This is a genomic window from Neobacillus sp. DY30 (assembly GCF_030123065.1).
Lineage (GTDB): Bacteria > Bacillota > Bacilli > Bacillales > Cytobacillaceae > Neobacillus.
The window spans coordinates 2508847-2624189 of record NZ_CP126093.1; the positions used below are offsets into that span (position 1 = coordinate 2508847).

114 protein-coding genes, 2 pseudogenes, 2 riboswitches and 1 other annotated feature (2 of these 119 only partly in view) are annotated in these 115343 nt (G+C 38.2%); of the genes and pseudogenes, 90 read left to right on the forward strand and 26 right to left on the reverse strand.

The window, feature by feature from the left end; translation table 11 throughout:
- The 3 genes and pseudogenes from QNH29_RS11990 to QNH29_RS12000 all read left to right on the forward strand — a co-directional run.
- Window positions 1–1160 carry the 3' portion of a GNAT family N-acetyltransferase gene (locus tag QNH29_RS11990; protein ID WP_283864989.1) on the forward strand. It extends 52 nt beyond the left edge of the window, so the window shows 1160 of its 1212 coding nt (coding positions 53–1212); its start codon lies beyond the left edge, outside the window; its stop codon occupies window positions 1158–1160.
- Between the two features lie 18 nt (window positions 1161–1178).
- A pseudogene (locus QNH29_RS11995) lies at window positions 1179–1460 on the forward strand (PLP-dependent transferase); the annotation flags it as partial.
- A 16-nt stretch (window positions 1461–1476) separates the two neighbouring features.
- On the forward strand, window positions 1477–1650 hold the full coding sequence (locus QNH29_RS12000) for a hypothetical protein (RefSeq protein ID WP_283864990.1): 174 nt from the start codon (window positions 1477–1479) through the stop codon (window positions 1648–1650).
- Between the two features lie 68 nt (window positions 1651–1718).
- Here QNH29_RS12000 and QNH29_RS12005 read toward each other — a convergent pair.
- Window positions 1719–2047, reverse strand: a pseudogene (locus tag QNH29_RS12005) (manganese catalase family protein); the annotation flags it as partial.
- A 182-nt stretch (window positions 2048–2229) separates the two neighbouring features.
- Here QNH29_RS12005 and QNH29_RS12010 point away from each other — a divergent pair.
- Window positions 2230–3087: a manganese catalase family protein gene (locus QNH29_RS12010; RefSeq protein ID WP_283864991.1), complete on the forward strand. Its 858-nt coding sequence runs from the start codon at window positions 2230–2232 to the stop codon at window positions 3085–3087.
- A 50-nt stretch (window positions 3088–3137) separates the two neighbouring features.
- Here QNH29_RS12010 and QNH29_RS12015 read toward each other — a convergent pair whose 3' ends face one another.
- On the reverse strand, window positions 3138–3650 hold the full coding sequence (locus tag QNH29_RS12015; RefSeq protein WP_283865618.1) for a DUF3231 family protein: 513 nt from the start codon (window positions 3648–3650) through the stop codon (window positions 3138–3140).
- A gap of 241 nt (window positions 3651–3891) precedes the next feature.
- Here QNH29_RS12015 and QNH29_RS12020 point away from each other — a divergent pair, with 241 nt between their 5' ends.
- From QNH29_RS12020 to aspA, 10 genes are all read left to right on the forward strand, one after another.
- Entirely contained in the window at window positions 3892–4521 is a 630-nt protein-coding gene (locus QNH29_RS12020; RefSeq protein WP_283864992.1) for a LysE family transporter, read from the forward strand.
- Window positions 4522–4711: 190 nt separating this feature from the next.
- Window positions 4712–6658, forward strand: coding sequence for a lipoteichoic acid synthase (gene ltaS, locus QNH29_RS12025; RefSeq protein WP_283864993.1), 1947 nt, complete (start codon window positions 4712–4714; stop codon window positions 6656–6658).
- A gap of 203 nt (window positions 6659–6861) precedes the next feature.
- Window positions 6862–8649, forward strand: coding sequence for an oligoendopeptidase F (gene pepF, locus QNH29_RS12030; RefSeq protein WP_283864994.1), 1788 nt, complete (start codon window positions 6862–6864; stop codon window positions 8647–8649).
- Between the two features lie 241 nt (window positions 8650–8890).
- The gene (locus QNH29_RS12035; RefSeq protein WP_283864995.1) at window positions 8891–9430 is read left to right on the forward strand and encodes a TVP38/TMEM64 family protein; all 540 of its coding nucleotides are present in this window, start codon (window positions 8891–8893) and stop codon (window positions 9428–9430) included.
- Between the two features lie 139 nt (window positions 9431–9569).
- The gene (locus tag QNH29_RS12040; protein ID WP_283864996.1) at window positions 9570–10904 is read left to right on the forward strand and encodes a Na+/H+ antiporter NhaC family protein; all 1335 of its coding nucleotides are present in this window, start codon (window positions 9570–9572) and stop codon (window positions 10902–10904) included.
- Window positions 10905–11015: 111 nt separating this feature from the next.
- Window positions 11016–11750 carry a 5-oxoprolinase subunit PxpB gene (gene pxpB, locus QNH29_RS12045; protein WP_283864997.1) on the forward strand — a complete coding sequence of 245 codons (735 nt, stop codon included), beginning with the start codon at window positions 11016–11018 and terminating at the stop codon, window positions 11748–11750.
- Complete coding sequence (locus QNH29_RS12050; RefSeq protein ID WP_283864998.1) at window positions 11747–12511, forward strand: 5-oxoprolinase subunit PxpA; 765 nt, start codon at window positions 11747–11749, stop codon at window positions 12509–12511. Before pxpB ends, QNH29_RS12050 begins: the two co-directional genes overlap by 4 nt.
- A gap of 20 nt (window positions 12512–12531) precedes the next feature.
- Window positions 12532–13461 carry a 5-oxoprolinase subunit C family protein gene (locus tag QNH29_RS12055; RefSeq protein WP_283864999.1) on the forward strand — a complete coding sequence of 310 codons (930 nt, stop codon included), beginning with the start codon at window positions 12532–12534 and terminating at the stop codon, window positions 13459–13461.
- 170 nt (window positions 13462–13631) lie between these two features.
- Window positions 13632–14516, forward strand: coding sequence for a YitT family protein (locus QNH29_RS12060; protein WP_283865000.1), 885 nt, complete (start codon window positions 13632–13634; stop codon window positions 14514–14516).
- A gap of 124 nt (window positions 14517–14640) precedes the next feature.
- Window positions 14641–16065, forward strand: a complete 1425-nt coding sequence (gene aspA, locus QNH29_RS12065) for an aspartate ammonia-lyase (RefSeq protein WP_283865001.1) — start codon at window positions 14641–14643, stop codon at window positions 16063–16065.
- A 91-nt stretch (window positions 16066–16156) separates the two neighbouring features.
- Here the strand turns inward: aspA and QNH29_RS12070 are convergent, their stop codons facing one another.
- From QNH29_RS12070 to QNH29_RS12080, 3 genes are all read right to left on the reverse strand, one after another.
- A complete protein-coding gene (locus tag QNH29_RS12070; protein WP_283865002.1) occupies window positions 16157–16510 on the reverse strand; it encodes a hypothetical protein in 354 nt (117 codons plus the stop codon).
- An 81-nt stretch (window positions 16511–16591) separates the two neighbouring features.
- Window positions 16592–17605, reverse strand: a complete 1014-nt coding sequence (gene asnA / locus QNH29_RS12075; RefSeq protein WP_283865003.1) for an aspartate--ammonia ligase — start codon at window positions 17603–17605, stop codon at window positions 16592–16594.
- A gap of 131 nt (window positions 17606–17736) precedes the next feature.
- Window positions 17737–17943, reverse strand: coding sequence for a methionine aminopeptidase (locus QNH29_RS12080; protein ID WP_034673885.1), 207 nt, complete (start codon window positions 17941–17943; stop codon window positions 17737–17739).
- Window positions 17944–18056: 113 nt separating this feature from the next.
- Between QNH29_RS12080 and QNH29_RS12085 the strand changes: the two genes are divergently transcribed.
- The 9 genes from QNH29_RS12085 to QNH29_RS12125 all read left to right on the forward strand — a co-directional run bounded on the left by QNH29_RS12085 (window position 18057) and on the right by QNH29_RS12125 (window position 30122).
- The gene (locus tag QNH29_RS12085) at window positions 18057–18224 is read left to right on the forward strand and encodes a hypothetical protein (RefSeq protein WP_179599821.1); all 168 of its coding nucleotides are present in this window, start codon (window positions 18057–18059) and stop codon (window positions 18222–18224) included.
- Between the two features lie 158 nt (window positions 18225–18382).
- Window positions 18383–18871 (forward strand): DinB family protein, encoded by a 489-nt coding sequence (locus tag QNH29_RS12090; protein ID WP_283865004.1) that lies wholly within the window; start codon window positions 18383–18385, stop codon window positions 18869–18871.
- 224 nt (window positions 18872–19095) lie between these two features.
- Window positions 19096–20649, forward strand: coding sequence for an ATP-binding protein (locus QNH29_RS12095; protein ID WP_283865005.1), 1554 nt, complete (start codon window positions 19096–19098; stop codon window positions 20647–20649).
- 484 nt (window positions 20650–21133) lie between these two features.
- Entirely contained in the window at window positions 21134–22882 is a 1749-nt protein-coding gene (locus tag QNH29_RS12100) for a SulP family inorganic anion transporter (RefSeq protein ID WP_283865006.1), read from the forward strand.
- A 19-nt stretch (window positions 22883–22901) separates the two neighbouring features.
- The gene (locus QNH29_RS12105) at window positions 22902–23258 is read left to right on the forward strand and encodes an ArsR/SmtB family transcription factor (protein WP_283865007.1); all 357 of its coding nucleotides are present in this window, start codon (window positions 22902–22904) and stop codon (window positions 23256–23258) included.
- 147 nt (window positions 23259–23405) lie between these two features.
- Window positions 23406–25220 (forward strand): TIGR04190 family B12-binding domain/radical SAM domain protein, encoded by a 1815-nt coding sequence (locus QNH29_RS12110; protein WP_283865008.1) that lies wholly within the window; start codon window positions 23406–23408, stop codon window positions 25218–25220.
- Between the two features lie 250 nt (window positions 25221–25470).
- Window positions 25471–25671, forward strand: a complete 201-nt coding sequence (locus tag QNH29_RS12115) for a cold-shock protein (RefSeq protein ID WP_007083969.1) — start codon at window positions 25471–25473, stop codon at window positions 25669–25671.
- Window positions 25672–25842: 171 nt separating this feature from the next.
- A complete protein-coding gene (locus tag QNH29_RS12120; RefSeq protein WP_283865009.1) occupies window positions 25843–26988 on the forward strand; it encodes an exonuclease SbcCD subunit D in 1146 nt (381 codons plus the stop codon).
- Window positions 26985–30122, forward strand: coding sequence for an AAA family ATPase (locus QNH29_RS12125; RefSeq protein WP_283865010.1), 3138 nt, complete (start codon window positions 26985–26987; stop codon window positions 30120–30122). The genes QNH29_RS12120 and QNH29_RS12125 overlap by 4 nt, the downstream gene beginning before the upstream one ends.
- Window positions 30123–30376: 254 nt before the next feature.
- Here QNH29_RS12125 and QNH29_RS12130 read toward each other — a convergent pair whose 3' ends face one another.
- A complete protein-coding gene (locus QNH29_RS12130; protein ID WP_283865011.1) occupies window positions 30377–30694 on the reverse strand; it encodes an antibiotic biosynthesis monooxygenase in 318 nt (105 codons plus the stop codon).
- 145 nt (window positions 30695–30839) lie between these two features.
- On the opposite strand from QNH29_RS12130, the gene QNH29_RS12135 reads away from it, so the two are divergent.
- Together QNH29_RS12135 and QNH29_RS12140 are read left to right on the forward strand one after the other, a co-directional pair.
- Complete coding sequence (locus tag QNH29_RS12135) at window positions 30840–31328, forward strand: hypothetical protein (RefSeq protein ID WP_283865012.1); 489 nt, start codon at window positions 30840–30842, stop codon at window positions 31326–31328.
- Complete coding sequence (locus QNH29_RS12140) at window positions 31315–31800, forward strand: hypothetical protein (RefSeq protein ID WP_283865013.1); 486 nt, start codon at window positions 31315–31317, stop codon at window positions 31798–31800. The genes QNH29_RS12135 and QNH29_RS12140 overlap by 14 nt, the downstream gene beginning before the upstream one ends.
- Window positions 31801–31822: 22 nt before the next feature.
- On the opposite strand, the gene QNH29_RS12145 is transcribed toward QNH29_RS12140, so the two are convergent.
- The gene (locus QNH29_RS12145; RefSeq protein WP_283865014.1) at window positions 31823–32233 is read right to left on the reverse strand and encodes a hypothetical protein; all 411 of its coding nucleotides are present in this window, start codon (window positions 32231–32233) and stop codon (window positions 31823–31825) included.
- Between the two features lie 163 nt (window positions 32234–32396).
- On the opposite strand from QNH29_RS12145, the gene coaW reads away from it, so the two are divergent.
- Together coaW and selB are read left to right on the forward strand one after the other, a co-directional pair.
- On the forward strand, window positions 32397–33203 hold the full coding sequence (coaW, locus tag QNH29_RS12150) for a type II pantothenate kinase (RefSeq protein ID WP_283865015.1): 807 nt from the start codon (window positions 32397–32399) through the stop codon (window positions 33201–33203).
- Window positions 33204–33275: 72 nt separating this feature from the next.
- Window positions 33276–35156, forward strand: coding sequence for a selenocysteine-specific translation elongation factor (gene selB, locus QNH29_RS12155; protein ID WP_481858796.1), 1881 nt, complete (start codon window positions 33276–33278; stop codon window positions 35154–35156).
- A 49-nt stretch (window positions 35157–35205) separates the two neighbouring features.
- On the opposite strand, the gene QNH29_RS12160 is transcribed toward selB, so the two are convergent.
- Complete coding sequence (locus QNH29_RS12160) at window positions 35206–36636, reverse strand: TerD family protein (protein ID WP_283865016.1); 1431 nt, start codon at window positions 36634–36636, stop codon at window positions 35206–35208.
- Between the two features lie 228 nt (window positions 36637–36864).
- Here QNH29_RS12160 and QNH29_RS12165 point away from each other — a divergent pair, with 228 nt between their 5' ends.
- The 4 genes from QNH29_RS12165 to QNH29_RS12180 all read left to right on the forward strand — a co-directional run bounded on the left by QNH29_RS12165 (window position 36865) and on the right by QNH29_RS12180 (window position 41961).
- A complete protein-coding gene (locus QNH29_RS12165; RefSeq protein ID WP_283865017.1) occupies window positions 36865–37569 on the forward strand; it encodes a sigma-70 family RNA polymerase sigma factor in 705 nt (234 codons plus the stop codon).
- 31 nt (window positions 37570–37600) lie between these two features.
- A complete protein-coding gene (clpP, locus tag QNH29_RS12170; RefSeq protein WP_283865018.1) occupies window positions 37601–38185 on the forward strand; it encodes an ATP-dependent Clp endopeptidase proteolytic subunit ClpP in 585 nt (194 codons plus the stop codon).
- Window positions 38186–38343: 158 nt separating this feature from the next.
- A complete protein-coding gene (locus tag QNH29_RS12175) occupies window positions 38344–38805 on the forward strand; it encodes a MarR family winged helix-turn-helix transcriptional regulator (RefSeq protein WP_283865019.1) in 462 nt (153 codons plus the stop codon).
- A 3-nt stretch (window positions 38806–38808) separates the two neighbouring features.
- Window positions 38809–41961 carry an MMPL family transporter gene (locus tag QNH29_RS12180; protein ID WP_283865020.1) on the forward strand — a complete coding sequence of 1051 codons (3153 nt, stop codon included), beginning with the start codon at window positions 38809–38811 and terminating at the stop codon, window positions 41959–41961.
- A gap of 39 nt (window positions 41962–42000) precedes the next feature.
- Here the strand turns inward: QNH29_RS12180 and QNH29_RS12185 are convergent, their stop codons facing one another.
- A complete protein-coding gene (locus tag QNH29_RS12185) occupies window positions 42001–42876 on the reverse strand; it encodes a cupredoxin domain-containing protein (RefSeq protein WP_283865021.1) in 876 nt (291 codons plus the stop codon).
- Between the two features lie 138 nt (window positions 42877–43014).
- Window positions 43015–43167 (reverse strand): hypothetical protein, encoded by a 153-nt coding sequence (locus QNH29_RS12190; protein ID WP_283865022.1) that lies wholly within the window; start codon window positions 43165–43167, stop codon window positions 43015–43017.
- 127 nt (window positions 43168–43294) lie between these two features.
- Window positions 43295–43509, forward strand: a binding site (T-box leader).
- A 239-nt stretch (window positions 43510–43748) separates the two neighbouring features.
- Here QNH29_RS12190 and proS point away from each other — a divergent pair.
- From proS to QNH29_RS12225, 7 genes are all read left to right on the forward strand, one after another.
- Window positions 43749–45179 carry a proline--tRNA ligase gene (gene proS, locus QNH29_RS12195; protein ID WP_283865023.1) on the forward strand — a complete coding sequence of 477 codons (1431 nt, stop codon included), beginning with the start codon at window positions 43749–43751 and terminating at the stop codon, window positions 45177–45179.
- A 218-nt stretch (window positions 45180–45397) separates the two neighbouring features.
- On the forward strand, window positions 45398–46063 hold the full coding sequence (locus QNH29_RS12200; RefSeq protein ID WP_283865024.1) for a vWA domain-containing protein: 666 nt from the start codon (window positions 45398–45400) through the stop codon (window positions 46061–46063).
- A 48-nt stretch (window positions 46064–46111) separates the two neighbouring features.
- Window positions 46112–46672: a GNAT family N-acetyltransferase gene (locus tag QNH29_RS12205; protein WP_283865025.1), complete on the forward strand. Its 561-nt coding sequence runs from the start codon at window positions 46112–46114 to the stop codon at window positions 46670–46672.
- A 200-nt stretch (window positions 46673–46872) separates the two neighbouring features.
- Entirely contained in the window at window positions 46873–48114 is a 1242-nt protein-coding gene (gene hmpA, locus QNH29_RS12210) for an NO-inducible flavohemoprotein (protein WP_283865026.1), read from the forward strand.
- 90 nt (window positions 48115–48204) lie between these two features.
- On the forward strand, window positions 48205–48981 hold the full coding sequence (locus QNH29_RS12215) for an SGNH/GDSL hydrolase family protein (protein ID WP_283865027.1): 777 nt from the start codon (window positions 48205–48207) through the stop codon (window positions 48979–48981).
- Window positions 48982–48994: 13 nt separating this feature from the next.
- Complete coding sequence (locus QNH29_RS12220; protein WP_283865028.1) at window positions 48995–49906, forward strand: ABC transporter ATP-binding protein; 912 nt, start codon at window positions 48995–48997, stop codon at window positions 49904–49906.
- On the forward strand, window positions 49899–50879 hold the full coding sequence (locus QNH29_RS12225; RefSeq protein WP_283865029.1) for an ABC transporter permease: 981 nt from the start codon (window positions 49899–49901) through the stop codon (window positions 50877–50879). The genes QNH29_RS12220 and QNH29_RS12225 overlap by 8 nt, the downstream gene beginning before the upstream one ends.
- A 304-nt stretch (window positions 50880–51183) precedes the next feature.
- Here QNH29_RS12225 and QNH29_RS12230 read toward each other — a convergent pair whose 3' ends face one another.
- On the reverse strand, window positions 51184–52407 hold the full coding sequence (locus QNH29_RS12230) for an NAD(P)/FAD-dependent oxidoreductase (RefSeq protein ID WP_283865030.1): 1224 nt from the start codon (window positions 52405–52407) through the stop codon (window positions 51184–51186).
- 290 nt (window positions 52408–52697) lie between these two features.
- On the opposite strand from QNH29_RS12230, the gene QNH29_RS12235 reads away from it, so the two are divergent.
- Complete coding sequence (locus QNH29_RS12235; protein WP_283865031.1) at window positions 52698–53294, forward strand: hypothetical protein; 597 nt, start codon at window positions 52698–52700, stop codon at window positions 53292–53294.
- A 27-nt stretch (window positions 53295–53321) separates the two neighbouring features.
- On the opposite strand, the gene QNH29_RS12240 is transcribed toward QNH29_RS12235, so the two are convergent.
- On the reverse strand, window positions 53322–53747 hold the full coding sequence (locus QNH29_RS12240) for a hypothetical protein (RefSeq protein ID WP_283865032.1): 426 nt from the start codon (window positions 53745–53747) through the stop codon (window positions 53322–53324).
- A gap of 189 nt (window positions 53748–53936) precedes the next feature.
- Here QNH29_RS12240 and QNH29_RS12245 point away from each other — a divergent pair, with 189 nt between their 5' ends.
- Window positions 53937–54062, forward strand: a complete 126-nt coding sequence (locus tag QNH29_RS12245) for a hypothetical protein (RefSeq protein ID WP_283865033.1) — start codon at window positions 53937–53939, stop codon at window positions 54060–54062.
- A gap of 81 nt (window positions 54063–54143) precedes the next feature.
- Here QNH29_RS12245 and tatA read toward each other — a convergent pair whose 3' ends face one another.
- Together tatA and QNH29_RS12255 are read right to left on the reverse strand one after the other, a co-directional pair.
- Complete coding sequence (gene tatA / locus QNH29_RS12250) at window positions 54144–54359, reverse strand: twin-arginine translocase TatA/TatE family subunit (RefSeq protein ID WP_283865034.1); 216 nt, start codon at window positions 54357–54359, stop codon at window positions 54144–54146.
- Between the two features lie 16 nt (window positions 54360–54375).
- Entirely contained in the window at window positions 54376–55398 is a 1023-nt protein-coding gene (locus QNH29_RS12255; RefSeq protein WP_283865620.1) for a M42 family metallopeptidase, read from the reverse strand.
- Window positions 55399–55621: 223 nt separating this feature from the next.
- Between QNH29_RS12255 and QNH29_RS12260 the strand changes: the two genes are divergently transcribed.
- A complete protein-coding gene (locus QNH29_RS12260; RefSeq protein WP_283865035.1) occupies window positions 55622–55933 on the forward strand; it encodes a hypothetical protein in 312 nt (103 codons plus the stop codon).
- A gap of 48 nt (window positions 55934–55981) precedes the next feature.
- On the opposite strand, the gene corA is transcribed toward QNH29_RS12260, so the two are convergent.
- Both corA and QNH29_RS12270 read right to left on the reverse strand, forming a co-directional pair.
- Entirely contained in the window at window positions 55982–56944 is a 963-nt protein-coding gene (corA, locus tag QNH29_RS12265) for a magnesium/cobalt transporter CorA (RefSeq protein WP_283865036.1), read from the reverse strand.
- A gap of 199 nt (window positions 56945–57143) precedes the next feature.
- A complete protein-coding gene (locus QNH29_RS12270; RefSeq protein ID WP_481858827.1) occupies window positions 57144–58286 on the reverse strand; it encodes a TIGR04053 family radical SAM/SPASM domain-containing protein in 1143 nt (380 codons plus the stop codon).
- 406 nt (window positions 58287–58692) lie between these two features.
- On the opposite strand from QNH29_RS12270, the gene QNH29_RS12275 reads away from it, so the two are divergent.
- Together QNH29_RS12275 and QNH29_RS12280 are read left to right on the forward strand one after the other, a co-directional pair.
- Window positions 58693–59463: a C40 family peptidase gene (locus QNH29_RS12275; RefSeq protein ID WP_283865038.1), complete on the forward strand. Its 771-nt coding sequence runs from the start codon at window positions 58693–58695 to the stop codon at window positions 59461–59463.
- A gap of 133 nt (window positions 59464–59596) precedes the next feature.
- Window positions 59597–60226: a TVP38/TMEM64 family protein gene (locus QNH29_RS12280; RefSeq protein ID WP_283865039.1), complete on the forward strand. Its 630-nt coding sequence runs from the start codon at window positions 59597–59599 to the stop codon at window positions 60224–60226.
- Here QNH29_RS12280 and QNH29_RS12285 read toward each other — a convergent pair.
- Window positions 60223–60570: a hypothetical protein gene (locus QNH29_RS12285; protein ID WP_179599927.1), complete on the reverse strand. Its 348-nt coding sequence runs from the start codon at window positions 60568–60570 to the stop codon at window positions 60223–60225. The genes QNH29_RS12280 and QNH29_RS12285 overlap by 4 nt on opposite strands.
- A gap of 116 nt (window positions 60571–60686) precedes the next feature.
- Between QNH29_RS12285 and QNH29_RS12290 the strand changes: the two genes are divergently transcribed.
- The 3 genes from QNH29_RS12290 (at window position 60687) to trhA (ending at window position 62808) form a co-directional block, all read left to right on the forward strand.
- Window positions 60687–61130: a GNAT family N-acetyltransferase gene (locus QNH29_RS12290; RefSeq protein WP_283865040.1), complete on the forward strand. Its 444-nt coding sequence runs from the start codon at window positions 60687–60689 to the stop codon at window positions 61128–61130.
- Between the two features lie 68 nt (window positions 61131–61198).
- Window positions 61199–61804, forward strand: a complete 606-nt coding sequence (locus QNH29_RS12295; protein ID WP_283865041.1) for a LysE/ArgO family amino acid transporter — start codon at window positions 61199–61201, stop codon at window positions 61802–61804.
- A 356-nt stretch (window positions 61805–62160) separates the two neighbouring features.
- Window positions 62161–62808 (forward strand): PAQR family membrane homeostasis protein TrhA, encoded by a 648-nt coding sequence (trhA, locus tag QNH29_RS12305; protein ID WP_283865043.1) that lies wholly within the window; start codon window positions 62161–62163, stop codon window positions 62806–62808.
- Between the two features lie 423 nt (window positions 62809–63231).
- On the opposite strand, the gene QNH29_RS12310 is transcribed toward trhA, so the two are convergent.
- Window positions 63232–65301: a peptidoglycan D,D-transpeptidase FtsI family protein gene (locus QNH29_RS12310; protein WP_283865044.1), complete on the reverse strand. Its 2070-nt coding sequence runs from the start codon at window positions 65299–65301 to the stop codon at window positions 63232–63234.
- A 427-nt stretch (window positions 65302–65728) separates the two neighbouring features.
- Here QNH29_RS12310 and QNH29_RS12315 point away from each other — a divergent pair, with 427 nt between their 5' ends.
- From QNH29_RS12315 to QNH29_RS12325, 3 genes are all read left to right on the forward strand, one after another.
- Entirely contained in the window at window positions 65729–66517 is a 789-nt protein-coding gene (locus QNH29_RS12315) for a TerC family protein (RefSeq protein WP_283865045.1), read from the forward strand.
- Between the two features lie 162 nt (window positions 66518–66679).
- Window positions 66680–67999, forward strand: a complete 1320-nt coding sequence (locus QNH29_RS12320; RefSeq protein ID WP_283865046.1) for a hemolysin family protein — start codon at window positions 66680–66682, stop codon at window positions 67997–67999.
- A gap of 133 nt (window positions 68000–68132) precedes the next feature.
- On the forward strand, window positions 68133–68396 hold the full coding sequence (locus QNH29_RS12325; protein ID WP_283865047.1) for a hypothetical protein: 264 nt from the start codon (window positions 68133–68135) through the stop codon (window positions 68394–68396).
- 169 nt (window positions 68397–68565) lie between these two features.
- Here the strand turns inward: QNH29_RS12325 and qoxD are convergent, their stop codons facing one another.
- Genes qoxD through qoxA form a run of 4 tightly spaced genes read right to left on the reverse strand, consistent with a single transcriptional unit; the run spans window position 68566 to window position 72349 of the window.
- Window positions 68566–68847 (reverse strand): cytochrome aa3 quinol oxidase subunit IV, encoded by a 282-nt coding sequence (gene qoxD, locus QNH29_RS12330; RefSeq protein ID WP_283865048.1) that lies wholly within the window; start codon window positions 68845–68847, stop codon window positions 68566–68568.
- A gap of 1 nt (window position 68848) precedes the next feature.
- Window positions 68849–69445, reverse strand: coding sequence for a cytochrome aa3 quinol oxidase subunit III (gene qoxC / locus QNH29_RS12335; RefSeq protein ID WP_283865049.1), 597 nt, complete (start codon window positions 69443–69445; stop codon window positions 68849–68851).
- 3 nt (window positions 69446–69448) lie between these two features.
- Window positions 69449–71392: a cytochrome aa3 quinol oxidase subunit I gene (gene qoxB / locus QNH29_RS12340; RefSeq protein WP_283865050.1), complete on the reverse strand. Its 1944-nt coding sequence runs from the start codon at window positions 71390–71392 to the stop codon at window positions 69449–69451.
- 39 nt (window positions 71393–71431) lie between these two features.
- Window positions 71432–72349: a cytochrome aa3 quinol oxidase subunit II gene (gene qoxA, locus QNH29_RS12345; protein WP_283865051.1), complete on the reverse strand. Its 918-nt coding sequence runs from the start codon at window positions 72347–72349 to the stop codon at window positions 71432–71434.
- A 309-nt stretch (window positions 72350–72658) separates the two neighbouring features.
- Here qoxA and QNH29_RS12350 point away from each other — a divergent pair, with 309 nt between their 5' ends.
- From QNH29_RS12350 to QNH29_RS12365, 4 genes are all read left to right on the forward strand, one after another.
- Complete coding sequence (locus QNH29_RS12350) at window positions 72659–72964, forward strand: iron-sulfur cluster assembly accessory protein (protein WP_283865052.1); 306 nt, start codon at window positions 72659–72661, stop codon at window positions 72962–72964.
- A gap of 107 nt (window positions 72965–73071) precedes the next feature.
- Window positions 73072–74787, forward strand: a complete 1716-nt coding sequence (locus QNH29_RS12355; RefSeq protein WP_283865053.1) for an ABC transporter ATP-binding protein — start codon at window positions 73072–73074, stop codon at window positions 74785–74787.
- A 112-nt stretch (window positions 74788–74899) separates the two neighbouring features.
- Window positions 74900–75649, forward strand: a complete 750-nt coding sequence (locus QNH29_RS12360) for a Cof-type HAD-IIB family hydrolase (protein WP_283865054.1) — start codon at window positions 74900–74902, stop codon at window positions 75647–75649.
- A gap of 192 nt (window positions 75650–75841) precedes the next feature.
- Window positions 75842–76042 carry a cold-shock protein gene (locus QNH29_RS12365; RefSeq protein WP_149869847.1) on the forward strand — a complete coding sequence of 67 codons (201 nt, stop codon included), beginning with the start codon at window positions 75842–75844 and terminating at the stop codon, window positions 76040–76042.
- Between the two features lie 182 nt (window positions 76043–76224).
- Here QNH29_RS12365 and QNH29_RS12370 read toward each other — a convergent pair whose 3' ends face one another.
- Window positions 76225–76419: a YwbE family protein gene (locus QNH29_RS12370; protein WP_283865055.1), complete on the reverse strand. Its 195-nt coding sequence runs from the start codon at window positions 76417–76419 to the stop codon at window positions 76225–76227.
- Window positions 76419–76622: a hypothetical protein gene (locus tag QNH29_RS12375; RefSeq protein ID WP_283865056.1), complete on the reverse strand. Its 204-nt coding sequence runs from the start codon at window positions 76620–76622 to the stop codon at window positions 76419–76421. Before QNH29_RS12375 ends, QNH29_RS12370 begins: the two co-directional genes overlap by 1 nt.
- Before the next feature lie 230 nt (window positions 76623–76852).
- On the opposite strand from QNH29_RS12375, the gene katA reads away from it, so the two are divergent.
- The 19 genes from katA (at window position 76853) to QNH29_RS12470 (ending at window position 94307) form a co-directional block, all read left to right on the forward strand.
- Complete coding sequence (katA, locus tag QNH29_RS12380; RefSeq protein ID WP_283865057.1) at window positions 76853–78313, forward strand: catalase KatA; 1461 nt, start codon at window positions 76853–76855, stop codon at window positions 78311–78313.
- A 197-nt stretch (window positions 78314–78510) separates the two neighbouring features.
- A complete protein-coding gene (locus QNH29_RS12385; protein WP_283865058.1) occupies window positions 78511–79359 on the forward strand; it encodes an oxidoreductase in 849 nt (282 codons plus the stop codon).
- 108 nt (window positions 79360–79467) lie between these two features.
- Window positions 79468–79938 (forward strand): GyrI-like domain-containing protein, encoded by a 471-nt coding sequence (locus QNH29_RS12390; RefSeq protein WP_283865059.1) that lies wholly within the window; start codon window positions 79468–79470, stop codon window positions 79936–79938.
- Window positions 79939–79997: 59 nt separating this feature from the next.
- Window positions 79998–80142, forward strand: a riboswitch (FMN riboswitch).
- A gap of 178 nt (window positions 80143–80320) precedes the next feature.
- A complete protein-coding gene (ribE, locus tag QNH29_RS12395) occupies window positions 80321–80980 on the forward strand; it encodes a riboflavin synthase (RefSeq protein ID WP_283865060.1) in 660 nt (219 codons plus the stop codon).
- Between the two features lie 24 nt (window positions 80981–81004).
- Window positions 81005–82132 (forward strand): 3,4-dihydroxy-2-butanone-4-phosphate synthase, encoded by a 1128-nt coding sequence (gene ribB / locus QNH29_RS12400; RefSeq protein WP_283865061.1) that lies wholly within the window; start codon window positions 81005–81007, stop codon window positions 82130–82132.
- A 30-nt stretch (window positions 82133–82162) separates the two neighbouring features.
- Window positions 82163–82630: a 6,7-dimethyl-8-ribityllumazine synthase gene (gene ribH, locus QNH29_RS12405; RefSeq protein WP_283865062.1), complete on the forward strand. Its 468-nt coding sequence runs from the start codon at window positions 82163–82165 to the stop codon at window positions 82628–82630.
- A gap of 75 nt (window positions 82631–82705) precedes the next feature.
- Window positions 82706–82895: riboswitch (cobalamin riboswitch) on the forward strand.
- A gap of 354 nt (window positions 82896–83249) precedes the next feature.
- Entirely contained in the window at window positions 83250–84212 is a 963-nt protein-coding gene (locus QNH29_RS12410) for an ABC transporter substrate-binding protein (RefSeq protein ID WP_283865063.1), read from the forward strand.
- Window positions 84178–85236, forward strand: coding sequence for a FecCD family ABC transporter permease (locus QNH29_RS12415; RefSeq protein ID WP_283865064.1), 1059 nt, complete (start codon window positions 84178–84180; stop codon window positions 85234–85236). Before QNH29_RS12410 ends, QNH29_RS12415 begins: the two co-directional genes overlap by 35 nt.
- 4 nt (window positions 85237–85240) lie before the next feature.
- Window positions 85241–86707, forward strand: a complete 1467-nt coding sequence (locus tag QNH29_RS12420) for an adenosylcobinamide amidohydrolase (protein ID WP_283865065.1) — start codon at window positions 85241–85243, stop codon at window positions 86705–86707.
- Window positions 86704–87687, forward strand: coding sequence for an adenosylcobinamide-phosphate synthase CbiB (gene cbiB / locus QNH29_RS12425; protein ID WP_283865066.1), 984 nt, complete (start codon window positions 86704–86706; stop codon window positions 87685–87687). Before QNH29_RS12420 ends, cbiB begins: the two co-directional genes overlap by 4 nt.
- Window positions 87644–88720 carry a threonine-phosphate decarboxylase CobD gene (gene cobD, locus QNH29_RS12430; protein ID WP_283865067.1) on the forward strand — a complete coding sequence of 359 codons (1077 nt, stop codon included), beginning with the start codon at window positions 87644–87646 and terminating at the stop codon, window positions 88718–88720. The genes cbiB and cobD overlap by 44 nt, the downstream gene beginning before the upstream one ends.
- Complete coding sequence (locus QNH29_RS12435; RefSeq protein WP_283865068.1) at window positions 88702–89271, forward strand: bifunctional adenosylcobinamide kinase/adenosylcobinamide-phosphate guanylyltransferase; 570 nt, start codon at window positions 88702–88704, stop codon at window positions 89269–89271. The genes cobD and QNH29_RS12435 overlap by 19 nt, the downstream gene beginning before the upstream one ends.
- Window positions 89271–90776 (forward strand): cobyric acid synthase, encoded by a 1506-nt coding sequence (locus QNH29_RS12440; protein WP_283865069.1) that lies wholly within the window; start codon window positions 89271–89273, stop codon window positions 90774–90776. The genes QNH29_RS12435 and QNH29_RS12440 overlap by 1 nt, the downstream gene beginning before the upstream one ends.
- On the forward strand, window positions 90773–91564 hold the full coding sequence (cobS, locus tag QNH29_RS12445) for an adenosylcobinamide-GDP ribazoletransferase (protein ID WP_283865070.1): 792 nt from the start codon (window positions 90773–90775) through the stop codon (window positions 91562–91564). Before QNH29_RS12440 ends, cobS begins: the two co-directional genes overlap by 4 nt.
- Complete coding sequence (locus QNH29_RS12450) at window positions 91522–92133, forward strand: histidine phosphatase family protein (protein WP_283865071.1); 612 nt, start codon at window positions 91522–91524, stop codon at window positions 92131–92133. Before cobS ends, QNH29_RS12450 begins: the two co-directional genes overlap by 43 nt.
- The gene (locus tag QNH29_RS12455) at window positions 92085–92522 is read left to right on the forward strand and encodes a bifunctional adenosylcobinamide kinase/adenosylcobinamide-phosphate guanylyltransferase (RefSeq protein WP_283865072.1); all 438 of its coding nucleotides are present in this window, start codon (window positions 92085–92087) and stop codon (window positions 92520–92522) included. The genes QNH29_RS12450 and QNH29_RS12455 overlap by 49 nt, the downstream gene beginning before the upstream one ends.
- A 6-nt stretch (window positions 92523–92528) precedes the next feature.
- A complete protein-coding gene (locus QNH29_RS12460; protein ID WP_283865073.1) occupies window positions 92529–93113 on the forward strand; it encodes a cob(I)yrinic acid a,c-diamide adenosyltransferase in 585 nt (194 codons plus the stop codon).
- Window positions 93103–93597 carry an ECF transporter S component gene (locus QNH29_RS12465; RefSeq protein WP_283865074.1) on the forward strand — a complete coding sequence of 165 codons (495 nt, stop codon included), beginning with the start codon at window positions 93103–93105 and terminating at the stop codon, window positions 93595–93597. Before QNH29_RS12460 ends, QNH29_RS12465 begins: the two co-directional genes overlap by 11 nt.
- Complete coding sequence (locus QNH29_RS12470) at window positions 93594–94307, forward strand: ATP-binding protein (RefSeq protein ID WP_283865075.1); 714 nt, start codon at window positions 93594–93596, stop codon at window positions 94305–94307. The genes QNH29_RS12465 and QNH29_RS12470 overlap by 4 nt, the downstream gene beginning before the upstream one ends.
- A gap of 22 nt (window positions 94308–94329) precedes the next feature.
- On the opposite strand, the gene QNH29_RS12475 is transcribed toward QNH29_RS12470, so the two are convergent.
- Window positions 94330–96432 carry a PBP1A family penicillin-binding protein gene (locus QNH29_RS12475; RefSeq protein WP_283865076.1) on the reverse strand — a complete coding sequence of 701 codons (2103 nt, stop codon included), beginning with the start codon at window positions 96430–96432 and terminating at the stop codon, window positions 94330–94332.
- 174 nt (window positions 96433–96606) lie between these two features.
- Here QNH29_RS12475 and QNH29_RS12480 point away from each other — a divergent pair, with 174 nt between their 5' ends.
- From QNH29_RS12480 to QNH29_RS12495, 4 genes are all read left to right on the forward strand, one after another.
- Complete coding sequence (locus tag QNH29_RS12480) at window positions 96607–97296, forward strand: ABC transporter ATP-binding protein (protein WP_283865077.1); 690 nt, start codon at window positions 96607–96609, stop codon at window positions 97294–97296.
- The gene (locus QNH29_RS12485) at window positions 97293–98648 is read left to right on the forward strand and encodes an ABC transporter permease (RefSeq protein WP_283865078.1); all 1356 of its coding nucleotides are present in this window, start codon (window positions 97293–97295) and stop codon (window positions 98646–98648) included. Before QNH29_RS12480 ends, QNH29_RS12485 begins: the two co-directional genes overlap by 4 nt.
- Before the next feature lie 92 nt (window positions 98649–98740).
- Window positions 98741–99007, forward strand: a complete 267-nt coding sequence (locus QNH29_RS12490) for a phage holin (RefSeq protein ID WP_283865079.1) — start codon at window positions 98741–98743, stop codon at window positions 99005–99007.
- A gap of 176 nt (window positions 99008–99183) precedes the next feature.
- The gene (locus QNH29_RS12495; protein WP_283865080.1) at window positions 99184–99408 is read left to right on the forward strand and encodes a hypothetical protein; all 225 of its coding nucleotides are present in this window, start codon (window positions 99184–99186) and stop codon (window positions 99406–99408) included.
- 33 nt (window positions 99409–99441) lie between these two features.
- On the opposite strand, the gene QNH29_RS12500 is transcribed toward QNH29_RS12495, so the two are convergent.
- The gene (locus QNH29_RS12500; RefSeq protein ID WP_283865081.1) at window positions 99442–100734 is read right to left on the reverse strand and encodes an ATP-binding protein; all 1293 of its coding nucleotides are present in this window, start codon (window positions 100732–100734) and stop codon (window positions 99442–99444) included.
- Between the two features lie 321 nt (window positions 100735–101055).
- On the opposite strand from QNH29_RS12500, the gene QNH29_RS12505 reads away from it, so the two are divergent.
- The 14 genes from QNH29_RS12505 to QNH29_RS12570 all read left to right on the forward strand — a co-directional run.
- Entirely contained in the window at window positions 101056–102234 is a 1179-nt protein-coding gene (locus tag QNH29_RS12505) for an acyl-CoA dehydrogenase family protein (protein WP_283865621.1), read from the forward strand.
- Between the two features lie 60 nt (window positions 102235–102294).
- On the forward strand, window positions 102295–103059 hold the full coding sequence (gene fabG / locus QNH29_RS12510; protein ID WP_283865082.1) for a 3-oxoacyl-ACP reductase FabG: 765 nt from the start codon (window positions 102295–102297) through the stop codon (window positions 103057–103059).
- Between the two features lie 24 nt (window positions 103060–103083).
- Window positions 103084–103533 carry a MaoC family dehydratase N-terminal domain-containing protein gene (locus QNH29_RS12515; RefSeq protein WP_283865083.1) on the forward strand — a complete coding sequence of 150 codons (450 nt, stop codon included), beginning with the start codon at window positions 103084–103086 and terminating at the stop codon, window positions 103531–103533.
- Window positions 103530–103931 carry a MaoC/PaaZ C-terminal domain-containing protein gene (locus tag QNH29_RS12520; RefSeq protein WP_283865084.1) on the forward strand — a complete coding sequence of 134 codons (402 nt, stop codon included), beginning with the start codon at window positions 103530–103532 and terminating at the stop codon, window positions 103929–103931. The genes QNH29_RS12515 and QNH29_RS12520 overlap by 4 nt, the downstream gene beginning before the upstream one ends.
- A 147-nt stretch (window positions 103932–104078) precedes the next feature.
- Window positions 104079–104852 carry an SDR family oxidoreductase gene (locus tag QNH29_RS12525; RefSeq protein ID WP_283865085.1) on the forward strand — a complete coding sequence of 258 codons (774 nt, stop codon included), beginning with the start codon at window positions 104079–104081 and terminating at the stop codon, window positions 104850–104852.
- 85 nt (window positions 104853–104937) lie between these two features.
- Window positions 104938–105831 carry a R2-like ligand-binding oxidase gene (locus QNH29_RS12530; RefSeq protein ID WP_283865086.1) on the forward strand — a complete coding sequence of 298 codons (894 nt, stop codon included), beginning with the start codon at window positions 104938–104940 and terminating at the stop codon, window positions 105829–105831.
- A gap of 15 nt (window positions 105832–105846) precedes the next feature.
- Window positions 105847–107370: an aldehyde dehydrogenase family protein gene (locus QNH29_RS12535; RefSeq protein ID WP_283865087.1), complete on the forward strand. Its 1524-nt coding sequence runs from the start codon at window positions 105847–105849 to the stop codon at window positions 107368–107370.
- 18 nt (window positions 107371–107388) lie between these two features.
- Window positions 107389–108597 (forward strand): iron-containing alcohol dehydrogenase, encoded by a 1209-nt coding sequence (locus QNH29_RS12540; RefSeq protein WP_283865088.1) that lies wholly within the window; start codon window positions 107389–107391, stop codon window positions 108595–108597.
- A gap of 152 nt (window positions 108598–108749) precedes the next feature.
- Window positions 108750–109685: a manganese-dependent inorganic pyrophosphatase gene (locus tag QNH29_RS12545; RefSeq protein WP_283865089.1), complete on the forward strand. Its 936-nt coding sequence runs from the start codon at window positions 108750–108752 to the stop codon at window positions 109683–109685.
- A 352-nt stretch (window positions 109686–110037) separates the two neighbouring features.
- Window positions 110038–110421, forward strand: a complete 384-nt coding sequence (locus QNH29_RS12550) for a MerR family transcriptional regulator (RefSeq protein WP_481858797.1) — start codon at window positions 110038–110040, stop codon at window positions 110419–110421.
- Window positions 110422–110475: 54 nt separating this feature from the next.
- Window positions 110476–111786, forward strand: coding sequence for a hemolysin family protein (locus QNH29_RS12555; RefSeq protein ID WP_283865091.1), 1311 nt, complete (start codon window positions 110476–110478; stop codon window positions 111784–111786).
- A gap of 236 nt (window positions 111787–112022) precedes the next feature.
- On the forward strand, window positions 112023–112613 hold the full coding sequence (locus QNH29_RS12560; protein ID WP_283865092.1) for a copper resistance CopC family protein: 591 nt from the start codon (window positions 112023–112025) through the stop codon (window positions 112611–112613).
- 173 nt (window positions 112614–112786) lie between these two features.
- Entirely contained in the window at window positions 112787–113698 is a 912-nt protein-coding gene (locus QNH29_RS12565) for a copper resistance D family protein (RefSeq protein WP_283865093.1), read from the forward strand.
- A gap of 160 nt (window positions 113699–113858) precedes the next feature.
- Window positions 113859–115343: the beginning of a multicopper oxidase domain-containing protein gene (locus tag QNH29_RS12570; protein WP_283865094.1), read on the forward strand. Its footprint extends 2781 nt past the window's final position; 1485 of the gene's 4266 nt are visible here — the first part of the coding sequence; its start codon is at window positions 113859–113861; its stop codon lies off the right edge, out of view.

Here is a 115343-nt window from a genome sequence, read left to right on the forward strand (position 1 = left end):
AACAGTTTAATGAGTTATTACGATATGTGTTTCAAGTTACGAAGAAAGATTTACAAGTGGTTGGCTGGGAAGAACGCGAAATCGCTTTAGCGAAAAAACCGGTACTTGAACAGGCAGATGTAATTGGCTGGTTTGATGGCGAGAAGCTTATCTCCCAACTGGCTGTTTACCCTTTTCAAGTAAATATTTTTGGACGGGCATTTGAAATGGGCGGGTTGACCGGAGTAGGGACCTATCCAGAATACGCGAATATGGGACTTATGTATAAATTAATGAAGCAAGCTCTTGCTGATATGCAGCAAAGAAAACAATCTATTTCCTATTTATTTCCTTATTCCATTCCATACTATCGACGGAGAGGCTGGGAGATCATTTCGGATAAAATGACCTTTGAAGTGAGAGATGTACAGTTACCAAAAATAAAGAAAGTTCCTGGTTATGTGGAAAGGCTGCCTATTGAGCATTCGGATGTAAGAACGGTATATAAACTTTTTTCTAGTACGATGCACGCAGCGATGATACGAAATGATTTAGCATGGGATGAATATTGGCGATGGGATGTGGATGAGTTAACGGCTGCTGTATATTATGATCACACACACCAGCCGCATGGATATCTTTTGTATTGGATTTCAGAGGATGTTCTCCATATTAAAGAAATGGTCTATATGGATCAAGAAGCACGTATAGGACTATGGAATTTCATTGGAGCACATTTTTCCATGGTGTCAAAGGTTGTAGGAAATATTTTCATGAATGAACCATTAGCCTTTTGGCTCGAAGACAGCGATATCAAAGAAACGATTTCTCCTTATTTTATGGCACGAATTGTAGATATCAAACAGTTTATAGAGCAGTATCCATTTATAGGAACAGGAATAGAAAAGACCATAACCTTTAAGCTTGAAGATCCGATGCTGGAATGGAATCAAGGGACCTTTACGTTATTTGTTACTAGAGATGGTCAGGGTAAACTTATTGAAAGTGAGACTACACCTGCTCTTTCACTTAATATACAAACACTTACAACAATGTTACTAAGTTATAAAAGACCATCTTACTTGGCAGCTATTTCCCTGATAAAGGGGGATGAACAGGCTATAGAGGCATTAGAGAATATTATTGGGAGACAGACTCCCTATTTTTCAGACTACTACTAAGCAGAGGAAAACGATTATCATGTAGGAAAAAGCCATTTGTCTGGATACAGCGGATTGATGAGCTTCGAGTTAAAGGAAGCTCATTTTTATCATGTGAAAATAGGAATTAACAAGTTGAGGTTATTTAAGATAGGTGTTTCCTGGGGCTCTTTCGAAAGTCTAATATTATCTCCTAAACTAGGGAATAATGAAGGGAAATTGCTAAAAGAACATATTAGTCCAGGAACAATACGCCTTGCAGTCGGGCTGGAAAATGCTGATGCATTAATTGAAGACTTAAATCAAGCATTAAGTGAATAAGAAAAAGGTGATAGTAATGAAGGATAATGAAAAAGAACCTCAATTTCAAAGCGGAGAGAATGTTAAAAAGTCTTTAAAAGGATTATATGGACTAGACCCGGAAATGAGTTTGCTTTCAGTCAACTTTGCTACAACTGAAAACGCATATTTAAATGAACATTATCAAGAGGATTCTAAAGATAGTGAATAACATAGCATTCCAGTAAAAATGGCTGAATATCTTCAGCCATCTTTCTTTTTAAGGATAAATTTATACGATTAACACATGTTTGGAGGAACAGGGCCAGCCATATCTTGAATGACGGCAGGAGGTGTGTCATGTATATAAGGAGGGGCTGGTTTTAGTTTTGGTTTCTTAGCTAATGGCTGCGGCTGTGAAACATACTGGAATACACCTTCACCGTCCATGCTTGGACCTTATGCCCAGTGGCCCATTGCACTTTCATCTCCTTGTGAAAAGTTAAATAACACGTGGGATACTTCTCGTTTTCCAAGATGCCTTGGGAACGTATTTGGGACAACGATATTTTCTTTTTCTTCTAATTTTTTAAAGCAGCAATCCACTGATTTTGGTGCATGGTGTCTCTGGTATTGCAGTTCTTTAATGTGATAAAACAATCAGGCACCTACTCTCTCTTTTTGTCAAACTATTCTATTCAGACTAGGAAATATAGGTGCTTCTTTTTCAATGAGGAGTATAAATAGAGTGGATAATAGAATTTTATCTGGAAAACCTAAATGAGTAATATTTTTACATAGGAGGATGTTGATGTATTTCTATAGAGAAGACCTAATCAATATGATTGTTCCAGACAAACCGGATCCGGCTGCAGCCAAAGTCCTTCAAGAAACATTAGGTGGAAGATTCGGTGAAATGCGTACGATGATGCAGTTTTTCTTCCAAAGCTCCAACTTCAGAGGTAATCAGAAGCAATACCGTGACTTAATCAGAGGGATATTCCTTGAGGAGATAAGCCATGTTGAACTCGTGCAAACGACCATCAATCAACTCCTGAACGGTTCAGGGGAAGAAGCAGTTGGGGCAGGAGGAAGCATGGGGGCGCCGTTAGAAGAAGCCGTTAAAGAACACGCTAACCCGCATCATTTTATTATGGGCGCTCAAAGTTCACTTCCAGTTGATGCCGGTGGAAATCCTTGGACTGGTAATTATGTATATAGTCATGGAAATTTAATCAGTGATTTATTGGATAATGTTGTATTAGAATCAACTGGTGTCTTGCAAAAAACACGAATTTATGAAATGAGCTCAAATAAAACGTTTAGAGAAACTCTGGCTTTCTTAATTGTCCGAGACAATGCACACCAAAATGCTTTTGCTAAAGCACTAGAGACTTTAGGTGTGAATTGGGGTAAAATCTTCCCAGTCCCGAACTATGACATTAATAAGTACCCGGAGTGCCGTAAATATGTAGAGATGGGCTTCCACAATGCTCAATTTAACTTCAGACTTGATGAAACACTAATTGGTACGATCTTCCAAGGTGAATCACCTAGCAGAGATTCTGGAACATTACAAGTAGTACCGCCGCCGCAAGGTTATCCGGTTCCTGTTATGCCTGAAATGCCGAACGAGCATAGCCCTGGTATCAGTGATTTAGGTCGTTAATGTTAAAAAGGATGAGACACAGAAGTGTTCATCCTTTTTTTGTGGTTTAATTAACAATCGCCATGTTTATTTAAATGTAGTGGCGGCGGAATGAGCCAGCCTTTTTCTTTATTTAAACGAAGTACTTTGGCTCCAAGTGCAGCTTTTTGAACGTGGAATTGGCCATACATCATGGCAACGTCTTCCCGAATCGATTTACCTATAACTTGACTGCATAATACGAGACCCGCAGCAATATCTGCAGAAAGGCCAGCAGCTATAGCAGGGTCAAGGATTCGAGCACCTACTGGAATATCTTCTAAACAAGCTTCAGGCGGCTCTGGTGATGCAGGAGGTAAGCCAATGCCGTTTTCTTTTAATAGTTCTTCTACTTGCTTTTTTTCCTGTTGGCAATTTTCAATGGCTTCTACTAATAACTTCTTTAAATCATCATCACCAGCATGGTTTAAAGCGGTTTGATATCCAGCAATTTTTGCATTCCCTGCTAAAACAGAAGACCACAAATCAAATACCTCGCCGTAGTGTAAAGGCTCTTCTTTAGGGTTTCCACTTAAAATTCCCATTGTTGCCCTCCTTAGTGTGTACGTGAATTTATTCATTTTGAGTGCCACCTTTCTTAAAGCACATCAATAGGGTTTCCATTTTGAGGCCTTCTCATTAATTTTTTATCTTTTCTACTATTTATTCTTAGTAAACAAAAAGTCAATCTGTCTTCCTGTCACATTCGAAAATTTTTGGACATGTGTCTCTATAATTTACATAAAATGTACAAGTTGAGATAAAGGTGGAGTGGAGTGGTTTTTTTTGAGTATCAGCATATTAGTGAGTTATATCATTTTGGGCTTTACGCTGGCAGCTCCAATTGGCCCTGTGAATTCGGCGCGTCTGGATAAGGGAATAAAGAATGGTTTCTGGCATGCATGGGTAGTTGGTGCAGGTTCGATGGTGGCGGATTGTTTCTTTATGCTACTTGTTTATTTAGGAATGGTTCAATTTTTAGGCATTCCAATTATTCAGATATTTCTATGGCTGTTTGGAGGATTTATACTGATATATGCAGGTGTTGAAAGTATCAAAAATGCAAATACTATTACACTGACGTATAGTAGAGAGAAAGAATCATTAACGAAGTGTTTCTTTACAGGGTTTATTATGTCGATTACAAGTCCATTATCCGTTTTATTTTGGTTAGGGATTTATGGTTCTGTCTTAGCAAAGACGACTCAAACAAGCGGAACAGAATCTCTTCTAATTTATAGCAGTATGATTTTTCTTGGGTTAACTATATGGGATGTATTTGTAGCAGCACTTACCACGGGTTTTCGAAAATTACTGACGGTAAAAAGTTTAATCGCAATCTCGATTATTTCAGGAGCTTCCCTCGTTTTATTTGGTATCTACTTTGGCTATCAAGGGATAAATGCGCTCTTTTAGCAAAGTGTTGGAAGGGAAACTTGACTTTTTTTAAATAATGCGTATAATTCTCATTTGTGTTGAATTATTTTATTTCGAATATGTTCATAAATTGTTCATATTTAACTGTTAACATAAATGATAGATTAATGTAGTTTATAAACTCATAAAAACGTAATTGATATATTTGTTAAAAGGCAGGTGCAACAAAATGAATAACTTAGCTCAAAGGAGTCAGGGTATTTTTAATAAATATATTGGCTTTTTCTTTTTGGCTGTTTTCTTTCTTTGGATGAAAACATATTTAGCTCAATTAACTCAATTTGATTTAGGAATTGAAAATACATTACAAAAAATTCTTTTATTTGTGAATCCATTAGGATCATCACTACTGTTTTTAGGTTTTGCATTACTATTTAAAGGACGTAAAAAATATATTGCATTACTAGTTATTGATTTCTTTTTATCTTTTCTTTTATTTGCAAATGTGGTGTATTACAGATTCTTTAATGACTTTATTACATTACCAACTTTAACACAAACCCAAAACTTTGGGGACGTAAGCGGAAGTGTCGTAACACTTTTAAAACCTTATGATTTCTTATTCTTTATTGATATCATTCTTTTGGTTGTTTTACTTGCTTTCCGAATTGTGAAAGTTGAGTTCAAAGATATGAACCGTAGAAAAGTGGCAGCTGTTTTCTCCCTATCCTTAGCTATCTCATGCGGGAATTTAGGACTAGCTGAAAGTGATCGTCCTCAATTGTTGACAAGAGGATTTGACCGAAATTATATTGTGAAATATTTAGGAATGTACAACTACACGATTTATGACGCAGTTAAGAGTACAAAAGCTTCGGCACAACGTGTTATGGCTAATAGCGACGATATGACTGAAGTGATTAACTACACAAAATCTAATTACGCTGATCCTAATCCTAAATACTTTGGTGCAGGAAAAGGTATGAACGTGATTTATTTACACTTAGAATCTATGCAAAACTTCCTTATCGATTATAAGTTGCATGGTGAAGAAGTAACACCGTTCCTTAATTCGTTAACAAAGGATCAAAACACACTTTATTTTGATAATTTCTTCCATCAAACGGCGCAAGGTAAGACAGCTGATGCAGAATTTATCCTAGAAAATTCATTATATGGTTTACCGCAGGGTTCTGCTTTTACTACAAAAGGGTTAAATACGTACCAAGCAGCACCGGCGATTCTAGCGACACACGGCTATACGTCTGCTGTCTTCCACGGAAATTCAGGAAGCTTTTGGAACCGTGATGAGATTTATAAATCATTTGGATATAGTCACTTTTTTGATGAAAATTACTATAGTATGAATCCTGAAGATCTAGCAGAGTACGGCCTTATGGATAAGCCTTTCTTTGAGGAATCTATTCCAATGTTGGAATCATTACCTCAGCCTTTTTATACCAAGTTTATAACTGTTACAAATCATTATCCTTACCCGCTTGCTGAAGAAGAAGCAACGATTGCACCGCATACTACAGGTGATAAATCTGTTGATACCTACTTCCAAACAGCTCGTTATGCGGATGAAGCATTAAGACAATTCTTTGACTATTTAAAGGCGTCAGGTCTGTATGATAATTCTATTATTGTCATGTATGGTGACCATTATGGTATTTCAGCAAATCATAATAAAGCAATGGAACAAGTTTTAGGAAAAGAAATTACGGATTTTGATAGTGCCGGTTTACAACGTGTACCTTTCTTTATCCGCGTACCTGGTATGGAGGGTGGAATTAACCACGAATATGGTGGACAAATTGATATTCTTCCTACACTCCTTCACTTATTAGGAATCGATACAAAGGATTATGTTCAGTTTGGAACTGATTTATTATCTGAACAGCATGACGACCTTGTACCTTTCCGTGACGGAAGCTTTATGAGTCCAACCATTTCATCCGTAGGTGGCAAGTTCTATGACTCCGCTACCGGCTTAAATATAGATGAATCAAGGATGGAAGAGGCAGTGAATCTTCAGAATATCGTAGAAAATAAACTTGCTCTTTCTGATAAAGTCGTAAACGGAGACTTATTACGTTTCTATACTCCTGAAAACTTTACACCAATTGACCGAACCAAATACAATTACAAAACAATTCAAGAAAGTGAAGAATAATCAAGTTGGCTGTTTAGGGAATCCTAAACAGTCTTTTTTGTTTTTTTTTTATAATATTTTCCAAAATACATAAATCGATACGTTTTCTATTTGCACTTATTCAAGTATTATTGGAAAATAGATGAAAAAGAGGTCGGCGGGTCTACAAAATGAATCCGTCGAATATTTACTAATAGTTACTTATGTAATTAAGGAGGGGCCCTATGACGACTTATACTTCCAGAAATGAAGTACCGATAAATGAAAAATGGAACCTTGAAGACATTTATCCCGATTTATCTAAATGGGAAAGCGATCTTAAGCTCGTTGAAAACATGGCTGAAAAACTAAAACAATTTGATGGGGCGATAAATGACGGTAAAAGTCTATTTCAATACCTTAAACAACGAGAAGAGTTATCCTATACCTTTAATCATGTCTATGCCTACAGCATGCTGAAGGTAGATGAGGATACAAGGGAGGCCAGTTCACAATCACTATTAGACCGGGCTAAAGGATTAAGTGTGAAAGTAAGTGCATCAACCTCTTTTTTTATGCCGTACTTATTAGGTTTAGATAAAGAGACCTTAAGCAGCTATATAGCAGAAGAGGAAGGCCTTAAGTATTTTGAGGAGGATTTATATGAATCCTTCCGCTACAAAACGCATGTCCTTACTAAAGACCAGGAAGAAGTATTATCACAATTAGGGGAAGCTCTGGCTGCTCCAAGTACAACCTTTGGTATGATCAATAACGCAGATATAAAGTTTGGTGATGTTACAACTGACAATGGAGAAAAGGTTCAGCTGACAAGAGGTATGTACTCGAAATTAATCGAGAACGAGGATCGGGAGAAACGAAGAGAGGCATATAAAGCCTATTATAAACCTTATGTTGAATTGAAAAACTCCATAGCGAGTACACTTTCCGCAGCGATAAAAAGTAACGTTACGATGGCGAGAATCAGAAAATATCCTTCGGCGTTAGAGAAAGCATTATTCGGCGATATGGTGCCTAAGGAAGTTTATGAGAACTTAATAAAGGCAACGAAAGAAAATATTGCTCCTTTACACAGATACACAGAAATTCGTAAGGAAAAATTACAGGTAGATGAACTTCGCCAGTATGATATGTCCGTTCCTTTAGTACAGGGCGTGAAACAAGTAATACCTTATGAGGAAGCTTATGAGACGATGATAAAGGCTTTGGCTCCACTTGGGGATGAGTATGTATCCATTTTAAAAGAATTCAAGGATGCACGTTATATTGATGTCCGTGAGACTCCAGGCAAACGGTCTGGCGCCTATAATTTGGGAATCTACGGAGTTCATCCCTTTATTTTATTAAATCATCAAGATGATTTAGACAGTTTATTTACACTCGCCCATGAGTGCGGCCATGGTGTTCATAGTAAATTAAGCTCACAGCACCAACCTCAAATTACTGCGCGATACAGTATTTTTGTCGCCGAAGTAGCATCTACAGTTAACGAAATCTTATTAATTAATTATTTGTTGAATACTGAAAAGAACCTTGAGGTACGGAAACATTTATTGAATCATTTTATTGATCAATTTAAAGGTACCTTTTTTACACAGGTAATGTTTGCCGAATTCGAGAAAATCACGCATGAGCTTGCAGAGAATGGTACACCATTAAATGTGGAGGTTTTTAATCAAACCTATGAACAATTATTCAGAGAATACAATGGTGAGGCATTCGTGTTTGATGAAGAAGTGAAATTTGGCTGGTCGAGAATTCCGCATTTCTATCGTCCATTTTATGTGTATAAATACGCAACAGGTTATGCCTCAGCGATACAGTTAGCAACGAAAATCCTAGATGGTGATTCAGAAACATTACAATCCTACCTAAACTTCTTAAGAAGCGGAAGCAGTGATTACCCTCTCGAGCTGTTAAAGAAGACTGGAGTCGATTTAACCACCCCAGTTCCAATACAAAACGCAATGAAAAAGTTTAGCGAACTGGTAGAAGAATTTGCAGTACTATAAATGTAAAAAAAGATGTCGCAAATTTTTTGTGGCATCTTTTTTTATCATGGATTATTTTCGCATGGTATGATAGGTATAGGAATATATTTACTCATACAAGATTACCTTATTATGAAAATAGGTGATTAATATTTGGAAAAGAATAATTTCCTTGATTGGGATAATATTGATCATTTTCTTAGTTACTCATAATACCGAAACCTTCCGCCTGCTTAGGGAAGGGGATTTAGATTCAATCATCATGTCTCTAAAAAATACAACATTTTCAAAATTCTTCTTTACTTTTATCATCATGGTAATCCAAAATTCATTTACAATTATCCCTCTTATCATTATCATCACAATAAACTATGCATTGTTTGGGTTCTTTAATGGTCTAATTTGGAGTTGGTTTACAAGTCTTATCGCTGCGGGAATCTGGTTTTTTGGAAGCCGTTATTTTTTTAATGATTGGGTGCAGAAAAAGACAAACCCAGAACTATTATCAAAGATGGAGGAAAATGGACTGCTCTTTGTTTTCCAAGCACGTATAATCCCCTTCGTCCCAACAAGCTTAATCAATATTCTCAGTGGCTTAAGTTCGATTAAATTTAAACATTTTATTGTTGGGACGATGTTTGGAAATCTAATCTTCTTCTTTGTGTTATCATTGATACCTGCTGGTTTAATGAAGGGGAATATGGAACATAATATCCTCCTTGGGATTGCACTAGTCCTAGTTGGAGTTGTTGTCTTTTTTCGTATTAGGAAAAAACAGAAAACAAGAAAACAAGCAAATTAACTGTGCCAATTAATTTCACACCTTGCACAATGATAAAAATTATTGTACCCTAATAATTGCGTGTAAAAATAGATAGTAAAACCTCTTTTTTGAAAGAAGAGGTTTTTTTGTGTAAGAAAATAAGAGAGGAGTGTTTTCCATGAGTACAAGCAAAAAAGGGAATCCATGGGCGCTAATTCCTTTTGCGGTATTTTTAGTATTATTTATCGGTTCCGGAATTATCACGGGCGATTTTTATAAATTTCCAGTTCTTGTTGCGATTGTAATCGCAGTAGCAGTAACACTGACAATGAATAGGAAAGAATCATTTAATCAGAAGGTGGAAATTTTCACAAGAGGTGCAGGAGAGTCAAATATAATGCTAATGGTGATGATTTTCCTGCTAGCTGGTGCTTTTTCCGAAACAGCGAAAGGGATGGGGGCAGTTGATTCCACTGTCAATCTGGCGCTCTCCATCGTACCTCAAAATCTCTTAATGGTTGGAATTTTTGTCATTGCATGTTTTATATCCTTGTCAATGGGGACAAGTATGGGAACAATCGTAGCGCTGGCACCAATAGGAGTTGGTATTAGCGGGCAAACGGATATATCTCTTCCACTATCAATGGCAGCCGTTATTGGTGGTGCAATGTTTGGTGATAACTTGTCATTTATTTCGGATACGACCATTGCAGCTGTAAGGACACAGGGGACAAAAATGAAAGATAAATTTAAGGTGAATTTCCTAATAGTCCTTCCTGCAGCGATTATTACATGTATCATTCTTTCCGTATTAACGATGGGTCAACAGGCCAATATCAATCAACAATCCTTTCAGTGGATCAAGATTCTGCCTTATCTAGGTGTACTAGTGGCTGCTTTGGCAGGGGTTAATGTATTTTTAGTCCTTGCATTAGGAATTGTATTTGCTGGTTTAATAGGGTTAGTCGATGGCACCTATACACTAATGGAAGTTATTCAAAAAATGAGCGATGGTATGGCCGGCATGTTCGATATCGCCTTTCTGGCGATTTTAATTGCTGGTATGGTGGAAGTCATTAAGCATAATGGCGGGATTGACTACTTACTTCATTTGGTAACAAGCAAGATTAAATCGAGGAAAGGTGCTGAATTTGGCATTGCTGGACTCGTAAGCTTAACGGATCTATCAACGGCAAATAATACAATTTCAATTATAATTGCAGGACCACTTGCGAAAAATATTGCCGGTAAGTTCGGAATTGACCCTCGCAGGTCAGCAAGTTTACTTGATGTTTTTTCTTGCAGTATTCAAGGGTTAATCCCTTATGGTGCTCAAATACTGGTTGCTGCAGGTGTTGCAAGTATTTCTCCAGTCAGTATTTTAACATATTCTTATTACCCGATTTTAATTGCGGTTTGTGGAGTATTGGCGATTTTAACTGGATTTCCACGTTTTACAACTAAAACTGTTGAAAAAACTACCTCCAACATGGTTGATGAAAAGGTAAGCTAAATTGATTGCGCTCTGGTCTTTTGAAGATCAGAGCGTTTTTTATTGCTTTATTGAATTGCATTAAATAAAGTATATAGTAATTTAACAAATAGTTTGAAAATAGGTGAGACAATGAGTGTTGAAATTATGGCATTAGGAGATTCAGCAATCAGGATTTCATTTGGTAATGAAATTGAAGAGAGTACTCATCACGAAATTTATCGATTTTTACATAACATTATGGGTTATAAGATTGATGGTGTTATTGAGTGCGTCCCTACGTTTACTACGATTGCGATTTTTTATAATCCCTGCAAAATTAGGTATAGCCAATTAGAAAAAATCGTTTATTCTGTAATGGAATCAGCAAAGGAAACAAAACCGCATACTCCTATTGTCTATAGGATTCCAGTTTATTATGGGGAAAAGACTGGACCAGATTTACGATTCGTTGCAGAGTACAATCACATCAGTGAACTAGAAGTTATTCAATATCATTGTAACCAAGAATATTTAGTTCATATGATTGGTTTTGTACCAGGCTTTCCCTATCTTGGCGGGTTAAATAAAAAAATTTCAACGCCGCGTCTAGAAATCCCAAGAGCGAAGGTAGCAGCAGGCTCAGTGGGGATCGGCGGTGACCAAACAGGAATTTATCCTGTTGAGGTCCCTTCAGGCTGGAGAATTATAGGTATAACCCCTATACCATTATTTGATATCGAGAATAACAATCCGTCACTCTTGTCTGCAGGCAATTATGTATCCTTTTTCCCTGTGGATATCGATGAGTATCTTGCCATTAAAGAGATGGCTGCATTAAAAAAGTATAAAGTATTGACTTACAAGAAAGGAGATAGTTTACCATGAGTTACATTGACATCAATTGTGATCTTGGAGAAAGTTATGGATTATTTAAAATTGGGAATGATAAAGAGGTTTTGAAGCATATTTCATCTGCCAATATTGCTTGCGGCTACCATGCGGGGGATCATAATGTAATGATGGAAACTATCCAATTGGCTAAAAAATATCATGTTAACATTGGTGCACATCCTGGATTTCCAGATATTTTGGGGTTTGGCCGGAGGGAAATGAATGTATCACCGAGGGAGATCTACAATCTTACACTTTATCAGATGGGTGCCTTAAGTGCATTTGCCAAAGCTGAAGGCGTTAACCTCGTCCATGTTAAACCCCATGGAGCCTTGTATAATATGGCTGCTAAATCTAGAGTGATTGCAGATGCCATTGCTCAGGCTGTTACAGATTTTGATGCGAAGTTGATCCTTTTTGGGCTTTCTGGAAGTGAACTTATCCAAGCTGGAAAAGAAAAGGGTCTAATGACAGCACAGGAAGTGTTTGCAGACCGAACCTACCAAATTGATGGGTCGTTGACATCTAGAAATGATGATAACAGCATGATTCATGATATGAATATTGCAGCCCAAAGAATCATCCGTATGATAAAAGAAGGGAAAGTTACGACAACGGATGGAACGGATATTGCTATCACTGCAGATACAGTCTGTGTCCATGGTGATGAACCTGCTGCTTTAGATTTTATAACCGAATTAAAATATGCCTTAACAAAAGAAAATATAGAAGTAAGAAAGAGTTGGTCTAGTTGATGAGGATCCCAATCTTTAAAGTGTTAAAACCAGGATTGCAAACAACGGTACAAGACCTTGGCAGGCATGGGTTCCGTGAATTTGGGGTTAGCCCTTCAGGTGCTATGGATCCTTATTCTTTGCAGATCGGCAATATACTAGTTGGAAACGAATTAGGTGAGGCTGCACTTGAAGCGCCGCTTATTGGACCTGTCTTGATGGCTTTACATGATGTCTCTATCGCCATTTGTGGCGGGAATTTATCACCCCAAATCAATGAACGGGAGATTCCACTCTGGAAAAGCCTCGTGATTAAAAGAGGGCAAACCCTTTCATTTGGCGAGCTGAAAGAGGGTGCAAGGACATACATAAGCATTGCAGGTGGAATTGATGTACCTTGTGTACTTAATAGTAAATCAACATATTTAACAGGAAAATTTGGAGGTTATGAAGGCAGAGCTTTAAAAAAGGGGGATATTCTTTTTGGAAATCCTTTCACTGGAAGAAATAGATTTCTGCACACCAAGCATATTCCGAAATATACAAATCCTTTAACAGTAAGTGTAATACTAGGTCCGCATACTGGTAAATTTACCTCTTCAGGACTCGAAACGTTTCTAACTGAAGAATATACTATAACCTCTCAATCAAATCGAATGGGATATCAATTAACAGGTACCAAAATTGAACATAGTGGTATGGCTGATATTATTTCTGACGCCATTCCTTTGGGGGGAATACAAGTCCCAGCTAGCGGACAGCCTATCATCCTAATGGCAGAACACCAAACAACGGGAGGGTATTCTAGAATTGGAAGTGTTTTAACCGCAGATATGCCACTTCTTGCTCAAGCACAGCCGGGGACTAGGATAAAGTTTAAGGAAATTTCCTTAGAAAATGCTCAAAATCTTCTAATTGATAATAAAAGAAAGCTTGATTTTTTATATAGCATTTCTAGGTCATATTCTTGATTAACATGAACTTGAGTTCATTTTTAATAGGTTTATGGTATAATGATAGTAAATAATAATTGATTCATAAGGCTACATTAATTGGTAATAATAACCTAGTCAGAGAACTAGTAGTAAAGTTCATTCTCCAATTTGGTTTTATTAATAAATTTTTCATAAGGTGTGATTGTGTGACAGAAATAGTAAACGGAAAGGTACAACATCGAAAGCTGCCTCTTACTAAAAAAATCTTTCGAGCGATATCCATTACCCTCGGTGCCATATTAATGGCTGTCGGTCTAGAGATCTTTTTAGTCCCAAACAAGGTTATTGATGGAGGGGTAACAGGTATATCAATCATGTTATCTCATCTAACGGGTTTTGAACTTGGTATCTTTCTTTTCGTGTTAAACCTGCCATTTGTTTATTTAGGCTACAAGCAGATGGGAAAAACTTTTGCGATCTCTACTGTTTATGGAATAATAGTTTTATCTGTTTTTACAACATTATTTCACCCAGTACCTGCTTTTACCGATGATATTCTTCTTGCAACGATTTTTGGAGGCATGATCTTAGGAATTGGAGTGGGTATTGTTATTCGCTTCGGCGGTGCGTTAGATGGGACAGAAATCCTGTCACTCGTCATAACCAAAAAAGTTCCGTTCTCAGTTGGGCAAATCATTATGTTTATCAATATCTTTATTTTAGGTGCAGCCGGATTTGTGTTCAGTTTTGATCGGGCAATGTACTCCGTATTAGCATACGTAATTGCTGCAAAAGCAATTGATACAGTAGTTGACGGTTTTGAAGAATCCAAATCAGTTTGGATTATCAGTGATTTAGCGGAAGAAATCGGAAGTGCCGTTAATGCTCGTTTAGGCCGTGGTGTAACATACCTAAAGGGTGAGGGAGCCTATACTGGTGACCATAAGAAGGTTATTTTTAGTATCATTACTCGACTAGAGGAATCCAAATTGACTACGATTGTAGAGGAAATTGATCCCAATGCCTTCTTGGCGATTGCTGACATATCCGAAGTTCGGGGTGGTCGTTTTAAAAAGAGGGACATCCATTAATATTGGTTGTACATAGAAAAAATCTCAGGGGCAAAGTTCCTGAGATTTTTTATGTCCCATTGCAAACGTTTTTATGTTACATTTGATATGTAACTGATAGTTTACAAGAAAAGGATGAAATGGGATGTCAACAAACAAGACAAGAATCGAGAAGGATTTCCTGGGGCAAAAAGAAATACCGTTTGATGCGTACTATGGGATTCAAACCATAAGAGCAGTAGAGAATTTCCCTATTACAGGATATCGCATTCATGAGTCTCTAATTAGAGCGCTTGCAATGGTAAAAAAAGCGGCGGCCATCGCTAATATGAACACAACACGGTTGTATAAAGATCTTGCGAATGTCATTGTACAAGCAGCCGATGAAATCATTGCTGGGAAGTGGGACGATCAATTTATCGTGGACCCAATTCAGGGCGGTGCAGGTACATCCATGAACATGAATATGAATGAAGTGATTGCCAACCGAGGACTTGAATTACTTGGTCAGGAAAAGGGTAATTATTTCCATTTAAGTCCAAACACACATGTAAATATGTCACAATCAACAAATGATGTATTTCCAACTGCTATACATATATCTACATTGACATTATTAGAGAACCTGCTGGTTACAATGGATGATATGCAAAAAGTCTTTAAACAAAAAGCTGTCCAGTTTGAGAAGGTTATTAAGATGGGGCGTACTCATCTTCAAGATGCCGTACCTATCCGCTTAGGACAAGAATTTGAAGCATACTCTCGAGTGCTGGCTCGTGATATTAATCGAATTAAACATACACGCGAACATTTATTGGAAGTGAATATGGGAGCTACTGCAGTCGGAACAGGATTAAATGCAGATCCAAAATATATTAAAGATGTAGTTAAACAGCTTGCTGAAATTAGCGGCTTCCCGCTTGTAAATGCAGAGCATCTAGTGGATGCTACCCAGAATACAGATGCCTATACAGAGGTTTCGGCTGCACTTAAGGTTTGCATGATGAATATGTCGAAAATAGCAAATGATCTGCGCCTAATGGCTTCAGGTCCACGTGCAGGGCTGGGAGAAATTCGACTTCCTGCACGTCAGCCAGGTTCGTCAATCATGCCTGGAAAGGTAAATCCAGTTATGCCAGAATTAATAAATCAAATTGCCTTCCAGGTTATTGGGAATGACCACACGATTTGCCTTGCCTCCGAGGCAGGTCAATTAGAATTAAATGTAATGGAGCCTGTTTTAGTCTTTAACCTCCTACAATCCATCAGTATTATGAACAATGGGTTCCGCGTCTTTACGGACCATTGCTTAGCCGGCATTGAAGCTAACGAAGAGCGTTTAAAGGAATATGTAGACAAAAGCGTTGGGATTATTACAGCAGTCAATCCTCACCTCGGATATGAAGTGGCAGCCCGTATTGCGAGGGAAGCTGTCCTTACGGGGAAATCCGTCCGTGAATTATGTTTACAACATGATGTGTTAACAGAAGAGGAATTAGATATTATTTTAAATGTGTATGAAATGACAGAACCAGGGATTGCTGGAGAAGAATTGCTGGATAGGGATTAGCAGCTAAATGAGTTAAAGAAAAGGGTGCCCATTAATGAGGGTACCCTTTTGTAGTATTAGTCGTACGCGAGTATCACCGTACGAATTTTTTTTATTTCTCGCTTTTCTTCTTATCATCCTGTTTGTCACTCTTTTTATCACTTAATCCTCGGTATATCTGCGTATACATGCTTCCTTCTTTAATGTTTTCAAGGAAAAAAGGACCTATAAGTTCTAAATATTCATCATCATCAAACAGCCTTTTGTTCTCTAATTCCATTTCACCCAATCCATCATAGGTAGATAGCAGTGCATAGGTATGATCTTCACCAGATATCGGTGTCAGAATTTCAACATGGTGGTTATAATTGTCATTTCTGAATTTTTTTATCTCTCTTAAATTGTCTATTGCTTCTTTAAACGTATTTTGTTTAATAATAAACGTCTGATATACAAAAACAGACATTAAAGCACCCCCAGAGAAATATACAGCATACTATCTTTATAAATCTCCAGAAAGTCTGTTTATTATTCGTGATAAGAAAAGTTACAATAAAGTTATATTCGCTTTTGAACATTCCTCAATGATTTGATCGTTCCATACGGAAACTTGAACCTCGCCAATATGTATCTTTTTAAGAAAAAACATACATATTCTTGATTGTCCAATACCTCCGCCAATGGTATAAGGAAGTTCACGATTTAGAATGGCTTGATGGTATTCTAGAGACATTCTCTCTTCCGTATTAGATAACTTTAATTGTTTTTTCAACGCATCTTCATCTACACGGATGCCCATCGAAGAAACCTCGATTGCTTGTTCTAAAGGAGGATACCAGAATATAATGTCACCGTTTAAGGACCAATCATCATAATCCGGAGAACGGCCATCGTGTTTTTCTCCCGACATTAACTGACCACCTATCTGCATGATAAACACCGCGCCATATTCTTTTGCGATCCTGTCTTCCCGTTCTTTTGATGTAAGCGCGGGGTACTTGTTTTCAAGTTCCTGTGTGGTAATAAAATGAATGTCTTCAGGCAGAACAGGCTCTAGCACAGGATAAAGCTCGTGTAAATGTTTTTCAGTGTTTTTGAAGACTTGAAATATTTTTTGAACCTCGGATTTTAACGTCTCCATATTTCGTTGCTCTTTTGAAATGATTTTCTCCCAATCCCATTGGTCAACATAAATAGAATGCAAATGATCCAAAACTTCATCTCTTCTAATGGCATTCATATCTGTATAAAGGCCTTCATCCAATGCGAAGCCATACCTTGCCAACGCCATTCTTTTCCATTTTGCTAATGATTGAACGATTTCAATGTTTGCATTCTTAATATCTATTGCCTCAAAGGATACCATTCGTTCCACACCATTTAAGTCATCATTTAAACCCTTTCCAGATTTCAGAAGAATAGGGGCTGATACCCGTGTTAAATTTAGCGATTCGGCTAAGGAACTTTCAAAGTAATCCTTTGTTTGTTTAATCGCAATTTCAGTTTGCAAAAGATTTAATTTTGAAGAGTAACCAATTTGTGTAGATAGTGAATTTGACATAAAATAAAAAACCTCCAGAAAAAAAACAAAATAAATATTCTGAAATTATAGCAAAGTTATCATTGCCTTACCACTGGTTTAGAAAAAAAAAATCCCTCCACCGTATAACTTGGTGAAGAGACGTTATTGTACTACCTTAATTGATCCCAATCTGAGTATGCTCCGCTGCCTTGACAGCCCGGGCATTCAACGGAGTTATAATAAGCAAATTCATTATATGGATAAACAGTAAATCCTCTTCCATAACAATCGGGACATTTGTCCTGATTCTTCATATGAGAAACATGATTTTGATATCTTGTTTCCCTCCATTGGTTAAAGGAGTTAATTAAACCCATGTTTTTCACCTCACGTTTTTATTTAGTATGAGAACAAAATGGAATATTTATGCAAACAGTGAATTCGTATGTTTTTAATCATCTATCAAAAAATAAATACAAGAGGTGATAATATGAGTGATTGGAATGAACAGGCTGCGCCTAATAATAATATCCCTGCAAGAATTGTACGGCCTTTTGAGCGCCGCGATCAAAGTGTTAACCATGAGTTTTCAGAGGAGCTATCCGATGGAGGAGAACGTGACGAGTTTATCCAAAAACAGAAAAAGATAAAAAAATAGTGATCAATGGTGACGATGATGAAATTATCGTCACTTTGTTATTTTTTATAATGGATTTTAATTAGAATGTATAAAAAAACTAAAGTTTAAATAAAGGTTATTGAAAGGTTTAGTCGAAAATAATAGGGTATAACAATTATTTTGAGGAGAAAAGCATAATGAATCGCAAAGATGTATTGCTCGAACAATTCCTTTGTTGTCATAAAAAAAGCCACTGGTTTGTCTCGTTTGAAAAAGCAGTAGCTGGATTAACTCCGGAGAATGCCCTTTGGAAGCAATCCGAATCGGAGAATTCTATCAGGGAAATTATTAGTCATTTAGTATTTTGGAATAAACGGTTCTTAGACCGCTTTAAAAACAGTGAATTTCGAAAGATGGAAGGTAATAATGATAGCACTTTTACCTATCTATATGAGTCCGAATGGGAGCAGGTCTTACAAGAATTTAATCAAGTAATGACCGATTGGGTTGAGACAATTGAGAAAAGTGAAGATGAAAAGTTTGATCAATATATAAGCGAACAATCGACAGAAACGTGGTTGGAATCGATTTCTAGTATCACACTCCACAACGCCTATCATATCGGACAAATTGTAACAATCCGAAAGATGCAAGGTTCATGGATGAAGGAACTAGGAGTAAGTTAATTTTGTGCAGCGAAACTAGCTGCACTTTTTATTATGTAAATTTTTTGTAATATAGTACTTTGTATCTCCGATATAGAGAGTTATTTCCGGTTTTAGGGAATATTCTAGTAGTTTGTATCCTGTTAATTTTTCGAATATTTTGGTAATATTTGTACTTAGAGAGACGAAATAATAGTTTCAACAAGCAACTGATAGAAAATCATGAGGAGAGAGGAATTGTTACGTTGAAAGTATTAAATCCAGTACCGAGTCAAAGTGAAAAGCATTTAACACAATTAGCTTCCGTCGGGCAAATTGCTGCAGGTATTGCTCATGAAGTTCGTAATCCATTAACCGCGGTTAAAGGATTTTTGCAATTACTCGAGCATGAAAATAATGCTGAGTACCTTAACATCGCGCAGTTAGAATTAGAAAACGCGTTAACAACTCTGAATGATCTTCTTCAGGTTTCTAAACCTGATCAGGAAGATGAACAACCACAGTCTTTCCTTATTGCAGTTGAAATGGAATCAATTCTAAATTTATTTCAAGATAAAATATATGATATTCAAATAAATACAAGTTATTTTGATACAAATATACCGATTTATGGTAAAAAAAATCAGTTTAAAAAGGCTTTCTTTAATCTAATTAAAAATGCATTAGAATCCATGAACGAATCTGGTTCATTAACGATCAGCCATTTTGCTGATGGAAAAGAAATAGTTGTATGTATTGAAGATACGGGGGTAGGAATCCCTGATGAAAAGATATCCTTATTAGGTACACCGTTCTTTTCAACCAAAGATCTCGGTACCGGAATGGGGTTAACCCAAGTGTTTTCGACCGTGTACCAGCATGGCGGAAGAATTAATGTCGAGAGTGAGGTAAATAAAGGAACAAAATTTACCTTAAGAATACCTGTTCGAAATGACTCGAAAAATAGAGGTGTAATAAAGTTGAATTTAAGCTATGAAGAAACTTTGTCTATAAAGGAATATTTTCTTGCCAATAAAGATATTTTTCAGGATCGATTATTAGAAGAAGCCATAAATGTTAGAGATAAAATTGAAGAGATACATAGATATGGAAATATTAATCTATTAAGCAACGCACATAAACTCGTGTTACTGATAGTAGAGGAACGTGAACATGAATTAATCTCTTTCGCTAAACAGGAAGGAATGGCTTGGGCTAAATATTCTTTAACCATAGCTTTTAAATTGGAGTGGATTCAAGCGATTAGGAGGACAGTGTGGGAGTTTCTCTATAATTTTGATCTTAATAAAAATAATAATCATACTTCAGAGTTTTATTTTAATTTGGAGAAAAACATCAATCGGCAATTTGACCAATTTCTCAATTCATTTTTTATACAATATAGCAGATACAAAGATGAATTGTTAGACGCTCAAAGAAAACTGCTTGAGAATCTTTCTGTTCCGATTATTCCAATCTCGAGCGATATAAGCATTTTACCGTTAATTGGTGCAATTGATAGTTTTAGGGCGAGTACGATAGAAGATAAATTGATTACGGAAATTGGAAATTCGCATATTCATACGTTAATATTGGATCTTTCAGGTGCTGTTGTAATGGAGATTGAAGTGATCCAGCATCTGACTCGCGTAATTAATGGTGTCTCTATGATGGGTTGTAAAACAGTTATTACAGGTCTGCGACCAGAAATTGTTAAGCTTGTTATTAACTCAGGTATTACATTTGAACACACCGCCGAGTTAAAGGGAACCTTACAGGTTGCACTTTCTGAATACATTGGTCAAAATAAACTCTATTAGTAAAAAGGGCAGAAATGAATTCTGCCCTTTACCTTTTTAGCTTATAATTTAATCGCCGTTGAACATTTCAAAAATTCCTCTTGCAATGCTGCCTTCATCTATAAGGCAATGAGAGCCCAAAACTTTGTTAAAAAGTGTAATACAGTCCCTCATGAAGACGATGAATAACTGCAATTGTTTATATAATCAAAAAGCATGCCAACTCATCGAAATCAAACAAACCATCACAAATAAAAAAGACGTCTGCATATAGCAAGACGTCTTTTTGCGTATTGAGGCGAAAAACCACACTCCACATAGTGTGCTCCTTAAAGGAATGTTTCTCGACTTACACAACTCAGCTCATCGCTTAATTAATATAACACAGAAGGCAGGGACAACACAACTGGAAAATGTTTTAAAACATAAGTCTTGATTATTATTTTGAATTCCTCTATATTCAAATAATCAGATATACAAATTTAAAATGATAAGAAGGGTTTATATGTATAGTGACAAAAGATTCCATCAATATTCCTTAACTCATGTACCAAAAGATGTTTTCTCAGGACTCATTGTCGGTGTAATCGCGATTCCTCTTGGGATGGCCTTTGCAATTGCTTCAGGCGTGAAACCGGAATATGGAATCTACACAACCATTGTTGCTGGTATACTCATCTCACTATGTGGAGGATCGAAGTATCAAATTGGCGGCCCAACCGGTGCGTTTATCCCTATCCTATTTGGAATTGTCATGACGTACGGATATGAAAATTTGTTAATTGCAGGTTTCTTAGCGGGCATTATGCTGCTCTTAATGGGGATCTTTAAGCTTGGTTCATTAATTAAGTTCATTCCAAGACCAGTAACAATTGGATTTACAACAGGAATTGCTATCACCATTTTTACCGGGCAGATTGCTAGTTTCCTAGGGTTGACAGGTATTAAGAAACATGAAGAATTTATTAATAATTTAAAAGAGATTATGATCCACATGGACAGTATTAACCCTTATAGTATTTTAACAGCAGTCATTTGCTTAGCAACGATACTATTGACTCCAAAAATTGCTCTAAAGGTTCCAGGACCATTAATTGGTTTATTGGTTTCAACGATGATTGCAACTCTGTTCTTTCCCAATCAGGTAGCAACGATTGGAACAGCCTATGGAGAAATTCCAAGTACTTTGCCAAAGCTGCAAATACCTGATTTGAGCGTAGAGATGATTATGACTCTCTTAAAACCAGCGTTTGTCATTGCAATGCTCGGGGGAATTGAAAGCTTGCTTTCAGCGGTCGTTGCCGATGGCATGACGAATAGCAAGCATAATAGCAACAAGGAACTAATTGGTCAGGGGATTGCCAATATGGTAACTCCACTGTTTGGTGGTATTCCGGCAACTGGTGCAATTGCGAGAACAGCCACAAATATCAAAAATGGTGCCGTTTCACCATTGTCTGGGATTATTCATGGTGTAGTCGTTTTGCTTGTGTTACTGTTTTTTGCTCCATTTGCTTCTTTTATTCCGCTTGCAAGCATGGCACCTATATTGATGGTGGTTGCATGGAATATGAGTGAACGGAAGGTATTTGCCCATATTTTAAAGACAAAATCTACGGATTCCTTGGTCTTAGTTGTTACCTTTTTATTAACGGTTTTTGTTAATTTGACAATGGCCGTAGAAGTTGGATTAGTGATGGCGGCGGTTCTATTTACGATGAGAATGAGCAATCTAATGACTACTGCCAAGGCATTGCCAAACTTGCAGCATAAACATGCAAAAGTCGAGACACAAATCGTAACAGATACACATGATTGTCCTCAAATTAGTATCTATAATGTAGAAGGTCCATTATTTTTTGGAGCGGCCCAGACGTTTGAAACATCCATTATGAATACGATAAACTACCGACCTAAAATTCTGTTATTACGGATGAGCAGGGTTCCATTTATGGATACGACTGGTGAGGCAAATTTGGCTAGTATTGTGTCCCATTTTTCAAAAAATGGTATAGTAATCATATCGGGAATAAACGAACAGCCTAAAAATGTTTTGGTAAGTACCGGCTTATATGAAGTTATTGGTCAGGGGCATTTCTTTACACACACAGGTGACGCCATTCAGTTTGCGTTAACGCAGCTGGAGCAAAATAAATGTCGTGGCTGTAAACACTTCGCATTTAAAGAATGTAAGAAGCTTTCGGCTTCCGAAGTTATGGACAGCAGCAAACAGAAGCTCTCGGCTACTTACTAGATTGAAGGAAGTGAATGGATTGAATCTTGAAATGCAGCAATTTAAGGCGGAATTTTTCAAAGCACTGGCACATCCTTTGAGGATCCGCATATTAGAGCTGTTAGCAGAAGGGGATAAAAATGTAAATGAAATTCAAACCCTGGTTGGCAGTGAAGGGTCTGCTGTTTCTCAGCAGTTAACGGTATTAAGAGCAAAAAACATTGTTTCTGGTACAAAGGAAGGGAATAAAGTCATTTATACACTTAAAGACCCTATGATCGTCGAACTGCTGGCAGTAGCTCGTCAGATTTTTAATAATCATCTAGTAGACACGATTACGATATTAGATAAGTTTCGAGACGAGGATGAAGAAGTAATGACCATGCCGAAGAAATAACAATCTTCGGCTTTTTTACGTTTAAATTTAGGTTTATATTGTTTTTATAATTATCAATTAATTGTAATATTTATGTCAACATTTTCCTTAATTCTTATATTACGATAAAGGTGTAATCAAATATGAGAAAAGCTAGGAAGTGATCAAATGATTTACGACTTGGTACTGCTGCATCCGCCAACTGTTTATGACTTCAGAAAAGAAATGCTATTTACCGGTCCAATCAGCGATGTAGTTCCATCCTCACCCGTATTCGAAATGTATCCAATTGGATTGACAAGTATTGGTGACTATCTAGAACGATTTGGTTTAAAAGTGAAGATTGTTAATATCGCTAATCGAATGCTGTTACATCCAAATTTTGATGTTGAGAAGAAAATCCGTAATATCAAAGCAAAGGCATTTGGAATTGATTTGCATTGGCTTCCCCATGCACATGGAAGTGTAGAGTTAGCAAAAATTATCAAGAAATATCACCCGGATACTCCTGTTATGTTCGGTGGATTATCTAGTACCTATTTCCATAAGGAATTAATAGAATATCCTTGTATTGATTTTGTCGTTCGCGGTGATACCACGGAAAAATTAATACTTATGCTCCTCAATAAGCTTGAGAAAAAGGATGTATCGGGATTTTCAGATATACCCAATCTAACTTGGAAGCGAAATAACCAATATTACTACAACGAGATCACCTATGTACCCGATAGTCTCGATGAGTTTAATTTACCTGGATACCGTTACATCATTGGTTCGGTCTTTAAGTATTTTAATCTATTAGATGCTTTGCCATATAAGGGGTGGATTCAGTATCCTAATACAGCAATCTTAACCTCAAAGGGGTGTAACTATAACTGTCTAATCTGCGGGGGTTCAAAGGATGCATATGAATTAAACTGTAATCGGAAAAAGCTCGTGATGCGTTCACCAAAAAGGATGCTAGAGGATATTGCCCTCATACAGAGGTTTACACGGGCACCTATATTTCTTTTGAATGATATAAGGCAGGGCGGTAAGGAGTACGTTGATGAATTTCTCAATGGCCTTTCAAACATAAAGATGAAAAATGAGATTGTGTTTGAACTGTTTAATTATGCCGATGAGAAATTTTTTGAAAGATTAAATAAGGATATGCCTAAGTATAGTATTGAGCTTACCCTAGAATCTGCAGATGAGGACATCCGCAAATATAATGGAAAGCTGCCATGTACAAATGCGAAAGTGATAGAAATGCTCCAATATGCATTAAAGCATGGCTGTGCGAAAGTTGACTTGTTTTTCATGACGGGGATCCCTAACCAAAGTTATGAAAGTGCGATGAGGAATGTCGACTTTTGTGAAATTATTCACAAAGAGTGTGGTGAGGATTCTCGGATTTCTTATTTTGTCGCTCCACTCTCACCATTCTTAGACCCGGGCAGTCCAGCGTTTGAAAACCCAGACAGATATGGTTACAAGAAGTTTTGCCATAAACTTGAAGACTTCCGGGAGGCCATGAAGCAGCCTTCCTGGAAAAATATGCTGAGTTACGAAACCAACAGTATGACGAGGGACGAGATCGTAAAAGCCACCTATGATTCTGCTTTGAAGTTAAATGAATTTAAATATAGGAATCATATCATTGCAAAGGATGTCCATGATGAAGTCAGACTGAAAATCGAAAAGTCTATAGAATTTCTTAACCGACTTGACGCAATAGAACTGCTGCCAAATGATGAAAAACAAAGACAACTTTCCATTATTAAGGATGAAGTAGAGCAAATCAACCGTCACAGTATATGTGGTGAAAATGAACTGAAATGGGAGGTTAAAAAGCTGTTTGCAAACTTCGCATCGCTAACCTGGATCAGCTTAGAATTGCTTATAAAAGATGTCATCAAAGATATAAAATGTAAGATTGGCAAGATTGATAGAAACCAAGTAATGGTTACGAATCCAAGAAGCAATCAGCACGAAAGGTAAGGGTATGAATTGGCTGTAAATGCCTTACAAACCTCGAATTTTGTAGGCTTTTGTCTATAGTGCTTTATTGACAGTACAGCTAAAAAATGTTAAATTTTAGACAGCCGTTGCACGAGATTAGATTTATGTTACAAAGCTTGTTCAAGTTTTAACTGAAGTTTGGATAAGAAAGTGGAAGTAAAGCTATCACGTTGTAATTTGGTGAATTTTACACATGGCTTACTCTAAGCCAATAGGGGGATTTTTTTACATGAAAAACGGTAAAGTAAAATGGTTTAACTCTGAAAAAGGTTTCGGTTTCATCGAAGCTGAAGACGGAAACGACGTATTCGTTCACTATTCTGCTATCCAAACAGAAGGTTTCAAAACTTTAGAAGAAGGTCAAGAAGTATCTTTCGAAGTTGTTGAAGGTGCTCGTGGACCACAAGCTGCTAACGTAACTAAAAAGTAATTTATGAAGCCAATGATTTAACAGCCCGGCCAAGTGTCGGGCTGTTTTTTGCGTTATAAACATAAAAAATGCCTATACGCTTTTCCCTTTAATTTCTACGATTTCCAACCTCACAAAAGATGGTATTTTGCTATAATAGTAGTTACGAGTAAATAAAGATGGGGTGATTAAATGAAATTTATCCATACTGCTGACTGGCACTTAGGTAAGTTAGTGCATGGTGTGTACATGACAGAAAATCAGCGGGAAGCACTAAATCAATTTGTAGAAGTTGTTGCCGAAGAAAAACCGGACGCCGTTGTCATTGCCGGTGATTTATATGATCGTTCAGTACCGCCAACCGACGCCGTTGATTTATTAGATGAAATCTTATTTAAAATCAATGTTGAGCTGAAGACCCCCGTTGTTGCGATTGCCGGAAACCATGACAGTGCAGAAAGATTGTCATTCGGCAGCTCATGGTATAAACACAGCCAATTCTACTTATCTGGTAAGCTGACAAATAGTTTTAAACCCGTACAGGTTAACGGTGTTAATTTTTATTTAGTTCCTTTTGCAGAACCTGGAGTGGTACGTCAGCTTCTTGACGATGATTCCATACATTCCCATCAGGATGCGATGAAGGCACTAATTGGAAAAATGGAGCAGAACTTAAACCCTAATGAGCCCAACGTCTTGGTAGGACATGCTTTTGTGCTAGGGGGGCAGACATCAGACTCCGAGCGAGTTTTATCCGTCGGAGGTTCTGGTTGTGTAGGTGCAGAGCTATTCGAACCGTTTTCCTATACAGCTCTTGGACATCTCCATAGCCCGGATGCCATCAAGCATAACAAGGTTAAATATGCTGGATCGCTATTAAAATATTCTTTTTCAGAAGCAAAACAAAATAAATCTATTTCCATAATTGAAATGGATGAAAAAGGAAACTTTTCTCATCGATACCGCTCGTTGAATCCAACCCATGACATGCGTGAAATTGAAGGACATCTCGAGGAGTTATTAGATCCTCTCTTTTATGAAAAACAAAGCTTGCATGACTATTTAAAAATCACCTTGCTAGATGAAGGGGCACTGCTTGACCCTATCAATAAATTACGTCAAGTTTATCCGAACGTTTTACATCTTGAACGGAAAATAGATATAACGGATATGAAGAAAAAGCAGTCATTCAATATCACACGAAACGAGAAAAAGTCTGAGCTTGACTTATTTGAGCAATTTTATACAGAAATGACAACAGCTGAATTCTCCTCCGATAAAAAGGAAGTAATGGCAGACGTAATTGAAAAAGTGTTACGACAGGAGGCAGCTAAGTGAGACCATTGAAACTAACCATGCAGGCTTTCGGTCCTTATGCGGATGTAGAGACCATAGATTTTACACAGCTTGGTAATCGCACCATGTTTGTGATCTCTGGGAAAACAGGGGCGGGTAAGACGACAATTTTTGATGCGATTAGTTATGCGATATATGGGAAAGCAAGCGGGGAGGACCGTAACGGCCCCGAATTAAGAAGCCAATTTGCAAGAGCAGATTTGGTCACAGAGGTCTCACTGGACTTCGCTATCCGAAACAAAGTTTATTCGATTACCCGCCTTCCGCAACAGCCTAAAAAAAAGGAAAAGGGTGAAGGATTTACAACATTACCAGCTAAAGCAGAATTATATAGCTGGGATGAGAACGGGGAAAAGAAATTACTTGCTACAAAAATCAATGATGTTGAAGAAAAAATTAAAGAGATTATGCTGATTGACAGCAATCAGTTCCGCCAAATTTTAATGATTCCTCAAGGGGAATTTCGAAAGCTTTTAACGTCTGACAGCAAGGATAAAGAAGTTATTTTACAGCGATTATTCCATACAAAGATCTATAAGATGGTCGAAGAAAGGCTAAAGACTGAATCATCAGAGTTGAAAAACTCAGTTGAGATGCAGGTTCAGACTAGAACTGAAAACCTGCGCAGGATACAAGCTGAAACGAACGACGAGCTTAAAGAATATTTGGAAGCAGACAATGTAAATGATTTGATACTCATGCCTCTTTTACAGGACGAAATCAAGGGCATGGAAAGCCTGCTTGAAAAATTGGTTATCTCCCTAAAAGAAAAGGAACAGGAACAAGATAAATTAAAAGGCAAGCTGTTTGAAGCAGAAACCATATTAAAACAAATCCAAACGAGAGAAGCATTAAAAGCGGAAAAAATTAGACTTGAATCGCAAGCAGAATTTTTTGCAGAAAAAGAAAAACAGGTGCAGCTAGCGCATAAAGCAGCACTATTAGCTCAGCAAGAAGAGTTATGCCACCGATTAAAGCGAGAATTGGATCAATTAAAGGAAAATGTAACGTCAATCCAAAATGAAATCGAAAAACTTGATGTTCTCACAAAACAGTATGAACAACAGTGGCAGGCGGAAAATGAGCGTGAAGGGGAGCGCCAAAAAGCACTAGAAGTTATTAATCAGCTAATCAATATGAAAGACGACGTTTATTCACTTGCTGCTTTAGTAAGGGAGACAGCGTCAGTTGAAGCTTCCCTCAAAAGTGCGAGAGAACAGCATGCAGCAGCTGAAAATGGCCTTCAGAGTTTGGAAGACAAGGTGAAAAAACTTCTTGACAAAAAGGCAGAAATTGAGAAGGGCCAACTGAAGTTCATAGAAAATGAACGGCAGCTGGAAAAAATGCAAGCTGAGCTAGAACGCTTGGAGAAATACGAACTATATGTTGGACGCCATCAAAATGCTTTAAAAGATCTTAAAGTGAAGGCTGGAAAATATGAAAATATAAGTGCCAGGTACCTGGATGAAAAGGCACTTGTAGAAGAATTAGAGAATAAATGGCTACATGGGCAAGCATCACTGTTAGCAGCTAAACTTACAACAGGTGAAGCATGTCCAGTTTGTGGTTCAGAGCATCACCCTTCACCAGCATCAGTGGATGAGGCACATATTCCGAATGAGGAAGATCTTAAAGCTGCTAAACAGCAGGCTGTTCTTTTAGAAAAAGAAAAAGCAGCAGCAGAATCCCTCTTTTTTGAGAGTCAATCGATTGAAAAAACACAACGGGAAAACTGTGAAGAGTTTTTTAAAGAAATACGCTCTTATCGGGCAGACTTTAAGGAAACTGATTTGCACGCAATTAAAACAGGGATTCTGGTTAATAAGTTGGATCTCCAGAATGCTCAAAAATCACTAAATGAACAAATCAAACTGCTTGATCAAATTAACAAACACCTAGAGAAGAGTGATTCTGAAAAAACATCTTTAAAAAGTGCTATACAACAGCTTTCAGCTCATGTAAACGAGCTGACTGTACAATTTACGGAAAAGAACACGAATCTAACAAGAATGATGAAGTCAATCCCAGAGAATCTGCGAACACAGGCAGCATACGAAGACGCGCTTAAAACCTCAAAAAACAAGCATGAATTGTTAGTCAAAAGACTAGAAGAGGCACAACAGCGATTACAATCAGTAAAAGAGAAGAAAGCAGCAGAAACTGCCAGATTGCAAGATGCAGTTAAACACCATTCTAGCAAAGAGCAGGAGCTTAAAGCAGAGAGAGAAATCTTTATTACGAAACTTGCAGATCAAGGTTTTGAAAATTATAGTGTCTATCATTCATCTAAGAAAACGGAGAAAGAAATACAGATCCTTGAAGGTGACATTCGCAGTTATCGTGAAGAATTACGCTCAGTTACAGACCGCTTAAATGAATTAACTGAGCTTCTACAAGATGTAAAGACGCCTGATGTTGAGGGGTTAAAGGCACTATTAGAAAATCTTGCACTTGAAATTGTTGAGCTAACCAATCAACGGACAGATCTATTTGTTAAGCGGCGGGACAACCTCGATATCTATAACAAGGTTGAAAGAATTAATGAGGAAATGAAGGTATTAGAGGAACGGTATAAGCTGATTGGACATCTGCACGAAATTGCAAAAGGGCAAAATACGTACCGAATTACGTTTGAACGTTATGTACTTGCGGCATTCCTAGATGATATCTTACGGGAAGCAAATGTCCGATTAAGGAAAATGACAGCAGGAAGGTTTGAACTTTTAAGGAAAACAGATCGTTCCAAAGGGAATGTTCAAAGCGGTCTAGAGCTTCTAGTTTTTGACCAATATACGGGACAAGAGCGTCATGTAAAGACATTATCAGGCGGAGAAAGCTTTAAAGCCTCACTGTCATTGGCTCTGGGGCTTGCGGATGTCGTCCAAAACTATGCAGGCGGGGTTTCATTGGAAACGATGTTTATTGACGAAGGTTTTGGTACGCTTGACCCTGAATCCCTCGACCAAGCCATTGAAGCGCTGATGGACATCCAAAGCAGCGGGCGTTTGGTAGGTATCATATCACACGTTCCAGAACTGAAAGAAAGAATCGATATTAGACTTGAAGTTATTGCCGGACAAACCGGAAGCCGGACGGAATTTGTTTTTACAAATTAATGGGTTTGCTGTTTGAGTGACCGAACAGGAAAAGAGTAGGGTTCACAGGAAATCTTGAGTGACCGAAAAAGTGAAAAAGCAAAGTTCACGGTCACTCAAGGAGGTCCTGAGTGCCCGAAATAGCGAAAAAGTAAAGTCCACGGTCCCATAAGCGGCTCCTGAGTGACCGAAATAGTAAAAATGTAAAGTTCACAGTCACCCAAAAAACACGAGAGTTCATTACGAATCTCTCGTGTTTTTTGTTCATCAAACCCCTAAATAGCTTTGAAATTTGGAAAAGGGTACTGTGCTTCTTTAAGGGATGATAGATTTGTGAGTTCAGCAACGGCACCAATTTGGTCCCAAACTGCCATTACTTTTTCAGACTGATGAGCCTTATCAATTGCCTCACTAGACATCCATTCTGCTATTTCAATAATGGTTCCGTCCTCAGCTTGCAGTGTTAATAATTCACGTTCGGTTATCAAGCCCTCCTCACGAAGGACGGGGATATGTACTTTAAGGATTTCTTTTAATTCATTCTCTTTTCCGGGCTTCGGACGATACAGAGCCATAAAAACTAATGCAGACATGATATAGCCTCCTTAATTTTATAGTCATTATGATAACGGTAATTAATCATTGAGGTCAATAATGAAGGTGTATGAATGATTTAGCTTATAAGGTTAAAACTAATGTAGATAAAAGAGGCTGCGGTACATTAGGAGAGACATATTCATGATTTTAACCTTTTATTTTTTCATTAGCTGGGTCCTTATTGGGCTGTTTTTATTTAATAGAATTCACCAGCAAGCCTCTGTTAAAGAGGTCACACTTCTTTTTTTACTAAGCTGTCTTATTAATACTAATACCTATATCGGATTGTTCGACGAGTTTAAGTGGATAAAAACGACGACAGATACGGAATTATATATCGCCGCTCTTATTTTTAAAAATGTATTTGTTCCATTATTAATGTGCTGCTTCACCTTACTAATTGATAGAAGCCATTTGATTCGAAAAATACTATTCTTTTCACTATTTAGCATGATTATAGTAGTTAGTGATTTAATAAACGAATATAAAGGTATGTACACCTTTAAACAATGGAATACTCTTTATACTTTTTTATACTTTTCACTATTTTTGTTGGTTTTATTATTAAGCTTGAAATGGTATAGAGGTCTCGATTCCCGTTCGAGGGGGAAAAACAATGTCGTGGACTGAGTCCGGATTTGGTTTGAATGATTATTGTCTACTCGGTTTCATTATCATCACTTGGGGTGTCTTTTTCTATCTTCCAAAAGTATTCTCTAAGCAATTTACAGTGCTTATCTTTTTGTACGGTTTAACTGTTCCTAGTATTATTGATAACTCGTTCGGAATCGCCCCATTTGATTATTATGATATTATGGATGGTCCACAATATACAGGTATGGATCTAGTTTTATATCTTCTATATCCACCATATGGCTATATTTTTCTTTATTTTTTTAAAAAATTCTGTGTGAAAGATAAATATATAGTTCTTTTTATAACTGTTGCAACAATCATTTCATATTGCTTTGAATGGGTTAATCATAAGATTGGGATCTTTCATTATAAGCATGGATACCAAATCATATACTCAATTTGTTTTTATCTCATCACTCAAACCATTCTGATTGTGTATTACCGAAAGGTTGAATTAAAACGTTAAAAAACCAGAAAAATTCTGGTTTTTATTTTGGGTTATGTTGTTCTAAATAAGTTGTCAGTTCATTAATATCCTTTGATTGATGAACTACGCCAGCCTGGTCAAAGAGAATATATGCAGGCTCTGTCATAATATTAAGCTCAGGATAGGCAGTCTGGGCAATATCTAATTCAGGTAAGCTTAATATATCATTTACTTTTTCGGTAATCCTTTTGTTATTTTCAATGGGATTATCCGGATCACCAATAACTAAAAGTGAAAAGGATTGTTTATGTTGGGACAATAAATTTGGATAAGAAAAAGTAGTATTCGTTTTTGTTGCTGTTTTCTGTTCCTTTTGTGCTGTAGAAGGCCTTGTTTCTTCCTTCAGTTCAGCGTTCTGACATCCTGTTAACAGGGTTAAAGTTAAAATAATTGGCCATGATTTTCTCTTCATTTTCATTCTTCCTTTGTTGTAAAAGTACTTTTTTCCACCATAGCACATTACCAGTCACTTGGAACGGAATGAATGTGGAAGATTGGTGAATTGGAAAGCAGGAAATGAACGATCATTGTCAAATTATTATGTATAGACTAGTCGTTAGAAGGGGTGGGGAGGAATGCAGCGCAATACTGCAGGAATTGATGCTGGCGGTTCATTGATCAAAATGGTTTATCAGGAAAATGGGAGAATGCACTTTAAAAAATTCCCCATAAACGAACAGGATTCAGCCATTTCATGGCTGAAACTGTCTGTGCCATCCTTAAAGGTATCAGTAACTGGTGGAAAATCCAGTGTTATACAGAAAAAGTTTTTTCCTGAGAGTGTGATCATTCCTGAATTCCAAGCAACCTATGAGGGGACACGATTTTTACTAAAAGCTGAAAATAAGGATATCGGGGATAACTTTTTAATCGTAAACATTGGAACCGGAACCTCTTGGCATGTAGTGAAAGGCGACAGGGTAGAGCGAATCCTTGGCAGCGGAATTGGCGGAGGGACTTTTATAGGACTTGGGTCTCTTTTAACAAAAGTACGAGGCTACCATCAACTCACATGCCTCTCCGAGGAAGGTAATAAGGGAAATGTCGACATGCTTGTAGAAGACATATATGAATCATCTGAAAGCCCCATTAATGGACAATTAACAGCTGCTAACTTTGCTAAGGGTATTCGAATGAATCCTTCAGAAAGAGACAAGATGGCTTCACTCTCCAATATGATAGCAGAAACCATTGTGTTGTTAACTTCACAGGCAGCTACTATTCATCAAGTAAAAAGTGCAGTCATTATCGGAAGTGCCACTGTTGGTAATAATCCATTAAAACAGGCTCTTGAGTTTTATATGAATATGGTAGGAGTTACACCGGTGTTTTTAGATAAAGGAGAATATTGCGGTGCAATTGGAGCCCATATAACTGTCTAAAAGTGTTCTCTTGAACTATTCGTTCGTTAAAGATAAAGTAAATAGGAAGACGTAAAAAAGCAGGTGGCAACTTTGGATAAACGATATTTTACAATTGGCATGGCAGGGCATATTGATCATGGTAAAACTTCATTGACGAAAGCCTTAACCAATGTGGATACGGACCGATTAAAAGAAGAAAAAGAACGGCAAATCTCGATTGAACTCGGGTTTGCACCATTATATGAGGACCAGGAAATTCAAATTTCGGTGATTGACGTTCCAGGACATGAGCGTTTTATCCGGCAAATGATTGCGGGGGTTGCTGGAATTGACTTAGTTGTACTGGTTGTTGCGGCTGATGAAGGTGTCATGCCGCAAACAAGAGAGCATCTGGATATTTTAAAATTTTTAGGCGTTAAAAACGGTTTGGTGGCCATTTCAAAAATTGACCGTGTGGATGAGGAATTTATTGAGCTCGTAAAAGATGATATTTTAGAAGAACTAAAAGGAAGCGTCTTTGAGGGTGCTCCGTTTGTGTTAGTGGACAGCCTATCCAAAAAGGGTATTGAAGAATTAAAAGAGTTAATTATTACAACGCTAAAAGAACAAGAAATGAGAGACGCAAAAGGTGCTTTCCGTCTCCCGATTGACCAAGTGTTTACGGTGAAGGGTCAAGGGACTGTTGTTCGGGGAACTGTCTATGAAGGCAGTGTAGAAGAGGGCCAAACACTCAAGATTATGCCGGAAGGTCTGGAAGTAAAAGTAAGGCAGATTCAGGTTCACCATAAGCAAGCGCAAAAGGCATATGCCGGGCAGCGTACCGCGATTAACCTTTCAGGGGTTTCGAAAGAGGAGTTAGAACGCGGTGATGTTTTGGTTTCATCAGAGCATTTTATTGTGACAAAAACAGTGGATGTTGCAATACGTGTGGTTGAAGACCTGGAACATATGGTTAAACAGAGGATGCCGATTAAACTCCATATCGGAACAACGGAGGTAATGGGACGTATTGTCTTTTTTGACAGGAATGAGCTTAAAGAAGAAAATGGTGAGATATTATGTCAGCTTCGTTTGGAGGAAGAAATTCTTACAAAGCGGGGTGATCGTTTTATTTTACGACGTCCAAGCCCTCAAGAAACGATTGGTGGCGGCTGGGTGATTGATCCTAGAGGAAATAAATATCGATTCGGGAATCAAACGATTGAAGAGCTGGAGAAGAAAAAAGAAGGATCTCCAAAGGAACGGATTACCGCTGCAATTCTCGAAGTAAAAAGTTTAAACATAGGTGAATTAATAAAACGCACTGCACTGGATGAAGAAACATTGAAAGAGTTTCTAGAAGCTGATGATTTTGTTTTATACAACGGTAAAGAGTATACATTGAAAATGTTAATTGATTCTATTGAGGAAGATATCTATGACACCTTGCAGGAATTCCATCATGCCCATTCGATGAAACTTGGTCTAAATAAGGCTGAGCTTTTGCAATCCATGCAAAAAAGATTTCCAAAATCGCTGCTTGATTTTGTGGTTGAAAACGGGATTGCAAATGGCACATTTTATCGAAAAGAACAGTTTGTTTCATTAAAAGGGTTTGTTCCACATGTACCAAAAAACTGGCAGAAACGTGCTGAAAACATGCTGAGTGAACTAAAGAAGAACGGCCTGAAGGTTCGCTATTATAAGGATTATTTTTACGATTCTGGTATTCCTGATTCTCTAGAGGCTGATTTAAGACGTTTTCTTGAAGAACGAGAATTGGTGGTTCATTTGGATGATCAATTTGCATATCATGGGGATGTTTTTAAAGAGGCGGTCGAAAAACTTCGAAGTGGTACAAGTGAAGAGTTTGAAGTGGGAAATGCCAAGGAAATTCTCGACCTTTCCCGCAAATATATGATTCCATTTTTAGAAAGATTGGATTCAAAGGGTCTGACAAAACGAGTTGAAAATAAACGAGTTTGGAAATAATACTCAAACAAAAACCTCAATCCAAATTGTCGATTGAGGTTTTTATTTATTAAGAAAGAAACTCACCAGGATTCAATCCGAGCTCACGGCAAATATCGCTGACCATTTGCATTTCATTGTGATCAAAATTACCGTCTGCATAGCCGATCGCAATACAGTAACGAGCTACTAAACGGGAAATTTCAGGCTTGGATCTAATTTTTCCAAGTGCACGGAAAGCTTCAGCTCTGCCAATCATCCGATCGGCTTCAATTCGGGATACAAAGTAGTTAAATCTCTGAAGGACTTTGCTGCTGTCAAATACGCGTAACTCTTCGCTTGAATTTATAAATTCAACCATTTTTTGTCTTTCCATGGCGTCCAAATATCCGTCCGCCATGGAAACCAATGCACAAGCGGCTACGACTGCTTCTAAAACGTCCTGACTCTTGTAACGATTAAACAATTCCTGTGCTTTTCGCTTTGATTGATTCGCCCATTCCGCATAGTCCGTTTGGTTTGGGGACCATGAGTTGCCGCAGCTGTTACAAGTAAATTTCAACTGATTCTTGCCGATAAATCCGCCAAGCAATCCGACTGGACCAAGAATTAAACCGCCAATCGCGGCTTTTCCTAAACCAAATCCCTTCTGTCCTGTTCGAACATTTGATGAATGACAGCGCGGACAGTGAATATCATCCCCATATGTCCGATTGGTGCCTGAATGTGAAGTTTGGGTTGGGTATCCAAAAGCTGGCTGTGAATAGGACGATTCAGGCTGTAAATGGATTCGCTGCGGCTGTTGGTTTTGTTGGTATGAGTTAGGACTGTATTGATTTTGATTATAAGACTGTTGATTGTTAAATTGATTTTGATTATTATTAAATAAATTTTGTTGAACAGGAGGTGTGTTTGCTGGGGCAGGATCATCCACTGTTACGCCGAAATTGCGGCATAAAGCAGCCAGTCCACCTTGAAACCCGCTGGCAATCGCATTAAATTTCCATTCTCCATTATGTCGGTAAAGTTCCGCTGCAACAATGGCAGTTTCAACAGTAAAATCTCTTCCTAGGTTAAAACGAAGCAGTTCCTCATTTGTTTGTTCATTGAAAATACGTACGTATGAATTAGAGATTTGGCCAAAATTCTGCCCTTTCATTTGAGCGTCATGAATCGTAATGGTAAAAGCAATACGATGGATGTGGCTCGGTACTCTTTGTAAATCAATGCGGATTTGTTCGTCATCCCGTTCTCCGGCCCCGTTTCGGTTATCCCCGCTGTAATTAATCGAGCCATTGCCTCCAGATGGATTATTATAAAAAATAAAATCCTGGTCGCTTTGTACCTTTCCAGATGGTCCTAATAAAAAAGTAGAGGCATCTAAATCAAAGTTAGAACCATTATGTGCAATATCCCATCCTAAACCGACGACCACATGTTGAAGACCAGGATGTGATTTTGTTAAATCAACTTTTTGCCCTTTACTTAGTGTAACTCCCACGTATTTCACTCCTAATCATGTTTACTAATCAAATTTTATTATAAAGCAACCTATGTAGAAGAACGAAATTTACATCGATAAATTTTTCCTACAGCTTACTTTTACGGGAGCCTGACGAAAAAGTTTCAAAAATGTATATAGTAGAAGATAAGAAAAGTTTTTCTGGCCGTATCTTTTTATTCCGTTGAAACGTTTAAATTGTAGAGAGTGTTAAGGGAGTTGAAAATAATGTCTAACAAACTTAGCCTGTACACCTTAGAGGCTGTACAGCATGATGAAGGGTCTGAGGAATCCGATTGGAATGAATATTATATTAAACTAAAGAAGTATTGTCATTTTCTTACCCAGAGTAAATGGGATGGGGACGATTTAGCGCAAGAGGCTCTGGTAAAGGCTATATCCTATTACAGCCAAGAGAGCATCACTCCCGCGTTATTAAATAAAATAGCCCACAATCAATGGATGGACACACTCCGTAAAAGAAAAAATGAACAATTCAGTAAGGAACAAATGCTTGAGGAGAACTATTCATCAGTGGGGGATGCTATTACTTTAGTGGATTTGTTACTTGACACCTTTACTCCACGGCAGGCAATCATTTTTCTTTTAAAAGAAGCGTTTCAATATCAATCGAAGGAGATCGCCGAAATATTAAATACGACAGATATGGCAGTAAAGGCGAGCCTTAATAGAGCAAAGAAACGTATCGAAAATAAACGGGAACCTTTTACTCCAGATTCATTTTGGGAAGAAGAGGAACGAGAACAGCTCTGGGACCTTTTTCATGATTCACTCGTTAATCAAGACCCAACAGTTCTAATTAAAGCTATACCATCCATTCAAAGTATGCTGGTTGTTCCTAAGGCAGTTTCCAGAAATACAATCCCATCCAAAGCTTCAGCTCCTTTAAGCACTCTCTGTATGGCTGCATAGCCCATTACATGCTTTTAAGGAGGATTTAGAAATGAGTACAATTCCATATGTTATTGAACAGTCAAACCGTGGTGAACGATCTTATGATATCTATTCCCGGCTATTAAAGGACCGTATTATTATAATTGGTGAAGAAATTAATGACCATACTGCGAATAGCGTTGTAGCGCAATTATTATTTTTAGCAGCCGACGCACCTGATAAAGAAATCTCTCTCTATATTAATAGTCCAGGCGGATCGACTTCAGCAGGTTTTGCCATCTTTGATACGATGCAATATATTAAGCCCGAGGTAAGAACAATTTGTACGGGAATGGCCGCTTCGTTTGGAGCCATGTTACTGTTGGCTGGAACGAAAGGAAAACGATATGCATTGCCAAATAGTGAAATCATGATTCATCAGCCGCTCGGAGGTGTAAGGGGGCAGGCGACAGAAATTGAAATCTCTGCAAAACGTATCTTAAAATTACGGGAACATATCAATCAAATTATTGCCGAAAGAACAGGGCAAAGTGTCGAAAAAGTAGCGAAAGATACCGACCGCGACTACTTTATGAGTGCAGAAGAAGCCAAAGAATATGGAATTATCGACGAGATTCTTTACCCTAAAGTATAAATCGGAAATGTATACCACAAAATAACAAGAAAAAGGTTAGCAAAAGTGCTGACCTTTTTTTATTGACACGTTTAGCAACATGAAATATAGTTAAACAGGTGAATAGTTTAACAGTTTAACTATTATTTATAAATCAGAAGTGAGGTGAGAAATGGACGATGGATAAAAAAACCATACAGGAATTAATCGACCGCTATGTGTCCGTTTCTTTTGAAGTTAATAAAAAAGCAGAATCTTTAATTAAAAGTCAGATAGAAGAAGATTTGACAATTGATCAACACTATATTATCGGTTACATCAAAAACACAAAAGAATGCACATCGTCTGAACTGGCAGAGGCCTTTGAGGTCAATAAAAGTGCGATTACCGCTATCATCAATCGATTAGCGGACAAAGGTCTAATTGAAAGAACACGTGATGAAAATGACCGAAGAGTTGTATATCTAACCTTAAGTGATAAAGGACAAGAGCTGATTCAAAAAACACAAGAAAAGGTACACCTGTTAGTCGAGTCATTAATCACCCAATTTGATGAAGCTGAAATTACTAATTTTATTAATACGTATGAAAAATTAGCCCAAATATTAACCAACATGAAAAAGGAAGAACTGGGGGAGTAAAACGTGAGAGCGATTATTAAAGGAAAATGGTTTGTCCTTCTAGCATGGATCGCCATCATAGCTGTTCTCTTTATGTCTGCACCAAATATGGAACAGCTTGTCCGGGAAAAAGGACAAATAAGCGTTCCGGAAGGCTATTCTTCCACCTTAGCAGAGGAAATTTTAAACGATGTCCAGTCTAGTGAAAACAGCGGAAATGAGTTACAAACAGCATTAGTCTTCCATAGTGACAAGAAGTTAACAGAAGAGGACTTTTCAAAGGCAGAAAAAGCGATTAAACAGCTTGAAAAGAATAAGAGTGAACTGGGCATAACCTCGATTTTAACTCATTTTAATCAAGAAGAATTGAAGGAACAGCTTGTATCTGAGGATGGTAAAACGATTCTTGTTTCCTTAAATGTAGCAGCAAATGACCGTGAAGCAAAAGAAATCACGAAGTCATTGTATAATGCACTGGATAATGTGGAACTAGACCACTATTACACAGGCAACTGGCTAATTTCTGAGGACCTTGTAACCAACTCGCAAGAAGGTCTAAAGAAGACCGAAGGAATTACGGTGGCGTTTATTTTAATTGTGCTATTGCTTGTGTTTAGATCAGCCATTGCTCCCATTATTCCGTTAGTAACGGTTGGATTCAGCTACTTAGCTGCCCAATCCATTGTAGCTATTTTAGTAGATAAAGTGAACTTCCCATTATCAACCTTTACACAAATCTTTTTAGTTGCTGTTTTATTTGGTATTGGAACGGACTATTGTATTTTACTGCTCAGCCGTTTTAAAGAAGAAATGTCTAAGAATGATAGTGTTGTAGAGGCAATTGTTATTACCTATCGAAATGCCGGAAAAACGGTATTTTTCAGCGGATTAGCCGTGATGATTGGTTTTGCCTCAATCGGTTTTTCAACCTTTGTACTTTACCAATCAGCCGCTGCCGTAGCAATTGGAGTAGCGTTATTATTAGTGGGTCTGTTTACCATTGTTCCGTTTTTTATGGCTGTGCTAGGTAAGAAATTATTCTGGCCATCAAAGGGTAAGCTTGAGCATGGGGAAAGTAAATTTTGGGGCTTTGTCGGCAGCTTTGCTTTAGCACGCCCTTTAATCGCGCTGCTTATTGTAGCGGCAATTTCAGTTCCAGCATTATTCACCTATGATGGAGATTTGTCGTTTAACTCTTTAGAAGAAATTGGTGATGAGTTTAATTCCATACAAGGATTTAATATTATTGCTGATGGTTTCGGCCCTGGTGAATCCATGCCTACACAAATTGTCATTAAAAATGATGATGAACTAAATACGTCTGAATATATTGCACTTACAGAAAAAATCAGCCAAGAGCTAAATAAAATCAGTGATGTTGACACAGTTCGTTCGGTTACCCGTCCGACTGGAGAAACAATTGACGATTTATATATTTCCGAGCAAGTAAAAAGCCTTGAGGATGGTTTGGGTCAAGGGAATGACGGAATTGAACAGATTAGCAGCGGTCTTGCCGATGCCGGCAGCCAGCTCGCAGCCAATCAGCCTAAAATGAATGATGCTGTCGATGGAATCAGTCAATTGATTAACGGAACAACCAAGCTCCAGACCGGCATGGGAACCATTCAAGAAAATCTTTCAAAAATTGAAGATGGATTAAAGAAAGGTGCAGCTGGAACCACTCAAGTAAAAGAAGGTCTAGCAGTTATCAAGACAAAATCTGCCGAAGTTTTGGCAGGCAGCAAACAGCTTCTTGATGGGTACAAACAGGCAGCCGAGGGATTAACTGTACTTGAAGGAAACTATGAAAAAGTTGCTCAGGGCTTAAGTGATTTAAATACTTCCTTAACTGCAGCAAGTCAATATTTTGCTAATTTAGAAAGTGATTATAGTGATATTGAGCAAAATCAAAGTTATCAAGCGATTAAAATGACCATTCAAGGATCTCAAGTGGCCACAGCAGAACTAGCAGGAAGCATGAATCAACTGAATGCAGGATTAAAAGGCGCTCAGCAAGGAATTAGCTTTGCTAACGGTAAATTCTCAGAGGCGATTGCAGGTCAGGAAGCACTTGTAAAGGGTATGGAGGATCTTCTAAAAGGTTTAACAGTGATTGAATCAGGACTTTACACGATGGGAGATGGCCAAGGACAAATTGTTGATAGTTTGCCTCAATTTTCAAATGGTCTAAATGGATTAAATAGTGGTCAGCAGCAAATCTTAACAGGCTTTAAGGATATGAGCGGTCAAATTACGCAGCTTTCAGATGGGCTAACCCAAAGTGCGGATGGCTTAAATCAAGTCTCTGATGGTCTGGAGTCTGCACAAGAGTACCTAGCTGGAGTATCAGAACAGGAGCACAATGGCTTCTTTATTCCACAAGAGGTACTTGATGGTAAAGACTTTGAGCAAGTATTAGACACATATATGTCAAAAAATCGAAAAGTAATGACCATTGATGTGGTCTTCAATAAGAACCCATATTCAAATGAAGCTCTTCAAACAGTTCCAGAAATTAAGGAAACAGTGGAACGAATTATAAAGGATACGAAGCTTGAAAATGCAGAAATAGCGGTAGGCGGGGTATCAAGTATGCACCATGACCTCGATAATATTTCACAGGCTGACTATTCTCGAACAGTAGTGCTCATGCTGATTGGGATTACGATTATTCTAATCATTCTGTTCCGTTCTTTCATTATGCCTTTATACTTGATTGGCTCACTAATCTTAACGTATTTTACTTCAATGGCACTTGCGGAAGTATTATTTGTAAATATTCTAGGGTATTCAGGTATCAGCTGGGCAGTTCCATTTTTCGCGTTTGTTATATTAATTGCACTCGGAATTGACTACAGTATTTTCTTAATGGACAGATTTAATGAGTTTAAATATATGCCAGTAGAACAAGCGATTCTCATTTCAATGAAGAAAATGGGCACAGTTATCATCTCTGCAGCAGTCATTTTAGGTGGTACTTTTGCTGCCATGATGCCGGCTGGTGTTTTATCATTGCTACAAATTGCAGCCATTCTATTAATCGGACTTTCACTCTATGCGCTAGTGATTTTGCCGTTATTTGTTCCAGTCATGGTCAAAACCTTTGGAGAGGCAAACTATTGGCCGTTTAAAAAGAATAGCGATACCGTTGTTTATGACCAGTCAACACATATGTAAAAAAGAAGCACGCTGATATTCTCAGCGTGCTTTCTCTATCTACTCAACTATAATTGTCCCTTTAAACATATTCATCCCACAAGTAAAAGTATATTCTCCTGCTTTGTCAGGGGTAAAGGTTAATTTTGTTGTCCCGGCCTTAAGATTTACACTATTTAAATTGAAATCCGGCATCATAAACGTTGAAAAACAGCTATTGTCACCTGGATTGGTAATGTTTAATTGTACAGGTACACCTTTTTTCACTTTAATCACATTTGGTGAATAGCCAGTCGGTGTTACCATCATGTCTATTCTAGGGTTCGTTTCACCCGTAATATCTAGTTCTGTTTTTGTTGGAGCAGTACTGGCCTCCCGTGTTTGTGCTTTGGCCTCGCCAGGAATTTTAACCAAATCACTGCTGTATAAAAATAAAAATAAGGCAATCAGGACTAATCCCGCTGAAAAAATATTAAACGGTGAAATTCCTTGCGTATCAAGCGAAAGTTTACCATTTGTATCAACGATGATAAATACAATAACAAGACCGAGAATAATAACAAACAAGCCTAGTAATATCCCAAGCATAATCGTTGGGTTATCAAACTGAAGGATGGCTCCTAAAAGGGCACCGATAATTCCACTTATAATACCAGAAACAGATCCGCTTAAAATCGCCAATATCCCAACCGGCTGACCTGCAATAAAGCCTAAGACAAAACCGATTAAGGCAGCTAAGCCAACAGGGAAAAATAATTCTCCCGAAAGAATGCCGCTGATATACCCAGACAAAAGTCCTCCCATCATTGTCAGGACGATAACGACAATTGTCCCTGAAAGGTTGGCTAGCTTATTTTTCTTCCGATGCAGCAGGAAAATGGAATATCCAGTCAATAAACTCATGATAATTATTGTGAAAATCGATAATATAAACATGTGACAATCTCCTCTAACTATTAATAAACAACATATGTACATTATAAATGGATTAATAGAAATAAAGATTGTCATTTTTGTGGTGTTTATGAACGTTTAATGAAAACTAAGAGGAAGTTAAAAAAGACGAGAGTAACATCATTTGGATTTATTGTTGTTTTCATTTTCAATGGTGTTTTTATAGATTCTTTTTAGAGCTTCATTTTGCATTTTCATAAGGTCAAGTAAGCAGCGTTTTTCCTCTTCTTCCTGATCGAACTCTTTCTTTTCTTCACTTTTCAAGGTTATCACCTCATCCCACCTTATTGTAACCGAAATTCATCTAAGAAATAACGGTTTTTGATCGGAACAGAATATTTTTCCATAATAGTATTTGACATTTGTGTATTAGAAATATATAATTTTTTCAAAAATACTATTTGAAACTGTGATGAGGATCAGTAAATTGTAGGTGTCTTACAAAGAGAGGAAACCATTGGTGGAAGGTTTCTTAAGACATACAGTTGAACCTGCCTCGGAGTTCTGTATCGGATCCTTTTGAAGATACATGCGGATAAAATCCGTTATCATGTCGAGAGTATAAAGCATTGCTTTATAAATTTAGGGTGGTATCGCCAGGTCTTGGTCCCTTTTTTGGGGCCAAGGCCTTTTTATATTTTAGGCTGTGTTAAAACGTAATATTGATATTGGCACCTGTTGATTTGCGCGGAAGGCACGAAGACTCCTGCAGGAGGACGGGACAGGGGAGACCCCGCAGACGCTTTAGCGTCGAGGAGGCTTCCCGAACCGCCTGCGGAAAGCGAAGTGCCTGGAGCGCAAATCAACAGTCCAGTCTAACACAGCCATATTTAAAAAAATAATGAGGTGTCAACATGGCTAAGGAATTTGTAAAAGATGTAACCAGCATGGACGAGGATTTCGCCCAATGGTATACCGATGTCGTAACAAAAGCAGACTTAATTGATTATTCAAGTGTACGCGGATCAATGATTATCCGCCCTTATGGATATGCGCTTTGGGATAATATAAAAAACGAACTAGACCGCCGTATTAAAGAAACAGGGCATGAAAACGTCTATATGCCGTTATTTATACCTGAAAGCTTACTGCAAAAAGAAAAAGATCATGTCGAAGGCTTTGCACCTGAGGTGGCATGGGTTACACATGGTGGTTCTGAAGAGCTTGCAGAGCGTCTAGTCGTACGACCAACATCTGAAGTACTATTCTGTGAGCATTATAGCAATATCATTCATTCCTATAGAGACTTACCAAAGCTATATAACCAATGGGCAAACGTGGTCCGCTGGGAAAAAACAACTCGTCCTTTCTTACGGACATTAGAGTTTTTATGGCAGGAAGGCCATACTGCCCATGCTACTGATGAAGATGCAATGGAAGAAACTATCAAAATGCTCAATGTATATGCGGCGATTTGTGAAGAGATTCTTGCGATTCCAGTAGTTAAAGGTCAGAAAACAGAAAAAGAAAAATTCGCAGGTGCAAAAGCTACTTTTACCATTGAAAGCTTAATGCATGATGGTAAAGCACTGCAGTCAGGTACATCCCACCATTTTGGTACAGGTTTTGCGGAAGCTTTCAATATCCAATATACCGATAAAGAAGGAAAACTTCAGTATGTACACCAAACATCATGGGGCTTTACAACAAGAATCATTGGTGCGCTAATTATGGTTCATGGTGACGACCGAGGTCTCGTGATTCCTCCAAAAGCGGCACCAACTCAGGTTATGATCGTGCCAATCGCACAGCATAAAGAAGGCGTACTTGATTTTGCGTATGATTTGAAGAAGACTCTTTCAAATGTTGCCCGCGTAGATATTGACGCTAGCGATAAAAAGCCAGGATGGAAATTCAATGAATACGAAATGAAGGGGATTCCAGTTCGTTTAGAAGTGGGACCAAAAGATATTGAAAATAAGCAAGTTGTGTTAGTTAGAAGGGATACATTAGAAAAAGTATTTGTTCCACTAGATGAATTAGAAACAAAGCTTGTGGAATTACTTGATGATATCCAAGCTAACTTATATTACAAAGCTTTGACGCATCGTGAAGAGAGAACCTCTGTGGCAACGACGCTTCCTGAATTAAAGGAAAAGCTTGAAGCAAAACCAGGTTTCATAAAAGCTATGTGGTGCGGAGAGCTTGCGTGTGAAGAAAAAATCAAAGAAGAAACAACCGCAACTTCAAGATGTATTCCATTTGAGCAAGAACAGGTTTCTGAAACTTGCGTATGCTGTGGAAAAGAAGCGGACAAAATGGTTTATTGGGCAAAGGCGTACTAATAAGATTGTGGAGACTCTTCCTTTTTGGAAGGGTCTTTTTATATTTGACCATCATGAAGCCCAAATTCAAAGAGAAATCGAAAAAACGGGCTTCATGATGGGTTTATGAAGCCCAAAATAGAAAAAGAATGTTATAGGAAAGTACATATCAAATAATCCTTACTTTTATTCAGTATAGTATAATTATGGAAGTAGTAAATTTTGAAAGGGGATTCACCATGGCAAATATTAGTTTATTGAAAAAGACAGCAGGAGTTATTTTAGAAAAGAAAAAACTTACGAACGTAACAGCTAGAGTAGGTTTAATTTTAGACATTTCAGGCTCCATGAGAACACTTTATAAGAACGGAACAGTACAAAAAGTAGTAGAGAGGATATTAGCTGTCGCCAGTCAATTTGATGATGATGGTGCACTTGATGTTTGGGTTTATGATAATGAATTTTCACGATTAAAGTCAGTAACGGAAATAGATTTTGGAAACTATGTGAATGAGTATATATTAAGTAACGATATGATTCATAAATTTGGCAGAAATGATGAACCGCCAGTAATGGAAGATGTAGTTCATAAATATACGATCGAACAGCCAGCAAAAGAGCCAACATTTATTGTGTTTATTAACGATGGAGGCTGTAAAAAAACCATAAAAAAACCAATTGTTGAATCTTCTACTAAACCAATCTTTTGGCAGTTTGTTGGTATCGGTGATTCTAACTTTGATGTGCTTGAAAAATTAGACACTATGGAGGGACGATTCATAGACAATGCTAATTTCTTTCATATTAAAGAGATTGAAAAAGTTTCAGACGAAGAATTGTATAACAATCTCCTAAATGAATTTCCTAGCTGGCTTAACGAAGCTAAAACCAAGGGGATCCTTTAATTTGCAATACTAAGTATAGGCAAAATATTTTTTAAAGGGGGAGAAAAAATGAATCCAATTTTACTAGAGTTCCCAGAAGAATTCGAGTCAGAAAGATTATTAATTCGTAAACCGCTGCCAGGTGATGGAATAGCTGTCTATGATGCTGTTCAGGCTTCTTTGAATGAATTAAAAAAATGGATGCCTTGGGCTCATAAAACTCAAACGGTCGAAGATATGGAAGCGAACATGCGGGATGCACATGCTAAGTTTTTAACACGAGAAGATTTACGATTGCACCTATATAAAAAAGATACAGGTGAATTTATCGGCTCTTCCGGCTTACATAGAATTAAATGGGAGATTCCAAGATTTGAGATCGGGTATTGGATTGATACACGCCATCAAGGCAAAGGGTATATGACGGAAGCAGCAGAGGCAATAACCAATTTTGCTTTTAAGGAGCTTAAAGCTAAGCGAGTTGAAATCCGATGTGACTTTAATAACTTAAGAAGTAAGGCGATCCCTCAAAGATTAGGATTCACATTAGATGGCATATTAAAAAACTATTCTATTTCAGTCGATGGCAAAGATCTAGTAGATGAATGTGTCTATTCAAAAACAATTTAATCAAAGAATCAAAGAGTACCTTCATTTATTGTGAGGTACTCATTTTTATGTGGCTGTGTGAAAGTCGGGATTTCTATTCTGGTTAAAATGAACCAAATTTTATGATGTGTGATTTGCATCACTTACTCCAAGTGTGATTTTTCATATAATCACTATATAAACAGTGACAAACACAAAAACACTACATAGGAGTGATAGTTTTGTTAGATCGCAATACAATCGAAATCATCAAATCAACAGTACCAGTATTAGAAAAACACGGAGAAACCATTACAACACGTTTTTATCAGTTAATGTTTGGAAATCACCCAGAACTATTAAATATCTTCAACCATGCAAATCAAAAACAAGGAAGACAACAAAAAGCACTTGCTGGTACCGTCTATGCGGCTGCTCAATATATTGATAATCTTGAAGCCATTCTTCCAGTCGTGAAACAAATTGCGCACAAACATAGAAGTCTTGGCATTAAACCTGAGCATTATCCGATTGTAGGAAAACACCTATTATTAGCCATTAAAGATGTGTTAGGAGACGCAGCTACAGATGAAATTATTAATGCTTGGGCTGAGGCTTATGGAGTAATCGCAGACGTCTTTATTAGTGTGGAAGCTGAAATGTATGAAGAAGCTGAAAAACAAAAAGGCGGTTGGGAAGATTTCCGCAGTTTTGTAGTTGACCGCAAAGTAAAAGAAAGTGATGTTATTACATCCTTTTACCTAAAACCTGCAGACAACAAAGAAATAGCTCATTTCCTTCCAGGTCAGTATATCAGTATTAAACTTGAAATCGCTGATGAGGAGTATACACATATTCGACAATACAGTCTATCAGACGCACCTGGTAAAGATTATTACCGTATTAGCGTTAAACGTGAAGCAGGTACAGCGAACCCTGATGGAATGGTTTCAAATTATCTTCATGACACAGTTAAAGAGGGAGAAATCTTAAATGTAAGTGCACCAGCAGGGGATTTTGTTCTCGATACTGAAAAAAATACACCAGTTGTGTTATTAAGCGGTGGGGTTGGGTTAACTCCAATGTTGAGCATGTTAAAAACAGTGGTTGAAGTCCAGCCGCAAAGAAATGTAACATTTATTCACGCAGCAGCCAATGGTAATGTTCATGCGTTAAGAGAGGAAGTTGAATCATTAACAGCTCTTGATAATGTAAAATCATATTTCTTTTATGATTCGCCAACAGAAGAAGACCGTAAGAACCATAGCTTCGATGTGGAAGGATATGTGACTCAGGACTGGCTTGCTAAGAATATTCCTACTGTCGACGCAGACTTCTATTTCTGCGGCCCTGTACCATTCATGAAATCAATCAATACTTCTTTACGGAATTTAGGAGTTGCGGAAGAGAGAATTCACTTTGAATTTTTTGGACCAAAAGGCAGTTTAGAAGAGAGTGTGACGAAAGAACCGGTTTCCGTTTAGGAAATCGGTTTTTTCTGTGCCCAAAAGTTTGATTCATCCAGTAATTATGATTAAATAAAAGGTAGAAATAGCCAGAAAGGATGAAGCTATGTGAATAAAAACGTCATAAAATTTGTAACCATGATATCAGTATTTTTTTGCCTCCTCTGGCTGGCAGGACTAGGATGGGCTGTAACTGAATATTATGCAGGCAAGCCTGATAAAATCCAAGAGAAAACCAATGTAGAAAAAAAAGAAGATAAAAAAGATGGCATGCATATTGTTGCCATAGGTGATTCCCTAACAAGAGGAACAGGTGATGAAACAGGAAAAGGGTATGTAGGTTTTCTTCTAGATGAAATAAAGGAAAAATCAAAGAAGGACGTTAGACTGACGAATTTAGGTATAAGCGGTCAACGGTCTGACCAGCTCAAGCAGCAAATTCAGCAAACGGAAGTGAAACGTCAGCTGCAAAGTGCAGATATGATTTTAGTAACAATGGGCGGCAATGATTTGTTTAGAGGCGGACAAGGGTTACTGGAGTTTGAGGAAGCTGGCATTGCCGATATTGAGAAAAAGTTCTTGGAGAATATGAGATTTATTTTTCAACAGATTCGTGCTAGCAATAGTGAAGCAAATGTATTTTTTATCGGATTATATAATCCCTTTATTGAGTTAGAGCAGGGGAAAGAAATGTCTGCAGTCGTTCGTCACTGGAATTACCAGAGTGCAGAATTAAGTGCAGCTTTTCCAAAAATCGTCTTTGTACCGACATTTGATCTTTTTGAGTTGAAGGTAAATGATTACCTTTATTCTGACAAGTTTCATCCGAATACTAAAGGGTACCGTTTAATTGCTGAACGAGTGGCTTCATTGCTAACCTGGTAAGGAGACCGGCCATATGGAGAATATTACGTTATCTGTACATAATTTAAAAAAGGTAATTGGGAAAAAAGAAATCATTAAAGGTATAAGTTTTGAGTTAAAGGAAGGGGAGGTATTCGGTTTCTTAGGCCCTAATGGTGCTGGGAAAACGACAACGATCCGAATGCTGGTAGGATTAATTAAACCGACATCCGGGAGTATTCAAATTGGCGGCTTTAATATTGTCGATCACTTTGAGGAAGCAATGAGACACCTCGGCTGTATTGTTGAAAACCCAGAATTATATCCGTACCTATCAGGTTATGACAATCTCCTCCATTTTGCACATATGCTAGATGGTATTGGTGAAGAGCGAATCAACGAGGTGACCCAGCTTGTGGGTCTAAGAGATCGAATTCATGATAAAGTTAAAACCTATTCCTTAGGGATGAGGCAAAGACTCGGGATTGCACAGGCCCTATTAGGCAGACCTAAAGTTTTAATCCTTGATGAACCTACGAATGGGTTAGACCCTGCGGGAATCAGAGAAATGCGGGAATTTATCCGGTTTCTAGCGGAAGAGGAAGGACTAAGCGTTCTGGTTTCGAGCCATCTATTAAGCGAGATCCAATTATTGTGTGATCGAGTGGCGATTATTTCTAGAGGGACTGTAATTACAACCGATACAGTCGATAACTTGCTATCGAATCGCGAACGGATCATTTGGCGCTTTCATCCGCTTGAAAAAGGCAAAGAACTGTTACGTTCCATCACATCCATTGAAGAAAGAACGGATGGTACAGTATCGACGGAATATGATGAAATCAAGACTTCGGAGTGGAATAAAATGCTCGTGGAAGCAGGCGTTTCCGTAACTGAAATGTATCGAAAAATGCCAGTATTAGAAGATTTGTTCCTCGAACTAACCGGGGGTGACTCCATTGAATAAACTCATTCAAAATGAAATGATGAAACTGATTGCAAAAAAAAGACTAGTGGTTATAGCGATTATCATTGGTATTTTGGTCGCATTATTCACCTATGCACAATTTAAAGAGACTGAACGGCAAAGAGAAAAGTTAGGGACCGATGATTGGCGTACTATCATACAACAAACAATCATTGATCAGCAAAACCGTATCAGCAGCCCTCGGATTTCTGACGAGTGGAAACAACAGCTCCAAATAGCGTTACAGCAAAATCAGTATTACCTTGATCATGATATAAATCCTTCAGAGCCGGGTGCTCCTACGTTTATGAGGATTTTTTTAGAGAATTCGATTGAACTGTTTATCCCTTTGATGGTGATGGTTATTGCTAGTGATATCGTATCTTCTGAGCATAGTCAAGGCTCTATTAAGCTGTTGTTAACGAGACCAGTTAAGAGATGGAAAGTCCTTCTGAGTAAGTACATTACTCTTATTCTTGCCATCTCGTTAATTGTTGCGATTGCCGGCCTGCTATCCTATAGTATTTCGGGGCTGGTTTTTGGTTACAAAGGCTGGGGAGCACCAGTATTGACGGGCTTTAGTGTGAGTGATGGAGGTCTAAATACTGCAAGTGTGAAACTAATCGATCAATGGCAGTTTTTATTAATGGATTTTGGACTTGTTTGGCTAGTGGCCATCGTCGTGGGAACACTCTCATTTATGTTATCTGTACTCATTCGAAGTACAGCAGCCGGTATGGGTGTTATGTTAGCTGCGCTTATTTCAGGAGCGATTCTTAGTAATATGGTTTCTTCTTGGGAGTCAGCTAAATATTTCTTTATGGTAAATTTAAAGTTAACAAACTACATGAATGGAAATCCACCTCCAATTGAAGGGATGACGCTATCATTTTCCATGATGGTTCTTCTCGTTTGGTGGGCTGCTGGATTATTTGTTTCCTTTTATGTATTTACTAAAAAGGATGTTTATTAATAAACGTAAAGAGAAATTTTATCATCGGTCATTAAGTGGGAATAGGAACAGAATTTCTCATTTATGACTCGGACATTGATGATACCCTTTGAATGTTACATTTTTATTATACTAGTCAGACATTTTATACTATGGAGGCAGAAGCCACACATTTGTAATATAATGGTGCAAAAAAAACCACCTTTCACATTGAAAGGTGGTTCTGCCGCCTGACATTGGGGGATATCGGCAGCGGTTTAAGATTGGGATGTTCTATTCAATTGGCAGAAAGGGAGGGAATCCTTACTCCATTTGTTCCATTACATTACTGATTAGCTGTCATCTTCACGGGTTCTTTACTAAATCCAAAGTGTTGTTTAATGATAAGTGATGGACCGCCAAGGTTTAATAGATAGCGAGCCTCAATAACCTGTTTCATAAATGCACCAAATAAACCAGAAAGTCTAAAATTACCTACTTTCCCTACAGCAGCAAAGTTTCCAATAGACGCGACAGAACCTTTATGATGATATTCAAAAGCCTTTAAATTTTCTCTTCGAAGGGCAGCAGCAATATTTTTTGCACACACATCGGCTTCCTGCAGGGCAACTTGTGCTGTTGGCGGCAGTGCATTTTTTTCATCCTTCATGAATAGTGAGCAGTCACCAATACTAAAGATGTTTTTCATACCCCTCACACGGAGATATGAATCAACTGGGAGTTTACCTTTTACAACCGGCAAACCACAGTTCTGAACGATTGGATTGCCTTTGACACCACATGACCAAATTAAGGTACGTGTCGGAATCTCGATATTATTTTCAAGTACCACTTTCTCAGGAGTGCACTCTAATATTTTCGTAGACATATACATATTGATATTAAACTTCTCTAAAACGTCAGTTGTATATTGGATAGATTCCTTAGGGAAAAACGGAATAACGGATGGAGCAGCCTCGACAGCAACAATTTTCACTTCTTCGAAGGGTACATCATACTTTTTACAAAGTTTTGGCAGTCCTTCAGCCAGTTCACCCAGCATCTCCACTCCTGTAAATCCGCCGCCAGCTACAACAAAGGTAAGGCGTGATGGATCTTTGTCCTCTTTATATTGCGTTAACTGTCTTACGATTTGATTATAAATGGCTTTCGTACTTCTGAAGCTTCGGATAGCGAAGGCATGTTCTTTAATGCCAGGGATTCCGAAGTTTTCAATATCAAAACCTAATGCAATTAAGAGATAGTCATATTCTACACTAACACCATCTTCAAGATTCACTACTTGTTTATTTACATCAACACCAGTTACATTGCCCTTGATAAAATTTGTTTTTTGTTGATTAATCAATTCTGGAATTTCCATAGCAATTTGACGGTCGGCGGCAGTACCAGCCCCAGTTTTATGTAGCTGTGTCGTAATATAATGGTATGCATGTTTATTGATTAAAGTAACGTCTGCTTCACCTGATTTTAGAAGTTTCTCAAGCTTCTTACTAGTGATGATACCGCCATATCCAGCCCCTAAGATTACGATTTTTGGCTTGTTCATTTTAATCTCTCTCCCAACATTAAATAAACTATCTACGATTTTTATTGTGAAACAATTCACATTGGAGTAGAAAAAACATAGAGCACTCTGCTCATATTTATTGTGAAGTGTTTCACATATCTTCTATATTCATAGCATACGATACCTTCTAATATTAAACAAGTGGGTGATTCCATCAAAATTTGTCGAATTGGTAAATTTTTTTCTACATACGGGGAATGATAATTTCGTGCAAATTTAATGATTGGTTAAATTTTGAACGAATATAGCAAAGAAAGAAGGAGATTTAATTGAAATTTAGATTGTTGATAATGGTGTTAGGATTGTTACTCGCCATGCCTGGTTTTACATCTGCCAATGTTCAAACACCAAATGATAGTGAGAAACATGCTGAAAAAAGACCAGCTCCCGATTCACAGGATAAACAAGAAGACAAGGAAGCAGAAGAGTGTGATTGTGAAAAACAAGAGCATAGTCACAAACACTGGCAAGCAAAAATGGCTGAGCGTGAACAAAAACTGCTAGCATGGGTAGATCAATATACGCCGGATAAAAAAGCAGAATGGACAAAGGTTTTAGCGGAAAAAAAAGAATTAAGAAATAAATGGCTAAGTCCAGAAAATGCACAGAAGCGTGAAGAGTGGAAGCAACAAAAGATGGCCAAAATTCAGGAGCTAAAAAAACAATTAGACGAAGGAAAAATCACTAAAGAGGAATTTGTTGAAAAGGCTCATGGCGGCAAGGCGATGGGGAATTGGAAAACTTTCCATGATCTAAAAGCTGCAGTTGACGCGAAAAATGATAAACAGTCTGCAGAGCTATTGAATCAATTGCTTGAACAATCTAAACAACATAACGAAAAAATAAAAACGATGTTAGCCGAATAATCTTAAAAAACAAGACACCAAAACCATTCATGGCTTTGGTGTCTTTTCAATTTCCTCAACATTCACAAGGATATAATCTTTATAATACACGATTAACTCATTTTTTGAGTGGGCTGCTTTTTGAATCACGCTTTGGTTTCGACAAAAAAGAGGAATTTCTATGGAGCCGTTATGGAAAATCATAAAAGTAAAATCATTAGATAAAGGTGATTCTTCATTTCGAATCATAATGAACCTACCTTTAAATGAGGAGAGATTTAAGATATTTTCTTTTTCTGCTTTGCTCGCTTGATCAAGAAATTTGTAATTTAAATGTTGAAAAAGATCTTTTAAAAAAATCAGCAATGCAATAAAACCAGAGAGTAACAATGCAGTCAAATGGGTTTCTGGAATGGCATGGGACGAAACGGAAATACCGAAAAATAAGAGGGCAGCAAATAAATGAAAGTACATTTAAAAACACCTTCTTTTTTGGAATGGAAAAGGAAGATAAGTGGAGGCGTGGTGTAATTGTCTATATTTTTAGAATACTATAAAAAACTGGCGTCGTAAATTTTAAACAATCCAAATAATAAATCCCTTTTAAAAAGACCAAGCAGGGGGAACATTTAAAAAGTAATGAAATAAAGGAGGGACTTTCCGATGGCTAGAAATCGATTTCTTATGACAACAGCTGCATTAGGGGCGGCCTATTTACTTAGAAATGAAAAGGCGAGAAAGAAGCTATTCAATCAATTTCAAGCATTTGCTGATAAATCACGGAGATAAAAAAGTGCAAGCTGGCTAACAGCTTGCACTTAGCAGATAAATTCAGGAGACAAAAAGTGCAAGTTGCCTAGCAGCTTGCATTTATTTTTTCAAATCAATTTTTTCTTTTTGGGCTTGTTTCAGATCCTCTTGAATTTCTTCTTTGATGTCATTTGTGATTCCTTCCGAGGCACGTTTGAATTCACGAATGGACTTACCGACAGCACGACCAATTTCAGGTAGTTTATTTGGACCAAAGATAATTAACGCAAGAACTAGGATTAAGATTAATCCGGGTACACCAATGTTGGAAAGCATATCGAAATCTCCTTTTTTAAATAACTAAATTAGACTGAACATAATGGTATAAAAGCTTGGCTGTATTTTCAATTGATGATTCATGTGTTCGTTCAAAAGCATGTGATGAATCGATCCCTGGACCAATTAAGCCGTGGACAATATCATGCCCGGAACGAATTGCTGCTGAGGCATCGGATCCATAGAATGGATAGATATCAAGTTTGTATTCAATATTGTTTTCTTCCGCAAGCCTTACTAAATTTTTACGGAGTGCGTAATGGTAAGGTCCGCTTGAATCCTTCACACAGATAGAAACTGTATATTCATCGGTTGATTGACCATCACCTATGGCGCCCATATCAACGGCTAAATACTCTACTGTTTCAGGAGTAATATTAGAGTTGCCGCCATATCCAATTTCCTCATTGTTTGAGATTAAGAAATGTGTAGTGTAAGGTAACTGAATGTTTTCATTTTTTACCTGTTTTATTAATTGTAAAAGAATCGCAACACTTGCTTTATCATCTAAATGCCGGGATTTAATAAATCCGCTTGGTGTAACTTCAACACGTGGATCAAAGGAAACGAAATCGCCAACCTGAATTCCTAGTGCTTTAACATCTTCTGCATTATGTACTTTTTCATCGATTCGGATTTCCATATTTTCTTGGCTGCGCTCTGCTTTTCCAGCGTCTTTATAAACATGGACGGAAGTTTGATGCATTAGAATTGTACCTGTAAATTTTTTTCCGCTGCTCGTTTCGATTTGGCAATACTCACCCTCGATCGAGTTATATTTAAACCCTCCGATTAAGTCAATTTTAAGTCTTCCGTTTGACTTAATCTCCTTTACCATGGCACCAAGTGTATCTACATGGGCAGTAAGCATGCGGTGCTGACTGGTATCCTTACCAGCTAATGTTGCAATAAGACCGCCTTTGCGGTTTCTTCTTGTTTCAACTTTTAGTTCAGCGAGGTATTTTTCTACATAAGAAATCACTTCACTGGTGTTTCCTGAAGGGCTTGGGATGGATACTAAATCAACAAGCAGTTTCATGGTTTCTTCTATGTTTTTTTTTGTCAAAGCGATATCCCCTTTCTGATTAACATTCTTTCCTATTATAACATCATAATTAAAAATCAATCTAAAAAACAAAACCTGTCAACTTTTTGGCTGGTGCTGCATAATTTTGTAAGTGATGGATTAATCGTTGATGTAACGGGAATAAAAGGGATGGATTCAAAATTATCATATAAATAACGGTTTATGGGGGAGAAAAATGACCAGACTCGAACTATATCACAAAAAGACTAAGCAATTTTCTTGGAAGGGACCATTTTTTTTCATTCTAACTTTTCTCATAGTTACAATGGGCTTCTTCGTGTTTCACTACTTTTATCAGAGTTCGATAAAAATTGAAGCACCGGAAGAAGACCTAGGTTCCAAAGTGGTGGTCCATCTGCCAGATGGAAAAAAGGTATTCACCTACGAAAATTACATTATTGAAAAGGATGGAAAGACTTACTATAAGGGCGAGCGGAACACAATAGATTTAACAGGCGGAACGGTTACGTATGAAAATTGGGAATGAACGACAAAAGACTGGGGGGACCTAGTCTTTTGTCGTTTTTTTTTTCAATTATAGCTTAAACCATCCTTTTTTCTTAAACCACAGAATTAATGAAAACCCAATAATGCCCATCAATAAAAGAGAAAAGGGGTAGCCATACTTCCATGATAATTCAGGCATGTGCTCAAAATTCATGCCAAAGATTCCTGCAATAAAGGTTAACGGGGCGAATATAGAAGTCATTATGGTGAGAACCTTCATGACATTATTTGTCTGGTGGGAATTTAAAGATAGATAGTTATCACGGATGTCTGCCGTGATTTCTCTGTTTGCCATCGTCATTTCCGAGAGTTTTAAAAGGTGGTCGTAAATGTCTGAAAAATATTCTTTTCGCTTAATAATGGTCACCAAATGCTGCGAGTTTAACATACGGTAGAGAAGATCACGCATGGGATTAATGGTATGCGTGAGGTTCAATAACATATAACGTGTTTCAAATAGTTTTTTGAGGAGATTGTTCATTGAATTATTTAATGTGTTATCTTCAATTTCATCTAATATGTCCTCAATTTTATAAATAATGGGAAAGTAATTATCCACGATTTTATCTAGAATTTCATAAAACACATGATGGGTAGTGAAATTCTTATTGTCTTTTTGGGAGCTTAACCTTCCCATAACCTGAGAGACCTCAATAGAAGGCATTAGGTGGAAAGTAACAATAAAATTTTCACCAACAAAAAAGTCCAGTTCTTCTTTTATAACTTCCTTTTCGACCTCTCGAACAATATGGGTTATAAAAAATGTGTAGTCATCATAATAATCCAGCTTAGGTCTTTGTGGTGATTTGTATAAACAATCTTCAATTGCCAGCGGATGGAAATGAAAAGTTTCCGATAAATGCTGAACCTCTTCATCCGTCGGTTCATTGAAATCTACCCAATACCATTTATATTTATCGAGATTTAAGTCATTAATTGAGAGTTGTTGTTCTATTTTGTTTTCTTTTGTAATACCTATTAAGCTCATCATAATAAAACATCCTTCGTTATAATAAATCAATATAGATAATCATAACGATAATCGACGTTTTTTTCAAAAATGTACTGTTAGCATTTTTGGAATGGGTGGTTTTCTTTGGGTATAAAATACAGAACATGGACAATATTAATATTTTATATATCAATGGAACCCAAATAGACATTCCTGGGATGGAATGCCTGCTTTGGTTCTATACAGTTTGTTCTGATTTTTTACGCATTGACTGCGGGATATATACGCAGAATGGTTCACTTTCCATATAGTCACCTGTTACTGCATAGGTTCTTGAACGCGAACCGCCGCAGATTTTGTTGAATTCACAGACACCGCATTTACCCTTATAGTTATCTGGCTGCCTTAGTTCTTTAAATACTTTTGCTTCACGGTAGATTTCAGCTAAAGGAGTTTCCCGAATATTCCCGCCGACAATAGGAAGTAAGCCGCTCGGCATTACATCACCAATATGATTAACGAATACAAAGCCATTTCCGTCATTTACACCTTTTGGTGCACGTTTTAAGCCATCATGCATCGAAGCAAAATCAGTTGTGATCGAATCTTCGTAGCGGATTTCACCTTTTTCGATTAATTGGTCACGAGCTTTTTCTTGTAAAACGACACGACGATAATGCTGAGCAGCCGTTGTTTTAATATCATACGGAGCGGTTTTGCTCAGCTGGTATAACCAACGGAAAACTTTTTCGTGCTCTGCAGGTGTGATACACGCATCCATTTGACCGCGTCCTGTTGGAACGAGTAAGAATATGTACCACATGACCGCACCAAGTTCTTCTACTAATTTAGACATTTGTTCAAGATGGTCATAATTATAACGAGAGATAACCGTATTGATTTGTAAAGGCATGCCCAATTCATTTAAATACTTAATTTTTTCAATTGTTAAATCAAAGGAACCTGGCACTCCACGGAATTTGTCGTGAATTTCTGCAGTTGGTGCGTCAAGACTTAAGCCCCAGCGTGAAAGACCTACTTCCTTTGCGCGTTGCATTTTTTCCTTTGTAACATTCGGAGTGGCACTAGGAGTCATACTAACGCGCATTCCTTTTTTTACTGCATAGTCAGCTAGTTCAAAAAGGTCTTCTCGCATCATACAATCTCCACCTGAGAATACAAGCATCGGATTATCCATTTCATAGATTTGATCGATTAAGTTTATGCCCTCTTCATGTGTTAATTCACGAGGATCTGGGGTCAGCTGGGCATCAGCTCGGCAGTGGACACATTTTAGCTGGCATGCTCTTGTTACTTCCCAAATGACAATAAACGGATTAACGTCATAATCAATTTTTTTCATTCCATGGGGGTGCCCCATTGCATGTGGATGTCCTTTACTTATTCCTTGCATACATATCACCAAAATTCATAATATTTTTTAAACAAATTAAAAATCATAAAAAATGTTTCTATAGGTTAATTATAAATTTGTCCTATCATTGTGCATGAAAGGATTGTTACAATATTTCGTAAGGTTTGTTACAAAATTTCTACATTTCTATTTCAAAAAAGTACCAAACTACTAAAATGTTTTATGTTTTTAATAGATAAGGTGATGGGAAAACCTTGGCTTATAAGGGCTGAAAGCATTTCTAGGGTTTGTTACTAGAGGGCTTTCATTTCCTTAGAAGGGATATATTTCCTGTATACCCATATGTTGAGGATATAAATATATAGGTGCTCTCCTTTATGATATTTTTATCAACGAATAAAGGAGTGCAACCATGAAAAAACATTTACTGACAGTCGCGGCAGCTGCAGGCATTTTGTTTACATCATTTGGTGGATCTGTAAGTGCACATGAAAATGTCTATACAGTTAAATCAGGGGATACGCTTTGGAGAATTTCACAAAATAATAGTGTTTCAGTTTCAGATTTAAAAGCTTGGAATAATCTTACTAGTGATAGTATTTATGTAAATCAAAAACTATCATTATTAGCACCTCATGCGCATGTTTCTACCTACACAGTTCAACAAGGGGATACACTTTGGGGCATTTCCACACGTCATAATCTAACCGTTGCACAGTTAAAATCACTTAATAACATGATCAGTGATACGATTTATGTTGGACAAGTTCTTACAGTTTCCGGTACAGCTGCTGTACCAACTCCAACACCTATTTCTACTGTTTCAAAAGCGCAAATGGTGATTGCAGAAGCGAAGAAATATATTGGCACTCCTTACCTATGGGGCGGAAATACTCCAGCTGGTTTTGATTGCAGCGGCTTCTCAAAATACGTTTTTGAAAAAGTAGGAATCTCACTTCCGAGAACAGCAGCAACACAGTTTTCAGGACTTAAAGCAGTCAGCAATCCAAGCCCTGGTGACCTCGTGTTCTTTACCACTTATGCACCCGGTCCGTCCCACTTAGGTATTTATATTGGCGATAACAAATTCATCCATGCTGGTTCATCAACAGGAGTAACCATTACCGATATGAATAATCCATATTGGAAACCAAGATACCTAGGAGCAAGAACAGCATTTTAATAAGGCAAACAAAGACCTTTATCAAACCGATAAGGGTCTTTTATTTGTTCAGGAAAAATCTGAAAATTTATAGTTTATGTAGAGGGCTTTAACGATTATACTTAAGAAGAGTAAATTAGATTAGGAGAAATCAATGTTTAAAAGATTCCTAAGCATTTCACTATTAATAATGGTCATTGCCATTGGCTTTTTACAAAAAGATGAATTACTGACATTAATCAAAGATGGTGGAATCCTTTCTATATTCATCAGCATGCTGCTAGTAGCCATATGTGTCTTTTTTCCTGTCATACCGTTTCCTGTCCTTGCAGGCGTCATCGGCGGTGTTTTTGGAACAACTCTAGGAGTAATCGTTTCTTTGACAGGGGCCATGGCTGGAACAATGGGTTTCTTCTTTTTAAGCAGGTACGGATTCCGAGATTATGCGCAATCTAAATTATTGAAATATCCCAAAGTACAGGAATATGAAGAGTTTCTAAATCGAAACTCATTTGTTGCAATTTTAATCTGCCGTTTGATACCTATCATCCCGGCACCTGTTGTCAACATCATCTGTGGTTTAAGTAAGGTGAATTGGTTAACGTTTTTTACTTCTTCTACGATTGGGAAAACCCCAAACATCCTGATATTATCCTATGCAGGTGCTTCTTTTAGCAGCAATAGGTTATTATCTTTTGGATTATACGGTGGGTATATTCTCCTTATTTTGATCATTAACTTTATCATTATGTATCGTAAGATGGCAAAGAAAACAGGTGACTAAACAATGTATTTTACTGGAAGCTCTTTTTCTTCAATCGTAATAACTTCTTTAAAGAAGCTTTTTAAAATAAACCATCGTGCTGGATAGGTATTAATAAAATCTTCCATTACGAAAGGAGAGTATTGAATTAAGCAATCAAGATAATTTCTATGCTTTTTTAGATCATGCAATAGTGCATGCGGAATCGTGTAGTAGTCATAAATTTGGTAAGGATTTAACTTCACCACTTCAATATTATGTTGTTGAATGTAAGGCAATATAGATTGTTCTTGAAGTTTAAAGCTTTCTTCCTTCGAAAGGCCATTTAAACTAATCCTATCATTGATAAAATAGATTCCCTTCATACCATGGCACCTCTTTCTGCTCGTGTTTGGTATTGTTATTGACAGGGAGAGAAGGAAGTATACTTCATTAACAATAAGATAGTAAATTATCCCTAAATTTTGGAAGGTGGTAGAACATGGCTACTTGGGAGAAGGACGGTTTTGTTATCAGTACAGATAAGCAATATCTTAACACGGATGTGATTCACCATTTTTTAAGTGTGGATTCTTACTGGGCTAAAGGTATTACGATGGACAAAGTAAAGAAAGCGATTGAGAAATCCTCTATTTGCTTTGGTATGTACGAGGGTGACCCTGCAAAAGGGGAAGCCAAGCAAATAGGTTTTGTTCGCGCGGTAACAGATTTTGTAAGATTTGCTTGGATTATGGATGTATTTGTCCTTCCTGAATATAGGGGGCTAGGATTATCGAAATGGATGATGGAAACGATGGTGGAGCAATCCGAACTTAAAGATGTTCGGAAAATGATGTTATGTACCTTTGATGCTCACGGTCTATATGAACAATATGGTTTTCAGTCACTCGATGACCCCGAAATTTTTATGCAAAGAAAAATATAGTATTCTAGTTAAATAGGCTGTCTGCTAATTAGCAGGCAGCCAGTATTATTATGTTTAGGAGAGAAAAAATGTTAAGTGCTGCAATTCATGGATTTATTTTAGCCTTTGGGCTAATTTTACCTTTAGGGGTACAAAATGTGTTTGTATTTAATCAGGGAGCCATACAGCCAAAATGGGCAAATGCATTACCGGTGGTTTTAACAGCTGCACTATGTGATACACTCTTAATCTCATTGGCGGTTCTAGGGATATCTGCAGTGGTGTTAGAAATCAGCTTATTAAAAATGGCCTTGAGTGTGATTGGGATTGCTTTTTTACTATATATGGGCTATGTAACATGGAAGAGTAAACCTAGGACAGGGGAGAATAGTGCTGAATTATTTTCAGCGCGGAAACAAATTACCTTTGCTGCGTCTGTTTCTTTGTTAAACCCTCATGCCATTATGGATACGATTGGTGTAATCGGAACAAGTTCATTAACGTACTCAGGAATAGAAAAAGCAGTTTTTACAGTTGTTTGTATTTTTGTTTCATGGTTATGGTTTTTTGGATTATCTATTGTTGGTAGATTGGCAGGGAACCTTGATCAAAGTGGTCAATTCATTAACACGTTAAACAAAATTTCAGCTGTAATTATGTGGGGAACAGCGGTGTACCTAGTGTTTGCGTTATAAAAAATTTGCCCGGCATTCGCCGGGACTTGTTATAGAATCTATATAATAAAAGGGGGGGAGGATAGGTTCCTGTTACTGAACCTATTACTATAATAAGGGATAAATATGAACAAATTATGAAGGATTAATTAATAGATTGGTAAATCTGTGGAGGAGAAAATCATGAAGGATTTCCATTGCTGTGCCACCTGCAGACATTTTAAAGCTGAAAGAAAAACAGGTCGAATGGTTTATTTTTGCAGTCGTTTAGGATACGAAACCAAAACCAATTATAAATTTAATTGTTGGACTCCTAAAAAGAGCATAATAGAGTTAATGGATAAATATGAAGAGTTGAAAAAGGAGTTTTGAGGGAAATGGCTAATACACATGTATTCTCACGCAAAGAAGAGGTTGCTAATTCGATTACGCACGGGATTGGTGCAATGCTTAGTATTGCGGCGCTGGTCATATTAATCGTTTTTTCCTCCCTGTATGCTACTGCTTGGCATATTGTAAGCTTTACAATTTATGGAGCCTCCATGTTCATCTTGTATATGTCCTCTACATTGGTACATAGTTTTCCAGAAGGTAAAGCCAAAGATTTATTTGAGATTTTTGACCACTCCTCTATCTACTTTTTTATTGCTGGTACGTATACACCATTCTTGCTGGTTGTGATTAGAGGTCCGTTAGGCTGGTCATTGTTTGGGGTAGTTTGGGGACTGGCAATTGCCGGTACAGTCTTTAAATGTTTTTTTGTAAAAAAATATTTATTTACCTCGACGATTCTCTATGTGGTAATGGGCTGGATGATGGTTTTTGCTTGGAATCCATTGGCAGCTAAGCTTCCCTCTGAAGGAATGACGTATTTGATGATAGGGGGTCTCCTGTACACATTTGGGGCCATTTTTTATGTATGGCGCGGGTTCCGCTATCATCACGCAATCTGGCATTTATTTGTCATCGCTGGAACCGTAGTGCACTTCTTCTGCGTATTGTTTTATGTATTACCCATAAAATAGTGTGAATACAAAAGGGCTGAGTTCTATAGTGACCGGAGGCTTTACAAATTAGGAGTTACGGTCACTAAAAGAGCTCTATAGTGACCGAACTCATGAAAAAATAGGAGCTATGGTAGCTATAAGAGCTCTATAGTGACCGAACTCATGAAAAAATAGGAGCTATGGTAGCTATAAGAGCTCTATAGTGACCGAACTCATGAAAAAATAGGAGCTATGGTAGCTATAAGAGCTCTATAGTGACCGAACTCATGAAGAAATAGGAGCTATGGTAACTATAAGAGCTCTATAGTGACCAAACTCATGAAAAAATAGGAGCTATGGTAACTATAAGAGCTCTATAGTGACCGAACTCATGAAAAAATAGGAGCTATGGTAACTATAAGAGTGAAGGCATCTGGCAATGTACCAGACGCCTTTTTATAATTAATTTTTCTTCATAGCAAAGTAGGTATCCATTACTCTTCGCCCGATAAGAAAATTTGCTCCGTTATCGGTTGTTCCTTGATAGGCCCAAGGAACAATGACAGCCATTGCCACTTCAGGGTTGGAGCTTGGTGCGTAAGTGACTAAGCTTAAATTCATTACCGGAGGCGGCTCTTTCCCGAACTTAGCGCGTTCTGGACCATCATAAAATGCTTCTGCGGTACCAGTTTTACCTGCGGGAGAATAGGAGACGCCCGTAAACCGTCTAAATGCCGTTCCACCTGGCTCCTGGAAGACCTTTTTGAAGCCTAATTGGACTCGGTCCATCCATGCAGGTTCCGCGTCAATCGTATTGAGAACAGTTGGTTTAATTTCTTGAAAAACAGTTCCGATTTCATCGGTATTATTATCAATAGGTTCGCGTATTTCCTTTACGATATGAGGTTTCATCCTTTTTCCGCCATTGGCAATTGTTGAAATGTATTGTGCCAACTGCATAGGAGAATAGGTATCATATTGTCCGATTACTAAGTCCATTAAATGACCGGGAAGCCTGCTTGCGCCCTTTAAACCGCTTGATTCGTTTGGCAGATCGATCCCTGTTCTGGAGCCAAGACCAAAGCTTGCAAACGAATTGCGAATGATTTCAAATGTATTTGGTGCAAGACCTAAAGGCTTATCATATTGGTAATTCCCTTTACCAATCCGAATCGCCGTATGGAACATGTAAACGTTGGAAGAGAGTTTTAACGCATCTGCATCGTTTAATGTACCTAAATAGGAATAGGATTTTTTTAGAGGGGTATCGGCGATTTTTATTCCCGTGTCATTAATGCGAGTTCCCGGACTAATGACCCCCTGTTTAAAACCGGTTAATATGGTAGCACCCTTTACAGCAGAACCTACATTATAAGTCGTAGTAATCGTACCGAGTGCGTCATCCTGCATTTCTAATTGTCCGGTCTCTGTATTTTTAACGATTCTTTTTCCTGCCATCGTTAAAATGGCCCCATTATTTGGATCCATCAAAACGACATAGGCACGATCCAACAGGGAGGTATTAGGAGTTTTTTTCAATCCCCAAAGTTCGTCTTCAATTATTTTTTCCACAGCTATTTGTAAATCCATGTCAACGGTGAGGACGAGGTCCTTGCCTCTTTTCCCATCTGTAACCACTTCGGTCTCAATAACATTACCTTGCTTATCGGTTATCGTTTTTACCTTTGATTTGTAACCGTGAAGGACATCTTCGTATTGCAGTTCAAGCTGGCTTTTACCAACTCTGTCATTACGGTTATAACCTAATGATAAAAAATGATCCAGTCGGTCTGCAGGAAGACCTTCCTCGGTTTTCGTTACATTTCCGAGGATTGATTTTAATGTTTGATCAAATACATAAGATCGATCCCAATCAGTTGTAGTATCGACTCCTGGAAGAGATTGCAGATTTTCACTTACAATCGCAAATTCCTCAGGCGTGACATCTTCATTTTTGACAATTTGCGGGGTAAACTTATAACCGCTTGAAAACGCAAGATATATCGCCCAGACTTCCAGCTCTTCTGGTGTTAATTGACTTATTTCCTCCTCGGTGATTCGTTCAATATTTAATTTATATAAGTCATTATCCTTTAATTTTTTTTCTTTAAATAAAGCTAATTCTTTTTTTGTGATTTTTGCTTCGGCTTTTTCCGGATTTTTGAGAATCCATAGATCTTTCTTTTCCCGCTGTGTCATCTTATCATGATTCTTCACAATTAATCTTGCCAATTTTTCAGCTGTATCCAGCATCTCTTTCTGGCTGGCACCCATATTTGTGTATGTAATCGCGCGTTTTGGAACGTTATCAACAATGACACGATAGTTACTGTCAAACATTTTTCCCCGGGGTACAGGGTTGTTTATCGTAATATCTTCTTTCCTCTCCAGCTCACGTTTAAAATTTTCTCCGTACACAATTTGAACGAATCCCAAGCGCAAAATTAGGATGGAAAATAACAAAAACACACTGAAAAACAGTAGATTGAGGCGGAATGGAAAATGAGATTTCTTCTTTTTCTTTTTCTCCAACTTTTTTTCACATCCTTGTTACTTTTAGGTTAGTATGTCCTTCCTAGATAATTGGTAATTATTTATTATTTTACGTTTACATTTGCAGAATTGTAAAGGATTTCCTCCCGAAGAAAATGGAACTGGTAAATATGTTATTGACGATTCCGGAGATTTATCATATATTATTAGTAATAAAATATTTCCTTTTTAAAGGGGAGTAGCTGGACAATAAAGTCGTCATTCCGAGAAGTAATTTTCTCCGGCTTTATTGGCAACGTGACGTTGTTAGCAAGACCTTTACTGCAAAAACGGTAAAGGTCTTTTTGTGTGTGTTTATTGAGGCCTTTACCGTTGGAAAAAGTTTCACTTTTTCCTTGGTAAAGGCTTTTTTATTGCAGCAAAGGGATATTTTAGAAAAAAACTTACTTTTTAGGAGGACTTATTGATGGACTTTTCTCTTTTGCTGGAATATGGATGGGTATTGCTGGTGTTAGTGGCACTGGAAGGATTATTGGCAGCAGATAATGCCCTTGTACTTGCCATCATGGTAAAACATTTACCAGAAGAAGATCGCAAGAAAGCTTTATTTTATGGGTTAGTGGGGGCATTTGTTTTTCGATTTGCTTCATTGTTTGTTATTTCTTTTCTCGTCGATGTTTGGCAGGTGCAAGCCATTGGTGCCCTATATCTTTTGTTTATGGCAGCTAATCACATTGTCCGAAAAATCGCTGTTAAAGGAAAATCGGATAGTAACAAGGAAGAAAAGACTGTTAAGAAAAGCGGATTTTGGTCAACTGTGTTTAAGGTTGAATTAGCGGACATTGCCTTTGCTGTTGACTCCATTTTAGCAGCTGTGGCTCTTGCAGTCGTGCTTCCCGACACACCGCTCCCTAATATCGGCGGGTTGGATGGAGGAAAATTCTTAGTTATTTTTGCCGGTGGAATCATTGGTCTTGTGATTATGCGTTTTGCGGCAAATCAATTTGTTAAGCTTTTAGAAAGAAGACCTGGTCTTGAGATCGCAGCATTTGGTATCGTCGGCTGGGTAGGTGTTAAACTAGCTGTTTACACACTTTCACACCCGTCACTCGCTGTATTAAGTGAAGAATTTGCCCATTCCACAGAATGGAAACTAACGTTTTACGGAGTGTTAGTAGGTATTGCCGCAGCTGGCTGGTTCTTCTCAAAGGACCAAGGCGCAGAAAAAACTAAAATAGAAACAAAAGTATCATAATTTACACGCTAAAATGAAAAACTAAAAGAATAAAATTCGAAAGAGAGCTGCATTCAAATCGATTGCAGCTTTTTTTCGGTAAAAAAAGCTGTTTATGGGTATGAATAATGTATACATATATTTTTATGGAGGTGTAAGCCTTACACCATGTAAGGTGAGCCATTGACAATCATAAATCTTCTATTAATCGCATTATTAATTGCATTAACTGGATACTTCGTCGCGACTGAATTTGCTATCGTAAAGGTACGGGGATCCAGAATTGAACAATTAATCGCAGAAGGTAAAAAAGGGGCGGAAGCGGCTAAACATGTCACGACTCACCTCGATGAATATTTATCAGCATGTCAGCTTGGAATAACCGTTACAGCTTTAGGTCTTGGCTGGCTGGGTGAACCAACTGTTGAAAGCTTATTGTATCCGCTATTTAAACGGCTGGAGTTAAATGAGGCAATAGCCCATGTTTTGTCGTTTGGTTTGGCATTTGCTTCAGTTACGTTTTTACATGTTGTGATTGGAGAGTTGGCTCCAAAAACCGTAGCTATTCAAAAGGCCGAAGCAGTTACACTTGCATTTTCCAAATCATTGATATGGTTTTATAAAATCATGTATCCCTTTATTTGGGTATTAAATCATTCTGCGCGTGTTATAGTTGGATGGTTTGGGTTCAAATCTGTCTCTGAAAATGAATTAGGTCTTTCAGAGGAAGAATTGCGAATTCTATTGTCAGAAAGCTATGAAAGTGGAGAAATCAACAAAAGCGAACTGGAGTACGTGAATAATATTTTTGAATTTGATGAAAGAATTGCAAAAGAGATTATGGTCCCAAGAACGGAAATGGTTACCTTAAATATGAATGACAGTATTGAAACGGTCAGGGAGGTTATAAAGAGAGAAAAATATACACGTTATCCTGTCGTGGTTGATGGAGACAAGGACAATATTTTAGGACTTATAAATATCAAAGAAATTTTAACGGAAGAAATTAAAAGGGAAGAGATCCTGAAGGATACCACCCTGCAGTCAATGTTGAAACCCGTGATTCGTGTGATTGAATCGATTCCCATTCATGATTTGTTGGTGAAGATGCAAAAGGAACGCTCACACATGGCCATTCTGCTTGATGAGTATGGCGGGACTTCTGGATTGGTCACTGTTGAGGATATATTGGAGGAAATCGTCGGTGAGATTCGTGATGAATACGATACCGACGAAGTTGCTGAAATTCGGAAAATGAGTCAGGATCACTACTTGTTCAATGCAAAGGTTTTAGTCGGAGAAGTAAATGATCTATTGGGTACAAGTCTTTCGGATGAAGAAGTGGATACGATAGGCGGCTGGTTCTTAACACGCAATTTTGATGCTAAAAAGGGTGATCAGATTGAAGAGGATGGTTTCATTTTTACTGTGAAAGATATTCACGGTCACCACATTCTGTTAATAGAAGCCAAAAAAGTATTTACAGCAGAAGCAAAAGCATAAACAAGCAATTTCTTTGATTTGGAATTGCTTGTTTTTATAATGTCAAGAATAGTGAATTATTTTATTAAAAAAAGTTTGACAATTTTGTGAACACAGTTAATAATTATAATATAGAGAAAGGGGATATGTTGTTATGAGAAGTAGAGAGAAATTCCTTAATGCTGTGACATATGTCGGCCTAACAATTTTAACAATTGGAATATTGGCTTTTATTGTAGGTATGTTTGTAAACGGTTACAACGCGCTTGTACCAATTGGAATTGGAACAACCGTAGGGGCTGTGTTTATTTTTCTGATTGGTGTGTTTTTAGTGGTAACAGATGAAATGTTAGAAAAATCATATATAGGAACGAAAGTAGTTCCAATTAAATCAAAAAAAGGAGCACCTATTCAATAGGTACTCCTTTTTCACTGTCCAGCTCCAGCGCCCTAGCGGCTAGTGTCCTTCGCTCTCCGCCCTACGATAAGTCAAGCATCGAATCGCCTCCGGCTCTTCGTGTTTCCTTTATCTCAGTTGGAGCGCTCCAGGCCATACGCCACTGACCAGGTCGCTTCCGCTTTTCTATTTACATATCCCAAATCATCGCGAGTAGTGTTCCGAAAACTGTTACAATTGCAATAATCAAACCGTAAAATACATTTGTGTAAATGGCACCTTTATCCTTAGTTTCTCCCGCATGCATAAAGACAACTAACTGAAGTCCAGCTTGGAAAAACGCTGTGACTAGAAGAATTGTCATGCCTGCTGCAAAGGACATGTCAAGAAAATAAACGGCTAATGCAACGGTTGTCAGGAGTAAAGAGAATACAAAACCAAGTACTTGCTTCATCGGAAATAATTGGCTCATATTACATCATTCCTTTCAAATAGATGAAGCTGAAGATGAAAATCCAAACAACATCTAAGAAATGCCAATACAATGAGAAGATAAATGCTTTATTGGTCGTCTGCGGAGTAAATCCACGTTTTTTGATTTGCAGGATAATAAATAATCCCCAGAAAAGGCCAAGTGTCACGTGTGCTCCATGTGTACCTAATGTTGTTAGCAGTGCTGAAGTAAAGGCACTAGTTTGTATTCCTGCTCCTTCGTGAACATACGTAACGAATTCAAAAATCTCTACACCTAAAAAGGCAAGCCCAAGCAGAAGGGTGATGGAGAAAAATGAAATCATCGCTTTTTGCTTGCCAAGTCTCATCGCATGAATACCAAGTCCAACAGTAAAACTACTCGTTAAAAGTAAAAGGGTCTCAAGAAGCACTGGTGTGATTACGAATATTTCTGCTCCAGTCGGTCCGCTTCCAGTTCTATGCTCTAACGTGAAATAGGTTGCAAACAAGGTTGCGAAAAGCATAATTTCGGCACCAAGGAAGATCCAAAATCCTAAAATTTTTAAACTGTTTTCCTCGGTACTATATTCTAATGGAAGCGAGTTATCAATTTTCATTTGTTAAGCACCTCGCAAATTTGTTTCTGTTTCTTCAATTTCTTTTACAGATATATATCGGCCATGATCTTGCTCAAATGACCTTAGAGTCATACAAACGAAGATTCCAATTGTAGTAAGGATTACCGGAATCCACAAGCTGAAAACAAAGGAGAATCCCCAAACAAAGAAGATACAGCTCATGATGAATGGGATACCGCTATTATTAGGCATGTGAATTTTCTCGTATTTACCTTTAAATAAGACATGACCATTCTTCTTCATGTCCCATAGTGCCTCATTGGAACGTACTTCTGGTAAAATCGCAAAATTATATTCTGGTACCGGTGTATGTGTTGACCATTCTAATGTACGTGCATCCCAAGGATCATTACTGATATCTCTAGATTCATATCGAGTACTATAGTAGATATTGTAGACGATTAACACAAAACCAATTGCCATGATCGCGGCTCCAACAAATGAAATCATATTCATTGCACCGAATCCAGCAGCTTCAGAATAGGTGTACATACGACGTGCCTGGCCATCTAAACCTGAAACGTACATAGGCATGAAGGCTAGGATGAAACCAATCGAAAGCAGCCAAGCAGTCCATTTTCCAAGTTTCTCATTTAACATGAAACCAAACATCTTCGGCCAATAATAATGCAGACCAGCAAGCATTGCATATACAACACCAGGTATAATAACGTTGTGGAAATGAGCAACTAAGAACATCGTATTATGATATTGATAGTCAGCTGCAGACATTGCAAGCATTACCCCGGTAACTCCGCCAAGTGTAAATAACGGAATGAATAGAATGCTATAAAGCATTGGAGTAGTAAAAACAATTTTTCCTTTTCTAAGTGTGAACAGCCAGTTAAAGATTTTCACACCTGTAGGAACGGCAATTGCCATCGTTGTGATCGAGAAGATACTGTTTGTGAATGCTCCTTGCCCCATGGTAAAGAAATGGTGCGCCCATACTAGGAACGAAAGAAGCGAAATGATAACCATCGAACCAACCATAGATTTATAGCCATATAGGTTACGGCGGGCGAAGGTTGAAATTACTTCACTGTAAATTCCGAATGCCGGAAGAATTAAGATATAAACTTCAGGATGTCCCCAAACCCAGAAAATGTTTGCCCAAAGCATATCCATACCGCCATTATCCATGGTAAAGAAATGTGTTCCAAATTGACGATCCAAGGTTCCCATTGCAAGTAAAACGGCTAAAACTGGGAATGCGAACACGATAATGACGTTAGCAATTAATGCAGACCAAGTAAACATTGGCATTTTCATTAATGTCATCCCAGGAGCTCTCATTTTGAGAATCGTCGTGATAAAGTTAATTCCGGTCATTAATGTACCAATACCAGCAATCTGAATGGCAATCATATAATAATTGGTCCCTACAGATGTACTAAATTCGTTACCAGCTAGCGGGAAATAAGAGGTCCAGCCTGCGTCAGGTGAACCGCCGACAACGAATGAAATGTTGAATAGCATCGCACCCATAAAGAATAACCAGAAGCTTAATGCATTCAAACGCGGGAATGCCACGTCACGTGCTCCAATTTGCAGTGGAATGACAAAGTTCATAAAGAACATAATAAAAGGCATTGCCATGAAGAGAATCATAACGATTCCGTGTGTTGTGAAAATTTCATTATAATGCTGAGCGTCAAGCAGGGTGTTTTCAGGTACTGCCAGCTGAGCGCGCATCATAATCGCGTCAACGCCGCCTCGGAATAACATGAGAAGGGCAGAGAGCAGGTACATAATACCAATACGTTTGTGGTCAACTGTTGTTAACCATTCGCGCCAAAGATAGCCCCATTTTTTAAAATAAGTTAATCCTGCAATAACTGCGATGATTGTTAGCCCAATTGCAGCCATCGAGGCATAAATCGCAAGACTTGGATGTGGTACGGCAAATCGATCAAAGAAATCCATTTATACTATCTCCTTTCAAGGGAAGATTACTATTTAAAATTAATGACTCATACCTTCATGTCCGGAATGCGAATCTGTATGAGTTTCTGATTCAGGTGTATCTGATGATTCTTCGCCATGATCATGACCTGATGGCGGCGGTGAAAACTCTAGGTGAGTTCCAATGTATGTTTGCTGGCCAAGATGACCTGGCTTTAATAATTCCTCGAATTTTTCAGCTGTAATCGGTTTAGCTGTTTCTTTTACTTCCTTTACCCAGTCATCAAAATCCTCTTGAGACATGGCTGTAACGTTAAATGTATTCTCAGCAAATCCTTTACCTGAAAAGTTTGCATTACGACCCATGAATTCACCAGGGACATCTGCAGCTAAGTGTAAAGTCGTTACGTGGTCACCCATTGCATATTTTTGTCCCCCAAGCTGTGGAATCCAAAAACTAGTGATCGGTCCATATGAGTACAGTCTAAATTCAAGTGCTCGGTTTGTAGGGATATATAAGTAGTTAACTGTTTCAATTCCTTCTTCAGGATAACTAAAGTGCCATTTCCAGTCGGAGGATGAAGCATAAACGACTAAAGGCTTTGTATCTTCGTAGCCCTTCGGTTTTGCCTCAACAATATAGTTACTTTGAACAGATACATAAGATAGAAAAGCAACGATTAATACTGGAATACCAACCATAATGACCTCAACCCAAAGGTTTCCTTCAATATGAGGCGGTTCATAATCGGCTCTTTGTTTAGAAGCACGATATTTCACTAGCATGTAGACTAACAAGGCAAAAACAACAATCACAATAAAAGCCATTACTCCTATCGATAATAAGATGTCGTTTGCCTGTCTTTCTGCTTGAGGTCCCTTAGGATCCAAGACAAGTAATGGCTCACATCCAGATAATATCGTGATGATGGTAAAAAACACTGAAAAGAAAGCCATTTTAATACTCTTTTTGTGCATGGTTTATAACTCCTCTCATTAATTATCACTTTGGTCGTTCGTGATTTCTTTCACAAACTAGTTTGAAAGTTTATTTAAAATTAATACTACATGACAATAACTATATAATTAGTGTTATTATCCCGTACCACAATATTAACAACAAAGGTGTGATGTTTATATACGTTTTTTGAAGAATTTGTGACAAATTTGTTAAGGTTTTAAATTCCAACGAAAATCGGATATGAAGTTGGATTTTTAAAATAATTGTCTATTTTTGCATATTAATGGGATAATGAATAGGTATACCAATCGATAGGGGAGACAAACATGAAAGTCAAAATTAATCGTCATGCCGCGAAAGCATTAAAAAAAGTGTTGGAAGGACCTGAAGCAGAAGGGAAATTATTCCGTGTGTATGTCACCAATATGCATGGTGACCATGCCCATTATGACTTAATGCTGGATACTCCAACAGATCATGATGAAGTGGTCAAAACGGATAAAGATATTGAGTTTATCCTTGATAAACGAGAGGAATTTTTGGACGGGGTATGGATTCAAATGTTCCATGTTCCTAAGGAAGAGTGGGTCATCACCAACCCATCAAAAGGCGGACATCATCATCACCATTAATTTAAGAGATAACAGAATTCCACCAGGTATTGTTCCAGGTGGTTTTTGATTGTTTTTTTCCAGATATTTTCATATAATCCAAGTACTTAACTAAAAGGAGATTTGCGATGATTCGACGGTTCTTTTCCTATTACAAACCGCATAAAAAGCTTTTCGTTCTTGATTTTAGCAGCGCGGTTATAGTTGCAGTTTTAGAGTTAGCATTTCCGATTGCGGTGTCTTGGTTTATTGATGAGCTGCTCCCAGGAGGGGATTGGCAAGCAATTGTACTAGTCAGTATTGGACTGTTAACGGTTTATGTTTTGAGCACCCTTTTACAATTTGTTGTGAATTATTGGGGACATAAACTTGGTATTAATATTGAAACAGACATGAGGCAAGAACTTTTTGAACATGTGCAAAAACAGTCCTTTCGCTTTTTTGATAATACTAAGACCGGGCATATTATGAGTAGAATCACCAACGACCTATTTGACCTCGGAGAGCTGGCACACCATGGTCCGGAGGATGTTTTTATCGCTTTGATGACATTTGTAGGTGCGTTCTGGATTATGCTAACGATAAATGTGAAACTCGCACTTGTCGCCGTTTTAATTCTCCCGCTGTTAGCTATTTTAGTAGTAGTTTGTAATTTAAAGATGAATAAAGCTTGGAGTCATATGTATACAAGTATTGCAGATGTAAATGCGAGAGTGGAAGACAGCGTTTCAGGGAGCCGTGTGGTTCAATCATTTACAAATGAAGATTATGAGATTGCGAGATTTCGAAAAAATAATCAAAAATATCGAAATGCAAAACTAGTCGGATATCGCGTCATGTCTTTCAGCTTATCAGGTATTTATATGATGACAAGACTCATCACAATTATTGTTCTGGTTTATGGTGCATGGCTTAGCTTTACAGGGCAGCTTTCTTACGGAGAACTTGTTGGATTTGTGCTCTATGTAAATGTTCTATTTAAACCGATCGATAAAATAAGTGCTATCATGGAATTGTATCCAAAAGGCATGGCAGGATTTAACCGTTTTATGGAAATTATTGATTCTGAACCAGAAGTGAAAGATACAGATGATGCCATTGAAATTGCTGCTCTTAAAGGTGATATTGTCTTTAATGATGTTACCTTTAGCTATGACAAGCAAAATTCAGTGCTTGAAAATATAAACTTGGACATTCGAGCTGGTGAAACGATTGCGTTTGTCGGACCATCAGGGGCAGGTAAAACCACCATATGTTCATTAATTCCTAGGTTTTATGATGTCAGCAATGGCAGCATTACCATTGATGGGTTTGATATTCGTAACATCACAAAAAAATCACTGCGCTCGCAAATTGGTATTGTTCAACAAGATGTGTTTCTTTTTACAGGGACCATTAGAGAAAATATTGCATATGGAAAGAGAAATGCTACAGATGAGGAAATAATGGAGGCTGCAAAACGTGCTCATCTTGAGAAATTTATACAATCATTGCCTGATGGATATGAAACAGAAATCGGAGAACGCGGATTAAAGCTTTCCGGCGGTCAAAAACAAAGACTTGCGATTGCAAGGATGTTTTTGAAGAATCCACCAATACTGATCTTGGATGAAGCAACCTCAGCACTGGATACTGAAACAGAAATGGTCATTCAAGAAGCATTAAACGAACTGGCCAAAAACCGAACAACCTTGATTATTGCACATAGACTTGCTACCATTCGGAATGCTGACAGGATTGTTGTTGTGACTGAAGATGGTATTGCTGAGGAAGGCGGTCATGACGAACTAATCGAACAAGATGGTATTTTTGCAAGCCTGCACCGTGTACAATACCAGCAGTAATTATTTAGTATCCCTGTATCAAACACAGGGATATTTTTATTTCCTTTCATTTTGAGTTCACTGCAATTGATGTTAATCTTAAGAAGTACGGTTTGAAAGGGGATAAGTACATATGGAGAACTTCAAAAGTGATGTTGAAATTAAACTGGTTGCACTTGATATGGATGGAACTCTGCTAAACGATGAGCATGAGGTATCTGAGGAAAATCGAAAAGCGATTAAAGAAGCTCAGGAAAAAGGTATTTATGTAGTACTCAGCACTGGGCGTTCACTAAGAAGTTGCCAGAACCATGCTGATTCACTAGCGTTAACTTCTTATTTAGTAACGGTAAATGGCAGTGAAATTTATGACCATCAAAGAGGGTTAGTGGAAAGAAACCTTGTAAATTCGGAGTCCATACAGTGGATGCTGGAGTTGACCCAAAAGCATAAAATCCGATATTGGGCCATCAGTACCAATCGAAACTATTTTGATGAAATGCCGGAAGATATTCACGCAGAGGAATGGTTGAAATTCGGATTTAACATAAAGGATGAACCAACAAGAGATAAAATTCAAAAAGAATTGGAAGCAAGAGGGGGCTTTGAATTGAGTAACTCAACCCCAACCAATATTGAGGTAAACCCATTAGGAATTAATAAGGCTAAAGGACTTTTACTTGTGTGTGAGCGTCTTGGAATTGAGATGAAAAATGTCATGGCAGTTGGTGACAGCTTAAATGATTTAGCGATGATTAATGCAGCCGGATTAGGAATTGCGATGGGGAATGCCCAGGAGACAGTAAAAAAAGCAGCAGACTGGGTTACTGCTTCCAACAATGAAGATGGTGTAGCAGCAGCTATTCGTAAATGGGTACTATAGGAAAATCAAAAACGATGTAAAAGACAATATACTTAAAAAATATTTATGATTTTTAAATAAATTCTATATAAATGGGAAATACTTTCTATACAAGGGAATTTTGTTTAAAATAATTTTCTCTTGGGTATAATAATCGAGCAAGACTATATTGTAATTTCATGTAATTGTTACATGCTAGGAGGAGCTACAAAAATGGAACATGGTAAAGTAAAATGGTTTAACGGCGAAAAAGGCTTTGGATTTATTGAGCGTGAAGGTGGAGACGATGTTTTCGTTCATTTCTCAGCTATTCAAGGCGAAGGTTACAAAACCTTAGATGAAGGTCAAGAAGTGACGTTTGAAATCGAAAATGGACAACGTGGTCCACAAGCGGTTAACGTTCGTAAATCATAATAAACCTTCTAAATAAAACAGACTCCAATTGTGAGTCTGTTTTTTAATTTGCTGTAAGAGATGATAAAAAAACCTCCACAACTAGTGGAGGTTCAATATGTGATAAGTAAAATGGTTAATCATAGTATAGGGTTATTTAAGAAAATTCATACCTAGGGTAGTTTTTACCCGTTTGGTGGACTTTAATTTATAATTTCCTGCACTCTGCCAACTTGACCATCCATTAACCTTACCTTTATTCCATGAGGATGGGAACTCGAGTTTGTTAAAATATCCTTCACGACTCCATTTGTAAGTTTTCCAGTTCTTTGATCTGCTTTAAGAACAATTTTAACCTTAGTACCGGCAGTGATGTCTTTTCTATTTTTCCCGTTCATTAAACTCCCATTTTCCTGCGGGTATTACTTACTTTTTTCGTTTGCTGACTTTTCATCTTTTGGCTATTTTGAAGACCACCCTGGGTGTTATTCGCTGCTGCCGCTTTGTTCTTTTTATTCGCTAACTGCTGCTTCATCGCTTCCTGCAGACTCATTTTCTTTTTTGGTTCTTCATTTTGGTTTGTTTGATTGTTTTCTGACATTAGGAAATCCTCCTGAAAAAATGTAATTACATACCCTCAGTATAATCTATTTACACTTAAATTAACAATTTTGTCTTTTAATTTAATACTTTGTAATTGACTGGCATTAAACACACTCATAGGATTATATTTAATACTATATTATAATTATTATAATTTAGTATTGATTTTTAAAAAGTTTAGATTATAATTTAGGTAGTTAGTAATTAAATACTCTATGAGGTGATTAAATGAGTAACCAGATAAAACATTTAACAACAAGCTACGGAGCACCTGTAGCTGATAATCAAAATTCGATGACTGCCGGTTCTCGTGGACCAACATTAATCCAAGATGTGCATTTACTAGAGAAATTAGCACACTTTAACCGCGAGCGAGTACCTGAAAGGGTGGTTCATGCGAAGGGTGCCGGAGCACATGGATATTTTAAAGTCACAAATGATATGTCGATATACACAAAAGCAAAGCTATTTAATGGTGTTGGCAAAACTACACCGATGTTTATTCGATTCTCAACTGTAGCTGGAGAATTAGGCTCAGCTGATACTGTGCGTGATCCACGCGGTTTTGCAGTTAAGTTTTATACGGAAGAAGGAAATTATGATTTAGTAGGAAACAATACGCCTATATTCTTTATCAGAGATGCCATTAAATTCCCAGACTTTATTCATACACAAAAAAGAGATCCGCGCACACATTTGAAAAATCCAAATGCGATTTGGGATTTCTGGTCATTATCTCCAGAATCATTACACCAAGTAACATACTTAATGGGTGATCGTGGTATTCCTGCAACACTGCGTCATATGAATGGATATGGCAGCCATACATTCAAATGGGTCAATGCACAAGGTGAAGCAGTTTGGGTGAAATATCACTTTAAAACAGAGCAAGGCGTTAAAAATATGTCCAATGACGTCGCTGCTAAGCTTGCCGGTGAAAATCCAGATTATCATACAGAAGATTTATTTAATGCGATTGAAAAAGGCGACTTCCCTAAATGGAAGTTATATGTTCAAATTATGCCTTTAGAAGACGCTAATACTTATCGTTTTGATCCATTTGATGTGACAAAAGTATGGTCACATAAGGATTATCCATTAATTGAAGTGGGACAAATGGTATTAAATCGCAATCCAGAAAACTACTTTGCAGAAGTAGAGCAGGCAACATTCTCACCAGGAACATTGGTACCTGGAATTGAGCCTTCTCCGGATAAAATGCTGCAGGGCCGAATATTCGCCTATTCCGATGCACATCGCTATCGTGTAGGGGCAAATCACAATCTGCTTCCTATTAATCGTCCAAAAGTAGAAGTGAATAACTATCAACGTGATGGTCAAATGCGCTCTGACAATAATAGCGGCCATTCGGTTTACTATGAACCAAACAGCTTTGGCGGTCCAACAGAGCTGCCGGCAGCAAAAACAACAGCTTTCCAGGTTTCAGGTGCAGCCGATAGCGTTCCTTATGACCATAACGATCATTACACACAAGCTGGGGACCTTTACCGCTTAATGACGGAAGAAGAGCGTACCCGGTTAATCGCAACAATCGTAGGTGCGATGAAGCCGGTTGAGAGAGATGAAATTAAGCTTCGTCAAATTCAACACTTTTTTCAAGCAGATCCTGAGTATGGTGAAAGAGTAGCGAATGGTTTAGGTTTAGCCATTCCACAAGAAGTGAAATAACTTTTAATAGCAAAAAGACTGATCAAGGGTGACAGTCTTTTTGTTTTTTTCTGATTATTTAATATAAAATCTTATATTTCGACAGCTTTTTCAACCCCTCCATATTAAACTAAATTCTATCTTGTTCCATTTTAAAATTGTTTAAAACCATATTTCAGACTCCACGGAGGTTGCTGAAGCTGAAGGGAGATAAAGATATGAAAAACAAAACAGCTATTGTGACCGGTACATCAAGCGGATTTGGATTATCTGCTTCTATTGAATTAGCACGAAAGGGTTTTACTGTGATTGCTGCCATGAGGAACACCAATAAAAAAGGTGACCTTCTGCAGGAGGCAAGGAAGCATGGAGTTGAATCCCAGATCATCGTTTCTGAACTAGATGTTACCAATGAAAAATCAATACTAGCGTTTCAAACACGTGTACTCGATGAGTACGGAAGAATAGAAGTTTTAGTGAACAATGCTGGTTATGCGGGTGCAGGCTTTGTAGAAGAGATCTCGATGGATGAATACCGGAAACAATTTGAAACAAATGTCTTTGGCGTTTTTGCTGTTACGAAGGCCTTTTTACCTGTAATGAGGAAACAAAAGCATGGATGCATTATAAATATCAGCAGCATAAGCGGTAAAGTTGCTTTCCCTGGAATGTCTCCCTATATCGCCTCAAAGCATGCCATTGAGGGCTGGAGCGAGAGTCTCCGTTTAGAAATGCAGCCATTTGGTGTGAAGGTGGTATTGCTCGAACCTGGATCATACAAAACTAATATCTGGACAACAGGAAAGAAGGTTGCAGCAGATTCATTGCAGTCTCACTCTACATATCAAAATTATATGAAGAAAATAGAAAGATATATTACAGAAGGAGAAAACAGCTTTGGCGACCCTTTAGATGTCGCAAAGAAAATAGCTGAGATTGCGATCATGGAAAACCCGGACATTAGGTATCCGATTGGACGTGGAGTTAAACTTACTATTTTTTTGAAAAATTTCTTGCCATGGAGAATATGGGAAAAAATAATCATAAGTAAACTGTTCCATAAATAGAAGCGGCAAGAATCTTAAAGTATTCACGATGTTGTCGTTTTTAGGAAGGAATATCGGTGATACAGTGAGAATAATAGATATATGAACAACATTAGAGGAGGGCTAAATTTGGATATCCAAGTGCTAGAAAAAGAAGAAATGAAGGTAGTTGGAATTTCATGGAGCGGCACTTATTCACAATTGAATACTATTCCTGAATTATTTGATGTGATGAAAGAGCGGATCGATGAGGTACCCAATCAAACGAATACTTCCATTTTAATTGCACCTTTTCATAGCAGAGAAACAGAATTAACTTATTATGTAACAACTCCAGTTGAAAAGCTGGAAAATGTCCCAGAGGGAATGGTAGGGTTTACGATTCCTAGAAAAAATTATGTTTGTACTTCGCATAAAGGCAGCCTGGAAGAAATTGCTCAGACCTATCAGCAGACGCTAGTTTGGATGCAGGAGTATGGTTATGATTTAGATGACCATGCCCTAAGTTTAGAAGTCTTTAAACAGCAAGATCTGAATAACGATGGAGTTATTCAATTTGAGCTTTATCTGCCTGTCAAAACATATGGAAACGATTATTAATCATTTTTTTAGCTATTCTTATAATTATTAGGTATACTAGTAATTATCATATAGTTGAATAATTCCTTCGGGGTCAGGTGAAATTCCTAACCGGCGGTGATGAAGCATAGCTTCTTAGTCCGTGACCCGGTTAACTTTTGTTAAGCGGTGGATCTGGTGAAACTCCAGAGCCGACAGTTAAAGTCTGGATGGGAGAAGGAAAAAATCCGGTTTAACCAAGGGAGCAGTCTACCCTTTTTTAGGCCTTATTTTCTTAATGCCTTTTTCCAAGGACCCTGAAGTGTTTCATCACTTCAGGGTCTTTTTCTTCTTTTATGATCGTAAGTAAGGTAAGAAAAAATTTGTATAACCTTGCAAAAAACAGGTAAGGAGAACAAAAGCTATGTTTACCGGTATTATTGAAGAATTAGGAGTGGTAGCAAATATCCAGCGAACAGGTGAATCATTTGTTCTGACCATCCAAGCAAGAAAAATACTAGAGGATGTTCATCTCGGTGACAGTATTGCGGTTAACGGCGTATGTCTTACGGTTACTACTTTTACCGCTGGTCAGTTTACGGTAGATGTTATGCCAGAAACCGTTAAAGCGTCGAGCTTACAGTTTTTGAAGCGCGGCTCAAAAGTAAATTTAGAACGTGCAATGGCAGCCGGGGGAAGATTTGGCGGTCACTTTGTTTCCGGCCATATCGATGGAACAGGAATGATAAAAAGTAAGAGACCTATCGAAAATGCCGTTTATTATGAAATTGAAGCCTCACAAGAAATCCTGCAGTATGTAATCGAAAGAGGTTCCATAGCGGTTGATGGGACAAGCCTTACTGTATTTGGTGTATCAGATGATGCTTTTACTCTTTCTCTAATCCCTCATACCTTGACTGAAAGTATCATTGGTCTTAAGGGTTCAGGCGACATTGTCAATTTAGAATGTGACATGATTGGCAAGTATGTGGGCCATTTTTTAACGAGCAGACAAAATAATGGAAACAAAAAAAGTTCATCCAGTATTAGTACGAGCTTTTTAGAAGAACATGGGTTTGCTTAATTACATAGAAAGGGGAGAATAATCGTGTTTGATAAAATTGAAGATGCCTTGATCGATTTACAAAAAGGGAAAGTTATCATCGTTTGTGATGATGAGGACCGGGAAAACGAAGGTGACTTTGTCTCCTTAGCCGAAAAAGCAACACCAGAGGTAATTAATTTAATGGCTACTCATGGTAGAGGATTGATCTGTATTCCAATTGAGGAGGAATTGGCGCAGAAATTGGAACTGTTACCAATGGTTGCAGTTAATACAGATGAACATGGCACAGCCTTTACTGTCAGTATTGACCATAAATTTACTACCACAGGGATATCAGCGTTTGAACGTTCCGCAACGGTATTAAGTATGCTCGACCCAGAAGCAAAGCCTTCTGATTTTAAAAGGCCTGGCCATATTTTCCCTTTGATTGCAAAAAAAGGAGGGGTCTTGAGAAGAACAGGACACACCGAAGCAGCAGTGGATTTAGCAAAACTATGCGGATCTCAGCCTGCTGGGGTGATTTGTGAAATCATGAATGAGGATGGAACCATGGCACGTGTTCCGGAGCTGCGGAAAATTGCCGATGAACTTGACGTAAAAATGATCACCATTAAAGATTTGATTGAATATCGCAATAAAAAAGACAAGCTGGTTAAACGTGAAGTTGAAATCAACCTGCCCACGGAATTTGGTGAATTTAAGGCAGCTGGATATTCAAACGTCATTGATGGTAAAGAGCATTTAGCGTTAATAAAAGGTGAGATTAATCCTGAGAATCCTATCCTTGTCCGTGTCCATTCCGAGTGTTTAACGGGTGATGTTTTCGGTTCATACCGCTGTGATTGCCGCTCGGAACTGCATGCCGCATTAAGTCAAATTGAAAGAGAAGGTAATGGAGTCCTCCTTTATATGCGTCAGGGCAGTAGTCTAGTCAATAAATTGCGGACATATGAGCAGCTAGAAGATCACCATACTGTTGAGTCAGATGAAAATGGAGCAGAATTACGTGAGTTTGGTATTGGGGCTCAGATATTAAAGGATTTAGGGATTAGCAAAATGAAATTGTTAACCAATAACCCGCGCAAAATAAAAGGAATTAAAGGATTTGATCTTGAAGTCGTTGAGACAGTAGCTTTGCAAATGGAAATCAACGAGGAAAAGGTAAAATAAAAACTAAACAAAATTGTTGGAGGTATTAAAATGGGACATATTTATGAAGGTAATTTAGTAGGAACTGGTTTAAAGATAGGAATTGTTGTAGGTCGTTTTAACGAATTTATTACAAGTAAATTATTAAGTGGTGCGCAGGACGCCCTTAAAAGACATGGTGTAAGCGAAGAAGAAGTTGAAATTGCTTGGGTACCAGGTGCATTCGAAATACCTTTAGTGGCTCAAAAAATGGCCAATAGCAAAAAATATGACGCTGTTATTACGTTAGGAACTGTAATTCGCGGATCCACACCACATTTTGACTATGTATGTAATGAAGTTGCCAAGGGTGTATCAAGAATTAATTTAGATAGCGGCATTCCTGTTATATTCGGCGTATTAACAACAGAATCTATTGAACAGGCAATTGAACGCGCAGGAACGAAGGCAGGAAATAAAGGCTGGGATGTTGCAACTGGTGCTATCGAAATGGCAAATTTATTGCGTAGTTTCGAATAATAAAAAGATTTTTGACGAAATTTGCGCAAAAATATAGCTTTCATTTTTATTTACTATATAATAAGTCTATCATAAAAAAATAATTGAAGAATAGGTGCTGAAAATCTTAATGGTTTTTAGCTTAAAAGGGAAGTTGGTTAAAATCCAACGCGGTCCCGCCACTGTAAATGGGAGCAACCTGCAAAATGTCACTGTCCAATGAGATGGGAAGACGCAGGAAGCAATGACCATAAGCCAGGAAACCTGCCTAATTCTTGTGCCCCAAAAAGAACCTACGAGGATAGGGAGGTGTGGACGACTAGAGTCATTTAAATATGGCATTTAATCAAACCAACATCTCTACCTTCCGTGGAGATGTTTTTTTTGTTTGGCTGTGTTGAAGAACACTGATGATTTTAGAACCTGTTGATTGGAGCGGAAGGCGCTTGACTCCTGCGGGATGCACGAGCTGAGTGAGACCCCGCAGGTCGGAACGACCGAGGAGGCTCACGGGCGAGCCCGCGGAAAGCATAGCGCCTGGAGCGCAAATCAACAGTCAAATTAACACAACCTTTTGGTTAAATTTATAGGGCGCTTTTTTTTGTGATGTATTTTGACGGTAGTCATAGGGGGAAGAAAAATGAAAAAATTATCATCATTATTATTCATTCTGTTGTTAGCCTTTGGTGTATTAACAGCATGTGGTGAACAGAAAGAAAGTGTAAAAGATGAAGGAAACAGCAGCACAGAGCAAAAAGCAGCGGAAACCGCTTATCCTGTAACCATTAAAGACGCAGTAGATAATAAGGTTACGATTGAGGAAAAGCCAGAAAAAATCGTATCATTGATTCCAAGTAATACAGAGATTGCTTTTGCCCTTGGACTTGGAGAGCAAGTTGTAGGTGTTTCCGATTTTGATAATTATCCTGAAGAAGCCGCAACAAAAGAGAAAATCGGCGGAATGGAAATAAATATCGAAAAAATAATCTCATTACAGCCAAATCTGGTGTTAGCACACGCTTCCGCAATGAATGGGACAAATGGACTGCAACAGTTAAGAGACGCTGGGTTGACCGTTTTAGTAGTAAATGACGCCCAAAATTTTGAACAGATCTATGATTCAATTGCGATGATTGGAAAGGCAACGGGTGAAAATAAGAAAGCAGAAGAATTAATTAAAGGTATGCAAGATAAATTAGCCGAAATTAAAGCCAAGGCTGGAGAAATCAAAGAAAAGAAAAAAGTGTTTGTAGAGGTATCTCCTGCTCCTGAAGTCTACACAACTGGAAAAAACACCTTTATGGATGATATGATTAGTTTGATTAATGCCGAAAATATTGCAAATGATCAAGAAGGCTGGATTAAAATCGATCAAGAAGTGATGATTGATCGAAATCCAGATGTTATCATTACTACATATGGCTTTTATACAGAAAATGCCGCACAGCAGGTATTAGAGAGACAAGGCTGGGAAAATGTGAATGCTGTTAAGAATAAGCAAGTCATCGATGTAGACTCTGATCGAGTGACCCGCTCTGGCCCAAGGATTGTTGAAGGAGTAGAGGATCTTGCAAAGGCTGTTTATCCGGAAGTTTTTAAATAATAAAATAGTAGCCTATGTACTTGCGGGAAGCTTCCTTCTCGTCTCAGCTTTATTAGGAATTTCGATAGGAACCGTTTCGGTTCCTATCTTTACGATTATTGAAATCATGATGTCAAAGCTCTTTGGATCGATTTCACTTGATCAAATTGACCCGATGTTTTCAAGTATTGTTTTAAATATTCGGTTGCCTCGAGTCATTTTGGCCGGTTTAGTAGGAGCGTCTCTCGCTATCGCAGGTGCAGCCTTTCAAGGACTTTTACGGAATCCGTTAGCGGACCCATATACATTAGGCGTATCATCCGGTGCATCCGTTGGGGCCGTACTCACGTTGTTTTTTCAATTATCAATCCCTATAATCGGAAGCTATACCCTTCCGTTACTCAGCATTTTGTTTTCATGGGCTACGATTTTTTTAGTACTCGCATTCGCTCGTAAAATTGAACGCTCAATGAGAGTAGAAACCATTATCCTTACGGGAATTATTTTTAGTTCTTTTCTCGGAGCCTTTATTTCACTAATGATTGCCTTAACTGGAGATGAGCTGCGACAAATTATTGGCTGGTTATTAGGCAGTGTTTCGATGAGAGGCTGGGAATACATACGAATTATTTTACCTTTTTTTGTGCTAGGTTCCATTATACTTATTTTCAATGCGAAAGAATTAAATGCCATGTCCTTTGGTGAGGAACGCGCCCACCATTTAGGGGTAAATGTTCATAGAAGAAAGCTGATTATCTTAACGGCGGGATCGATCGTAACTGGCGCTGCGGTTGCGGTTTCAGGAACAATTGGTTTTGTTGGGCTGGTAATTCCGCACCTTTCCAGATTATTATGGGGTCCAGACCATAGACACCTGCTTCCATTATCAATCCTTACCGGAAGCGGATTTTTAATTCTAGCGGATTTAGTCTCGAGAACGATTATTTCTCCAACAGAGTTACCGATAGGAGTCATAACTGCACTAATTGGTGCTCCGGTATTTGCATTAATCCTATTACAGAGAAGAATGGAAAGAAGTGGATAGAGGGATGCTTAAACTTCAACATGTTGCTGGCGGGTATTCAAATGACTATATAGTGAAGGATATTTCTTTTGAAGTCCAAAAAGGTGAATTATTTGGTATCCTAGGACCTAATGGCAGCGGGAAGACTACATTATTAAAAATGATTAGCGGAATCCTGCCATTTGTAAAAGGTGATATCTTTATTAAAGGCAAAGGGCTGAAGGAGTATAATTCCAAACAGCTTGCTCAAATTGTGGCTGTTTTGTCTCAGCATTCCTCACAATCGTTTTCTTATACCGTAAAAGAAACGGTTTCACTTGGCCGCTATGCCCATCAAACCGGCTGGTTTCAGACCTGGGGAGAAAAGGACGAAAAGATTGTACAACGGGTCATGAAGCAGACAGGTATCACCTCATTACAAAATAAAGCGATACAAGAGTTATCCGGCGGGGAAAAACAACGGGTATTTTTAGCACAAGCCCTTGCGCAAGAACCTGAAATCCTCCTATTAGATGAACCGACAAACCATTTAGATTTATCCTATCAAAAAGAATTATTGGATTTATTAAAGAATTGGACGGCAGAAACAGGACTGACAGTCTTATCTATTTTTCATGATTTAAATCTTGCAGGCTTATATTGTGATCGATTACTGCTGCTCGAAAATGGCAGCATTAATATTAACCATATTCCGAACGAAGTGCTTAGAGAAGACAGAATACGAGAGGTTTATCATACTGAGATTCAGAAGCAGCCTCACCCTAGAGTACCAGCACCTCAAATGGTATTATTACCTGAAGAGAGGCAGGAGAAGAAGAAATTACAGATAGATGAAGATATGTTACGTGTAACAAATGAATTTATTGAATTAACCTCACCGGTTCCATTAAGAACAATGTCTTCAGGTGTTGTAGGGTCCGGAACAGGCTGGCACCATACGTTTGTTAACCGACATGTTGGAAAAGACTATAATTGCAGCGATCATCGAAGGGAAATGGCCGCTTTTTTAAAAGAAAATGGCTTTGAACCTTCTGAAACAGTAGGAATGATGACAGCAGTTTTCCTGGACGATATAACATGTAAGTATTTTGAAGGGACTGGATTCTCACTATTGGTGGTCGTTACAGCAGGTGTTGGAAACGCCATAGATGCTTCCAAAAGTGAGCAGCATACATTTGAACAGGTGCCTGGCACCATCAATACTTGGATCTTCGTTAATGGTGAATTAACCGAGGAAGCTTTTATCCAAAGTATTATGACCGCTACAGAAGCAAAAACAAAAGCACTCCATGATTTAAGTATAATGGATTCGGTGACAGGCACCATTGCGACCGGTACTTCAACAGATAGTATTTTGATTGCCGCTACACAGTCCGGTGAGCTATTGGAGTATGCAGGTACCATTACTCCGTTAGGTAAATTAATTGGTAAAGCCGTATATGAATGCACGCTTGAGGGTATTCGAAAATCACAAAAAAGGAAAAGAGTATGATGATCTATCATTTAATTGCAATTAGTATTGCGTATATTATTGATAGGCTTGTAGGTGATCCACCCCATTGGCCGCATCCTGTAAGATGGATAGGAACGTTGATTTCATTCATGGAGAAACGTTTAAATCATGGGAAAAATAGAAGATTAAAAGGGGTGGCAATGCTCCTTTTTGTTTTATTGACGGTATTATTTTTTGTACTTTTGTTAATCAAAATCTTTTATCAGATTCATCCTATTGCAGGCATTGCCATTGAAAGTATGGTTATTGCGGCAACGATAGCACAAAAAAGTCTAAAAGAAGCTGCTCTTGATGTACATGCCCCATTGGAGGAAGGGAATTTGACAGAAGCAAGAATGAAACTATCTTACATCGTTGGCAGAGATACGGATACATTGAATGAAAGTGAAATCGCACGGGGAGCAATCGAAACGGTTGCAGAAAATACAAGTGATGGAGTTACTGCGCCATTGTTTTGGGCTCTGATAGGGGGAGCGCCGCTGGCAATGGTTTATCGTGCTACAAACACCTGTGATTCAATGGCAGGTTATTTGAATGAGAGGTTTAAAGATTTCGGCTGGGCGTCTGCTAAATGGGATGATGTTATGAATTGGATTCCGAGCAGGATAACAGGAATTTTAATGTTAGTAGGAACAAAGCCTTTGAGAATTGAGTATTCAAGGGCATGGAAAATATTATTCCGAGATGCCAAGAAGCACCCGAGCCCAAACAGCGGCTGGGGGGAAGCGGCAGTTGCTGCTATTTTGGGGATTCAGCTTGGCGGCATTAATTATTACAAAGGAGTCGTTTCAAACCGGGCAAAGATGGGGGAGCCATTAGTTCCCATCCAGGCAAACCATATTTTATTGGCCAATAACATCTTAGATAAAACAGTCTTTTTATTTTTAGTATTGTTATGGATAGGAGGGATATTTGTTGAATTTGCCTTCACATGGTTCAAATCCGCAGCACCTTTTTAAATCGATGGGACTTTCACTTCCAAACAAATATAAAGATTTTAGTGCAAATATTAATCCACTAGGTCCGCCGCCTGCCCTTAAAGAGAAATGGAATGATTTTTATCATGAAATCTCCGTATATCCAGATCCATTTGCTGAAAAGCTTAGGAATAAGATTGCTGAAAAAGAACAAATTTCTGTTGATTCTATTCTAATTGGAAATGGAGGAGCGGAACTTATAACCCTCGTTGCAAGGTTTCTTTCAGAAAAAAAGGTTGTAGTGACAGAGCCGTCTTTTTCTGAATATGAAAAGGCATGTCGTGCTAACGGATGTGAGATACAGTATCATCAATTAACGGAACCTAATTTTGAGTTAAGGATGGATGAGTTACTTCCAAACTTGAAGGGTGCAGGGGCTTTATTCTTATGTAATCCAAACAATCCTACCGGTATTCAATATCCAGTGTCCACTGTTATTTCGATCATACAGGAGTGTAAAAAACAAAATTGTTATGTGATTCTGGATGAAGCTTTCTATGATTTCTTACTAGACTATGAATCTTATTTCCCTTGTATAAATAAGTTCTCAAATTTAATTATTATACGGTCGATGACAAAAATGTTTGGTATTCCAGGGCTTCGACTAGGGTATCTGGCTGCAGACCCAGCCTTAATTATGAAAATTAGCAAACACCAGCCTCATTGGAGCATCAATACCATTGCCTTATTGGCAGGTGAACTGTGTTTACATAATGAGGATTATGTTAAGAGAACTAAATTCTATATTTCGGAAGAACGGAAGAGATTGTTTACATTTTTTAAAAAGAATAATTTTGAGAATACATCGTCACAAGTTAATTTTTATTTGTTACGAGACCCCAATCTTCAGGAACAAACCACATTTTTTGAATTCCTATTACACAAGGGGATTATTCCGCGCCATACCTATAATTTCCCGGGCTTGGATGGAAAATGGCTGCGCTTTGCTATAAAAAGTAAGGAAGAAAATAGTCAATTAATGGAGGTATTGTTGGAATGGCGGCAGCGTCATTAATCTTTATTACGGGCGGGGTAAGAAGCGGGAAAAGCAGTTTTGCTGAAAAAGTTGCTTTAGAACTTTCACTAAAAAATGGCAGTCGATTAAACTATTTAGCAACCGGCGTCGCCTCCGACCCAGAAATGCGAGAACGAATCGCAAAACATCAGAGTGACCGAGAGGCAGGAAAGTTTCATTGGAGAACCGTTGAACAGTCACAAAGTATTGGTCAGATTGCAGATATTTTTTACAAAGAAGATATTATTCTGCTCGATTGTGTGACGACCCTATTAAATAATGAACTGTTTTCTTCCAATCAAAAATGGGATCAGCTTTTCTTAGCACATGTAATGAAAACGATCATCACAGGTATAAATAGTATACGAGAGAGAGCAAAAGTGTTAATTGTTGTCAGCAATGAAGTTTTCTTTGAGTCGATTGCAGAGAATGAACTTGTTTTCTCGTATGCACAAATTCTTGGAAAAATCCATCAACAGTTGGTAAAAAACGCTGATCAAGCCTTTTTGGTTGAAGCAGGAATACCCATCAACATGAAGGGAGTTAAGTAATGAAAGGAGTCATGATCCAAGGAACATCATCCGATGTAGGTAAAAGTCTCATAGTAACAGCGCTTTGCAGAATGTTTGCCAATGAGGGTAGGAAAGTAGTCCCCTTCAAATCTCAAAATATGTCTAATAATTCTTATGTGACCAAAGACGGTAAAGAAATCGGGAGAGCACAAGGAATTCAGGCGGAAGCCGCAAAAATTGATGCAGCTGTATGGATGAATCCAATACTATTAAAGCCCCGCTCGAATCAAGATTCAGAGATTGTTTATTTAGGTAAGTCATTGAAAACTCTCTCTGGAAAAGGGTATCGAGATTCCTTTTATGAACAAGGTCTTGCAGTGATAACGCAGTCATTAAACCAGTTAAAGAGTGAATACGAACTAGTGATTATAGAGGGTGCTGGAAGTCCAGTTGAAATCAATTTGAAGGATCGTGAGCTTGTAAATATGAAGGTGGCAGAGCTCGCGGATGTTCCAGTTGTTCTTGTAGCAGATATTGATCGAGGCGGAGTATTTGCAAGCATAGTTGGTACTCTTGAACTTTTGGAGCCAGATGAGAGACAAAGAGTGGCAGGAATAATCATTAATAAATTCCGGGGAGATATCGGTTTATTTAAAGATGGAATTGACTGGCTGGAAAAGAAAACCGGTTTACCCGTTTTAGGTGTTCTTCCATACGTTGAGAATCATATGATTGATGGAGAAGATTCATTATCAATAGACAATCAGTTTGCAGCTAGGAAGAAGGGAAATCTTGATATTGCGGTCATTCAGCTTCCTTTTATCTCGAATTATAGTGATTTGGAACCATTTTTATATGAAGAAGATGTTTCAATCCGCTGGGTGAAGCAGGCATCTGACTTTGGTGCTCCAGATGCGGTTATTATTCCCGGTACGAAGAGTACGATAAATGATTTGAAGAGTTTAAAAGATAGAAACTTAAACTTGTTGATACAAAACCATATTGAGAACGGCGGCTATGTTGTGGGTATTTGTGGCGGCTATCAAATACTTGGGGAAGAAATTATTGATAAAGCTGGTTCAGACACTGGTATCCTCAACAGTAAAGAAATAGGATTAGGCTGGATACCAGGAAAAACCATCTTTTATGAGGAAAAAGAAACGGTAAGAGCTGCTGGAGTATATCATGAAAATACAGGTTTATCACCTGATAGTAAGTTGGAAGGGTTTGAAATCCATTTAGGTAAAACCATTTTACACGAGGAAGAATGTTCATTATTATCGCTTGAAAATGGTAAAGAAGATGGTTATTTTGGCCGGAATGGCCAAATTATCGGAACGTATCTTCATCATCTTTTTCATAATGACGTATGGAGAAATACTTGGTTAAACCTCATCCGGAAAAGTAAGGGTTTGCCAAGTAAAGAAATCACTAATATAAGTGAATACAAAGATAAAAGGTATGATGAAATTGCAGAGCGGCTAAAAGAACATCTAAACTATGAACTCTTAAATGACATCATCAACAAGTGGTGCCCGAAATGAGAAAACTTCTAAAGGGTTTCTTAATCAATTTGCAATTTTTCACGGCTATTCCTGTACACCTGGAGTTGCCAATGGATAAACCACATTTAAAAAGCGCTGTTCAAGCATTCCCGCTGTTAGGGCTTTTTCAAGGTGGTCTATATGCTGGGTTATTTTATCTATTCCTTGAATATACGCCTTTTTCCAATCTCACAGTGGCATTCTTCCTTTGGCTGATGAGTATTCTTTTAACAGGTGGAATCCATTTGGATGGCTGGATAGATGCCAGTGACGGCTATTTTTCTTATAAAGATCAGCAAAAGAGATTACAGGTAATGAACGACCCTAGAACAGGTGCATTTGGTGTTATTTCGGTGATTGTTTTATTAACCAGCCGTTTTCTTTTTATATACGAGATAACCGTAAATGTACATATGAATTCTTATCTGATGATTGCAGCAATCCCACTAATAAGTAAAAGCATTATGGGTCTCTTGTTATTAACAGTAAAGTCTGCAAAGAAAGAAGGACTTGGAGCGCTTTTTCAAAATGCAGCCTCGCCAAAAGATTTATGGACCTATCTTGTCTATGTCATTGGATTCCTTGCTATCGTAATAGTGTTTGATGGCGGCTTCTACTATATATCCATCATATTTGCTTCGGCCATTGTCATTTTGCTTTTTTGCCGCCGAAAAGCCGTAAAATGGTTTGGTGGAATTACGGGCGATGTTTTAGGGGCAGCAGTAGAAGGGACGGAGTTATTGTTATGGATGACACTGTGGTTATTGCATTATTCCGCCATGGACTAACAGAGGAGAATAAACGAAAAGCCTATTTAGGATGGAATGATTCCCCTCTATGTTTTGAGTCAAAGAAAAGCAGCACAATCAACAGGTATCAACTATATTTTTCTAGTGATTTACCAAGATGCATAACGACAGCGAAGAAACTCTTTCCAAAAAGCGAATTGAAGCTATTATCTCATTTGAGAGAAATGAATTTCGGTAAATGGGAAGGAAAAACGTATGAAGACCTTAAGGGAGTTCCGCTTTATCAACGATGGCTCTCAGCGCCTCAATCTTATAGTCCTCCAGAAGGAGAGTCATTTGGGGAGTTCACAAGCAGGGTTTCAAGTGGGTGGGAAAAGATTACTGAGGATATTGTCACTGAAAATGTACAACGTTGTGCCATTATTACGCATGGTGGGGTCATAAGATATTTATTATCAGAATTTGCACCTGAACCTAGAGAATTTTGGTCGTGGCCTGTACCACATCATTTAGGATTTGAACTTGTTTTTGAAAAAGAAGCATTAAGGAGGCGAGACCGGTGCACTTTATTACGGGAGGTGCCTTTAACGGCAAAAGAGCTTGGGTAAAGGAGAATTACGGGGTTACTGGTACTTGGATTTCAGCCTATCAGAACCATGTTCTAAGCGCTGACATTGACCACATACAAAGTAATTTGCTCGTCTTAGAAGGTATCGAAGCTTGGTTGAAAGAGTTAACAAAAACCTATGATGCTGATAGTTGTCGTGACATCTGGAATAGCACCTTTAGCCATTGGCTAAATTGGGAAGAAGCAGAAACGAACCGAAATTTGGTTGTAATCGGGACAGATATTACAAAGGGTATTGTCCCTATGGAGAAAGAGAATCGATTATGGCGGGATGTAACCGGCTGGGTTTATCAAGACATAGGTGCTAAAGCAGATAAAGTGGATATTATTTGGTATGGATTAAATCAAACAATAAAAAACGGGGGATGAGATGTTATGAGACTTTATACAAGAACTGGAGACAAAGGAAAGACAAGTATTATCGGAGGAAGAGTCGACAAAGATGATATTCGAGTGGAAGCATACGGAACCGTTGATGAAGTAAATTGCTTTGTCGGGCAGGTTGTGACACAGCTGGATCCTGAAATCTTTAAAGATGTTTTAGCTGACCTTGAGAAGGTTCAACATGAATTATTTGATTGTGGAGGGGATCTTGCCAATGTATCTGAAAAACGTGAGCTAAAACTTCAAAAGGAATCGATTGACTACCTTGAAACCAAAATCGATGAATATATACAAGAAGCACCGGAGTTGGAAAGGTTTATTTTACCTGGCGGGACGAAACCGGCTGCTTCCATTCATATTGCCAGAACAGTAACGAGAAGAGCAGAAAGATTGGTAGTCACATTAATGAAGAACGACGATAAGACGCCGGAATTAGCACTAAAATATTTAAATCGTCTTTCCGACTATTTCTTTGCATTAGCAAGAGTGGTGAATTTTCGACTCAATGTAAAAGATGTGGAGTATGTTCGAAGTGCAAATGTATTTAGGGGTGGGAAACGCAAAGATGAAAAATAGAATGCTAACTTTACTGGCATTGTTTTCAGCACTATCTGCAGTTGGCGCGGCGATAAAAATTCCTTCCAATGTAGGGAGTGTCGCTTTTGATGTTTTTCCAGCTTTACTTGCGGCTGCTTTGTTAGGAAGTGGGGCAGGAGCATTGGTCGGGGCATTAGGGCATTTATTATCTGCCTTGATTGCCGGTTTTCCATTAGGACCCATGCATGGTTTAATTGCAATCGAAATGGCTGTTATCGTCTTTATATTTGGTGTTCTCTTTAAAAAGGACAAAAAGATTTCTGCTGGCATTCTTTTTATCCTTTTGAATACATTTGCGGCACCATTGCCGTTTATCTTTTTAATGAATAAAGCTTTTTATGTTGCATTAGTTCCATCCTTGTTAATTGGATCAATGATTAATACGGTGATCGCTTTAGTGGCTATCCCAAGACTAAGAGCTTTGTCAAAACAAGAAATCATTAATAAAGATGTGAGATTATGAGGGATATCATTTCTATCCCATTAAATAGTGAAGAATCGCTTATTATCGCAAGTGATAATAGCGGCGGCATTGGCATGAAACCAGCAGATCATGTACAGGTTTCATACGAAACGATTACCTATTACTCATTTAGAGTAGCCGCAATGGAATGTATTGCAGCAGGAGCTGTTCCATTTTCAGTTGTTCTTCATAATTTTTGTGGAGTTCACTCTTGGAGTGAGCTTGTAATTGGTATCCAAAAAGGTCTGGGAGAATTAAACCTAGAGGATGTACCGATAACTGGAAGTACGGAGAGTAATTTCGTTTTACAACAATCCGCAATTGGATTGGTTGTTATGGGTAAAAAGCAATTGTTAAAAGTATCGGAAAAAATTTTTTCTAACGACCTCATGTTCGCTGTAATCGGGAGTCCGTTAGTGGGAAATGAAGTCATCGACCATGCAGATCAAGTTGTACCTTTATCGATGTTCAGAGAAGTTTCAAATCTTGAAGAAGTAATGGTTTGGCCTGTTGGTTCAAAAGGAATTTTATATGAGTTAAATCAGATGTTTACAAATATAGAATTTTCGGAAGAAATGCTTCGTACCAATCTTGACGTATTAAAATCATCCGGACCTGCAACCTGTTTTATTATTGCCTTTGAACGATTTCAAGAAGAGGCCATAAAGAATATTGCAGCAGGGTATTACCATCCTTTTATTATTAATTGAAATAGCACGCCGCTGTGGCGTGCTATTCTTTTAACCCTTGCAGTTTTTGGATAATGGTATCAATGCCTTTTCCGATTGAATACATCGCATCTTCAAAGCCCTTTTTCCAAACTGGGGCTTGTTCTTGAAGCTTTTCACCGAGCTTTTGGGCATTTTGGTTTAATTCCTCTTTGATTTTCTCTGCCTGCTCTTTTATCTCCTCTCTTGTACGAGTTTTACCAGATAGTTGGTCATTAATTGAAACGACATCAAACGTTTCATGTTGTAAATGAGGGATTGACGATTTCATGATTTCTTTGAAAATCGGTACCACATTCCCTGAACCGCTGCTTGGGAGATAATGCTGTCGATCGGTTTGGTCATATCCAATCCAAATCGCAGCTACTAAGTTAGGTGTGTAACCAACCATCCACTGATCTTTTGTGCCGTTAACATCATTAAAGGGAAGTTGAGTTGAACCTGTTTTTCCAGCAATCTGAACATCAGGAATATGTGCGTTTTTACCAGTACCAGATTCTACCACATTCAGAAGCATGGCTGTCATCTTATTGGCATTTTCCTTCGAAGTTACCTTTTTGGTTTCTGGTTTACGTTCCGCAATGATATTACCGGTAGGACCGACTATTTTTGTGATCAGATGGCTGTCATGTCGCTTGCCGTCATTTGCGTATGCCGAGAATGCATTTGCTAGTTGGAGCGGTGATACTCCTTTACTCATTCCTCCTAGTGCAATGGCCAGGTTTTTATCTTCTTTTTCAATAGGGAATCCAAAACTTTTGAGCTTGTCTATTCCTTTTTCAAGACCAATCTGATTTAAGAGCCAAACTGCCGGGACATTTAATGATTCCTCTAAAGCTTTGTACATCGGAACCTTCCCTTGATAGGTTTTTGAAAAATTTTCTGGTTTATATTCTCCAAAAGAAGTAGGCTCATCAACAAGCTCTGAGTCAAAAGTATAACCTTCTTCAAGGGCAGGTGTGTAAACCGCGAGCGGCTTAATCGTAGACCCTGGCTGTGCCTTTAATTGGGTAGCACGGTTGAAGCCTCTGAAGACATGTTCACCACGACCGCCAACCAGAGCCAGTACACCTCCGGAAGAAGGATCCATTAGAACAGAACCGCTTTGAACAATGGATTCACCAGAACTCTTCGGAAAAAGTGATTTATTATTGTTTATCTTTTCGAGTCCTGTTTGCAGGTTTTGATCTAATTCTGTATAAATCCGGTAACCTCTGGTTAAAATTTCTTCTTGTGTCAAACCGTATTTATTAATTGCTTCATTTAGGACCGCGTCCACATAGTAAGGGTATTTACGCTCAACAACACTTCCACGGCCACTATTAATTTCAATCTTTTCTTTCTTTGCTGCAGTGTATTGTTCCTTATTAATCATCCCAAGCTCATTCATCTTGTTAAGAACAACATTTCTTCGTTTAATAGCTATATCATAGTTTTTTGTTGGGTCAAGGTAATTTGGAGACTGCAACAAACCTGCAAGGAGGGCAGCCTCGCTGATAGTAACATCGGTAATCTCTTTATTAAAATATCTCTTTGATGCATTACTGATTCCCCATGCACCATTTCCAAAATAAACTTGATTTAAGTACATTTGTAAGATTTCATCTTTTTTATAAACTTTCTCAATCTTCACCGCTAAAAATAACTCTTCCGCTTTTCGTTTATAGGTTTGTTCAGGGGAGAGCAACGCGTTTTTCGCTAATTGCTGCGTAAGCGTACTGCCGCCGCCAGTAATCTCTCCTGCAAATATATTGTTGAATAGAGCTCTTGTAATGCCCTTTATATCAAAGCCGTTATGCTCATAAAAGCGCTCATCTTCAATGGCAACCACTGCACCAGGAACATATTTCGGGAGTTCTTCGATCTTAACCCCCTCCGTCCGATTGGTCGCAACATTTGTGGCGACATTTTCATTACGATCATAAATAACGGTCGGTTGGCTAAGACCTTCCTTTAATGTCTGGACATTCGCTCTTGTTGCAAGCCAGCCGAAATAAACAATAGTTACGAGAACGACAATTAATATGATTAATAATAAAACCTGTGTGATGTGCTTCTTTTTCCAGAAACGGACAATCATTTCCCAATAGGGGTGTAATTTTTCCATGGTGTCTCCTTACCTTCAAAAGGATTTTGCTTAATTCATTATAATTTTTTCAGCAAAAAAACTCCAATAATAGCTTTTTTAGGTGAACCACCAAAAAAGTTTTATAAACCTGTAGGGGTTTGGTAGTGGGGTATCGTCTATTTAGTTGAAAAAGGGAAAAACAGGAGGAAAAATATGATTAAAATTAATAATTTAAGCCATGAATTTGTGGTTGGTAAAAAGGGAAAGCAAACATTTATACCTGTCCTTAAAGATATATCTTTTGAGGTTGAGCAAGGGGAGATTGTCACCATTGTTGGCCGCAGTGGGTCTGGTAAATCCACTCTATTAAATTTGTTAAGTGGTTTTATACATCCAAATGAGGGTGAAATCTGGATAAACGGCGAGAAGGTATCACAAATGAATGAATCGAAATTTGCAGATTTTAGAATTAAAAACCTTGGCTTTATTTTTCAAAGCTTTCAACTGATTCCTAGTATGACAGCCTTTCAAAATGTCGAGCTTCCTTTAATTTTAAAAGGAGTCAGCGAAACCGCAAGAAAAAAACAAACAGAGGAGATGCTGGCAAAGGTTGGCTTGTTAGATTACCAGGACCATTATCCTGGGGAGTTATCAGGGGGACAACAGCAAAGGGTAAGTATTGCCCGTGCATTAATCGTGAATCCGCCTATTATTCTAGCGGATGAACCAACGGGAAGTCTTGACAGTGAAACCGAAGAAGATTTATTGAAGTTTATTAAGCAGTTAAACACTGACTTAGGAATAACCTTTTTAATCATTACACATGACGAAAAGGTTGCTGCTATTGGTCACCGAACAATTGAATTGAAGGACGGAAAAATTAATCAGGAGGTGTTTGTATGAAGCTGAGAGACCAGTTCCGATTCGTTCGGCAAAATATGAAGAAAAATAGAACACGGGTTTTTATGACGATTTTAGCCACAGCAATGGGCTGTGCATTCTTAATTGTCCTTGCTTCTGTTGGCTTTGGATTACAAAAATCAGTGGTCAAAGAAATGACAGAACGGCGAATCATGACACAAATTGATGTCTTCGGTCAAGAAGCAAATGAGGAAGGCGGGTATCGTCAGTTAGATGAAAAAGACGTTCAGGCTTTTGAAGATATCTCTGATGTGAAAGCCGTAACCAGAAGAAAAATGCTCCTGCAGGAAGGACGCTATTCCATTGGGAATTATCAGCAGAGCACTCAAACGGTAGTAGCCAACTTCCCCTCTGAAATAAAAGCTGGTTTTGAATTGTCAGAGGGCAGACTTGGAGATGGCAAGGCTGAAGTAGTCGTCGGTTATCATTTTCCACTAAATCTAGCTATTAAAGGTGAACAAACAAGCGAAATGTTTGACGAAAAAGGTCAATTAAAAGAAGAGTTCCGCTATGCTGGAAAGCTAATTGGAGAAACCATTGATTTAACGGTCCGTAAATTTGAAGATGGCAAAGAAATAGAACAAGTATTTTCAGTAACAGTCACAGGGATATCTAAAAAACCAACGAAGGAATGGGCAGAAGACAGGATTGTCTATATATCGGAGGAACTGTTAAAGGAAATCGAGGAGTTTACCGGAACACCAAAAGGAATACTATTGGATTCAGCTAATCAGGTAAATCTAGTAGATTTAGAGGCTTCAAGAAATACTTTTGATGATGTAATAGTCTATGCGAAAAACATTGAAGCTGTCCAAGGCATTGCGGATCAGCTTAAGGAAAAAGACTATGCAACTTATTCGGTAGTAAACGAATTAAAGGAAGTTAATCTGATGTTTGCGATTGCTAAAGCAGGACTCATCTTAATAGGTACCATAGCGATTCTGATTGCCTCTATTGGTATTTACAATACGATGACGATGGCGGTAACAGAGCGTGCACCGGATATCGGAATTATGAAAGCAATAGGAGCAACTCCTCGTATTATTAAGAGAATATTTTTGTTAGAAAGCAGTTATATTGGATTAATTGGGGCATTCATTGGAACCATCGTTTCCTATGGTATTAGTTATGCTGTTAATTTTGTAATTCCATTAATCATTAAACAGGCTTTTGAGGAAGAAACACCAGCTGACCTTATTTTTAGCGATATTCCACTGAGTCTTCCTATTATATGTATTGTCATTTGTTATGGAGTTACCATTCTTTCTGGACTTCGACCTGCCCAAAGAGCAACAAAAGTGGATGTACTCAGAGCAATGAGAAGAGAAGTTTAATTCGTGATTCTAAGATAATTGCGGACAACCATTTTCAATCCAAGCATATGTTAGTAGAAAGAACATCTCTAACATGGAAAGGGGATATGGGAATGATCAATTGGAAGGTCCGCTTTAAAAACAAAAGCTGGGTTATGGCCTTTGTTGCCCAGCTGATGATAGTAGCGCAAATTCTTTTGCAAGGATTAAACGCATTGGGGATTACTGATTTTCAACTAACCGATGCGATACAGCAATCCATTTTAACATTTATTAATGCAATATTTATTATATTATCGATGATGGGTGTCATACAGGATCCAACCACTAAAGGCATGGGTGATAGTGAACGGGCAAAAACATATAAAGAACCAAATTAATTTATAGCTAAACCGCTTGACTGTCCATTATGGTAAGTCTAAGTGGTTTTTGTTATGTAGAAATTTGTAAAAATTAGGAGATTGAAACTTCTGAATTGTCGAAGAAGTAGGGGGTATAATGAAGATGAGAAAAATAGACTTATATATAATCAATTTGTGAGAAAGGAGTTCTTGAAATGTGGAACTGGGTTGCAGTAGCAGCAGGTATTTACATACTCTTTATCATTATGGAGGAGTCGGTTTATTACCTCTGGAACCGTTATGTTTACGGACCAAAAGAGAGAAAAGCACGACCTAGGCAAAGAATCATATTGGGAATGGCCTTTATCATTCAATTATACCTAATTGGAATTCGCCATAAGCTTACTCATAAAGTAAGTTCAAGTAAGCAATCCGCATAAAAAAGTTCCTTTACAATCCGTAAAGGAACTTTTTTATACTGTAACCTTTGAGTGGCTGATTTCAGCTGTAGAATTTTGTTCCACTGGCAAGGTAATATTAACGGTTGTTCCGACACCCATTTCACTTTCGAACACAATATTCCCTTTGTGGGATTGAACAATTTTATAGCTGACGGTTAATCCTAAACCTGTCCCTTTTTCTTTTGAGGAATAGAAAGGTTCACCGATCTTTTCAAGCAGTTCCTTTGAAATTCCACAGCCTTGATCCTGCACAGTTATGGCTATTCGGTTATTTTCAATTAGAGTAAGGTAAATCGATATTTTACTATCACTGTGCGAAGCTTCAATTGAATTTTTAATTAAATTAATAAATAACTGTTTCAACTGATTTGGCTCACATTCAATGATAATATCCTCAACGGGAAAATTTGATTCAATCTGAACATTATATAAGGTTGCTTCCACCGCTAATAATGAGATAACATCATTTAATATTTTTTGTATCGCTTGTTTTGTATATTTTAAATGCTGTGGTTTTGCTAAGAGTAAGAGTTCCCCTACAATATGATTAATTCGATTTAATTCGTCCAGCATAATTTGATAATAATCTTGATGTTTATCATCTTCCATTTGCAATAATTGCACAAAACCTTTTAATGAGGTTAGCGGATTTCTAATTTCATGAGCGACGCTGGCAGATAATTCGCCGACTACTGATAATTTTTCTGTTCTGCTCAAACGCTCTTCTGTTTGCCGTAGTGTCGTAATATCTCGTCCGATAATAACTAAGCCTTCTCTGCTCCCATCTTCATGAAATAATGGAACTTTAATCGTATCGAATATTTTAGATGATCCATCGGGCAGTGGTACAACCTCTTCACAACGTGTTACGGTTCGATTTTTCCATGTTTCTTCATCCGATACTTCACAGTATTTAAGCGCGTCTGAATAGAAAGAAGTGTATTCTGCTAATTCAGAGTCCTTTTTTCCCAAGTAATCAACATTCTCAAGCTGAAATAATTTCAACCCAAAGTCATTGGCTTGGATCCAGCGGCCCTCACCATCTTTAAAGTTTACAAAATCCACCATTGAGTTAATCAGGGTAGATAAACGTTTTTCTTGTTCTTTCGTGGTATTAAGTTCTTCTTTTTTAAGGATGAAAAAATAAAAAATTCCACCGGTAACAAGAATATAGAATATTTCTTTCCCTCGTTCAAAGTAATTAATAAGGGACGAAGGGATATAGTGTACCAGGATATAGTTACTGCCGTAAATCCAAATTAAGCTAGTAATTAAGAAAAAAATTACTAATTTTGTTTTGTTCATTTTAATCCTATCCTCTCATGGAAGGAAAGTTTTCCTACGATATCAAAAAATATTAATTGCACTATCTATACTACTAAAAAATTAGTCAATATGGAATATCAGTATACTGGAAATCAGCATAATTACAATAAAAATGCCATAAAAGCAGCAAGTAAAAGGAGAGAACTTGCTGCTTTTTTAATAAAAAAACTTGTTTTATCTGAAAGTTCAGAATAAAATTAAGTAGACATACCAACCGGTAGGTATGTATCCGGTTTTGCCTGCATAATCTATTTTAGCGGCTATGATACTAAATTCTAAAAAATGAATGGAGTGAAAGGTATGCATTTACGTCTGACAGATGAGCAAAAAATGGTGCAAAAAACAATCAGAAGATTCGTAGAAAAAGAACTAATCCCATTAGAGAATGACGTATTAAGAAATGAAAGAGAAGGAAAGCCAAGTCTTCCTCCAGAAGTACTTAAAGAACTCCAGTTAAAAGCGAAAGAAGCTGGCTTCTGGGGCATAAATACACCAGAAGAATATGGCGGGGCAGACTTAGGGCAAATGATGATGGCCATCGTATTAATGGAGGTTTCCAAGACATTCGTCCCATTTAGCTTTGGCGGATCAGCAGACAATATCCTTTATTACGGTAACGAAGAACAAAAAAAGAATTATCTAATACCAACGATTAACGGCGAGAAAAAATCTTGCTTTGCGATGACAGAGCCAGGTGCAGGGTCTGATACGAGAAATATAAAAATGACTGCAGTGAAAAATGGAAATGACTGGGTGTTGAATGGAGAAAAAACATTCATTACAGGTGGAAATGAAGCAGATTTTGTCATGGCGATTGCTATCACTGACAAAGACCTGCATCAATCAACTCAGGGGCGTGAAGGTGTTACATGCTTTATTGTCGACCGTGAAATGGGCTGGAAATCTGAGTATATACATACCATGGGAGAGTGGGGACCAGCCGGTCTTGTATTTGATAATGTCCGTGTTCCCGAAGAGAATATTCTTGGTGAATTACACAAGGGTTACGATTTGGGATTAGAATGGATAGGTTTTGCCCGGTGGGTAGTTGGTGCGAGAGCCGTAGGTGCAGCAGAGCGATTATTACAAATGGCTATCGACTATTCAAAGGAACGGGTCACCTTCGGAAAAGCAATTGCGGAAAGACAAGCCATTCAGTGGCAAATTGCTGACTCTGCAGTTGAAATTGAAGCAGCTAAATGGCTGGTACTAAACGCTGCCTTCACGCTTGATCACGGAGAAGACAATCGCCACCTGGCTTCGATGGCAAAGCTTTATGGTGCGAATATGGGGAATAATGTTGTGGATCGAGTTCTTCAAATTCATGGCGGAATGGGTTATACAAGAGAATTACCGATCGAGCGCTGGTACCGTGAAGCAAGACTCTGGAGAATATATGACGGTACAGATGAAATCCAACGTATGATCATCGCACGTAATCTAATAAAAGGACATGTAAAAGTCGGTCAATACGTATAAATAAATGAAAGCGCTACCTAAATGTAGTAGTTTAATAGATTACGTTCAGGAGGAGTAAAAATGGCAGGTAGATTTTCAGGAAGAGTGGCATTTGTAACAGGCGGAAGCCGTGGGATTGGCAAAGGAATTGTTGAACGTTTTGCGGAAGAAGGCGCAAAGGTTGCAATTATTGATTTAAATGAAGATGCATTAGCAGCAACAACGAATGAACTAAGAGAAAAAGGCTTTGAAGTATTTTCAAAGGTTGCCAATGTAGTAGATGCTGAGCAAGTAGAGGGGGCCATCAAGGAGGCATACGAAGCATTTGGTTCAATTGATATTCTTGTCAATAATGCAGGAGTAATCCGCGATAACTTATTATTCAAAATGACAGACTCAGATTGGCAGATGGTCATGGATGTTCACTTAAAAGGATCCTTTAATGCTGCACGTGCTGCCCAAAAATATATGGTCGAAAACAAATACGGCCGGATTATTAATATCTCCTCTACGTCAGCTCTTGGTAATCGCGGCCAAGCGAATTATGCTGCTGCTAAAGCAGGATTACAGGGCTTCACAAAGACCCTTGCGATTGAGCTAGGAAGGTATGGAATTACGGCCAACTCTGTTGCCCCTGGATTTATTGAGACTGAAATGACCAAGGATACAGCTGCAAGAATTGGTATTCCATTTGAGCAATTAATCCAGCACAGTGTAGCAAGCATTCCTGTTGGAAGAAGCGGAAAGCCTGAGGATATTGCTCATGCTGTTGCCTTTTTTGCCGATGAGAAATCTTCTTTTGTAAATGGTCAGGTTATTTATGTTGCTGGGGGACCTAAAAATTAATTGATAGAAGCGAGGGGAAGATTATTGTTCAGTGAACAAGTAGGTAAACGTTCCACGAAAGTGAAAAATGTAGTGGAAAGAGGCGCGGTAAAGAAATTTGCAGAAGCTATTGGCGACCTTCATCCCATTTATTTTGATGAAGAAACAGGAAGAAATTCACGCTATCAAAACAATATTGCCCCGCCAACATTCCCGAGGACGTTTGATTACGGGGAGATTGAGGGATTAAATCTGCCGGGTAAAGGATTAATTCATGGGGAGCAAACTTTTCTTTACGAGCGGCCCCTAGTCGTTGGGGAGGAGCTTTTTTGTTACTGCGAAGTGAAGAGATACTTTGAGAAAAAAGGTAATTTTGGTGAACTGGGTTTTCTTGTGTTAGAAAGCTTTGGTGAAGATTTAGGCGGCTACGTGATCTTTAGTTCGACATCTACTATTGTTATTTCTGAAGCAGTAAGGAAGGTGCTGATAAAATGAGTACTCTTACGCAATTAAAAGTGGGTGAATCTATAAAAGAAGTTCAGTTAAAACCGGTCTCACGTATTGATTTAATAAAGTATGCAGGTGCCTCCGGTGATTATAATCCTATCCATACCATAGATGAGGAAGCGGCCAATGCCGGTCTGCCAGGGATTATTGCACATGGAATGTGGACCATGGGGAATCTTGCAAAGCTGTTTACGCCATATTTTGAAGAGGGCTTTGTCCAGGATTACTCCATCCGGTTTAAAGGAATGGTCTTTTTAGATGATATCATTACCCTTAAAGCAACCTTAAAGGAAGCAGCTGACCATAAACTGCGCTTTCAAGTTCAGGCTGTTAACCAAAATGGAAATGTAGTGTTAAAAGGGGAAGTTTTGTTTAACCAATACTAAATCATGGATTTCTGTCGGTCATTGAAGGAAGCCTGGAGTGACCGGAGAACATGAAGAAAGAGCAGTAGCGTCACTCCGGCTAGTTTGAACTAGGTGGAATGCAAAATTTCAATAGAAAAAGTCAGTATATCAGTAGGAGGAAACGCCATGCATGTGAAAGATTTATTTGATTTAACAGGAAAGGTGGCAATTGTGACAGGCGGCGGGCGAGGACTGGGTCAGCAAATTGCTGAAGGGTTTGCTGAAGCAGGTGCCAATGTTGTGTTGTGTTCAAGGAAACTTGAGGCATGTCAGGAAGTAAGTGAAGAGTTAAAGAGAATCGGCGTGGAAAGCCTTGCCATAAAATGCGATGTAACCAATCCAGAGGATGTACAAAATGTAGTTGACCGTACATTAGAAAGTTTTGGGAGAATCGATATCCTCGTAAATAATAGTGGGGCGACGTGGGGAGCCCTGGCAGAAGAAATGCCGCTCGAGGCTTGGAAGAAAGTAATTGATGTAAATGTAACAGGAACATTCCTAATGTCACAGACTGTAGGTAAAGTTATGCTTGAGCAAAAATCAGGAAAAATCATAAACATTGCTTCTGTTGCAGGTCTTAAGGGAAGTAATCCTCAATATATGAATGCGATTGGCTACAACACATCTAAAGGCGCGGTCATTACTTTTACAAAGGATTTAGCAGTAAAATGGGGGCCGCACGGTATTTATGTAAATGCAATAGCTCCCGGGTTTTTCCCTACGAAAATGTCAAAAGGATTGCTAGAGAAAAGCAGTGAAGGCATTCTAAAAGGCACTCCATTGCGTAAGTTTGGTTCAGATACAGATTTAAAAGGGGTTGCACTTTTCCTAGCGGCACCTGCCTCTGATTTTATCACAGGGGACATCGTTGTCGTAGATGGAGGAGCACACGCAATGTAGAGTGATTCCTGGTTACATACGGGTGATATGGCACGAATCGCAAGACCATTGCGGAAATGAAGATTTAATAACTAGGAGGTCTAAAATGACAGAGAGAAAAATGTTAACGACAAGTAAAAGAGGATTGTTAGAGGATTCATTTCCGTATCGTTTATATCAAAAAGCAAAAAGACTAGGTACATGGAATCCTGCGGATATCGATTTTACCCAGGACACACGAGATTGGAAAAAACTTAATCACGAACAGCAGGAAGATATCCTCCGCTTGATTTCACAGTTTCAAGCAGGGGAAGAAGCCGTGACACTAGATCTTCTGCCATTGATCATGGCCGTTGCAAAAGAAGGGCGTCTCGAGGAAGAGATGTTCTTAACAACATTTTTATATGAAGAAGCAAAGCATACCGAATTTTTTCGGCTAGTATTAAATGCTATTGGTGAGAAAGGCGATTTATCGCATTACCATACGGATACGTATAAAAAAATCTTCTATGAACTTCTTCCAACTACGATGGACCGTCTTGTGACGGACCAATCCCCAGCATCCATTGCAGAAGCCTCCATTGTGTATAACATGTTTGTCGAAGGTGTCCTAGCTGAAACCGGCTATTATTCTTTTTACCAAGCTCTAGAAAGTGCACGTATCATGCCAGGTCTCTTAGAGGGCATAGGTAATTTAAAAAAGGATGAGTCCAGGCATATAGGTTATGGAACCTTCCTGCTTCAGCGATTAATTTGTGAGCACCCGCATCTCTTTGATTTTGTAGCGGCAAAAATGACTGAATTGACTCCATTAGCCTTAAAGTTAAATGAAGAAGGAATCGCAGGAAGGGAGGTAAGCGCATTTGGCGGTGATCCTGCATTGGTAATGGATTTTACACTTAGACAGCTGTCTGTAAGGATGGAGATACTTGCACGTGCAAAAGGTAAAAAAATCGAAGAGATTTATAGATTCTCAGATAGTGAATTAGGCGTACTTTAAAAAGGAGGAGCTAAAATGACCGTAAAAGTCGAGGTACAAAGTTTTCCGCTGTTTATTAATGGAAAGTGGGAACCTGCAAGCAATCAAGAAACTTTTGATGTCTTTAACCCGGCAACTGGTGAACTTGTGGCAAAGGTAGCAAAAGGGACAGTGGCCGATGTGGATCGTGCAGTCCAGGCTGCAAGAGACGCGTTTGATAACTCCGACTGGAAAAATATGAATCCGAAAGACCGTGCCAAAGTCCTCTATGCTATTTCCTATCAAATTGCTGCACATGCGGAGGAACTGGCGTATTTAGAAGCAATTAGTTCCGGCGGTACAGTACGAAGAATCGGCAATAGTGATATTTTACAAATGTTAGATTTGTTCCAAACACTTGCAAACTTTACATTACAGTACCCATTCTCTGAAACGTTGCCAGTCCCTCCATTTCCAGGACCCGCACATAATTTTGTCTGGCGGGAACCGATAGGAGTGTGTGCTGCGATAACACCTTGGAATTTACCAATGGTCATAGCAACCTGGAAAATTGCCCCTGCACTAGCGATGGGTAATACAGTGGTGATTAAGCCAGCAAGCTATACCCCGTTATCTACTCTTAAGCTGGCTGAAATAATCTCTAATGTTGTGCCGCCAGGGGTCATTAACGTAGTTACAGGTCCTGGTACTGAAATTGGTGAAGCACTAGTTCGTCATCCAAAGGTGGACAAGGTAGCTTTTACTGGTTCAACAGAAGTAGGAAGAAGAATTATGGGATTGGCTTCCGAAACAATAAAAAATACAACCTTGGAGCTAGGTGGAAAGTCACCGAATATTCTTTTAGAGGATGCGGATCTAAGTATTGCCCTCCCAGGCAGTCTGTTTGGAGTATTTTTACATTCTGGTCAGCTATGTGAGAGTGGAACCCGCCTGTTTGTACCAGATTCCTTATACGATCAAGTCGTTGCCGGTCTTGTCGCTTTAACTAGTAAGTTAAGGCTGGGAAATCCGCTTGACCCAATGACAGATGTAGGACCGGTAATTTCTAAAAAACAAAAAGAAACCATTCTTTCTTATATTGAGGCTGGTATACAGGAGGGGGCGACCCTTGTTTGCGGGGGCAAGGAAGTGAAGGTTCCTGGCTGTGAAGATGGATATTTTGTAGAACCAACCATATTTACCAATGTTACAAATGATATGAAAATTGCGCAGGAAGAAATTTTTGGGCCAGTGTTATGTGTAATTCGTTATTCTGAGTTAGAAGAAGCCATAAAAATGGCAAACGATACGATTTATGGTTTAGCGGCAGGGGTTTGGACACGTGATGTTAATAAAGCCTATGAGGTTGCAAGAAAACTGCAGGCAGGTGTCGTTTGGATAAATGATTGGCATATGCTTAGAAGCGATGCACCATTTGGCGGATATAAACAAAGTGGGATAGGCAGAGAAATGGGACAGCAATCGCTCAATGCCTATACACAAACAAAGCATGTTCACACGTCCATGTCCCCGGAGCTTGATAGACGCAGCTGGTATGGAATTCTGTTCGGCCAAAACTAATGAAGAGGTGAAGAAGAAATGAAAACTTCCTTATCACAGTTTATGCTTCGCACTGGCATATACAGCGGTTCAAATTCAAGGGCGATGGTACCGAGCTTGTTTGCAGGACTGGGTGCAAAAAGAGTCGTCCTTTTAAGTGACCGTGGGCTGGAGGCCGCCGGTGTCGTCCAAAAGGTTGCCGAAATTTTTAGCTTAACGGGACATGGCAGCGGGCCCCAGTTGGTTGGACAATTTCTAGATATCTCTCAGGATGCGGAAAGCCGTTGCATAAATGAGGCTGTCTCCTATGTCAAGGAAGTAGGCGGAGACGCCCTGCTGGCAGTTGGCGGAGGCAGTGTATTAGATACCGTAAAAGGGGTGAAATATGCACTTCATAAAGGTCTTGCGGATATAAAAGATGCCATTCCAGGCGGTCTGTTATATGAACAATTTCCAAAGGCAAACTTTATCCCAATTCCGCATATTGCGATACCGACAACTGCAGGAACAGGGTCAGAGGTTTCACCAATTGCAGTTATTTTTAATGAAGATATACAAATGAAAACAAATATTATCAACCCATTCATAAATGCAGATATGGCTATCCTTGATCCTGATTTAACGGTTGGACTACCTCCATATATCACAGCCTTTACTGGCTTTGATGGCTTAACGCATGCAATTGAAGCACTGGCTTCGCCAACCGCAACAGCGCTTACAGATGCTTATGCCCTGCATGCGATTCGGTTAATTGAAAAAAATCTCCCAATCGCCGTGGCAGAAGGTACAAACTTAGCCGCCCGTATGGATTTATTACAAGCAAGCCTAATGGGGATAACCGCTTTTAGTTTTGCCTTGAATGCGATTCCGGTACACAATATGGCACATGCCTATGGTGCATTATTCCGCATTCCACATGGCTTAGCCAATGCCGTCTTCCTGCCTGTTGTTATGGAAATGGTTCCTACACTATACATGCCAAAGGTAAAAGAGCTGGCTGAAGCATTAGATGTTGAGGTAAAAGGTAATAGTGCTGAAGAGGCATTAGCGAAGGTTGTAGAAAAAATTCGTTTACTTCAGCAAAAGGTTGGTCTTCCTGCGGATTTCAAACAGTACAATATCTCAGAAGAAAATCTCACGCAAACAGTCCCAGCTGTCATGAAGGACCCGGCAGCACTTAGCTTCCCAATGCCAAAAGAATTAATTGCAGCGATTGGCCAAAGAGTTGTCCCTCTTGGAGTAAAATAAATTAGTGACCTAGCCGGCGAATGCACAATTCGTTGGCTAGGTTTATATTTTTTTTTTGAATACTGTGAAAGAATCATATATAATTTTCGTTAGGGTCAAACTCGAGTAATGGAGCTTGTCTACATATATTAATACGATTAGGAGTTATCACAATGGAAAAAGTACTTATTTTCGGCCACAAAAACCCTGATACAGATACGATTTGTTCTGCAATTGCCTACGCAGATTTGAAAAAACAACTTGGCATGGATGTAGAACCAGTACGTTTGGGCAGTGTAAATGGTGAAACTCAATATGCGCTGGACACGTTCAAAGCAGAAGTACCACGCTTAGTTGAAAATGTAGCCTCTGAAGTAAATTCAGTTATTTTAGTCGACCACAATGAGCGCCAGCAAAGTGCTAATGATATCGCAGACGTTCGTGTTTTAGAGGTAATCGATCACCACCGTATCGCTAACTTTGAAACAAGTGATCCATTGTACTATCGTTGTGAGCCAGTAGGCTGTACAGCAACCATCTTAAATAAGATGTACAAAGAAAATGGCAAGGAAATCAAAAAGGAAATTGCCGGACTTATGTTATCAGCAATTATTTCAGATTCATTGCTGTTCAAATCCCCAACTTGCACACCAGAAGACGTTGCGGCTGCAAAAGAATTAGCTGAAATTGCTGGTGTTGATGCAGAAACTTACGGACTTGAAATGCTAAAAGCTGGAGCAGATTTAAGTGACAAGAGCATTGAAGAGCTCATCACTTTAGATGCAAAAGAATTCGAAATGGGTTCAAGCAAGGTAGAAATCGCTCAAGTAAACGCAGTAGATACTGCTGAAGTTCTAGCTCGCCAAGCAGAGTTAGAAGCTGCAATCTCAAAAAATATCGAAGAAAAGAACTTAGACTTATTCTTATTTGTGGTTACAGATATCTTAACAAATGACTCTGTTGGTTTAGCACTAGGCAGTAAAACCAACGCAGTTGAAAAAGCATACAACGTTAGCTTAGAAAATAATACAGCAGTCCTAAAAGGCGTTGTTTCCCGTAAGAAACAAATCGTCCCAGTACTGACTGATATTTTTAACCAAGGGGTTTAATAATAAAGGAACCGTTCTTATTTTATAGGAACGGTTTTTTTAGTTTTTAAGGCTGTGTTAAAGTAAACTATTGATTTAAGAACCTGTTGATTTGTGCGGAAGGTGCGAGACTCCTGCAGGAGTACGGGACAGGGGAGACCCCGCAGGCGCATAAGCGCCGAGGAGGCTTCCCGAACCGCCTGCGGAAAGCGAAGCGCCTAGAGCACAAATCAACAGCCAAAATTAACACAGCCTACTTAAATTCAAAACTATTACGTTGACTGTACAGTTTTGATTATGATAATATTATATAATAATAGAAAGGGGTGAGTAAGTTGGGAAGTTGTATCGGATCGGCGAGTTAGCCAAACTAATGAACACCTCCAAAAGAACAATCGATTATTACACCCAAATAGGCTTACTAAACCCTATTCGGACGGACTCTAATTATCGATTGTATGGAGAAGACTGCATTAAAATTATCAATTTAATTGAACATTATAAAAATCTTAATATGCCTCTCGAGGAGATTAAGTCTTCCATTGAGTTAATTAAGGCAGAAAACTGTCTTGATAAGCAAAAAGTGGAAAAGCATTTTGAACAGATTGGGATTTTAATGCGTCACCTTAAAGAAGAAATTGAAACAATTGAACCAATACTAGATAAATTAAACAGCAGTCAAAAGGAAATCGTGAAAAACAAACTTTCTTCGCAAGGCGTACCTTTAGCCCAAACTTTATTATTATTACTAAGTTAAACTTACAAAAACCAGGAGGTGTATTCCTTACTTATTATTTAAGTAAGGAGACCATTGACCATTATCAACTTGATTGTGATTGCAATTTTAATTGGCTTTACGGCATTCTTCGTGTCTTTCGAATTTGCCATCGTAAAAATCCGTAGTACACGAATTGATCAGCTCGTATCAGAAGGCAATAAAAAAGCAATTGCGGCTAAGAAAATTGTTTCAAATCTAGATGAATATTTATCTGCATGTCAATTAGGTATTACTGTTACTGCATTAGGTTTAGGTTGGCTGGGTGAACCAACCGTTGAACATTTATTACATCCATTGTTTACTCATTTAAATATTCCTGAATCTGCAGCAGGAATTCTGTCCTTTGTTATTGCTTTTGCGTCTGTAACCTTTTTGCACGTTGTAGTAGGTGAACTGGCGCCAAAAACGATTGCCATTAATAAAGCAGAGGCAGTTACGTTACTTTTTGCAAAACCGATGATACTTTTTTATAAAATCATGTATCCATTTATTAAAACATTAAATGGTTCTGCCCGCATTATTGTTGGAATCTTTGGTTTGAAGCCTGCTTCAGAACATGAAGATGCACACTCAGAGGAAGAACTTCAGTTAATTATCTCTGAAAGCTACAAAAGCGGTGAAATCAATCAGTCTGAATACAAATATGTAAACAATATCTTTGAATTTGACGATCGTATTGCAAAAGAAATTATGGTTCCGCGTACCGAAATCGTCGCTTTTGACAAATCACAAACATTAGAAGAATGTTTAGAAATTGTAAAGGCAGAAAATTATACAAGATACCCAGTAATTGATGGTGAAAAAGATAATATTGTCGGAATGCTGAACATGAAGGAAGTTTTGACAGATTATATTAGCGGTAAAAACCTTGATACATCCATTGAAGAATATACCCGGCCGGTAATTCAAGTTATCGAATCGATTGCCATCCATGATTTATTAGTTAAAATGCAAAAAGAACGTGTTCATATGGCAATTTTGATGGATGAATATGGCGGGACGGCAGGTTTAGTTACAGTTGAAGATATTCTTGAAGAAATCGTCGGGGAAATTCGAGATGAATTTGACGAAGACGAAGTTCCCGAAATCAACAAAATTAGTGAACATAAAACAGTTGTGGACGGGAAAGTTTTAATCGACGAGGTAAACGATCTATTTGGACTGGACATTCATGATGATGAAATGGATACGATTGGCGGATGGATCCTTTCAGAGAAAATGGATGTAGTTGAAGGTGATAAAATTAACTATGGCGATTATGAATTTAGGGTACTTGAGATTGATGGGTACCATATTAAATTGTTAGAAATTGTAAAGTTAATGAAACAGGAATCTATAGCGTAAACATTCCCCCCTCTTGTTATAAAGCAAGAGGGGGTTTTTTTGTTTGTAAAATCATAAAATGTTCGAAAAATAGTGAATGTGGTTGGCATTTGTCGAACGAATAATAAAGGGGTTTAGGAGATTTTTACTTAATATATAGTGTAATAGATTCTATCTAAAGTACTAGTTTTGAGGGCCGATTGTACTATTAATATTTTTTATGGAATAGTATTTAGAAAATGCAAAGGAGGATTATCTTGAAAAAATTCAGCTTGTTAGTTTTGTGTATTTTGGTTTTGATCCCTTCTATGGTTTCTGCTCATACCCATATTGCGGTATCTAACCCGTCCGAGGGACAGATAGTAACGGATGAATTAAAAGAAATCACTCTAACCTTTGATGGGAACTTAGAAAAGTTAAGCTCAATGAAAGTAGTAAAGAATGGAACAGAGTTAACAGGTCTACGGGTACAAATTGAAGCAGAAAAAATGTTTGGAATCATACCGGAGCCTTTAGAAAATGGAGACTACGTCATTCAATGGAATATAGCTGGGGAAGATGGCCATCCGATCACAGGTGAAATAAACTTTACTGTTCAAAAAGAAGATAAGAGTGATGATCAAATTACAACAGTACCTGACCAGGGGCAAGATTCATCAGGCGTAAATGAAGATAGCAAGACTACTACAGATGGTAGTGATGAGAGTAAAGAAGTAAGCAGCCAAAATCAGAATATTAGTTCAGAAGAAAATAGCAAATCCAATAACACCACGATCATAACCGCTATTGGTTTCGTGATTATTTTAGGGGTTGGACTGCTGCTTTTAAGGAAGAAACCATTACTATGAACCTATTCACTCCTATTGCGGATTTTGGTAATTACCTGTTTTTTTGCCTGTTAGTAGGATATGTTGTTTTACAATTTGTACCACAATCAAAAAAACCTACTATACAATTTCCCAAATCATTATTGCTTATATGTACTCTGGGAATTATTATTTTTACATTTGTACCAGTTTTAGTGTTAATTAGGTTTTTTGATGATACAGCAGGGTTTGCACAAGCTGCTGCCTCGGTTATACTAACTACCCAAGTCGGGCAAGGATGGCTGTTTATCACAGTGTTTGCCATTTTCTTATGGTTAACTTTTTATTTAGAGCGCTCTAAATATATTCAAGGATTCTGGATTGTTTTGATGATGATCGCAATTGGTTATAGCAGTCATGTCTCATCTCAATCGTTTGTGGTGGGAATATTCTCTCATACCACACACTTTCTTATGGTAACCATCTGGGTCGGTGTTCTGTTTCATGTCTCGTGGTTTTCTAGAGACAAACAACATTGGTCAGAGTTTTTACAATGGTTTACGCCCCTGGCCATCGTATGTATAATCAATATTTTTGCTTCAGGGTTTGTTATTATGTTCACCATTGAAAAGCCTGCAGAATATCTTGATGGCTGGGCAACACCTTACGGCAGAATGTTATTGTTAAAACATATTAGTATCATTCCTATTATTCTTTTCGCTGTCATAAATGGCATTCTTTCTAGGAAAGCCTCTACCTTCTCTGATTATGAACCTCGTAAATGGCTAAAATCTGAAAGTTTAATTCTGCTGCTAGTTTTCTACTTTACAGCTGTATTGGGCACATTATCACCTCCTTATGAAATGCCGCCAGCTGCTCAAACAGTTGAAACGCCAACATGGGTTGAATGGCTTTTTGCAAAAGATATTCTTTTACCAATAGAAGTCGACATTGCTCCCACGTTTTTAACTGTCTTGTTGATTAGCGTTGCCTTACTTTTTCTATTGCTCATTATAATCAGTTACAAAAAAATGAGCCCAGTATTTGCAACCCTATTTGGCGGCTGTTTCATTCTCACTTTATACTTAGGTTTAATTTTTTCATGCGCACTCTATCCAGTTATATGAGCAATGGAAGCGCATTGCTCTCTTTTTTTACTATATTTGTAGTATAAAAGACGGAGGGTGCGAAAGAAGTAATATTAAATTTGACCCAGTCATAACATTTTATTGCACCAGGGAACTATTGCATACATACTACTGGGAAAAAACGAAAGGGGTACAAAGGTTGCAAAAGAAGTCTTATTTCTTATTGGTTAGTTTCCTTATCTTATTTTCAATTGTATCTCTTACAGTCGTTTTTCTTGTTCATTCCTCAGAATTGAAACATGCCCTTGCAATGGATAAAGCAAGACCTTTGACCGTTGTACAGAATAACGAAAAACTTTCTTCAAGTGGAAAAAATATAGTTAAAACAGCGAATAGAACCCAAAGCATTAAATCGCAAACCAATGGTACTACTTCGTCTATTGATGATTCGAACGAAGCGATTATCCAAACGAAAGCAGCACAGACCAAGACTGCCTCTGTGTCCTTGGCCAGTTTAGACATGCCTAATGAAAAATGCCTAAAGGGTGCAAGTGTTCGCAATTTTACCATTACAGCTTTCCAGATAGATATGGTTTACAACAAGTTTGGAGATCACGACCCCAAAGCAAAAATATATGCCTTAAAAGAAGATGAAGAAAGAATACGATCAGCGGTCGCTGAAAACCCTGGGATACCAGTAAAAGAAATTCAACCGTTGGCACTCCGTGCGAATAAAGGTGATTGCATTCAAGTTACTTTTAGTAATCAATTAAGTGAGAAGGCCTCCATCCATATTGAAGGTGTGGGATATGATGTGAGGGGGTCAGATGGCACACAAGCTGGATATAATCCAGATTCCACTGCCGCACCATACACTGAAATTAAATACACATGGAATGCGGTGGACGAAGGAACCTTCTTTTTTTACAATGGTTCAGACCTGACTTACTTTACTGATCCTTCTGGCGGAAAGGGAACAATGGGTGATGGTCTATTTGGAGCACTTATTGTTGAACCAAAAGATGCAACCTGGACCGACCCGGTAACCGGTGAAGAGTTAACGAGCGGATTATACGCTGATATCCATTTACCGGATCAACCAGATTTTCGAGAGTATACTTTGTTTTTCCATGACGGTATTAGCGCACAATTTGGTACACCGCCGCCTCCTGGAACACCAGAAGAGGAAGAACCACACGAAGAGGGACCACATGAAGAGGGACCACATGCAGAAGATCCTAACGAAAAAGAACTATATGCTGTTAACTACAGAGCAGAACCGATGGATGAACGTTTGAAAAATGCAATGGGGGAAGACGGAAAAGATCCGACCATGTTTTATTCATCTTGGGTTTTTGGCGATCCAGCAACACCAATTACGAAATCATATGTTGGTGACCCTGTTAGATACCGTGTAATCGGGGCCAACAGTGATGAGAATCATGTATTTCATCTCCATGGACACAGGTGGAAAAGTGATACGAAGAAAACAAACACTGTGGACTCGGATACATTGAATATCGGAGATACTCAAACGGCTGAATTAGCATTTGGTGCAGGATATGACAAGGACAATACTGGTGCACCAGGAGATTATTTATGGCATTGTCATTTGTTCCCGCATTATATAGAAGGTATGTGGGGATTGATGAGGGTCTATGATAAAGCCCAGCCGGACTTGCTG

Excerpts from the sequence above, each read along its gene's own strand:
- QNH29_RS12000 (WP_283864990.1), top strand. The coding sequence starts at position 1,477 with ATGAAGGATAATGAAAAAGAACCTCAATTTCAAAGCGGAGAGAATGTT.
- QNH29_RS12010 (WP_283864991.1), top strand. The coding sequence starts at position 2,230 with ATGTATTTCTATAGAGAAGACCTAATCAATATGATTGTTCCAGACAAA.
- QNH29_RS12015 (WP_283865618.1), bottom strand. The coding sequence starts at position 3,650 with ATGGGAATTTTAAGTGGAAACCCTAAAGAAGAGCCTTTACACTACGGC.
- ltaS (WP_283864993.1), top strand. The coding sequence starts at position 4,712 with ATGAATAACTTAGCTCAAAGGAGTCAGGGTATTTTTAATAAATATATT.
- pepF (WP_283864994.1), top strand. The coding sequence starts at position 6,862 with ATGACGACTTATACTTCCAGAAATGAAGTACCGATAAATGAAAAATGG.
- QNH29_RS12035 (WP_283864995.1), top strand. The coding sequence starts at position 8,891 with ATGTCTCTAAAAAATACAACATTTTCAAAATTCTTCTTTACTTTTATC.
- QNH29_RS12040 (WP_283864996.1), top strand. The coding sequence starts at position 9,570 with ATGAGTACAAGCAAAAAAGGGAATCCATGGGCGCTAATTCCTTTTGCG.
- pxpB (WP_283864997.1), top strand. The coding sequence starts at position 11,016 with ATGAGTGTTGAAATTATGGCATTAGGAGATTCAGCAATCAGGATTTCA.
- QNH29_RS12050 (WP_283864998.1), top strand. The coding sequence starts at position 11,747 with ATGAGTTACATTGACATCAATTGTGATCTTGGAGAAAGTTATGGATTA.
- aspA (WP_283865001.1), top strand. The coding sequence starts at position 14,641 with ATGTCAACAAACAAGACAAGAATCGAGAAGGATTTCCTGGGGCAAAAA.
- QNH29_RS12070 (WP_283865002.1), bottom strand. The coding sequence starts at position 16,510 with ATGTCTGTTTTTGTATATCAGACGTTTATTATTAAACAAAATACGTTT.
- asnA (WP_283865003.1), bottom strand. The coding sequence starts at position 17,605 with ATGTCAAATTCACTATCTACACAAATTGGTTACTCTTCAAAATTAAAT.
- QNH29_RS12080 (WP_034673885.1), bottom strand. The coding sequence starts at position 17,943 with ATGGGTTTAATTAACTCCTTTAACCAATGGAGGGAAACAAGATATCAA.
- QNH29_RS12085 (WP_179599821.1), top strand. The coding sequence starts at position 18,057 with ATGAGTGATTGGAATGAACAGGCTGCGCCTAATAATAATATCCCTGCA.
- QNH29_RS12090 (WP_283865004.1), top strand. The coding sequence starts at position 18,383 with ATGAATCGCAAAGATGTATTGCTCGAACAATTCCTTTGTTGTCATAAA.
- QNH29_RS12100 (WP_283865006.1), top strand. The coding sequence starts at position 21,134 with ATGTATAGTGACAAAAGATTCCATCAATATTCCTTAACTCATGTACCA.
- QNH29_RS12110 (WP_283865008.1), top strand. The coding sequence starts at position 23,406 with ATGATTTACGACTTGGTACTGCTGCATCCGCCAACTGTTTATGACTTC.
- QNH29_RS12115 (WP_007083969.1), top strand. The coding sequence starts at position 25,471 with ATGAAAAACGGTAAAGTAAAATGGTTTAACTCTGAAAAAGGTTTCGGT.
- QNH29_RS12120 (WP_283865009.1), top strand. The coding sequence starts at position 25,843 with ATGAAATTTATCCATACTGCTGACTGGCACTTAGGTAAGTTAGTGCAT.
- QNH29_RS12130 (WP_283865011.1), bottom strand. The coding sequence starts at position 30,694 with ATGTCTGCATTAGTTTTTATGGCTCTGTATCGTCCGAAGCCCGGAAAA.
- QNH29_RS12135 (WP_283865012.1), top strand. The coding sequence starts at position 30,840 with ATGATTTTAACCTTTTATTTTTTCATTAGCTGGGTCCTTATTGGGCTG.
- QNH29_RS12140 (WP_283865013.1), top strand. The coding sequence starts at position 31,315 with ATGTCGTGGACTGAGTCCGGATTTGGTTTGAATGATTATTGTCTACTC.
- QNH29_RS12145 (WP_283865014.1), bottom strand. The coding sequence starts at position 32,233 with ATGAAGAGAAAATCATGGCCAATTATTTTAACTTTAACCCTGTTAACA.
- coaW (WP_283865015.1), top strand. The coding sequence starts at position 32,397 with ATGCAGCGCAATACTGCAGGAATTGATGCTGGCGGTTCATTGATCAAA.
- QNH29_RS12165 (WP_283865017.1), top strand. The coding sequence starts at position 36,865 with ATGTCTAACAAACTTAGCCTGTACACCTTAGAGGCTGTACAGCATGAT.
- clpP (WP_283865018.1), top strand. The coding sequence starts at position 37,601 with ATGAGTACAATTCCATATGTTATTGAACAGTCAAACCGTGGTGAACGA.
- QNH29_RS12175 (WP_283865019.1), top strand. The coding sequence starts at position 38,344 with ATGGATAAAAAAACCATACAGGAATTAATCGACCGCTATGTGTCCGTT.
- QNH29_RS12185 (WP_283865021.1), bottom strand. The coding sequence starts at position 42,876 with ATGTTTATATTATCGATTTTCACAATAATTATCATGAGTTTATTGACT.
- proS (WP_283865023.1), top strand. The coding sequence starts at position 43,749 with ATGGCTAAGGAATTTGTAAAAGATGTAACCAGCATGGACGAGGATTTC.
- QNH29_RS12200 (WP_283865024.1), top strand. The coding sequence starts at position 45,398 with ATGGCAAATATTAGTTTATTGAAAAAGACAGCAGGAGTTATTTTAGAA.
- QNH29_RS12205 (WP_283865025.1), top strand. The coding sequence starts at position 46,112 with ATGAATCCAATTTTACTAGAGTTCCCAGAAGAATTCGAGTCAGAAAGA.
- QNH29_RS12220 (WP_283865028.1), top strand. The coding sequence starts at position 48,995 with ATGGAGAATATTACGTTATCTGTACATAATTTAAAAAAGGTAATTGGG.
- QNH29_RS12230 (WP_283865030.1), bottom strand. The coding sequence starts at position 52,407 with ATGAACAAGCCAAAAATCGTAATCTTAGGGGCTGGATATGGCGGTATC.
- QNH29_RS12240 (WP_283865032.1), bottom strand. The coding sequence starts at position 53,747 with ATGTACTTTCATTTATTTGCTGCCCTCTTATTTTTCGGTATTTCCGTT.
- QNH29_RS12245 (WP_283865033.1), top strand. The coding sequence starts at position 53,937 with ATGGCTAGAAATCGATTTCTTATGACAACAGCTGCATTAGGGGCGGCC.
- tatA (WP_283865034.1), bottom strand. The coding sequence starts at position 54,359 with ATGCTTTCCAACATTGGTGTACCCGGATTAATCTTAATCCTAGTTCTT.
- QNH29_RS12255 (WP_283865620.1), bottom strand. The coding sequence starts at position 55,398 with ATGAAACTGCTTGTTGATTTAGTATCCATCCCAAGCCCTTCAGGAAAC.
- QNH29_RS12260 (WP_283865035.1), top strand. The coding sequence starts at position 55,622 with ATGACCAGACTCGAACTATATCACAAAAAGACTAAGCAATTTTCTTGG.
- corA (WP_283865036.1), bottom strand. The coding sequence starts at position 56,944 with ATGATGAGCTTAATAGGTATTACAAAAGAAAACAAAATAGAACAACAA.
- QNH29_RS12270 (WP_481858827.1), bottom strand. The coding sequence starts at position 58,286 with ATGGGGCACCCCCATGGAATGAAAAAAATTGATTATGACGTTAATCCG.
- QNH29_RS12275 (WP_283865038.1), top strand. The coding sequence starts at position 58,693 with ATGAAAAAACATTTACTGACAGTCGCGGCAGCTGCAGGCATTTTGTTT.
- QNH29_RS12280 (WP_283865039.1), top strand. The coding sequence starts at position 59,597 with ATGTTTAAAAGATTCCTAAGCATTTCACTATTAATAATGGTCATTGCC.
- QNH29_RS12285 (WP_179599927.1), bottom strand. The coding sequence starts at position 60,570 with ATGAAGGGAATCTATTTTATCAATGATAGGATTAGTTTAAATGGCCTT.
- QNH29_RS12290 (WP_283865040.1), top strand. The coding sequence starts at position 60,687 with ATGGCTACTTGGGAGAAGGACGGTTTTGTTATCAGTACAGATAAGCAA.
- QNH29_RS12295 (WP_283865041.1), top strand. The coding sequence starts at position 61,199 with ATGTTAAGTGCTGCAATTCATGGATTTATTTTAGCCTTTGGGCTAATT.
- trhA (WP_283865043.1), top strand. The coding sequence starts at position 62,161 with ATGGCTAATACACATGTATTCTCACGCAAAGAAGAGGTTGCTAATTCG.
- QNH29_RS12315 (WP_283865045.1), top strand. The coding sequence starts at position 65,729 with ATGGACTTTTCTCTTTTGCTGGAATATGGATGGGTATTGCTGGTGTTA.
- QNH29_RS12325 (WP_283865047.1), top strand. The coding sequence starts at position 68,133 with ATGAGAAGTAGAGAGAAATTCCTTAATGCTGTGACATATGTCGGCCTA.
- qoxD (WP_283865048.1), bottom strand. The coding sequence starts at position 68,847 with ATGAGCCAATTATTTCCGATGAAGCAAGTACTTGGTTTTGTATTCTCT.
- qoxC (WP_283865049.1), bottom strand. The coding sequence starts at position 69,445 with ATGAAAATTGATAACTCGCTTCCATTAGAATATAGTACCGAGGAAAAC.
- qoxB (WP_283865050.1), bottom strand. The coding sequence starts at position 71,392 with ATGGATTTCTTTGATCGATTTGCCGTACCACATCCAAGTCTTGCGATT.
- qoxA (WP_283865051.1), bottom strand. The coding sequence starts at position 72,349 with ATGCACAAAAAGAGTATTAAAATGGCTTTCTTTTCAGTGTTTTTTACC.
- QNH29_RS12350 (WP_283865052.1), top strand. The coding sequence starts at position 72,659 with ATGAAAGTCAAAATTAATCGTCATGCCGCGAAAGCATTAAAAAAAGTG.
- QNH29_RS12355 (WP_283865053.1), top strand. The coding sequence starts at position 73,072 with ATGATTCGACGGTTCTTTTCCTATTACAAACCGCATAAAAAGCTTTTC.
- QNH29_RS12360 (WP_283865054.1), top strand. The coding sequence starts at position 74,900 with ATGGAGAACTTCAAAAGTGATGTTGAAATTAAACTGGTTGCACTTGAT.
- QNH29_RS12365 (WP_149869847.1), top strand. The coding sequence starts at position 75,842 with ATGGAACATGGTAAAGTAAAATGGTTTAACGGCGAAAAAGGCTTTGGA.
- QNH29_RS12370 (WP_283865055.1), bottom strand. The coding sequence starts at position 76,419 with ATGAACGGGAAAAATAGAAAAGACATCACTGCCGGTACTAAGGTTAAA.
- QNH29_RS12375 (WP_283865056.1), bottom strand. The coding sequence starts at position 76,622 with ATGTCAGAAAACAATCAAACAAACCAAAATGAAGAACCAAAAAAGAAA.
- katA (WP_283865057.1), top strand. The coding sequence starts at position 76,853 with ATGAGTAACCAGATAAAACATTTAACAACAAGCTACGGAGCACCTGTA.
- QNH29_RS12385 (WP_283865058.1), top strand. The coding sequence starts at position 78,511 with ATGAAAAACAAAACAGCTATTGTGACCGGTACATCAAGCGGATTTGGA.
- ribE (WP_283865060.1), top strand. The coding sequence starts at position 80,321 with ATGTTTACCGGTATTATTGAAGAATTAGGAGTGGTAGCAAATATCCAG.
- ribH (WP_283865062.1), top strand. The coding sequence starts at position 82,163 with ATGGGACATATTTATGAAGGTAATTTAGTAGGAACTGGTTTAAAGATA.
- QNH29_RS12410 (WP_283865063.1), top strand. The coding sequence starts at position 83,250 with ATGAAAAAATTATCATCATTATTATTCATTCTGTTGTTAGCCTTTGGT.
- QNH29_RS12420 (WP_283865065.1), top strand. The coding sequence starts at position 85,241 with ATGCTTAAACTTCAACATGTTGCTGGCGGGTATTCAAATGACTATATA.
- cbiB (WP_283865066.1), top strand. The coding sequence starts at position 86,704 with ATGATGATCTATCATTTAATTGCAATTAGTATTGCGTATATTATTGAT.
- QNH29_RS12435 (WP_283865068.1), top strand. The coding sequence starts at position 88,702 with ATGGCGGCAGCGTCATTAATCTTTATTACGGGCGGGGTAAGAAGCGGG.
- QNH29_RS12440 (WP_283865069.1), top strand. The coding sequence starts at position 89,271 with ATGAAAGGAGTCATGATCCAAGGAACATCATCCGATGTAGGTAAAAGT.
- cobS (WP_283865070.1), top strand. The coding sequence starts at position 90,773 with ATGAGAAAACTTCTAAAGGGTTTCTTAATCAATTTGCAATTTTTCACG.
- QNH29_RS12450 (WP_283865071.1), top strand. The coding sequence starts at position 91,522 with ATGGATGACACTGTGGTTATTGCATTATTCCGCCATGGACTAACAGAG.
- QNH29_RS12460 (WP_283865073.1), top strand. The coding sequence starts at position 92,529 with ATGAGACTTTATACAAGAACTGGAGACAAAGGAAAGACAAGTATTATC.
- QNH29_RS12465 (WP_283865074.1), top strand. The coding sequence starts at position 93,103 with ATGAAAAATAGAATGCTAACTTTACTGGCATTGTTTTCAGCACTATCT.
- QNH29_RS12470 (WP_283865075.1), top strand. The coding sequence starts at position 93,594 with ATGAGGGATATCATTTCTATCCCATTAAATAGTGAAGAATCGCTTATT.
- QNH29_RS12475 (WP_283865076.1), bottom strand. The coding sequence starts at position 96,432 with ATGGAAAAATTACACCCCTATTGGGAAATGATTGTCCGTTTCTGGAAA.
- QNH29_RS12480 (WP_283865077.1), top strand. The coding sequence starts at position 96,607 with ATGATTAAAATTAATAATTTAAGCCATGAATTTGTGGTTGGTAAAAAG.
- QNH29_RS12485 (WP_283865078.1), top strand. The coding sequence starts at position 97,293 with ATGAAGCTGAGAGACCAGTTCCGATTCGTTCGGCAAAATATGAAGAAA.
- QNH29_RS12490 (WP_283865079.1), top strand. The coding sequence starts at position 98,741 with ATGATCAATTGGAAGGTCCGCTTTAAAAACAAAAGCTGGGTTATGGCC.
- QNH29_RS12495 (WP_283865080.1), top strand. The coding sequence starts at position 99,184 with ATGTGGAACTGGGTTGCAGTAGCAGCAGGTATTTACATACTCTTTATC.
- QNH29_RS12500 (WP_283865081.1), bottom strand. The coding sequence starts at position 100,734 with ATGAACAAAACAAAATTAGTAATTTTTTTCTTAATTACTAGCTTAATT.
- QNH29_RS12505 (WP_283865621.1), top strand. The coding sequence starts at position 101,056 with ATGCATTTACGTCTGACAGATGAGCAAAAAATGGTGCAAAAAACAATC.
- fabG (WP_283865082.1), top strand. The coding sequence starts at position 102,295 with ATGGCAGGTAGATTTTCAGGAAGAGTGGCATTTGTAACAGGCGGAAGC.
- QNH29_RS12520 (WP_283865084.1), top strand. The coding sequence starts at position 103,530 with ATGAGTACTCTTACGCAATTAAAAGTGGGTGAATCTATAAAAGAAGTT.
- QNH29_RS12525 (WP_283865085.1), top strand. The coding sequence starts at position 104,079 with ATGCATGTGAAAGATTTATTTGATTTAACAGGAAAGGTGGCAATTGTG.
- QNH29_RS12530 (WP_283865086.1), top strand. The coding sequence starts at position 104,938 with ATGACAGAGAGAAAAATGTTAACGACAAGTAAAAGAGGATTGTTAGAG.
- QNH29_RS12535 (WP_283865087.1), top strand. The coding sequence starts at position 105,847 with ATGACCGTAAAAGTCGAGGTACAAAGTTTTCCGCTGTTTATTAATGGA.
- QNH29_RS12540 (WP_283865088.1), top strand. The coding sequence starts at position 107,389 with ATGAAAACTTCCTTATCACAGTTTATGCTTCGCACTGGCATATACAGC.
- QNH29_RS12545 (WP_283865089.1), top strand. The coding sequence starts at position 108,750 with ATGGAAAAAGTACTTATTTTCGGCCACAAAAACCCTGATACAGATACG.
- QNH29_RS12550 (WP_481858797.1), top strand. The coding sequence starts at position 110,038 with ATGAACACCTCCAAAAGAACAATCGATTATTACACCCAAATAGGCTTA.